The sequence below is a fragment of the Brevibacterium sediminis genome (genome assembly GCF_013623905.1).
In the GTDB taxonomy this organism is placed as follows: domain Bacteria; phylum Actinomycetota; class Actinomycetes; order Actinomycetales; family Brevibacteriaceae; genus Brevibacterium; species Brevibacterium sediminis.
Map to the genome: position 1 here is coordinate 1 of NZ_JABKDD010000002.1, position 115343 is coordinate 115343.

The 115343-nt window shown below is 65.4% G+C and carries 107 protein-coding genes and 1 tRNA gene (1 of these 108 running past the window's edge); 51 read left to right on the forward strand and 57 right to left on the reverse strand.

The genetic code is table 11. From position 1 onward, the window contains the following. Positions 1–343: 343 nt before the first annotated feature. The 4 genes from HK108_RS04450 to HK108_RS04465 form a co-directional block, all read right to left on the reverse strand. Entirely contained in the window at positions 344–1483 is a 1140-nt protein-coding gene (locus HK108_RS04450; protein WP_181270658.1) for an XdhC family protein, read from the reverse strand. A gap of 54 nt (positions 1484–1537) precedes the next feature. Next, positions 1538–1948 (reverse strand): DUF3224 domain-containing protein, encoded by a 411-nt coding sequence (locus tag HK108_RS04455; protein WP_181270659.1) that lies wholly within the window; start codon positions 1946–1948, stop codon positions 1538–1540. 105 nt (positions 1949–2053) lie between these two features. After that, the gene (locus HK108_RS04460; RefSeq protein WP_181270660.1) at positions 2054–3310 is read right to left on the reverse strand and encodes a phospholipase D-like domain-containing protein; all 1257 of its coding nucleotides are present in this window, start codon (positions 3308–3310) and stop codon (positions 2054–2056) included. Between the two features lie 36 nt (positions 3311–3346). Further along, the gene (locus HK108_RS04465) at positions 3347–3490 is read right to left on the reverse strand and encodes a GPGG-motif small membrane protein (protein ID WP_162835617.1); all 144 of its coding nucleotides are present in this window, start codon (positions 3488–3490) and stop codon (positions 3347–3349) included. A 257-nt stretch (positions 3491–3747) separates the two neighbouring features. Between HK108_RS04465 and ku the strand changes: the two genes are divergently transcribed. From ku to HK108_RS04480, 3 genes are all read left to right on the forward strand, one after another. Continuing rightward, positions 3748–4650, forward strand: coding sequence for a non-homologous end joining protein Ku (gene ku, locus HK108_RS04470; protein WP_181270661.1), 903 nt, complete (start codon positions 3748–3750; stop codon positions 4648–4650). A gap of 121 nt (positions 4651–4771) precedes the next feature. Beyond that, a complete protein-coding gene (locus tag HK108_RS04475) occupies positions 4772–5188 on the forward strand; it encodes a ChaB family protein (RefSeq protein ID WP_173151563.1) in 417 nt (138 codons plus the stop codon). Positions 5189–5330: 142 nt separating this feature from the next. Then, the gene (locus tag HK108_RS04480) at positions 5331–6224 is read left to right on the forward strand and encodes an SDR family oxidoreductase (RefSeq protein ID WP_181270662.1); all 894 of its coding nucleotides are present in this window, start codon (positions 5331–5333) and stop codon (positions 6222–6224) included. A gap of 134 nt (positions 6225–6358) precedes the next feature. Here HK108_RS04480 and HK108_RS04485 read toward each other — a convergent pair whose 3' ends face one another. Next, positions 6359–6934 (reverse strand): MarR family winged helix-turn-helix transcriptional regulator, encoded by a 576-nt coding sequence (locus tag HK108_RS04485; RefSeq protein WP_229663992.1) that lies wholly within the window; start codon positions 6932–6934, stop codon positions 6359–6361. 53 nt (positions 6935–6987) lie between these two features. Here HK108_RS04485 and HK108_RS04490 point away from each other — a divergent pair, with 53 nt between their 5' ends. From HK108_RS04490 to HK108_RS04510, 5 genes are read left to right on the forward strand one after another with little or no spacing between them, the layout of a single operon-like run. Next, positions 6988–8028: a polyprenyl synthetase family protein gene (locus HK108_RS04490; RefSeq protein WP_181270663.1), complete on the forward strand. Its 1041-nt coding sequence runs from the start codon at positions 6988–6990 to the stop codon at positions 8026–8028. Next, on the forward strand, positions 8025–9275 hold the full coding sequence (locus tag HK108_RS04495) for a cytochrome P450 (protein ID WP_181270664.1): 1251 nt from the start codon (positions 8025–8027) through the stop codon (positions 9273–9275). Before HK108_RS04490 ends, HK108_RS04495 begins: the two co-directional genes overlap by 4 nt. Continuing rightward, on the forward strand, positions 9272–9703 hold the full coding sequence (locus tag HK108_RS04500) for a lycopene cyclase domain-containing protein (protein WP_181270665.1): 432 nt from the start codon (positions 9272–9274) through the stop codon (positions 9701–9703). Before HK108_RS04495 ends, HK108_RS04500 begins: the two co-directional genes overlap by 4 nt. Continuing rightward, the gene (locus HK108_RS04505) at positions 9700–10047 is read left to right on the forward strand and encodes a lycopene cyclase domain-containing protein (protein WP_181270666.1); all 348 of its coding nucleotides are present in this window, start codon (positions 9700–9702) and stop codon (positions 10045–10047) included. The genes HK108_RS04500 and HK108_RS04505 overlap by 4 nt, the downstream gene beginning before the upstream one ends. Next, positions 10044–11714 (forward strand): FAD-dependent oxidoreductase, encoded by a 1671-nt coding sequence (locus HK108_RS04510; protein ID WP_181270667.1) that lies wholly within the window; start codon positions 10044–10046, stop codon positions 11712–11714. Before HK108_RS04505 ends, HK108_RS04510 begins: the two co-directional genes overlap by 4 nt. 28 nt (positions 11715–11742) lie before the next feature. On the opposite strand, the gene crtI is transcribed toward HK108_RS04510, so the two are convergent. From crtI to HK108_RS04545, 7 genes are all read right to left on the reverse strand, one after another. Then, entirely contained in the window at positions 11743–13371 is a 1629-nt protein-coding gene (crtI, locus tag HK108_RS04515; protein ID WP_181270668.1) for a phytoene desaturase family protein, read from the reverse strand. Further along, positions 13368–14300 (reverse strand): phytoene/squalene synthase family protein, encoded by a 933-nt coding sequence (locus HK108_RS04520; protein ID WP_181270669.1) that lies wholly within the window; start codon positions 14298–14300, stop codon positions 13368–13370. The genes crtI and HK108_RS04520 overlap by 4 nt, the downstream gene beginning before the upstream one ends. A 417-nt stretch (positions 14301–14717) precedes the next feature. Next, entirely contained in the window at positions 14718–15602 is an 885-nt protein-coding gene (locus HK108_RS04525) for an aldehyde dehydrogenase family protein (protein ID WP_219922205.1), read from the reverse strand. 194 nt (positions 15603–15796) lie between these two features. Beyond that, complete coding sequence (locus HK108_RS04530) at positions 15797–16156, reverse strand: hypothetical protein (protein WP_181270670.1); 360 nt, start codon at positions 16154–16156, stop codon at positions 15797–15799. 134 nt (positions 16157–16290) lie between these two features. Beyond that, positions 16291–17586 carry an MFS transporter gene (locus tag HK108_RS04535; RefSeq protein ID WP_181270671.1) on the reverse strand — a complete coding sequence of 432 codons (1296 nt, stop codon included), beginning with the start codon at positions 17584–17586 and terminating at the stop codon, positions 16291–16293. Positions 17587–17683: 97 nt separating this feature from the next. After that, positions 17684–18565, reverse strand: coding sequence for a formate dehydrogenase accessory sulfurtransferase FdhD (gene fdhD / locus HK108_RS04540; RefSeq protein WP_181270672.1), 882 nt, complete (start codon positions 18563–18565; stop codon positions 17684–17686). Between the two features lie 14 nt (positions 18566–18579). Continuing rightward, entirely contained in the window at positions 18580–19113 is a 534-nt protein-coding gene (locus tag HK108_RS04545; protein ID WP_181270673.1) for a MogA/MoaB family molybdenum cofactor biosynthesis protein, read from the reverse strand. Positions 19114–19417: 304 nt separating this feature from the next. On the opposite strand from HK108_RS04545, the gene HK108_RS04550 reads away from it, so the two are divergent. From HK108_RS04550 to HK108_RS04565, 4 genes are all read left to right on the forward strand, one after another. Continuing rightward, positions 19418–19897 (forward strand): DoxX family protein, encoded by a 480-nt coding sequence (locus tag HK108_RS04550; RefSeq protein WP_229663991.1) that lies wholly within the window; start codon positions 19418–19420, stop codon positions 19895–19897. Between the two features lie 167 nt (positions 19898–20064). Beyond that, on the forward strand, positions 20065–20511 hold the full coding sequence (locus tag HK108_RS04555; protein WP_172170475.1) for a MarR family winged helix-turn-helix transcriptional regulator: 447 nt from the start codon (positions 20065–20067) through the stop codon (positions 20509–20511). Between the two features lie 62 nt (positions 20512–20573). Beyond that, entirely contained in the window at positions 20574–21779 is a 1206-nt protein-coding gene (locus HK108_RS04560; protein ID WP_229663990.1) for an LLM class flavin-dependent oxidoreductase, read from the forward strand. Beyond that, positions 21776–22342 carry an NADPH-dependent FMN reductase gene (locus HK108_RS04565; protein ID WP_181270675.1) on the forward strand — a complete coding sequence of 189 codons (567 nt, stop codon included), beginning with the start codon at positions 21776–21778 and terminating at the stop codon, positions 22340–22342. Before HK108_RS04560 ends, HK108_RS04565 begins: the two co-directional genes overlap by 4 nt. Before the next feature lie 70 nt (positions 22343–22412). On the opposite strand, the gene HK108_RS04570 is transcribed toward HK108_RS04565, so the two are convergent. Then, on the reverse strand, positions 22413–23039 hold the full coding sequence (locus HK108_RS04570) for a TetR/AcrR family transcriptional regulator (RefSeq protein ID WP_181270676.1): 627 nt from the start codon (positions 23037–23039) through the stop codon (positions 22413–22415). Positions 23040–23118: 79 nt separating this feature from the next. On the opposite strand from HK108_RS04570, the gene HK108_RS04575 reads away from it, so the two are divergent. The 4 genes from HK108_RS04575 to HK108_RS04590 all read left to right on the forward strand — a co-directional run bounded on the left by HK108_RS04575 (position 23119) and on the right by HK108_RS04590 (position 26377). Then, on the forward strand, positions 23119–23652 hold the full coding sequence (locus tag HK108_RS04575) for a DUF1453 family protein (protein WP_181270677.1): 534 nt from the start codon (positions 23119–23121) through the stop codon (positions 23650–23652). Positions 23653–24048: 396 nt separating this feature from the next. Next, positions 24049–25278: a calcium:cation antiporter gene (locus HK108_RS04580; RefSeq protein WP_181270678.1), complete on the forward strand. Its 1230-nt coding sequence runs from the start codon at positions 24049–24051 to the stop codon at positions 25276–25278. A gap of 132 nt (positions 25279–25410) precedes the next feature. Beyond that, positions 25411–25860, forward strand: a complete 450-nt coding sequence (locus HK108_RS04585; RefSeq protein WP_181270679.1) for a PaaI family thioesterase — start codon at positions 25411–25413, stop codon at positions 25858–25860. Position 25861: 1 nt separating this feature from the next. Further along, positions 25862–26377: a PaaI family thioesterase gene (locus tag HK108_RS04590; protein WP_181270680.1), complete on the forward strand. Its 516-nt coding sequence runs from the start codon at positions 25862–25864 to the stop codon at positions 26375–26377. Between the two features lie 3 nt (positions 26378–26380). Here HK108_RS04590 and HK108_RS04595 read toward each other — a convergent pair whose 3' ends face one another. Both HK108_RS04595 and HK108_RS04600 read right to left on the reverse strand, forming a co-directional pair. Then, a complete protein-coding gene (locus HK108_RS04595; RefSeq protein WP_181270681.1) occupies positions 26381–27982 on the reverse strand; it encodes an AMP-binding protein in 1602 nt (533 codons plus the stop codon). Positions 27983–28168: 186 nt separating this feature from the next. Further along, entirely contained in the window at positions 28169–29257 is a 1089-nt protein-coding gene (locus tag HK108_RS04600; RefSeq protein WP_181270682.1) for a GmrSD restriction endonuclease domain-containing protein, read from the reverse strand. A 271-nt stretch (positions 29258–29528) separates the two neighbouring features. Here HK108_RS04600 and HK108_RS04605 point away from each other — a divergent pair, with 271 nt between their 5' ends. After that, complete coding sequence (locus HK108_RS04605; RefSeq protein WP_181270683.1) at positions 29529–30221, forward strand: hypothetical protein; 693 nt, start codon at positions 29529–29531, stop codon at positions 30219–30221. 142 nt (positions 30222–30363) lie between these two features. On the opposite strand, the gene HK108_RS04610 is transcribed toward HK108_RS04605, so the two are convergent. Next, positions 30364–31161, reverse strand: coding sequence for an NAD(P)H-dependent oxidoreductase (locus tag HK108_RS04610; protein ID WP_181270684.1), 798 nt, complete (start codon positions 31159–31161; stop codon positions 30364–30366). Between the two features lie 80 nt (positions 31162–31241). Here HK108_RS04610 and HK108_RS04615 point away from each other — a divergent pair, with 80 nt between their 5' ends. Then, complete coding sequence (locus HK108_RS04615; protein WP_139468224.1) at positions 31242–32183, forward strand: AraC family transcriptional regulator; 942 nt, start codon at positions 31242–31244, stop codon at positions 32181–32183. Between the two features lie 14 nt (positions 32184–32197). Here the strand turns inward: HK108_RS04615 and HK108_RS04620 are convergent, their stop codons facing one another. Genes HK108_RS04620 through HK108_RS04635 form a run of 4 tightly spaced genes read right to left on the reverse strand, consistent with a single transcriptional unit; the run spans position 32198 to position 35539 of the window. After that, entirely contained in the window at positions 32198–32998 is an 801-nt protein-coding gene (locus HK108_RS04620) for a sulfite exporter TauE/SafE family protein (protein WP_181270685.1), read from the reverse strand. A gap of 15 nt (positions 32999–33013) precedes the next feature. Continuing rightward, positions 33014–33820: a thioesterase family protein gene (locus HK108_RS04625; RefSeq protein ID WP_181270686.1), complete on the reverse strand. Its 807-nt coding sequence runs from the start codon at positions 33818–33820 to the stop codon at positions 33014–33016. 44 nt (positions 33821–33864) lie between these two features. Then, positions 33865–34620: an enoyl-CoA hydratase/isomerase family protein gene (locus HK108_RS04630; RefSeq protein WP_181270687.1), complete on the reverse strand. Its 756-nt coding sequence runs from the start codon at positions 34618–34620 to the stop codon at positions 33865–33867. Between the two features lie 31 nt (positions 34621–34651). Further along, positions 34652–35539, reverse strand: a complete 888-nt coding sequence (locus HK108_RS04635; RefSeq protein WP_181270688.1) for a LysR family transcriptional regulator — start codon at positions 35537–35539, stop codon at positions 34652–34654. A 79-nt stretch (positions 35540–35618) separates the two neighbouring features. Between HK108_RS04635 and HK108_RS04640 the strand changes: the two genes are divergently transcribed. From HK108_RS04640 to HK108_RS04665, 6 genes are all read left to right on the forward strand, one after another. After that, complete coding sequence (locus HK108_RS04640) at positions 35619–36566, forward strand: EamA family transporter (RefSeq protein WP_219922206.1); 948 nt, start codon at positions 35619–35621, stop codon at positions 36564–36566. Beyond that, positions 36563–37198 (forward strand): NAD(P)-dependent oxidoreductase, encoded by a 636-nt coding sequence (locus HK108_RS04645; protein ID WP_181270689.1) that lies wholly within the window; start codon positions 36563–36565, stop codon positions 37196–37198. Before HK108_RS04640 ends, HK108_RS04645 begins: the two co-directional genes overlap by 4 nt. A 148-nt stretch (positions 37199–37346) precedes the next feature. After that, on the forward strand, positions 37347–38753 hold the full coding sequence (locus HK108_RS04650; RefSeq protein ID WP_139468217.1) for an MFS transporter: 1407 nt from the start codon (positions 37347–37349) through the stop codon (positions 38751–38753). Continuing rightward, on the forward strand, positions 38750–39412 hold the full coding sequence (locus HK108_RS04655; RefSeq protein ID WP_139468216.1) for a GntR family transcriptional regulator: 663 nt from the start codon (positions 38750–38752) through the stop codon (positions 39410–39412). Before HK108_RS04650 ends, HK108_RS04655 begins: the two co-directional genes overlap by 4 nt. Before the next feature lie 220 nt (positions 39413–39632). Continuing rightward, a complete protein-coding gene (locus HK108_RS04660; protein WP_181270690.1) occupies positions 39633–40643 on the forward strand; it encodes an aldo/keto reductase family protein in 1011 nt (336 codons plus the stop codon). A gap of 311 nt (positions 40644–40954) precedes the next feature. Next, positions 40955–42406, forward strand: coding sequence for an MDR family MFS transporter (locus HK108_RS04665; protein WP_181270691.1), 1452 nt, complete (start codon positions 40955–40957; stop codon positions 42404–42406). A gap of 54 nt (positions 42407–42460) precedes the next feature. Here HK108_RS04665 and HK108_RS04670 read toward each other — a convergent pair whose 3' ends face one another. Beyond that, positions 42461–43012 carry a TetR/AcrR family transcriptional regulator gene (locus tag HK108_RS04670; protein WP_139468213.1) on the reverse strand — a complete coding sequence of 184 codons (552 nt, stop codon included), beginning with the start codon at positions 43010–43012 and terminating at the stop codon, positions 42461–42463. Between the two features lie 114 nt (positions 43013–43126). On the opposite strand from HK108_RS04670, the gene HK108_RS04675 reads away from it, so the two are divergent. Further along, the gene (locus tag HK108_RS04675; protein ID WP_139468212.1) at positions 43127–43660 is read left to right on the forward strand and encodes a DoxX family protein; all 534 of its coding nucleotides are present in this window, start codon (positions 43127–43129) and stop codon (positions 43658–43660) included. Positions 43661–43670: 10 nt separating this feature from the next. Here HK108_RS04675 and HK108_RS04680 read toward each other — a convergent pair whose 3' ends face one another. Next, on the reverse strand, positions 43671–44186 hold the full coding sequence (locus HK108_RS04680; RefSeq protein ID WP_139468211.1) for an SRPBCC domain-containing protein: 516 nt from the start codon (positions 44184–44186) through the stop codon (positions 43671–43673). Between the two features lie 16 nt (positions 44187–44202). Between HK108_RS04680 and HK108_RS04685 the strand changes: the two genes are divergently transcribed. Next, on the forward strand, positions 44203–44544 hold the full coding sequence (locus HK108_RS04685; protein ID WP_181270692.1) for an ArsR/SmtB family transcription factor: 342 nt from the start codon (positions 44203–44205) through the stop codon (positions 44542–44544). Between the two features lie 100 nt (positions 44545–44644). On the opposite strand, the gene HK108_RS04690 is transcribed toward HK108_RS04685, so the two are convergent. Then, a complete protein-coding gene (locus tag HK108_RS04690; protein WP_181270693.1) occupies positions 44645–45877 on the reverse strand; it encodes an MFS transporter in 1233 nt (410 codons plus the stop codon). Positions 45878–45987: 110 nt separating this feature from the next. Between HK108_RS04690 and HK108_RS04695 the strand changes: the two genes are divergently transcribed. Beyond that, positions 45988–46551: a hypothetical protein gene (locus HK108_RS04695; RefSeq protein ID WP_181270694.1), complete on the forward strand. Its 564-nt coding sequence runs from the start codon at positions 45988–45990 to the stop codon at positions 46549–46551. Positions 46552–46629: 78 nt separating this feature from the next. Here HK108_RS04695 and HK108_RS04700 read toward each other — a convergent pair whose 3' ends face one another. Then, positions 46630–47853 (reverse strand): integrase, encoded by a 1224-nt coding sequence (locus HK108_RS04700; protein WP_181270695.1) that lies wholly within the window; start codon positions 47851–47853, stop codon positions 46630–46632. A gap of 126 nt (positions 47854–47979) precedes the next feature. On the opposite strand from HK108_RS04700, the gene HK108_RS04705 reads away from it, so the two are divergent. Next, positions 47980–49113: a helix-turn-helix transcriptional regulator gene (locus tag HK108_RS04705; protein ID WP_139468206.1), complete on the forward strand. Its 1134-nt coding sequence runs from the start codon at positions 47980–47982 to the stop codon at positions 49111–49113. A 281-nt stretch (positions 49114–49394) separates the two neighbouring features. After that, positions 49395–49898, forward strand: coding sequence for a hypothetical protein (locus HK108_RS04710; RefSeq protein WP_181270696.1), 504 nt, complete (start codon positions 49395–49397; stop codon positions 49896–49898). A 62-nt stretch (positions 49899–49960) separates the two neighbouring features. On the opposite strand, the gene HK108_RS04715 is transcribed toward HK108_RS04710, so the two are convergent. Together HK108_RS04715 and HK108_RS04720 are read right to left on the reverse strand one after the other, a co-directional pair. Next, positions 49961–50404 (reverse strand): NUDIX hydrolase, encoded by a 444-nt coding sequence (locus HK108_RS04715; RefSeq protein WP_139468204.1) that lies wholly within the window; start codon positions 50402–50404, stop codon positions 49961–49963. Next, positions 50401–51021, reverse strand: a complete 621-nt coding sequence (locus tag HK108_RS04720; protein ID WP_181270697.1) for a DNA-3-methyladenine glycosylase I — start codon at positions 51019–51021, stop codon at positions 50401–50403. The genes HK108_RS04715 and HK108_RS04720 overlap by 4 nt, the downstream gene beginning before the upstream one ends. Positions 51022–51128: 107 nt before the next feature. On the opposite strand from HK108_RS04720, the gene HK108_RS04725 reads away from it, so the two are divergent. Then, positions 51129–52088, forward strand: coding sequence for an aspartate dehydrogenase domain-containing protein (locus tag HK108_RS04725; protein ID WP_181270698.1), 960 nt, complete (start codon positions 51129–51131; stop codon positions 52086–52088). Positions 52089–52257: 169 nt separating this feature from the next. Here HK108_RS04725 and betT read toward each other — a convergent pair whose 3' ends face one another. From betT to aztD, 4 genes are all read right to left on the reverse strand, one after another. Next, positions 52258–54339 (reverse strand): choline BCCT transporter BetT, encoded by a 2082-nt coding sequence (gene betT, locus HK108_RS04730; RefSeq protein ID WP_181270699.1) that lies wholly within the window; start codon positions 54337–54339, stop codon positions 52258–52260. Between the two features lie 293 nt (positions 54340–54632). Continuing rightward, positions 54633–56012, reverse strand: a complete 1380-nt coding sequence (locus tag HK108_RS04735; RefSeq protein ID WP_181270700.1) for a short-chain fatty acid transporter — start codon at positions 56010–56012, stop codon at positions 54633–54635. 150 nt (positions 56013–56162) lie between these two features. Beyond that, complete coding sequence (locus tag HK108_RS04740) at positions 56163–57542, reverse strand: NAD-dependent succinate-semialdehyde dehydrogenase (protein ID WP_181270701.1); 1380 nt, start codon at positions 57540–57542, stop codon at positions 56163–56165. Between the two features lie 270 nt (positions 57543–57812). Next, a complete protein-coding gene (gene aztD, locus HK108_RS04745; protein WP_181270702.1) occupies positions 57813–59078 on the reverse strand; it encodes a zinc metallochaperone AztD in 1266 nt (421 codons plus the stop codon). A 172-nt stretch (positions 59079–59250) separates the two neighbouring features. On the opposite strand from aztD, the gene HK108_RS04750 reads away from it, so the two are divergent. Continuing rightward, positions 59251–59604 (forward strand): nuclear transport factor 2 family protein, encoded by a 354-nt coding sequence (locus HK108_RS04750; protein ID WP_139468197.1) that lies wholly within the window; start codon positions 59251–59253, stop codon positions 59602–59604. A gap of 14 nt (positions 59605–59618) precedes the next feature. Here the strand turns inward: HK108_RS04750 and HK108_RS04755 are convergent, their stop codons facing one another. Continuing rightward, positions 59619–60446, reverse strand: coding sequence for a DUF981 family protein (locus tag HK108_RS04755; RefSeq protein ID WP_229663988.1), 828 nt, complete (start codon positions 60444–60446; stop codon positions 59619–59621). Between the two features lie 150 nt (positions 60447–60596). Then, positions 60597–61517: a 3-hydroxyacyl-CoA dehydrogenase NAD-binding domain-containing protein gene (locus tag HK108_RS04760; protein ID WP_181270703.1), complete on the reverse strand. Its 921-nt coding sequence runs from the start codon at positions 61515–61517 to the stop codon at positions 60597–60599. A 164-nt stretch (positions 61518–61681) separates the two neighbouring features. On the opposite strand from HK108_RS04760, the gene HK108_RS04765 reads away from it, so the two are divergent. Continuing rightward, positions 61682–62545 (forward strand): hypothetical protein, encoded by an 864-nt coding sequence (locus HK108_RS04765; RefSeq protein WP_139468195.1) that lies wholly within the window; start codon positions 61682–61684, stop codon positions 62543–62545. Between the two features lie 129 nt (positions 62546–62674). Next, positions 62675–64003: a chromate efflux transporter gene (gene chrA / locus HK108_RS04770; RefSeq protein WP_181270704.1), complete on the forward strand. Its 1329-nt coding sequence runs from the start codon at positions 62675–62677 to the stop codon at positions 64001–64003. Positions 64004–64052: 49 nt separating this feature from the next. Here chrA and HK108_RS04775 read toward each other — a convergent pair whose 3' ends face one another. From HK108_RS04775 to HK108_RS04795, 5 genes are all read right to left on the reverse strand, one after another. After that, entirely contained in the window at positions 64053–65684 is a 1632-nt protein-coding gene (locus tag HK108_RS04775; RefSeq protein ID WP_181270705.1) for a long-chain-fatty-acid--CoA ligase, read from the reverse strand. Positions 65685–65921: 237 nt separating this feature from the next. Further along, a complete protein-coding gene (locus HK108_RS04780) occupies positions 65922–66683 on the reverse strand; it encodes an enoyl-CoA hydratase (protein WP_181270706.1) in 762 nt (253 codons plus the stop codon). Between the two features lie 231 nt (positions 66684–66914). After that, the gene (locus HK108_RS04785) at positions 66915–67487 is read right to left on the reverse strand and encodes a GNAT family N-acetyltransferase (protein ID WP_181270707.1); all 573 of its coding nucleotides are present in this window, start codon (positions 67485–67487) and stop codon (positions 66915–66917) included. Further along, positions 67487–68674 carry a trans-sulfuration enzyme family protein gene (locus tag HK108_RS04790; protein ID WP_181270708.1) on the reverse strand — a complete coding sequence of 396 codons (1188 nt, stop codon included), beginning with the start codon at positions 68672–68674 and terminating at the stop codon, positions 67487–67489. Before HK108_RS04790 ends, HK108_RS04785 begins: the two co-directional genes overlap by 1 nt. 176 nt (positions 68675–68850) lie before the next feature. Continuing rightward, positions 68851–69768 carry a LysR family transcriptional regulator gene (locus HK108_RS04795; protein ID WP_181270709.1) on the reverse strand — a complete coding sequence of 306 codons (918 nt, stop codon included), beginning with the start codon at positions 69766–69768 and terminating at the stop codon, positions 68851–68853. Positions 69769–69854: 86 nt separating this feature from the next. Between HK108_RS04795 and HK108_RS04800 the strand changes: the two genes are divergently transcribed. Next, positions 69855–70991, forward strand: a complete 1137-nt coding sequence (locus HK108_RS04800; RefSeq protein WP_181270710.1) for a YeiH family protein — start codon at positions 69855–69857, stop codon at positions 70989–70991. 209 nt (positions 70992–71200) lie between these two features. Further along, entirely contained in the window at positions 71201–72574 is a 1374-nt protein-coding gene (locus HK108_RS04805; protein ID WP_181270711.1) for an SLC13 family permease, read from the forward strand. 143 nt (positions 72575–72717) lie between these two features. Here HK108_RS04805 and HK108_RS04810 read toward each other — a convergent pair whose 3' ends face one another. After that, complete coding sequence (locus HK108_RS04810) at positions 72718–73305, reverse strand: GNAT family N-acetyltransferase (protein ID WP_139908914.1); 588 nt, start codon at positions 73303–73305, stop codon at positions 72718–72720. 165 nt (positions 73306–73470) lie between these two features. On the opposite strand from HK108_RS04810, the gene HK108_RS04815 reads away from it, so the two are divergent. Further along, on the forward strand, positions 73471–73797 hold the full coding sequence (locus HK108_RS04815) for a GNAT family N-acetyltransferase (protein WP_139468185.1): 327 nt from the start codon (positions 73471–73473) through the stop codon (positions 73795–73797). Positions 73798–73860: 63 nt separating this feature from the next. On the opposite strand, the gene HK108_RS04820 is transcribed toward HK108_RS04815, so the two are convergent. Continuing rightward, positions 73861–74433 carry a DUF2306 domain-containing protein gene (locus tag HK108_RS04820; RefSeq protein ID WP_181270712.1) on the reverse strand — a complete coding sequence of 191 codons (573 nt, stop codon included), beginning with the start codon at positions 74431–74433 and terminating at the stop codon, positions 73861–73863. Between the two features lie 121 nt (positions 74434–74554). Between HK108_RS04820 and HK108_RS04825 the strand changes: the two genes are divergently transcribed. Continuing rightward, positions 74555–75256: a MerR family transcriptional regulator gene (locus tag HK108_RS04825; RefSeq protein WP_181270713.1), complete on the forward strand. Its 702-nt coding sequence runs from the start codon at positions 74555–74557 to the stop codon at positions 75254–75256. A 152-nt stretch (positions 75257–75408) separates the two neighbouring features. Here HK108_RS04825 and shiA read toward each other — a convergent pair whose 3' ends face one another. After that, a complete protein-coding gene (gene shiA, locus HK108_RS04830; RefSeq protein WP_181270714.1) occupies positions 75409–76734 on the reverse strand; it encodes a shikimate transporter in 1326 nt (441 codons plus the stop codon). 255 nt (positions 76735–76989) lie between these two features. Here shiA and HK108_RS04835 point away from each other — a divergent pair, with 255 nt between their 5' ends. Further along, the gene (locus tag HK108_RS04835) at positions 76990–77499 is read left to right on the forward strand and encodes a putative immunity protein (RefSeq protein WP_181270715.1); all 510 of its coding nucleotides are present in this window, start codon (positions 76990–76992) and stop codon (positions 77497–77499) included. A 188-nt stretch (positions 77500–77687) separates the two neighbouring features. Here the strand turns inward: HK108_RS04835 and HK108_RS04840 are convergent, their stop codons facing one another. The 3 genes from HK108_RS04840 to galU all read right to left on the reverse strand — a co-directional run bounded on the left by HK108_RS04840 (position 77688) and on the right by galU (position 81558). Beyond that, positions 77688–79859, reverse strand: coding sequence for a hypothetical protein (locus tag HK108_RS04840; protein ID WP_181270716.1), 2172 nt, complete (start codon positions 79857–79859; stop codon positions 77688–77690). A 116-nt stretch (positions 79860–79975) separates the two neighbouring features. After that, the gene (locus HK108_RS04845) at positions 79976–80572 is read right to left on the reverse strand and encodes a GNAT family N-acetyltransferase (RefSeq protein ID WP_139468299.1); all 597 of its coding nucleotides are present in this window, start codon (positions 80570–80572) and stop codon (positions 79976–79978) included. Positions 80573–80655: 83 nt separating this feature from the next. Further along, positions 80656–81558 carry a UTP--glucose-1-phosphate uridylyltransferase GalU gene (gene galU / locus HK108_RS04850; RefSeq protein WP_139468177.1) on the reverse strand — a complete coding sequence of 301 codons (903 nt, stop codon included), beginning with the start codon at positions 81556–81558 and terminating at the stop codon, positions 80656–80658. 45 nt (positions 81559–81603) lie between these two features. On the opposite strand from galU, the gene HK108_RS04855 reads away from it, so the two are divergent. The 4 genes from HK108_RS04855 to mscL all read left to right on the forward strand — a co-directional run bounded on the left by HK108_RS04855 (position 81604) and on the right by mscL (position 84335). Beyond that, a complete protein-coding gene (locus HK108_RS04855) occupies positions 81604–82347 on the forward strand; it encodes a 5-formyltetrahydrofolate cyclo-ligase (protein WP_229663987.1) in 744 nt (247 codons plus the stop codon). A gap of 123 nt (positions 82348–82470) precedes the next feature. After that, entirely contained in the window at positions 82471–82788 is a 318-nt protein-coding gene (locus HK108_RS04860) for an FmdB family zinc ribbon protein (protein ID WP_181270717.1), read from the forward strand. A 205-nt stretch (positions 82789–82993) separates the two neighbouring features. Next, the gene (locus HK108_RS04865; protein ID WP_181270718.1) at positions 82994–83623 is read left to right on the forward strand and encodes an SAF domain-containing protein; all 630 of its coding nucleotides are present in this window, start codon (positions 82994–82996) and stop codon (positions 83621–83623) included. A 250-nt stretch (positions 83624–83873) separates the two neighbouring features. Next, positions 83874–84335, forward strand: coding sequence for a large conductance mechanosensitive channel protein MscL (gene mscL, locus HK108_RS04870; protein WP_062862383.1), 462 nt, complete (start codon positions 83874–83876; stop codon positions 84333–84335). A gap of 490 nt (positions 84336–84825) precedes the next feature. On the opposite strand, the gene HK108_RS04875 is transcribed toward mscL, so the two are convergent. Next, a complete protein-coding gene (locus HK108_RS04875; RefSeq protein WP_229663986.1) occupies positions 84826–89787 on the reverse strand; it encodes a PDDEXK-like endonuclease domain-containing protein in 4962 nt (1653 codons plus the stop codon). A 107-nt stretch (positions 89788–89894) separates the two neighbouring features. Between HK108_RS04875 and HK108_RS04880 the strand changes: the two genes are divergently transcribed. After that, positions 89895–89970 (forward strand) — tRNA-Arg (locus tag HK108_RS04880). A gap of 152 nt (positions 89971–90122) precedes the next feature. On the opposite strand, the gene HK108_RS04885 is transcribed toward HK108_RS04880, so the two are convergent. The 6 genes from HK108_RS04885 to pdxH form a co-directional block, all read right to left on the reverse strand. After that, positions 90123–91187 carry a universal stress protein gene (locus HK108_RS04885; protein ID WP_139468173.1) on the reverse strand — a complete coding sequence of 355 codons (1065 nt, stop codon included), beginning with the start codon at positions 91185–91187 and terminating at the stop codon, positions 90123–90125. Between the two features lie 167 nt (positions 91188–91354). Further along, positions 91355–91855 carry an HNH endonuclease gene (locus tag HK108_RS04890; RefSeq protein ID WP_139468172.1) on the reverse strand — a complete coding sequence of 167 codons (501 nt, stop codon included), beginning with the start codon at positions 91853–91855 and terminating at the stop codon, positions 91355–91357. Positions 91856–92270: 415 nt separating this feature from the next. Further along, positions 92271–93089: a C40 family peptidase gene (locus HK108_RS04895; protein WP_181270719.1), complete on the reverse strand. Its 819-nt coding sequence runs from the start codon at positions 93087–93089 to the stop codon at positions 92271–92273. A 457-nt stretch (positions 93090–93546) separates the two neighbouring features. Next, positions 93547–94233: an iron-dependent transcriptional repressor DtxR gene (locus HK108_RS04900; protein WP_181270720.1), complete on the reverse strand. Its 687-nt coding sequence runs from the start codon at positions 94231–94233 to the stop codon at positions 93547–93549. A gap of 263 nt (positions 94234–94496) precedes the next feature. Beyond that, a complete protein-coding gene (locus HK108_RS04905) occupies positions 94497–95969 on the reverse strand; it encodes an aldehyde dehydrogenase family protein (protein ID WP_181270721.1) in 1473 nt (490 codons plus the stop codon). A 204-nt stretch (positions 95970–96173) separates the two neighbouring features. Continuing rightward, positions 96174–96845 (reverse strand): pyridoxamine 5'-phosphate oxidase, encoded by a 672-nt coding sequence (pdxH, locus tag HK108_RS04910; protein ID WP_181270722.1) that lies wholly within the window; start codon positions 96843–96845, stop codon positions 96174–96176. A gap of 146 nt (positions 96846–96991) precedes the next feature. On the opposite strand from pdxH, the gene serC reads away from it, so the two are divergent. Further along, a complete protein-coding gene (serC, locus tag HK108_RS04915; protein WP_181270723.1) occupies positions 96992–98173 on the forward strand; it encodes a phosphoserine transaminase in 1182 nt (393 codons plus the stop codon). Between the two features lie 460 nt (positions 98174–98633). Here serC and HK108_RS04920 read toward each other — a convergent pair whose 3' ends face one another. The 5 genes from HK108_RS04920 to HK108_RS04940 all read right to left on the reverse strand — a co-directional run bounded on the left by HK108_RS04920 (position 98634) and on the right by HK108_RS04940 (position 102572). After that, entirely contained in the window at positions 98634–99131 is a 498-nt protein-coding gene (locus HK108_RS04920; protein WP_181270724.1) for a DUF456 domain-containing protein, read from the reverse strand. Between the two features lie 179 nt (positions 99132–99310). Beyond that, positions 99311–100588, reverse strand: coding sequence for an MFS transporter (locus HK108_RS04925; protein ID WP_181270725.1), 1278 nt, complete (start codon positions 100586–100588; stop codon positions 99311–99313). A gap of 8 nt (positions 100589–100596) precedes the next feature. After that, a complete protein-coding gene (locus HK108_RS04930; protein WP_181270726.1) occupies positions 100597–101556 on the reverse strand; it encodes a DUF3027 domain-containing protein in 960 nt (319 codons plus the stop codon). Further along, on the reverse strand, positions 101556–101936 hold the full coding sequence (locus tag HK108_RS04935) for a cold-shock protein (RefSeq protein ID WP_101543626.1): 381 nt from the start codon (positions 101934–101936) through the stop codon (positions 101556–101558). The genes HK108_RS04930 and HK108_RS04935 overlap by 1 nt, the downstream gene beginning before the upstream one ends. A 405-nt stretch (positions 101937–102341) precedes the next feature. Then, positions 102342–102572 carry a hypothetical protein gene (locus HK108_RS04940; RefSeq protein WP_101543627.1) on the reverse strand — a complete coding sequence of 77 codons (231 nt, stop codon included), beginning with the start codon at positions 102570–102572 and terminating at the stop codon, positions 102342–102344. A gap of 73 nt (positions 102573–102645) precedes the next feature. Between HK108_RS04940 and HK108_RS04945 the strand changes: the two genes are divergently transcribed. Both HK108_RS04945 and HK108_RS04950 read left to right on the forward strand, forming a co-directional pair. Then, positions 102646–104727, forward strand: coding sequence for a helicase-associated domain-containing protein (locus tag HK108_RS04945; protein WP_181270727.1), 2082 nt, complete (start codon positions 102646–102648; stop codon positions 104725–104727). A gap of 136 nt (positions 104728–104863) precedes the next feature. Beyond that, positions 104864–106498 carry a DNA repair helicase XPB gene (locus tag HK108_RS04950; RefSeq protein WP_137211323.1) on the forward strand — a complete coding sequence of 545 codons (1635 nt, stop codon included), beginning with the start codon at positions 104864–104866 and terminating at the stop codon, positions 106496–106498. A gap of 82 nt (positions 106499–106580) precedes the next feature. Here the strand turns inward: HK108_RS04950 and HK108_RS04955 are convergent, their stop codons facing one another. Together HK108_RS04955 and HK108_RS04960 are read right to left on the reverse strand one after the other, a co-directional pair. Continuing rightward, entirely contained in the window at positions 106581–108260 is a 1680-nt protein-coding gene (locus HK108_RS04955; RefSeq protein ID WP_181270728.1) for an ABC-F family ATP-binding cassette domain-containing protein, read from the reverse strand. Positions 108261–108364: 104 nt separating this feature from the next. Further along, complete coding sequence (locus HK108_RS04960) at positions 108365–109327, reverse strand: EamA family transporter (RefSeq protein WP_181270729.1); 963 nt, start codon at positions 109325–109327, stop codon at positions 108365–108367. A 227-nt stretch (positions 109328–109554) separates the two neighbouring features. Between HK108_RS04960 and HK108_RS04965 the strand changes: the two genes are divergently transcribed. The 5 genes from HK108_RS04965 to HK108_RS04985 form a co-directional block, all read left to right on the forward strand. After that, positions 109555–110154 carry a CGNR zinc finger domain-containing protein gene (locus HK108_RS04965; protein WP_139909871.1) on the forward strand — a complete coding sequence of 200 codons (600 nt, stop codon included), beginning with the start codon at positions 109555–109557 and terminating at the stop codon, positions 110152–110154. A gap of 15 nt (positions 110155–110169) precedes the next feature. Next, complete coding sequence (locus HK108_RS04970) at positions 110170–110946, forward strand: hypothetical protein (protein WP_181270730.1); 777 nt, start codon at positions 110170–110172, stop codon at positions 110944–110946. Between the two features lie 235 nt (positions 110947–111181). Continuing rightward, positions 111182–111940 (forward strand): response regulator transcription factor, encoded by a 759-nt coding sequence (locus tag HK108_RS04975; protein ID WP_039208507.1) that lies wholly within the window; start codon positions 111182–111184, stop codon positions 111938–111940. 30 nt (positions 111941–111970) lie between these two features. Continuing rightward, a complete protein-coding gene (locus tag HK108_RS04980) occupies positions 111971–114049 on the forward strand; it encodes a sensor histidine kinase (protein WP_229663985.1) in 2079 nt (692 codons plus the stop codon). Next, positions 114046–115343, forward strand: partial view of a trypsin-like peptidase domain-containing protein gene (locus HK108_RS04985; RefSeq protein ID WP_181270731.1) — the 5' portion only. It continues 763 nt past the right edge of the window; only the first 1298 of its 2061 coding nucleotides appear in the window; its start codon is at positions 114046–114048; its stop codon lies off the right edge, out of view. Before HK108_RS04980 ends, HK108_RS04985 begins: the two co-directional genes overlap by 4 nt.

The following is a 115343-nucleotide window of genomic DNA, read 5'->3' on the forward strand; positions in this document are numbered from 1 at the left end:
CTGGCCCCGGGGCATCCCCCGGGGCCAGACCATGTTCGGTTGAGATGAGAAACGAGGAGAACATGTTCGTCAGCTTCTTGGAGAAACTGTTGATTGTCTGGCCCTGGCACGCTCGAGCACTCGCTCGCGCACTTATCGGCAAGACTGCCACAGTCCGCCATCGCCCATGACTGAGCGATCATCGCATATGAATGCTTCCCAGCGCTCGTCACGAGTTGTAGTCCTGAAGGTGAGGTCGTGTCGCACGCCAGGGGCAGGCACCATGAGGAACAACAGAATGCTATGACTTACATATCGAAGTCGAATGCGAAGATGCAGCCAGCGACTGGCGACTCGTTTCGCCTCAGTGAAGAGGCGAATCTTCCCGTTCGTCGCTGAGGGGAACGACCTGCCGGCGGCCACCGCGTACAGCGAGGATCTCTGCGAGGATCGACACAGCCACCTCGGCGGGGGTGAACGTCTCCAGATGGAGACCGATCGGCGAATGCAACCGTGCCAGTGCTGGGCTCGCCACTCCCGCTTCGCGCAGCGCGGCGCGGCGGTCGCGGTCGCTGCGCCGCGAGCCCATCGCCCCGACGTAGGCCACGTCGAGGTCGAGTGCGACGGCCAGGGTGGGGATGTCGACCTTCGGGTCGTGGCTGAGGACGCAGATCATGCTCCGGGTGTCGAACTCACCAGTGGCGGCCGCTTCGGTGAGGAATCGGTGCGGCCAGGCCCGAACCACCTCGGCGCCGGGAAACGATGTCTGGTCGGCGAAGGACGGACGGGGGTCACACACTGTGATGCGCAGTCCCAAGGGTCTGGCCGCTTCGACGAGGGCGAGACTGAAGGCGTTGGCTCCGACGACCAGCAGATGGGCCGGCTCGATGCGGGTCTCGACGAAGAGCTCAATCGGCTCGCTCCCGCCTTCCGGGGGCGCAAGGCGGATGCTGCCGGTGCGGCCGCTGCGGATAAAGGCCCCGACGCGCTGCGCGGCGGTCTCGACCACGTCTTCGGGTACCAGAGGACCGAGTCTGACGGCCAAGGATTCGGTGCTCGGCCCCGTGCTCTCATCCACAGCGCTGGCCGAGACAGCTGCCGCTGGGGCACAGTCGTCATCGGCGGAAGGCAGGCGCATCACCACGGCTGTCGGTCCACTGTCCGCTCGCAGACCGGGACAGCCTGAGCGGAAGGGCTGGATGAGCACGTCGATGCGGCCACCGCACATGAGTCCGACGGAAAAAGCATCCTCGTCGCTGTAGCCGAACTCCTGCACCGAGGCCACACCGGTGGCGAGAGCGCCCTGACACGCCTCGAGTACGGCTCCTTCCACACATCCCCCGGTGAGAGAGCCGACGATTCCGCCGGCGGTATCCACGAGCATCGATGTGCCGGCTGGGCGCGGAACCGATCCTTCGGTCGCGATGATCGTGGCGACGGCGACGTCCTGCGGCTCCTGCGAATCGAAGAGCCGCGTCACGGCGGCGGGAAGGACATCAAGCATGGACCGAGACTATACCGTCGGGAACGTCAGCGACAGAGCCTTGACGCGAACGGACTATTCCGGCAGTTCGTACGTCAGCCAGACACGATGGGTGCCGTCGGCTTCGTTCCTCAGTCCGCCGGTCCCAGTGATCCCGGCCAGGTCTCCGGTGCCGCTCGACGGGATGATGACGAACGATTCATTGTCCCGGTCCTCACCGGTGGTCGTCGCCGAATGGGTGAAGTTGAAGGTGCCCGTGCGTTCGTGCAGCTTCCCTGCGAACGACTCCATGGCGACATAGCCGCCGACGTCGGTCGAATGGTCCACAGCGAAGGTGAACAACGTCGTCGAGTGCCCGCTGACTTCGCCGGTGAAATGCTTCTCCATCCGCGCGAGGCCGACCGGAGTGGCCGTGGTCGGCGTCTCCTCACGCGGAAGATCGACGGGGGTGAACGTTTCGACGGTGAATTCTCCTGATGCGTCCATGCATCGGCCCTCTCTGCTGGCAGGTCCTCTCGTTCACGCTACCCCGAAAATGATCGGGATGGGACCGCGCGCGAGGGCAGGAGGGAAGAGCGCGGAAAGCCCGCGTCACAGCCAGGGGCGCATCGGCACGAGAGCGCGTTCGGCGAGTTTGGTCAGCCGGTGGCGGTTGAGCCACTCCGAACCGAGTTCGACACAGTGCATGGAGTCACAGTCGAAAACCTTCTCCATCTCGGCGGCGAATGCACGGTCGATGACTTCGACATTCGTCTCGTAGTTGAAGGTCAACGACAGCCGGTCGATGTTCGCCGTGCCCACCGTCGACCATTCGCCGTCGACAGTGGCGACCTTCGAATGGATCATGCTCGCGGTGTAGAGCAGAACCGTGACCTTCGAGTTGATCATCTGCTCGAAGAATCCGCGGGAGAGCCAATCGCCGAGGATGTGGTTCGACTCCCGGGGAACCATGACCCGCACGTCCACTCCGCGCTCCGCCGCCTCGACGAGAGAGCGCAGCAGCTGCTGGTCGGGAATGAAATAGGGTGTCGTCAGCCAGATCCGCTTCCGCGCACGGGCGAAGGCGTTGAGATACATGCTGCGAATGGGATAGACGAGGTGGATCGGAAGATTCGCCGAGACCCGCAGCTTCGACTCCCAGGCCGCGGGCGGCACCCAGGCGATCTGTTCACCGGAGTCGTGGAACTCGTTCCACACTTCCGCGATGGTCTGCCGCAGACCCCAGGCTCCGGGGCCGACCGATCGCAGGTGGGTGTCGCGCCAGTGACGGGCGTAGAGAGAGCCGATGTTGAACCCGCCGACGAAGGCTACATCGTCGTCGATGACGAGGATCTTCGAATGGTTGAAACCCGAATGCCGCATCGGCCCCCGCCAAAACCTCCGCGCCACCGTCGGCAGACGCAGCACACGGACCTGCTCGGAGAGCTGATGGTAGAACGAGCTGGGCACCGACAGGTTGGCGAAGCCGTCGTAGATGAGATGGACCTCCACACCGCGGGCCGATGCCGCGTTGAATGCGTCGATGAACCTCTGACCCACCTCGTCGTTCTTCCAGATGAACGTCTCCATGAGGATCGACTCGCGTGCGGAGCCGATCGCATCGAGCATGTCCTCGTAGAGAGTGGCACCATCGGTGTAGATGTCGAGCTCTGACTCTTCGACCGTCGAACTGAAGGTCCCCGGTCGCGGAGCAGCGCGCGTCTTCCGTCCCCGTTTCTGGAGGAGGTCGATGGCCATCGAAGCTGCGACGGTCGCCGGCACCGCACTGACGAGGCCGGCGACCGCCCAGGGCACGATTCGCCGCAGACTGTCGGCTTGGCGGAGGGCAGGATTTCTCAGAGGAGACATCCGCTCACTCTATCTTGTCCGTCCTCTCCGCCTGTCTCAGCCGAAGATGCTCACTCCCCCGGGCCCGACGAGGCAACCGACGACGATGAGTACGACTCCCCAGAGTATCTGCTTCCTGAAGATGGCGAAGATTCCTGAGATGACGAGGATCGCTGCGAGGATCCAGAGAATGACTGCCATGGGTAGTACTCCTTCATTCGGTGATTGCGAAAGCTGCTTACCGGCAACCGGTTCGCCTTCGAATCGCCAATCTAACACCGCTTCGCTGACCTGGCAGGACGGCGACGGTGCCTCACCAGTAGGTCCGGAGGTACCCACTTTGGGCGATGTCGAACGCGAAGCAATGGAGTGTCTCCGGCGGCCGGAAGTGGCCACCGACCCGCTGCAGATCGCCAACGGGTCTAGCCAGTGCTCGAAACCTGCGTTTCAATGGGGTAATGAGAGCTATCTGGACCGGATCCATCGCCTTCGGCCTCGTGAATGTGCCCGTGAAGCTGTACTCGGCCACGGAGAACCACGACGTGAGAATGCACCAGGTCCACGCGAAGGACGGCGGGCGGATCCGCAATCAGCATCGGTGCGAGAAGTGCGGGAAGACCGTCGAGTACGACGACATCGAGAAGGCCTATGACGACGGCGAGCATCGGGTCGTCCTCACCGACGAAGACTTCGAGGCCCTTCCTGCAGAGGACAACGACGACATCGACGTCCTCCAGTTCGTGCCCAGTGACGAAATCGACCCCATCATGCTGGAGAAGTCCTATTTCCTCGAGCCGACGTCGAAGACGCCGAAAGCCTACCTTTTGCTGCGTCAGACTCTTGAGGACACGGAGCGGACCGCGATCGTCAAACTCACCCTGCGCACCAGGACGCGTCTGGCCGTGCTGCGAGTGTGCGGAAAAGTCCTCATGATTCAGACCCTGCGCTGGGCCGATGAGCTCCGTGACGTCGACTTCAAGGGCGTGAACTCGAAGGCGAAGATCTCGGACAAAGAGCTCGAGATGTCAAAGAAGCTCGTGGAATCGTATTCCGAGGACTTCACCCCCGAGGAGTTCAGCGACGACTACCAGGTCGAACTGCGCAAACTCATTGACGCGAAGATCGAATCGGGCGAGAGCTTCGATGTCGAGAAGACCTTCGCCGAGGACGCCGCCGAGGAGGACTCCGGAGGCGATGTCATCGACCTTATGGAGGCCCTGCGGAAGTCCGTGGACAGTTCTCGATCATCGAAGAAGGGGTCATCGGGCAAGAAGTCGAGCGCGAAGGCGAGCACAAAGAAGACCTCGTCGAAGAAATCGGAACCGAAGAAGTCGTCAGCCGCGAAGAAACGCACCGGATGAGGAGACTCGCACGAGGAGCCTGCAGGAGGAGCCCCCGTGCATCCGTCCATAGACCCGCCGACGGAGACACACCACCAGTCTGACCGAAACGACAAACCGATCGCGAAGGAGCTGTTCCACTATGCCGAAGACGACGAAGACAGGAAAGCCGAAGGTGAGCGAGCTGCCCTCGACGCTGGAGAAGTCGAGCAAGAAGGCGCAGCGGACCTTCGCCAAAGCTTACGACTCGGCCATCGACCAATACGGTGACGAGAAGCGCGCTCACCAGGTCGCCTACGACGCGCTCAAGCACAGCTATGAGAAGGTCGGGGACAAATGGGAGGCGAAGGCCTCCTCCGGCCCGTCGGACGCGCAGAGCTCCGGCGGAAAGAACACCGACCGCACTACCGCCGGCGGAGTCGACGCGAACGCCTCGAAGGACCACCTTTACGAACAGGCGAAGAAGCTCGGCATCTCGGGGCGCTCGTCGATGACGAAGAACGAACTCATCGACGCGCTCGAGAAGGAGAGCAAGCGGAAGACGAAGCAGAATTCCTGACACCGCCCCGAAGCGGCGAAACCGAAGCGGCATGAAGAGATTTTCCGGCAGCGGTGCCGATGACTCACCCGCCGGTAAGGAAATTCCCATGTCTGTCTTCGACACCCGTGGAAACGACCGCCAACGATAAAGGAGGAATACGATGAGCGGCCAGCTGACCTTCCAGGACCCCACCACTCGCTTTCCCGACATCTCACCGCCGAAGCAGGATCAACCCGAACCGGGCCTCGACGCGGAACTCATCCCCGGCACGGATCGCGGTGAGGACAGCTACACCGGCACAGGCAGGCTTCGCGGCCGCAGGGCGCTGATCACCGGCTCGGACTCCGGCATCGGATCCGCCGTCGCGATCGCCTTCGCCCGTGAGGGAGCCGAAGTCGCTCTGTCCTATCTGCCCGCCGAGGAGGAGGATGCCCAGCACGTCTGCGAAGTCATCCGCCAGGCCGGTCGCAAGGCCGTGCCTCTCCCGGGAGACCTGTCCGATCCCGAGTACTGCCGCGAAGTGGTCCGCCGGGCGGCAGAAGAACTGGGCGGACTCGATGCGGTGGTCAACAATGCCGGCCGACAGATCGCCGTCGAAGACATCGCCGACCTCACGGACGAGCAGTGGGAGAACACGTTCCGGACGAACATCCACGCGATGTTCCGGGTCTCTCAGGCCGCGCTCGAGCATCTCGAGCCCGGATCGACGATCGTCAACAGCACCTCCGTGCAAGCGTATTCGCCGTCCGCCCACCTCATCGACTATGCGTCGACGAAAGCGGCAATCAACAACTTCACGAAGGGGCTGGCAACCCAGTTAGCCCCGAAGGGGATCCGGGTGAACTCCGTGGCACCGGGACCGATCTGGACCCCGCTGCAGGTCTCCGACGGGCAGCCGAAGGAAGCCCTTCCGCACTTCGGCAAGAACACTCCGCTGGGACGGGCAGGGCAGCCGACCGAGCTCGCACCCGCGTACGTCTTCCTGACCTCATCGGAGTCGAGCTACGTGGTCGGTGAGACCCTCAACGTCAACGGCGGCCAGCCCACCCCGTAGGCAACCGCTCCAGGAATCAGCTGCCTGCCGGCGTTCATGGCCTTCCTCTTCGTCGCCTATATCGTCGGCATCTTCGGCTGATCCGACCGCAGCGAAGACTCACGGACGGTGAGAGGAACGGGAACAGCCCGGTCCTAATCACGGTCCGGCGTCGACCGTCCGCTCCCGTCATCAGCAAGCACGCCCTGCGGGCGGTCGGCTTCGGTCATGGCGGAGAGGAACCGCAGCACGGTCTCGCGTTCTCGGCTGTTCAGGGCTGCGATCACGTCGAAGCGACGGGCATGCTGGCGGCCCACCGACTCGTGCGCTGCCTGCGCGGTCTCCTCTGTCACCTCGATGCTGGTGGTGCGCCTGTCGTGGGGGTGGGGGACCCGGATCAGGTGCCCACCGGCGACGAGGCGATCGACGAGTTTCGTCGTCGAGGCGCTGGAGATCCCGACGGCAGCAGCGATGTCCTTGGGAGTGACGATGAGCCCCTTCCGCTGCGCGCGGATGAGCAGGCGGATGGTGCGCATATCACTGTCGTTGAGCTGCATGTAGCGTCGCGACGCCTCGGCGAGGACGCGTTCGGCCTCATGCCACTGCCGCAGCGCCTCCATGAGTGCGGTGCACTCCACGATCTCGGATTCGGACAGGGCCGAGCGATCGGAGAACTCCGATTCATTCGAGAAGTAGGTCAGCCCAGCTGCCTTCGGGTCTGCGGACGGCACGCTGACAGCATACCGCTGACGTGTTAGATTGAACTCTCGCCTGGCTAAAGAAATTGGAGAGCGTCCTGACCGTCGAATCCCGCCTCGTCGAAGTCCTCGCCGCTGCTCGGCGACGCTCTCGAGTCCGAACTCAGCAGTACGAGCAGCTCTGGGAAGCGCTTTCGAGGATGGCGTTGGGCGGGAAGATGATCAGACCCCGCCTGCTCATTGATGCCCATGAGGGTCTGGGAGGCACGGCAACGCAGGCCGCGATCGACGCCGCCGGCGCGATGCAGCTGCTGCACATCGGCCTGATCATCCACGATGACGTCATCGACAACGACACCGTGCGTCGAGGGGAGATGAACATCACCGGTCAGTTCTCCTCCGAGGCCATGCTCCTCGGAGCCACGAGCGCCGCAGCGCAGACCTGGGGAATCTCCTCGTCCCTGCTCGCCGGTGACCTCATGCTCAACGAGGCCCAGTCCCTCCTCGCGCGTCTCGACCTCGACGCCCCGCGCCGACTCGCCGTGCTCGATATCTACGATGAGACGATCGCCGAGAGCGTCGCCGGAGAACAGTCCGACGTGTGGCTGAGCCTCCACCTCGACGAGGCCGACTCCGAAGACGTGCTCACGATGATCGGACGCAAGACCGCCGCCTACTCGTTCGAAGCCCCGCTGGCCATCGCCGCTGTCCTCGCCGGAAGCGACGCCAACCTGGTCGAGCGGCTGCGCGCCATCGGCCGCCGCATCGGCATCGTCTACCAGCTCAGAGACGATGTCCTCGGAGTCTTCGGCGATGAGCAGGAGACGGGCAAATCCGTACTCGGCGACCTCCGAGAAGGCAAGGAGACCCTGCTCATCAACACGGCGCGAGCCCATTCGGCCTGGTCCCAGGTCGCCCATCTCTTCGGCGACCGGGGCCTCGACGCCGAGCGTGGCCTCCGGCTGCGGCAGGTCATCGAGGAGTCCGGGGCGAGGGCATACGTCGAATCGATGATCGCCGAGCACTGCGAGACCATCGCCGGGCTCATCGCCGAGGCGGAGCTTCCGCAGGCGCTTGCGGGCAGACTCGCGGACCTCACCTCCGCCTGCAGTCTGAGGTGCGCATGAGCGGGGCCGATCGGTGCCGGCCGAGCCGACGGGCGGTGCCCAGCGATGAGCCGGCCGGTCCCCCGGTCGAGCAGGTGCTTCTCGATCACGGTCCCGACCTCTGGCGCATCCGCTCCTTCGACGCCGCCCGCCAGGTGCTGCGGGCCCGACACCTCACGACGCAGGCCGGATTCACCGCAGAGCGGATCCCTCGCGGCGTGTTCCGCCGCCACCCGATCCTCATCTCCGACGGCGAGCCCCATGACTCGCAGCGCCGAGAGCTCGCCCGCTTCTTCGCCCCCGCTGTGATCGCCGACAGGTACGGCGAGCGCATCGATGCTCTCGCGCAGGACACGGTCGACCGGATTGCCGCGGCCGGCCGGTGCCGTCTCGACGAGGTGGCTCTGCACTTCTCCGTGGCCGTGACCTCCGAAGTCGTGGGACTGACCGAATCCTCCATCACGGGCATGTCGCGGCGGCTCGAAGGATTCTTCACCCAGCCGCCGGTCGACCTCGCCGCCCCCGGTTGGGGCCGGACCCGGAAGCAATGGCTGCAGGCCGCGGTCAACGGCCTCGTCCCGATCGTCCGGTTCTACCTCGCCGACGTCCGACCGGCGCTTCGCGCCCGGCGCCGCAGGCAGCGCGATGACGTCCTGTCCCATCTCATCAGGGCCGGACACAGCACGTCGGACATCCTCGTCGAGTGCGTCACCTACGGCACAGCCGGGATGGTCACCACCCGCGAATTCATCACCATGGCGTGCTGGCACCTGCTCTCAGATGACGAACTCGGGGCGGAGTACCTCGCGGCCGACCAGTCGCGGCGGCTGGAGATCCTCGAGGAGATCATCCGCCTCGAGCCGGTCGTCGGCCACCTGTTCCGACGCGCGGAGGCCGACATCGAGGTCACGGCACCGGATCGCACCGTGACGATCCCCGCCGGGGACCTCATCGACGTCTGCGTCCGCGCGACGAACACCGATGAAGAGGCGATGGGACCCGAGCCGCATTCCCTGTGCCCCGTGCGGCACACCGCAGAAGCCGTCCCGGCGGTCGGCATGAGCTTCAGCGACGGTGCGCACAAGTGCCCGGGGCAATCGCTGGCGCTGTTCGAGACCGATGCCCTCGTCCATCGCCTGCTCGACCGCGGCCCGCGACTGGTCGCCGAACCGGAGATCGGCTGGGACAGCGTCATCTCGGGCTACCGGCTGCGCGGATTCCAGCTGGCCTTCGACGAGGGCTCCTGCCCGGAGAGGAGACTGTCGTGAGCGCCTTCGAGTATCTGCTCCTCATGGGTGCCTGCGTCCTCATCACCCTGCCCCTGGAGCTGTTCTTCCGGGCTCGGGTGTACCGCCGGTGGAGGACCGTGCTGTGGGCGCTCGTGCCCGTCATCGTCGTCTTCTGTCTCTGGGACGTCGTGGCCATCGCCCGCGACCATTGGGTGTACAACCCGCGGTTCGTCACCGGCATCCACCTCGGCAATCTGCCGCTCGAGGAGCTCGTGTTCTTCATCGTCATCCCTCTGTGCGCCCTACTCAGCTATGAGGCGGTCGGCACCGTGCTCACAGCTGTACGCAAGCGCGTCAGGCCCGAAAGTCCGCCCCGCCCAGAGAGTTCGCCCCGGCCCGCAATCCGGTCCCGGCCACACGAGCGCACCGACCGGCCGTCCGAATCCGAAGGAGGCGGCGAACGATGAGCGTACCCGAGTACACGATCATGACCGTCATCGGGATGATCCTCATCGTCGGCCTCGAGCTGTTCGTCTTCCGCTCAGGCATCTTCCGCCGGGCGAAGTACTGGGCGGCGCTGAGCATCTGCCTGGTCTTCCAGTGCTTCGTCGACGGCTGGCTGACGAAGCTTTCGGATCCCATCGTCATCTACAATCCGGAGGGGCTGAGCGGCATCCGGTTCCCGTGGGACATCCCGATCGAGGACTTCGGCTTCGGCTTCGCCATGATCACTGCCGTCCTCATGCTCTGGCAGTGGCGCCTCAACCGTCAGACTGTTTCAATGTCGGCCACCGGAGAGGAGAACACATGAGCCGTCCTGCCTCCCAGCCGCGCCCCCGCGACCGGCACGCGATCCTCACCCCCTCCCACCCGGGCCGTCCGCGACTGCTGCGGCCCAAGCGAGTGACCGTCGTCGGCGGAGGCATCGCCGGACTGGCCGCGGCCACGGTCCTCGCCGAGCACGGGGCCACTGTGCACCTGGTCGAAGCCGAGTCCAGCCTCGGCGGACGGGTCCGGGCCTGGAGCCTCGACGGGGGCCGGACTATGAGCCGCGGATTCCATGCCTTCTTCCGCCAGTACTACAACCTCCGCAGCCTGCTCGCACGCACCGACCCCTGCCTCGACCGTCTGGTCCCGGTCACGGACTATCCGCTCGTGGGTCGGGACGGTCTGCGCGACTCCTTCGCCCGGATTCCGCGGACTCCCCCGCTCAGTCTCGCGGGATTCGTGCTCACCAGCCCGTCCTTCCCGCTGCGCGGTCTGGCCGACGTCGACCTGACGACGGCGTTCGAACTCATCGACGTCGACTTCCCGGACTCCTATCGACGCTACGACGGAGAGTCGGCCGAGCAGTTCCTCGACCGGCTGCGGTTCCCGGTCGGGGCGCGGCATCTCGCGCTCGAGGTCTTCGCCCGCTCGTTCTTCGCCCACCCCGCGGACTTCTCCGCCGGGGAGCTCGTGGCGATGTTCCACACATACTTCACTGGCTCCGCCGAAGGGCTGCTCTTCGACGTCCCCGACGACGACTACGACACCGCACTGTGGTCGCCCCTGAGCGAATACCTCGCCGAGGCGGGGGTGCGGATCGAGACCGATACCGCGGTCACAGCGCTCCGCCCTCCGGGCAGAGCGGGCCGCACCGGGTGGCGCGTCGAGACGACGGGCGGGACGCTCGAGAGCGATGCGCTCGTGCTCGCCGCCGATCCGCGGAGCGCTCGGACGCTGCTGGCCGGACTCGAGGACTCGAGCGATGTCGACGCTCTCGGACACGCAGCCGGCTCACCGGCAGCAGGCACGGGAGCTCGCGAGCGGTGGCTGGGCAGCGTCACCTCGCAGCGGAACGCCCCGCCGTTCGCGGTGCTGAGACTGTGGCTGGAAGACGAGGTGGATCCGAGCCGACCGGCTTTCCTCGGCACGACCGGCTATGTGCTGCTTGACAACATCTCGGTCCTCGAACGCTTCGAGGCCGGGGCGGAGAGGTGGCGGCATACGCACAGCGGCTCTGTCGTCGAACTCCACGCCTATGCGCTCGGCACCGCGCATCGGGGCGGCGCGCGAGCGATGTTCGAGTCCGAAGACGTCGACCGGGAAGCCGTGACACGCCAACTGCTGGCCGACCTCCACGCTGTCTACCCGGAGACAGCCGACATCGCCATCACCGCCCAGGAGCTGCTCATTGCCGACGACTGCGCGCTCGCCGACACGCGGGCGTACAACGACCGTCCCGGGGTCACCACTGCGTTTCCGGGGCTGGTGCTCGCCGGCGACGCCGTCGCCTGCGAGGCGCCCGTGGCGCTCATGGAACGCGCGGCGACGACGGGGTTCATGGCCGCGAACGAACTGCTCGCCGGTTGGCGGGTGGAGGGAACCGAGATCTGGTCGCCGCCTCGGCGCGGTCTGCTCCGGCGGGGTCTCCTCGGCGCACTGCGCGGACGCAGGGCAACGAGGCACAGGCGTGGAGCACCGGCCGAGGGCTGACTGCTGGTCTCGAAGCCCCGTCACCGGCTCAGGTCGGCAGCGGTCCCGGGCTGGAGTCTCCGCGGAGGCGTTTGAGGACGAGCTCGGCGCTGATGAGGCACATCGGCACACCGACGCCGGGCGTCGTGGTGGCGCCGGCATAGAACAGCCCGTCGACAGTCTTCGAGGCGTTCTGCCGTCGGAACATCGCGCTCTGTCGCAGTGTGTGCGCAGGTCCGAGCATTCCGCCGAGCCAGGAGTTGAATCCTTCGGCGAAGTCTGTCGGGCCCTGGGTTCTGCGCACTCTGATCCGTCGGCGGAGGTCTGGGATGTCGGCCCACCGGGCGATCTGGTCGATCGCACGGTCGGCGGCCGTCTCGATCCGCGGGTCGCCTCCACCGTCGTCTCCCCCGGCCCCGAGTCCGGCATCGGCGGGGACGGGGATGAGGAGGAAGAGGTTCTCGTGCCCGGGCGGAGCGACAGTGGGATCGGTGGCGCTGGGACGACAGACATAGATCGATGCCGGTGAGGGGATCTTCTGCCTGGACCCGAAGATCGCGTCGAAGTTCGCCGCCCAGTCCTCGGTGAAGAACAGCGAGTGGTGCGGCAGTGCCTCGAGTTCGCCTTCGACGCCGAGGAAGACGAGCACCGCGCCGGGACCGCTCGTCACCGACGTCCAGGAGCGTTCGGGGAAGCTCTGATCCTCGGGAGAGAGCAGTTTCGTCTCCGTGTGGTGGAGGTCAGCGGCGGAGACGACGACATCGGCAGAATGCGTGTGTGCGCGTCCGTCCTTGTCGGTCCAGTTCAGGCCGGTGACTCGAGGTCTGGTTCGGCCGCGCCCTGTTGCCTCGGTGTCGATGTGCGTGACATCGGCTCCCGTGTGCAGGCGCGCCCCGGAGCGTTCGGCCAACCGGACCAGGGCGTCGATGATCGTATGGAACCCGCCCATGGGGTAACTGACACCTTGGGCGAGGTCGAGCGTACTCATGAGGTGGTAGATCGCCGGTGCCTGTCTCGGGTCGGTGCCGAGGAAGATCGCGGGGTACTGGAGGATCTGGCGCAGCACCGGATCGTTGAACGAGGATTCGGCGAAGCCGGCCAGCGACGTCCCCATCTGACGGACCAGTTTCGGGAGGCCGCCGAGGATGTCCCGATGGAGCAGGGACCGCGGCGAGGTGAAGGGGTTGTAGAGGAAGTGGGCGAGCGCGAGCTCCTTCGTGTGCTCGGCCGAGACGAGATAGTCGTCGAGGGCATCTCCCGCGCCTCGCTCGACGCTTTCGAAGGTCGCCCGCACCCGGGACCTGCCCTGTGGGATCGTCAGTTCTCGCGTGCGCCCCGGGGCTCCCGTGCTCTCATCGACCGGCCCCGGTGGGCTGAATACGGTGTAGCTGGGATCGAGCGTGCGGAGGTCGAGTTCGGCCTCAGCGCTGGTGCCGGCGAGAGCGAAGAAGTGTTCGAAGACCTCGGGCATGAGATACCAAGAGGGGCCGGTGTCGAAACGGAAGCCCTCACGCTCGAACACGCCGATGCGCCCGCCGAGTTCGGTGTTCTTCTCGAACAGGTCGACCGAGTGCCCTTCGCGGGCGAGGAGGATCGCTGTGGCCAGTCCGGCGGCTCCCCCGCCGATGATGCCGGTGCGCGGGCTGCTGTGGGCACCGGAGCCGCTCCGCCGGTTCACTTCCGACCTTCGCGGGCTGAAGTCATGACTGCGTGGGCTGTCAGTCGAGCCTTAACGGCGCTCGGGACCCGCACCCGCTGGCGGTAGAGCTCGGCGACGGGGGTCGCGGCGATCCTGTCGGTCAGCGCGGTGAAGAGGGCACAGGCGCAGCGGACCGCGGTGCGCGCGTCCTTCGGCAGTCCGGTGATGGCATCCTGGGCGGCGTCGAGCTGCTGCCGGATCGTGTTCACCCATTCGGCTTTCTCAGCCTCGGTGAGTCGGTGTCCCGAGGTGAGGTAGCTGCGGCCGAGGCGCTGATCATCATCGGCCAGGTCGCGCAGGAAGTTGACATTCTGGAACGCCGCTCCCAGCTGCCGTGCCCCGTACTCGAGCCGGGCGACCTCGGCGGGGGTGCGGTCGTGATCGATGAGGAAGACCTTGAGGCACATGAGTCCGACGACCTCGGCGGATCCGAAGACGTACTCGGCATGTTCCTTCGCGTCGAAGCCGCGGACCGGCGACGCGGTCGCCGCCTCGGTCCTACGACCGGAACCTGCGTCCGCGGATTCCAGGTCTGCCCGCATGGAGGCGAAGAACGGGTCGATGAGCTCGGCGTCGATGCCTGCTGCGCGAGCGGTCCGGGCGAAGGCATGGATGACGAGGTTGTCACTGATGCCGTTGCGCATAGCCGCGTGGGTGGCGGATGCGAATCGGTCCAGCATCTCCCGCTGCTCGGCCTCGTCAAGCCCTGCTTCGAGGGCCAGGCCATCGACAATCTCATCGGCAATGCGGACCAGGGCGTAGATATTGCGGATATGGTGCCGGTTTCTGGCTCCGAGCAGTCTGACCGCAAGACCGAAAGAGGTCGAATAGCTCGCGATCACGGCCCTGGACGCATCCTCGGCGGTGCGCGTGTAGAGCTCATCGATGGTGCTGCTTCGCCGCGTCATGTTCGTTAGCTTAGCTAATGAAATGCCCGAGGGGCGAATCTCCCTTGCGGGCCGAGGCGACGTCACTCGAGGACGAGGCGGAAGGGCCTCGGAGGTCAACGCAATCCAATAGACGAACCCCGCGGATCTGTAAAGACCCTTCCGCACGAACTTTGCCCTCAATAGCGTGATTGCCAACACGGGAACCCCTGCGGCTCCTCGAACCGATTCGGAGGAAGACATCATGACTTCACCCATCCAACTCGCCCGCACCCACGCGCGCTCCTATGAGGCGTCGTCGCGCAAGGGCAAGGGCAGTGACATTCACCGACGTCGAGATCGGGTGGGCCGGGAGGGCCGGGACCGAGACTTGCGGTCGCGGATGTTGAGATCCATCTGTCTCCGTCCGGTATTTCGGACTGCTGTCGGTCTGCTGTGTCAGGGCGTACGGATGAGCTTCTTGTTGACGAACTCGCGAACGCCCTCCGTGCCGAGTTCACGGCCGACGCCGGAGCGCTTGGTCCCGCCGAAGGGCAGGTCGGGTTCGGTCCAGGTGGCCTGGTTGATCCACACCATTCCGGTGTCGATGCGGTCAGCGACGCGTTGGGCCTTCTCGATATCCTCGCTGACGACAGTGCCGCCGAGGCCGAACGACGAGTCATTGGCGAGTGCGACGGCTTCATCCTCGTTCGCGACCGAGTAGACGACCGCGACAGGCCCGAACAGCTCCTCCGAGCAGGCACGCATCTGTTCGGTCACCCCGGTCAGCACCGTGGGTTCGACGAAGGCACCCGGTCGGTCGGCTCGGTGCTCTCCGGTGTGGACCTTCGCGCCGTGGGCGACAGCGTCCTCCACCTGCTCCATGAGGTCACGGGCGGCCTGTTCGGAGGACAGAGGTGCCATCGTGGTGACGGAGTCTACAGGGTCTCCTGCGACGAACTGCGACATCTTCGCCGTCATCAGATCCACGAACTCGTCGTAGAGATCTTCGACCACGATGAGGCGCTTGGAGGCGATGCAGCTCTGGCCGGAGTTCGTCATCCGCCCTTTCACGGCGGCGGTGACGGTCGCGTCCGGATCCGCGGAGTCGAGGACGATGAACGGGTCGCTTCCGCCGAGTTCGAGGACGGACTCCTTCAGACTGTGTCCGGCGGCCACTGCCGCTCCAACGCCTTCGGAACCGGTCAGCGAGGCGCGGCGAACTCTCTCGTCCGCGGTGATCATCTGGATCTGATCATTGTCGGAGAGGACGTTGCGATAGCAGTCGGACGGCAGCAGCGCATCGTTCATGACCTGTCCGACGTGCAGAGCCGTCTTCGGCACGGCGGATGATGTCAGGCCGGAAAGCGACTCAGGCAGGCACGCCGCCCAGCATGGTGGCGACCAGCCCCAGTACCGCCAAGGCCGCGATGACGATCACGATCACACGTTTGCGCATGTTCCGGATTCTACTGCGACCCACCCGCCGGATGTCCAAGGCGCCCGACTGCGGGCCACCGTCATCACAGAGTCGCCCGTCACCACGGGTTGGCCTCCTGCCAGCGGGTGAACCAATAGCGGTCGCCCTGGTAGTGCGACTTCTCCGGCTTGCACCCTTTGAGATCCGAATGCTCGCCCAGCCACGTCCGCACCAGCGGCATGACCTCGTCCAGACGATCGACCCAGTCATCGAGTGGCAGCAGCAGAACCGAACCGTCATCGGAGTCCAGTCGGCATGAATAGTTCGGCAGTCCCTCGGTGATCTGCGAATGCGTATACCTGATCTGATCGCAGCCGGTGGTGAGATAGAAGCGGATGAACTCACCGCAGACGTAGGAGCACAGCGTTTTGAAGTTCCGGTAGCGGATCATCCACGCCGGAGGATCATATTCAGACATGTGTTCTATTGTAGGCACACGTCGCCCCGATCTTCGGTCCCGATCTCATACGGGCCGCCTCGGCGCCGGGAAGGCGCTCGGGACGACACCCCTCGCTCTGGCTGAACGGTGGGTCGACTGTGGTCGACTGCTTCTCAGCTGCGGCGGGAGCTTGAGCGGATGAGGATGAGCGCGAGGATCACACAGAGCAGATAGGTGGCACCGACGGCGCTCCAGCCGAGTTCGAACCCGCCGGGCGAGCCGACGATGACACCCATGAGCAGCGGCCCGAGCGCGAAGCCGAAGAACATTCCGGCCGTCACCACCCCGCTGGCCGAGGCCATCGAAGCAGCGGGAATAGCCCGCATGAGTGCGGCCATGAGCACCACCGAGACGCCGAGAGCCGAGATCCCGTGGAAGGCCACGGCGACCCAGACGAGCAGTCCCCACCCGGCCGTGTCGGCGATGAGGAACAGCACCGCTCCAGCCAGGGCGATGAGGGCGAGGACCAGCAGCAGGTGCGGCCCCGAGGCGCCTTTGGCCATGCGTCTGGCCCAGGTGACGCGGGCGATGACGCCGATGACGCCGGCCAGTGCGGCTGTGGCGCCGCCGAGGACGAGGCTGAAGCTCATCTCGCGCACGGCGAAGAGGGGCATGTACACGTTCGTCGCCTGCACGCCGATGCCGTTGATCAGCCCGAACAGCGCCAGGGCCCACACCATGCCGGGGTGCCTGGCCGGACGGGTGGGTGACGGTCCCGGGTCGGGTCGGGCCGCCTCGGCGGGAGTGTCGGTCTCGGCGATGTCAGGGTTGAGGCCGGCCGCCTCGGCGGGGGTATCGGTTGAGGTTTTCGGAGCGATCAGCAGCGGGGTGGTTCGCAGGGAATACCAGGTCATCGCAAGCAGGATGAGCGGGATGATCGCGACGGTCAGGGCTGCGCCGCGCCAGCCGATGCCGAGCGCGAGGACGGGGAAGGAGAGGCTGGCGACGAGCTGGCTGACCTGGACCCCGGACTGCTTGATGCCGACCCAGCCGATGCGTTTGATGTCGGGGACGCGTTCGAGCAGGATCCGGTTGGTCACCCCGTTGGGGAAGGACTGGGCGATGCCGGACAGGCCGGCGGCGAGCAGCAGCGTCCCGAACCCGTCCGGCACGGCCACCAGAAGCAGTGCGAGCGCGGAGAGAACGAAGATGAACGCCATGAGCGAGAGGTCGGAGTGCCTGTCGGCGAGCCTGCCCAGGGTGGCGCTGCCGACGGCTGCGGCACCGAAGCAGGTGGTGGCCAGCAGTCCGAAGTGGGCTTCGGAGATGCCGAGCTCGGCGATGATCGAATCGCTCGTGGCACTGAGCCCGTAGAGCAGGATGGGCCCGGCGGCGACGGCACCGAGGAGAACGGTGAGCAGACCGATGCCAGGGGGCTTCTGGTCCAGTTTCCGGCCGTGGTCGGCCATCACTCACCTCCTGTCGAGGGCATGCTTCAACTCAGCATGCTAGCCGGAGGCCGACGGCAAGTGTGGAGATGTCTCAGGCGCGGCTGCAGCGTCGAAGTCACGCCACGCGTTCGGGGTACGAGTACGCGTTGAACTTGCCCTTGCGGTTGAAGCCGATGACGCTCACGCCGACGTCTTTGCCGTAGTCGACGGCCATCGCCGAGGGTGCGCTGACGGCGGACATCATCGGGACGCCGGCCATCGCGCATTTCTGGACGAGTTCGAACGATGCCCGCGCGGACACCTGCAGGACGGTCGATCGCAGCGGCAGGCCACGGTTGGCCATGGCCCAGCCGATGACCTTGTCGACGGCATTGTGCCGGCCGACATCTTCACGCCCGACGAGCAGTTCGGGTTCTGCGTTCGGGTCGTCTCCGACGGCGAAGAGCGCAGCGGCATGGACTCCGCCGGTCTTGTCGAAGATCTCCTGCGTCTGCCGCAGCCGATCGGGCAGCTCACCGATCCGGGCGGCGGAGAGCAGCTGTGGGAACTCGTATTCCCCCTGGTCCTCGACATGAAAAGCGGCTGGAATGAGGGGGAATGCGGAGGTCTTCGTCACCGCATCGGCGGCCGCGGTTCCGCAGATCCCGCACGAGGATGAGGTGTAGACGTTGCGGGCCGGAGCCGTCTCTGGATTCCAGATCCCACGAGCCAGACGCACTTGGGCGACATTGTAGTTCCGGCTGCCATCGGTGGCGAGTCCGGCAGAGAAGTTCACCTCTTCGATATCGTCCATCGAGGTCACGACCGCCTCGGAGAGCAGATAACCGGCGATGAGTTCGACGTCGTGTCCGGCGGTGCGCATGGTCACGGTGTACTGCTCACCGTTGAGCTGGATCTCCAGCGGCTCCTCGCCTGCCAGGGAATCCGGACCGGCCGAGATCTCACCGGTGGCGTCGAACCTATAGACCCGGGCTCGCACGGCCTTGCGCATCTGCATTCTCCGTTCCTCTCTCAGACCCGGGGGCCGTGGTCGGTGGTGTCCTCGACGGAGGTCTGAATGTGCTCAAGGAGGTCGTCGATGACGGTGATTCCGTCCTTGACCCCGCCCTTCGAACCGGGGAAGTTGATGACGAAGCTGCGTCCGCGCACTCCCGCGACTCCGCGGCTCATCACCGCCGAGGATGTCGACTCGAGACCCTTGCGCCACATCGCATAGATGAGGCCCGGGGACTGGCGTTCGAGAAGTTCGGCAGTGAATTCAGGAGTGCGATCGTCGGGAGCGAGCCCGGTACCGCCGCTCGTGACGATGACGCGAGGACGGTCGGCTTCCGGAGTGTCGACGAGGAGTTGCTTGAGTGCGTCGCCGACGGGTTCGCCGTCGCGGACGACGATAGCCTCGGGAGTCTCATAACCGCGGCCGCGCAGCCAATCGACGAGGATGGGGCCCGTCGTGTCCGCGGCCTCTCCCCTGGCCGCCGAGGTGGAGGCAATGATGACCGCAGCCTTGCGTCCCGCTCCGAGGAGCTCGCTGTTCTCTTCGCTCACCTATCTGCCCTCTTCCAAATCAGTTTCAATCGCACCCGTAAGCGGCACATCTGGTACGTGCGCCTGCTCGCGATCCCTGCGCTCACCCACGAGGCACGGCTACTGCCACCATTGTCCCACTCCGGTCGGGGATGACCAGAGACGGCACGACCCCGGGTCGCGGGGAAGAGACGGCAGCGCAAGGGACGAATCGTTGAGGGCTGCTCTCGCTGCTTTGCCTCGTTGGCGATAAGGGATTGCCAGCGTATTGCCATGTTCGGCACATACCGTGTGATTGCAATTTCAACCAATCATGGAGATCACCGTGTACGCAACGACCGGACTGCCGACCTTTGCCCGCGACATCATCACTCTCATTGCCCGGATCGGCCTCGGCGCGATCTTCATCGCCCACGGGTGGCAGAAGTTCAACGAGTGGACCATCGCCGGAACGAGCGATTCGTTTGCGCAGATGGGAGTGCCGATGGCCGATATCGCGGCCCCGGTCGCGACCTTCGTCGAACTCATCGGCGGAGCACTGCTCATCCTCGGTGCGCTCACTCCCATCGTCGGATTCCTGCTGGCAGCCAATGTCATCGGCGCCCTGATCATCGTCCACCTCACCCCGACCCCGTTCGTCGATCAGGGAGGCTGGGAGCTCGTCGCCTCACTAGCCGCAGGCGCTCTGCTGATTGCCGCTGCAGGTCCTGGCCGTCTGAGCGTCGACCGCCTTCTCTTCGCCGGCAAGGCAGGCAAGGGACGTAAGCGCTCGAGCGCATCTCGCGCCGTGGCCGCTGACGCCTGAGCCACAGCAAACGCCAGGCACTTGGCTTGCCCAACGCCGTCACCACCCTCGCCGCGGACCATTTCCGACCCCTCGCACGCCGCAGGTAATGTGAGGGCAGGTCGGGATGGCCGCTCGCGGCGATCACGACGTCAGCGGCAGCTACGCGATCAGCAGAAGGAGAAGCGGTGGATGATCTGAGCCTGAGCACGCTGATCTGGCTGCGCATGGCCCGCTTCGTCCAGAACAGCAACCAGCTCTCCAATGAGCACCTGCGGCAGTTCGGGCTCACCGTCGCCCAGTTCGAAGCCCTTGCCCATATCCGCAATTTCGAGCCGATCACACAGTCCGCTCTCGCCGAAGGACTGACCGTCAGCAGCGGCGGGATCTCCCGCATGCTCGCCCGACTCGAGTCCGAGGGCCTGATCTCTCGCGAACAGGACTGGAAGACCAAACACATCTCGCTGACACCCAAGGGCCGCGAACTCCTCGAACGGGCGTTTCCCTCGCAGCAGGAACAGCAGGCGTCTTTGTTCGACGATTCCTTGAGCGAGGACGAGAAGGTGCAGCTGCACGCACTGATGAAGAAGCTCTACGACACCAGCCGGAAGCGCGGCGAGAACCCGCGGGAATAATCCCGCGGCCGTCTCAGTTGACATGGCAAATGACATTTTCGTCACCGTCACGAGGAGACACCTTGAGCGAGTCCGCGCAGCTGCACACCACCCCTCAGCAGCATTCCGAAACGACTGAATCCCTACCGTCACAGCAGCCGAACTATATGCACGAATTCGGTTTCGACCAAGGCCAGGGACTGCAGTTCGGCATCTACAGCCTCGGCGACCATCTGCCTGACCCGCACGACGGGTCACGCGTCGACGCGGGGCAGCGCATCCACGAGTTCATCGGCTACGCCCAAGCCGCCGAAGCAGCCGGACTCGACTTCTTCAGCCTCGGCGAGAGCCATCAGGAGTTCTTCGCCTCGCAGGCCCATGCCGTCATCCTCGGTGCCATCGCCCAAGCCACGGATACGATCCGCATCGGCAGCTCCTCGACGATCCTGTCGACCTCGGACCCGGTCCGGGTATTCGAGAACTTCGCGACGATCGATCTCATCTCCGGCGGTCGTGCCGAGCTCGTCGCCGGTCGCGCCTCGCGGGTCGGTCTGTTCGAGCTCCTCGGCTACGATCTGCGCGACTACGAAGAGCTCTACGAGGAGAAGCTCGATCTGCTGCTCAAGATCAACCGCGAACAGCAGGTGACCTGGTCCGGGCAGTTCCGGGCTCCGCTCAACGACGCCGAGGTCCTCCCCCGCCCCACCGGGCAGGCGCTGCGCATCTGGCGCGCCGTCGGCGGGGCACCGGCGAGCGCGATGAAGGCGGGACTAGCCGGGGTCCCCATGGTCATGGCCCACCTCGGCGGGACCACCTCGGTGTTCAAGGGCACCGTCGATGCCTACCGTCGCGCGGCCGCGCATGCTGGATTCGATCCGGCCATATTGCCGATCGCCACGGCGGGATTCTTCCATGCCGCGGAGACCTCGCAAGAGGCGCTACAGGCGATGTATCCGCACATCAACGAGGGGATGAAGCGCACGAACGGGCAGGGCATGCCCAAGCAGCATTTCGCGCAGAGCGTCCACCCGGCGTCCATCGCGAACATCGGCAGCCCTCAGCAGATCATCGAGAAGATCCTCCACCAGCATGAGGTCTTCGGTCATCAGCGCTATCTCGCACAGGTCGACTTCGGCGGGATGGCCTATGCCGACGTGATGAAGCAGATCGAGATCATCGGCACCGAGATCCTGCCCGCCGTCAAGAAGTACACCGCGACCGCGCCGACCGATAAGCAGACCGGGACCGCCGGCTCTGCGTTCGACTCCGCCGAGGAGGCACTGTCATGAAGCTGGTTCTGCTGTCCGGGTCGAACGTCGGGACGAAGACCCGGACCGTGATCGATCACCTCGCCGAGGCGGTCGCCTCCTACGACCCGACCATCGAGCTGAGCGTCATCGATCTCGCCGAGGCGGACATAGTCTTCGCTGACGGTCGGAACTTCACCGAGTACACCGGTGATACCGGTCGGGTGGCCCGGGAGCTCATGGACGCGGAAGCGATCATCATCGGTACCCCGATCTTCCAGGCCTCAATCCCGGCAGCACTGAAGAACATCTTCGATCTGCTGCCGACGAGTGCTTTCCTCGACAAGGTCGTCGGCGTCATCGCCACGGCGGGGTCGTCGAAGCACTATCTCATTCCGGCCCAGCACTTGCTGCCGATCCTGACGTACATGAAGGCGCAGGTCGTCCAGCCGTATGTGTTCGTCGGCGAGAGCGACCTGCACCGCGGCGAGATCGTCAGCCACGACGTCCTCCAGCGCCTCGACCGTCTCGTCGAGGACACCGTCGTACTCACCCGCACGTTCGCCTCGATCCGAGAGGAGCGGGACGCAGCCTACGGGTTCTGATCGTTCAAGAGCGACGGTCCGCCCACCGTCTGAATATGCGAACTCTGTGTGAAGCGCCCCATGACCAAGGTCAGGCGCGCAGCTTCTCAAGGTGCGCAGCGAGGAGCTCGCGGGCACGCTCAGGAGCAAGAACCTCGGGGTGAAGCGCCGAGCGCAGGGTCAACCCATCGATGAGGGCAGCGAGGGTCTCGGCTTCGGCTTGAGCGTCGAGGCCCGCGTGCAGGACTCCGCGGGCACTCATACTCTCAACGACTCGGGCCATGAGAGCACGGGTGCCGCGCACGGAAGTCTCGAAGACGTCGCCAAGCTCCGGTGTCGTGCGCGCCTCCTCTTCGAAGGCCAGCCACACCACCGACTCCCGCCGCCGGGTCTCGTCGAGCGGCAGCAGTTCGGAGAGGAAGTCGACCGTCAGCTCTTTGGCCTGATCGCGATCGATGCTCCCAGCATCGAGCTTGGGAAGCATGTCGGCCAGTCGCGCCTCCAGCCGATCTCCGACACGTTCGACGAGGGTCTCGAGCGCGAAACGCACGATCCCGTCGGCGCCGGAGAAGTAGTGCCGGATGGAGCCGATGGCCAAGCCGGTTTCATCGGCGATGGTCCGCAGCGAGACCTTGGAGAGCCCCCGCCTGAGGACGATGGCGAAGAGCGCATCGGCGATGACCCCTCGGCGCTGAACCGGGTCGACGAATTTCGGCATAGATCTTTTATAGCACACCTCTGCGACATCATGCTATCGTTTTAGCACGTGCCTGCTAACACATCAAAGGAGATCGCCCATGTCACCCCTCCTCATCGCCCTCGGAGTCATAGCTGTCATCGTCGTCGTCATCGTTCGACGCTTCCGCGGAGAGCCCGTCGACGCCAAAGATCTCGCAATCCCACCGTTGATCCTGCTGGGACTGGCCGTCAAGGAACTGTGGGGATTCAGCCATTGGACACCCGCGAACGTCACCTTCCTGACCTCCTCGGTGGTGGTCGGTGTCAGCTTCGGAATGCTGCGCGGAGCATCCACGGTCCTCTTCGAACGAGACGGGGCTCTCCACCAGAAATACACGGTGAAGACGATGATCATCTGGGCATGCAGCCTGCTCGCAGGGCTGGGCCTGCATTTCGGAGCTCAGCTCATCGGCGCCGAAGAAGCCGTTCGTCCTATGACACTGAGCATCGGATTGAGCCTGTTCGGCGAAGCGATCACCTGCGGCGGGCGGGGTCTGCAGTCGGGTATTCCCTTCAGCAATCGCGACGCGATACGGAACGGCTCCGACACATCAGCACTGAGCAGCCTCGTCGACCGCGCGCGACAGAAGTGATCGGCAACGTGGTGGCTGGCGGCACGGTTGAGGACGAGCAGCACTGTTTCAAACGTGGGCTGCTCAAACTCAATAGTGCCGTAGCGGCTACTCGATCCAGCGAATCGATACACCCTGCTCTGAATTTCACAGCGAGGAAAGTGGCCATTTCAGAGGACCCTATACAGAACCAGAACGTGCGCTCCGACGAAAGGCTCGCGCCCACCAACGCGCACCCCAATTTGGCCGACGGCGCGCTCGAGCCGCACCCGCGCCCCAAGCCATCCGGTGCCCCAGGTCACCGGATTTGCCGGGCCAGGCGGGCCTGGATAACCTGAAAGCGGAAGGAACCAGTCGGGACGACCCGGCTGCGTGAGACTCACGATGAGGACGGCCTCAGAGACAGGAAGACCTTTCATGACCGCCGCCCTCCGCTCCATCATCACGCCGACCGCAATTCTGCGACTCGTCCTCGGCTGGGGCGTGTTCATCGCCCTGCAGTTCATGGGCACTCTGCTTGCCCCGCCGATCCCCCTGCCGCTGCTCGTGACCGCACTCGTGGTCATCATCGCGGTCATCCTCATCTGCGCCTTCGGAGTCGTCACCGAGGCCGAACACTTAGCGAACCGCCTCGGCGACCCCTACGGCTCGCTCGTGCTGACGATCTCGATCTGCCTCATCGAGGTCATCCTCATCGCTGCGGTCCTGCTGGGCCCCGGCGACCACGCGACGATCGCCCGCGATTCGGTGATGGCGGTATCGATGATCATCCTCAACGCCGTAATCGGCCTCTGCCTGCTCGTCGGCGGACTGCGCCACGGCGCACTCACCCACAATCGCACGGGTGTCTCGAATTACCTGGTCATGATCGTCGTCTTCGCCGCCCTCGCCTTCGCCGTGCCCGCCCTCATCGGCACCCCCGATGGCGCATACGAGATCTGGCAGGAGATCCCGATCATCGTGGTCACCGTCGGCTCCTACGCCTTCTTCCTCTACCGCCAGATGGGACCGCAGGCCCAGGAATTCACCGAGGCGGCCCCCGTCGAGGCCGTGCAGGCGATCACCTCATCGACTGCCGGAACGACGCAGTCCTCCCCCACCGAGGCGGCCGGCCGGCCCGAATCCACCCGACCCGAGGCGGCCGACCAGACCGACGACGCGTCTCACGGAATCGTCGAGATCCTCTCAACCCACCGCGTGGAGATCGTCCTCCGGCTGGTCCTCCTCGTCGCCACGGTGCTGCCAATTGTGCTGCTCTCCCACGATATGGCCACGCTGCTAGACGACGGTCTGGGCCGCCTCGGCGCTCCGGTGGCACTGTCCGGGGTGGTCATTGCGATGATCGTGTTCCTACCCGAGACGCTCACCTCTCTGCGAGCGGCGTGGAATGGCGAGATCCAGCGGGTAAGCAACCTGTGCCACGGTGCACAGGTGTCGACGGTGGGGCTGACGATACCGACGGTGTTGGTCATCGGCATGCTCACCGATCAGCAGATCGTACTCGCCGAGTCACCGATCAACCTCGCGCTGCTGGCGATCACGCTCCTGGTCTCCGTCATCGGGTTCGCCGGCAAGAAGGTCACCGCCGTCCAAGGTGCCGCTCATCTCATCATCTTCGTCGTGTTCGGTCTCGCGCTCTTCGCGTGAGTTGCCGGCACGGCGACAAAGCGGGCCGGCACGGCGCCGGAGATATTTGGCGCTGGCGGCGAACTCTCACGGGTAGGCTGAAATCCGAACATTCAATCAGCCTCCGGCTCTGCCTCGTACGAAGGAGAATCCATGAACAACGACGCTTCCTCGCAGCCCACCACGCCACTGCCCGACGTCTCCCCCGAAGGCTCGAGCCGGTTCGTCGCGGCCACCGGACTCGTCGTCGATGAGGTCAGCGCCACCTCGGTGCGGGCGCATGCCGAACTCGACGAGAATCACCACACTCCATGGGGCGTCATCCACGGCGGCGTGTACACGACCATCGTCGAAAGCGCAGGCAGCATCGGCGCTTCATACGCCGTGGCTGAGCGCGGCGAGTTCGCCGTCGGCGTCCACAACGCCACCGACTTCCTGCGCCCGAGCACGGGAGCCCGCGTCAATGTCGAGGGCAACGCTCTTCACCAGGGACGCACTCAGCAGCTCTGGGAGATCATCATCACGGATGCGGCCAGCGGCAAGCAGCTCTCACGCGGCCAGCTGCGCCTCCAGAACGTCCCCATGCCCGAAGGGAGCAACTGAGATGAGCACCGAGGCTGAGCCGAAACTTCGCGAAACGACCGTGACCTGGGGCGATCCGGCCATCGGTCTCAAGCAGCTTCCCCACCTCGACGGATTCGACTTCCTCCAGAAGATCGCCGACGGCGAGATTCCCGGCGCTCCCATCGGAGCACACATCGGAATGGAATTCACCGAGGTGGAGCGGGGCAAGGTCACTTTCACCTGCCATCCCGACGAGTCCCACTACAACCCGATCGGAGTGGTCCACGGCGGTCTGGTCTGCACCCTGCTCGACTCGGTCCTCGGATGTGCCGCGCATTCGCTGCTGCCCGCAGGTATGGGCTACACGTCGATCGACATCAACGTCAGCTACCTGCGGCCCGTGACCGCCGACAGCGGCCCTCTGGTCGCCACCGGCAGAGTCACCAAACCGGGACGCCGGGTCACCTTCGCCGAGGGTGAGGTCGTTGACGCAGCAGGCAAGACCGTCGCGACGGCAACGAGCAGCTTGTTGGTCTTCCCTCTCGAATCGGCCTGAACCTCAGCTCCCAGCCATCTCCCGCAGTGCGTTCTTGCGGATCTTGCCGGTCGACGTCGTCGGCAGCTCGTCGACGAATTCGACTCCGGCCGGAGCCTTATAGGAGGCGATTCGGGTCTTGACGAATGCGATGAGATCGGCTTCGGTCGCCTCGTTGCCGGGCGCAAGGACGACGTAGGCCAACGGTCGCTGTCCCCACTTCTCGTCGGGCATTCCGACCACGGCCGCCTCGGCGACGGATTCGTGGGCGACGAGGGCCTGCTCGACCTCGATCGTGGAGATGTTCTCCCCGCCGGAGATGACGATGTCCTTGGCGCGGTCGAGGATCTGGACATACCCGTCGGGGTGCATCACGGCAAGATCACCCGTGTGGAACCAGCCGCCGCGGAACGCCTCGGCGGTGGCTTCGGGCGCATTGAGGTAGCCCTTCATGACGTTGTTGCCGCGCATGACGATCTCGCCCATCGTCACCCCGTCGCGGGGCACGTCGGTGAGCACATCGTCGTCGCGCAGTTCGACCACGCGCATTCGCTCGGCGCTGATCATGCCGATCCCCTGTCGGGACTTCAGCTTCGCGCGCTCCTCAACGGGCAGGCCGGACCATTCGGGCTGCGGTTCACACGAGGAGTACGGGCCGTAGGATTCGGTAAGTCCGTAGACGTGGATGACCTCGATGCCGAGGCCCTCCAACAGGGCGATCGTCGTCGGCGACGGCGGGGCGCCGGCCGTGGTGATCGACAGCGATCCACCCAGGTCATGGGCCTCCTTGGCCCCGGCGATGGTGTTGAGCACGACGGGAGCACCGGCCATCCGCGTGATCTTCTCCTCGTCGATGAGCCGCCAGGCTTCGGGTCCGCGCACGGCTCGGATGCACACGTGCGTGCCCGACACCGCGGTCAGCGCCCAGGTCGTGCACCAGCCGTTGCAGTGGAACATCGGCAGCGTCCACAGGTACTTGGTCAGAGCCGGGAAGTCCTGCGTGATGACCTCGCCGAGCGAGTTCAGGTACGCCCCGCGGTGAGTGTACATCACGCCCTTCGGCCGGCCCGTCGTGCCCGAGGTGTAGTTGACGGTGATCGTCGCGGTTTCGTCTTCGATCTCGTAGGCTCGCGATGATTCCGGCGCCGAGGCGGTCCAGTCGGCATACGCTTCCACGCTGAGATCCGCGGCGGCCACCTCACCTGGGGTGCCGTCCTCGTCGGGGTGGACGACGATGGTGTCGACGGCGTTCGCAGCTCCGGCATCGATGACCGGCTGGAGGAGTCCGGCATCGCCGAAGAAGAACTTCACTTCGCTGTGGCCGAGGATGTACTCCACCTCGGGCGGCGCCAGTCGGGTGTTGAGCATGACGAGCACGCCGCCGGCCAACGGGACCGCGTAGTGGGCGATGAGCGCCTCGGCACTGTTAGGGGCGAGCACCGCAACCGTATCCCCTGGCTTCAATCCACGGCGGACGAGTCCTTCGGCGAGGTTCTGGACGGTCTCAGCCATCTGCCGGTAGGTGAAGCGGCGGGGCCCGTCGACGATCGCCTCCCGGTCCGGGTGTGCCTCGAGCGAGCGCTCGAGGAAGCGCAGCGGAGTCAGGGCGGTATCGAGTCCGGACATGGGTATCTCCTCATCGTCGATGATCGTGGCGGCCGTCGGCAGGCGCAGCTGCGACGGTATTCGACTTCAGATTACCGAGCGACTGTGACCTCGTGCACACCACCCCTCGCCGAGTCGGACGGCCGGCAGCGCGACCGTTTCCTGTCCGCGCTTCGGTTCCATGCGAATGTGAGCGTGACGCCTCAGCTATTCGCAACCGACTCCGTCGCCGTCGCGGTCGAGGTGGGACCCGTAGCCGGGGTCGCCTCGGTGGACGGGTGCGGCGCCGGCTTCGCGGGCGGCCGTGCAGTTCTCGAAGTAGGATGACGAGCCGGAGCTGCTGGACGATCCACTCGTGGTTCCGCTCGACGACGATCCCGGGCTCGATGAACTCGACGATCCTGAGCTCGAGGATTTCTGCTTCGCCGGGCGGGTCTCTTCCTTCGTGGTGACATTGTCGCCGTCACCGGGGCCGGGCCAGTCGACATCCTCGGCGAAGGCGGGCTGGTCGTCGCACTTCGCAAGCACGCGTTCCATGGCGGCCTTCTCGGCCGGGACCACCCACAACTCGTATTTGTGCTTCACGGCGATCTGTCGGGCGACGTATTCGCAGCGAAAGCTCTTGTTCGGCGGCAGCCAGGTCGCGGCGTCGCCGTCGCCCTTCTGTCGGTTGAGGCTTGAGCTGACGGCGAGCAGGTTGAGCGGGTCGTTGCCGAATTCCTTGAGCGTCTCGTCGTCGAATTTGAAAGCCCCGGTCTGCCAGGCGTTCGATCGGGCGACGACATGGTCGATGTCGACGGCGTTCGCGCTGCGGTCGAAGTCGTAGGTCTCGCCGGCATAGGGGTCGTCTAGCGTTCCGGCCAGCACGATGCATCCGTGGGTTCCGGCCTTGAGGGTGATGGTCGTGAGGTCGCGGCGGAGCACGTCGTTGCGGGTGTCGCAGCCGTTGTGGTCGGTGTCCGCACGCCATTTGAACAGGTCACCGTCGTAGCCGGTCTTCGGCGCCCGGCCCTTGACCGTGAGTTCAGCCAACATCGCCGAGGCGGTCCCCGTCGCCGCGCTGCCCGCGCGGCCTTCGTCTCCTTCGCCGGCTTCGTCGGTGTCATCGGAATCCGACGGCGAGGGGATATCCTCGCTTGCCTCCGAGGCCTCACGTGTGGGTGTGGGGTCGGCGGCGCTGGATGAGGAGGTATCAACGGCCGGTTGGGCATCCTCGGCGCATCCGGCCAGGAGACCGAAGGACAGAACTGCTGCGAGTGCCGCGAGTGTGCGGCGTGAGGAAGAGAGCAAGGGCATGGACTTTCGGGCGTGCAGGCTCGCTGGTGGCGCGAGATGGTTCAGACGTGGTCGTGGACCGAGCCGACATGAATGCCGCTGCTCGATCCACTCCGATCAGTGTAGGTCCGGCGGCGCGCCGATGGTACACGGTCGGCCGGAACGTATCCCATTCGTTAGATACGCGGAAACGTGCCAGCAGACCTCCCGCTGACCATCCCATCTGACTCCACCGGCGGGTGGGTGCATGATGGGAGGGAAGGGTGGGCGGCCTCGGCGAGGAGGATTTTCGATGCGACACGATGAGGAGCGTCCGCGCACCAGCGGGTTCCTTGCCGATGGGACGGTGCCGGGGCACTGGACGCAGGTGCTCGGGTCGATGCGTGCGAATCCGTTCACGCGTCTTTCACTGGATGAGGTGCGCGCCGAGGCGGCATACCTCCTCATCGTCGCGCCCTCCCCCGAAGTGGCCCGTGCGTGCTTCGGGGAAATGCTCGATGAGTTCGGGGACTCGATTGAGATCGCAGTCGTCGACGAGGTCACGCCGGATCACGTCCCCGCTGGGACGTGGGTGTTCCTGCCACATCGGCAGGACGGGTGGACGGATCTTGAGGACGCCTCGGCGACGCTGCGGGCGGCTTTGGTCAAGGAGAACTCGTCTCGGGAGGCTTCCGACAAGCTCGTCCTCATGGAGTACGGGATCAACCTGTGGACGTGGGCCGAGCCGCCGTCAAGCGGAGGCGACCCCGTCTGCCACGCCGGCGAACTCATCAGCTGGGAAAGCGCGTGGGCGCTGGGCACGAGCGGAAGCGATGAGAGTGATTCCGGAAGCGGCACGGAAGGTGCGACTGTCGCGGGAAACGCTTTCACGACAGAACTGTCACCACTGGCTGTTTCTTCGGAAACTGCGCGTCCGGCCTCAGCCCGCCCGCCGATCTACTTCGGCCTGCCACCTATTCTGCGCAGGCGCCGCTGGGACAACTGAGCACATTCTCTGACCCACCCTCGTCGACCGCTCGAGTTAGCCTCTAGCGCACACGCATTGCGGATTGAGGCGAGCGCTCGGCGCTCATGCGAGCGGTCTTTGGCCAGGAACATGGCTGAGGCGAGCGGTCGAACAGCCTCGGTCAACCGGCCCGGTGGATCGTCAGGTCCGTGCGTCCGGGATGGACGCTGTCGACCAGCGCCCGAGTGGACCGGTCATAGTCTCCGCCCAGCATTCGACGGTAGGGACGCGCACGTTCCTCGCGCAGTCCCGCGATCCGAGCGGTCAGTCGCGTGGCCTCCCGTTCTCTGCCGTCGGCACCGAGCCCATCCGCGTCATAGACTACGTGGAGGTCGAGGGTTTCGATCCCGACGTACCACAGTGCACCGTGTGTCAGCGGAAAGAGCAGTGATTCGAGGTCGCCGCTGATTCCGCGTGGGCCCAGTGTTCGACTGTCGTCTCCTGCTGTGACGATGATCAGTGCTTTCCTGCCCATGAGCCGACCGTCGCCGTAGCGTCTCGGCAGCCCGGTGGAGTCATCGACGTCGCCTTGCGCGAAACCGGTCTGCAGCACGCGGTCGATCCATCCTTTGAGCATCGCGGGAGGCCCGTACCACCACAGCGGAAACTGGAGAACCAGGAGTTCGGACGCCGCCAGCCGCTCCTGTTCGCGTCTCACCTCAGGCTCGACCTCACCCCGGGCATAGGCTTCGCCAGTCAGTTCCGCCAGGTTCCCACCGGCGCCGGACAGACTTCCGAGATCATGCTCACCGAGCGTCGGGTTGAAGCGATCGGCGTAGAGATCCGACACTGTGAGCTCGTATTTTTCGGCCAGCGCGGATCGACCGACTTGGAGCAGGTGCCTGTTGAGCGAATCTGCTTGCGGATGTGTGTAGACCCAGTGGGCGTGACCGGAGATCGGTTTATGAAATGAGTTCATGACTCAATTACATACGAGGCGCACGAGACGGAGAATAGGTGGCACGATCAGATAGATGCTCCATCGTCTAAAATGGCGACGTGGATGCTCTGACAAATGTGCTCACACATATCCGGTCGTCCGGCGCGTTGCTGGGTAGGACTTTGGCGAATCCGCCATGGTCTGCAGTGTTCGCGGAGAAGTCCTCTCTTACGCTCGTCGCCATGATCCGGGGTGATGCGTGGATCGTCGATGGTGGACAGTCTCACCGACTCAAGCCCCATGACATCGCCGTTGTCGTCGGACAGGCCCCTTTCGAGGTCACCAGTGACCCCGGAATGTCTCCTGATCCCATGTACGTCCAGACGGAGTCGGGAGTCTGCCTTGCCGCAGACGGAGGTGTGGCCGACAGCATTGCGCTGGGGACCCGGACCTGCGGCACACAGTTGGATGCCGATGACACTATGCTGACCGGATCATTCACTGTGAACGGTCGCGTAGCCGACCGCCTGCTGACGACACTCCCTCGGGTATTCGTCGTGCCGCACGAGTCACAGCGCACGAAGACGCTGGGTCTTCTTGAGACGGAGATCATGCGCGAAGAGCCCGGACAACAGGTCATCCTCGATCGACTGCTCGACGTCGTGCTGGCTGCGGCGCTGCGGGACTGGTTCGCAATGCCCGAAGTTCAGGCCCCAGGCTGGTACCGCGCGAGCTCCGACCCGACCGTGGGCGCCGCGCTCAACGCCATCCATGATTCCCCGCAGCACCCATGGACCATCGCGACTCTGGCCGAACAGTCCAACGTCTCGCGAGCGACGCTGGCGAGACGTTTCACCGAACTGCTGGGAGAGCCCCCTCTGACATACCTGACGAGCTGGCGTCTGTGCTTGGCCGCCGACCTCCTTGAACAGAGCGACTCGACAGTCGAATCCGTGGCGCTCGAAGTCGGCTACTCCAGCGGATACTCACTCAGCACTGCCTTCTATCGCGAGTACGGGATCCGCCCCAGCCGGTATCGCAGGGCGTCAGCAGACGCCTGACTGCACCTGCTTCCTCACGCCGCGGCGACGACTACCCCAGCCGCCACAAGCAACACGAAATACCCCCAGGCGTGGAGGATCTCGGGGATCTTCGGCACCCGACGGCGCAGGAACACGATGATCGGCAGTCCGCCGATGAGCAGCGCCGCGGCCGCCACCAGGTCGAGTGATCCCACGATGCCCGGGGCATCGATCGCCGCCGGGGTCAGGATCGTTACGAACACGGCCGGGCTCATGATCACCAAGGTCAGGGGGTTGGCCAGGGTCGTGGCCACGGTCATCGTCGCCCCGGACCGGCGCATCATCGGCACCGTCATCACCGACCCTCCGACACCGAGGAACGAAGCCAGCCCACCGATCGGCACACCCCAGACAGCGGCGATTCCTCGGCCTCCCTCGCTGACTTCGCCAACGTCATCGACGACCGCGGCCTTGCGTCGGAAGAATCCGGGCCGGGCGAGCAGATCGATGGCAGTGGCCGCGATGTACGCAACGAACCCCCACTGCAGCAGCGCGTCCGGTGCGAATCGTCCTGCGAACGCACCCAATCCCCCGCCCAGCGCGAGCAGCCCGAGCAGCCACCATCGCCCTTTCAGGTGGGCGAGCGTGGATCGCTTCGTCGACACCGTCGCGACGATCGCGTTGACGAGCATCACCAGCGCCGAGGTGGCCGCCGCCACCCGTGCCGTGTCATGTCCGAGATCCGCATCGGCGAGGGTGATGATCGGGACCGTGACGAAGCCGCCGCCGAACCCGAAGAGCACGGTGGTCAGGCCGACGAGGCAGCCGATGAGGACGAGTCCGAGGAATTCCATGACTGGCGGGAAACCTCAGAGCCGGGCGATGAGCAACGGCTGGGTCACCGAACCGACATATCCGTGCTCGTCGGCCAGATCACCGTCCGTGACACCGCGCCCATCAGGGCCGACGTGGGTGCGGGCATTCATGTTCAGCCACTCCGACCGCGGTTCGCGAGCGAAGGTCAGCGACAGTGACGGCGGAATGAACGTCCACTCGCCGAACGGAACCGCCGCCGAGACGCCGTTCGCCGAGTCCGCAGCGATGACGAAGCGTTGGATCGGGCTCGTCTCCTCACCAGCGACGAGCGGGATGCGCGGTCGCACCCAGACGTCGGCCGCCCCGAGTTCCTGGAGACCGCCGGAGACGAAGCGCCACTCGATGGCACGGCCATACCCCCAGTCGGGGCTGATGCCGGGGAAGTACTTCTGTTCCTGCGGGCCCGGCACAGCGGACGTGTCGAAGGTCGAGGCCACCTCGGCGCTGGATTCCGGGGTGGACCGCATCCTCCACGCTGTCGCGGTCACGGCGAGGCGGTCCTCGGCCCAGAGCTTCGCCTCGACGAGTTCGATGCGCTTGCCCGGACGCACGATGGTCGCCTCGGTGCGTATGCGACCCTGCGGGATGGGGCCGAGCATGTCGATCGTCAGCCGGCCGATGCTCATCGCGTCGTCCTCACGGACTCGTTCGACGGCACGGGCGAGCAGCGCGGCGGGCGGGCCGCCGTGCTGCATCGCCTCATCCCACGGGCTCGTCGTCGCACGTGTGGAGTCGAGTTCGTCCTCGCCGCGCGGAAGGTAGAAAGCCTCGGGAAGCGGGCTGACCTCGTTGTCTGTCATGCAATTTCCTCAGTCGTTGAGCGTTTCCACCATTCTGCCCGACCTTAGACTTTGCCCTCGGGGGCTGAGTCGCCCGAGCCGGGGTCGGCAGTCTCATTCTTCGCGGCGAAGGCGAGCGCGAACTCCTTCTTGCTATCGGCAATCGCCTGCGCCTCGAAGGTGTTCTTCCACGTCCGCAGCAGTCGCTTCTGCTGCGCGATGACGGCCCGATCGGCGCGTGTGGTGTCGCGCAGCAGCTCGAGTGCGCGCTCCTCGACCGACCCGTCGACGGAGTCGTTGAGGAAGCCGCAGGCGAGCATGTCAGCGGCGGAGAAACAGTTGCCGGTGAGCACGAACTCTGTCGCCTTCGTCCAGCCCATCAGGCGGTGGAGGTTGACCGATTCGAGCACCGAGGGGATGCCGATGCGCACCTCGGGCATCGAATACCAGGAGTCCTGGCTGCCGATGCGGAAGTCCGCGGCTGCGGCGATCTCGGCGGCCCCGCCGATGCAGTAGCCGTCGATGGCGGCGGCGACAGGAAGGGCGCAGTCCTTGATCGCTTCGCACACCTCGCCGAGGCGGCTGATCGTCGCGTACGCCCGCGACGCACTCGTGTGCGCGAATTGTGCGGTGTCCATTCCGGCTGAGAATCCGCGTCCGCCGGCCGAGGTAAGCAGGACCGCGCGCAGGCTCTCGTGAGCACCCGCCTCGGTGAAGGCGTCGATGAGCTGTCCGAGCATGTCCTCGGTGAGCGCATTCGCCTGCCCCGGATTGTCGATGGTGACGGTAAGAATGTCGTCGGTGCGGTCTTGCCTGATCATGCGGGCTCCTGCCTGTGAGTGTGTCGCTTCCTCAACCTTGTTCCGCCCCAAGGCTCGCCAACGCCGACTCAACAAAGGCCGACGCCGCCGGGCTCGGATTGAATTCGCTCCAGGCGAGGTATTCCGCGCGCTTAGGTCCGTCGGTCACGGGCACAGTGGCCAGCTCTCGCCCGTCCGGCACAACCGCCGGGGCGAGCAGCGCAATACAAAGCCCCTGCCCGACGAGGTCGAGCATCATGTCCACGAGCATCGATTCGAACGCAACCGTTCGGGTCAATCCCGCCTCGGCGAAGGCCCGATCGGACTGTGAACGACCGGGACTGTCGGAGGGGAAGTCGACGAATGCCTCATCGGCGAGATCGGCCAGCCGCAGCCGTCGGCGTTCGGCGAACCGATGGCCCGGGCCGAGCACGGCCACGAGCCTCTCCTGTGCGATGACGGTGCTCGCCACGCCCTTCGGCTCGACGTCCTCCGGCAGTCCGAGGACCGCCGCATCGAGGCTTCCCGTCCGGATCCGTTCGATGAAGTCGAGACTGCCTCCCACGCTCATGCCGATACTCACCTGCGGATACGTGCGATGAAACCGGCCGAGGACCGCAGTGAGGTCGAGTCGGGTCACCGTCGGGATCGCTCCGACGCTCAGACTTCCGCGCATCTGTCCGGTCGCCGCGACCGCCTCAGTGACGGTCCGATCCGCGGCGTCGAGGGTGGCTCGGGCACCGGCGACGAAGGCGTGCCCGGCTGTGGTGAGTTCGACTCTGCGGCTGGTCCGGGCGAAGAGTCGGACGCCGAGCTCGCGTTCGAGGGCCTTGATCTGATGGCTCAACGCCGACTGGACGACATGAGTCTTCGTCGCCGCTCGGGTGAAATTCCGCTCCTCGGCGACGGCGAGGGCATAGCGCAGCTGCTGCAACTCCATTCATACATGATGACAGTTCATGGATTCGATGAAAACTATGTGTTGGACTCATGGCACGATTCAGGCAGACGCTGGAGTCATGACAACGACGACCACACTCACCCCATCCACCCCGACTCCGGCGAGCTCCCGGGTCGGCACCACCGTCCTCACCGCCCTCGCCCCTGCAGTGTGGGGCACGACGTACCTTGTGACTACGGAATTCCTGCCGACGGGCCACCCGCTCTTCGCCGCGCTCATGCGCGCCCTGCCCGCGGGCCTCATCGGTCTCCTCATCGCCCGCCGCCTGCCCACCGGGTCCTGGTGGTGGAAAGCAGTGGTGCTCGGGACCCTCAACATCGGGATCTTCTTTCCGCTTCTGTTCGTCGCAGCCGCTCGCCTGCCCGGCGGGGTCGCTGCGACTCTGGGAGCCGCGCAGCCGATCCTCGTCACCGTCCTCGCGGTCATCGTCCTCGGTGAGCGTCTGTCGGTGTGGCGATTGGGCTGGGGGTTCGTCGGCGTTGCCGGCGTCGGTCTCGTCGTCCTCGGCCCCGGTGCCGGCTTCGATCTGGTCGGCATCGCAGCGGGCATCCTCGGTGCCGCCTCGATGGGAACCGGCGTCATCCTCGCCAAGAAATGGGGACTGCCGCCGGGCATCGGACCGGTCGGGTTCGCGAGCTGGCAGCTGAGTGCCGGCGGACTCGTCCTCCTCCTGCTCACCCTGCTCATCGAAGGCGTCCCCGCACAGGTCGACGCCCCGGGCATCGCCGGCTATCTGTGGCTGGGCGGCGTCGGCGGACTGCTCGCCTACACCCTGTGGTTTCGCGGCCTCGGACGCCTGCCGGTCACCGCGACCGCCCTGCTCGGACTGCTCTCCCCGCTCGTGGCTGCCGGACTCGGCATCGTCTTCGCCGGTGAGAGCCTCAACCTCGCGCAGATCGCCGGATTCGTCCTCGCTCTGGCAGCACTAGCCTGCGGACAGCTCTCCCCGACCGCACTCAACCGTGCACGCACATCAAACCGCACAGAGAAGGAACCCGCAGTATGAAGATCACCGTCATCGGAACCACCGGAATGGTCGGCTCCCGCATCGTCGCCGAGGCGGGCGACCGCGGCCATGGCATCATCGCCGCCTCCCGCCACCCCGAACACACACCTCGCCCCGAGGTGCATCCGCTGGCGATTGACGCCAGTCGTTCGCAGGACCTCGACCGTGCCCTGCGCGGTGCCGACGCAGCCGTTCTCACTGTGCGCGCGACACCCGGTCAGACACAGCAGTTCCTCTCCATCACGGAGGAAGTGCTGCAAGCGACCGCTCACGCAAGGGTGCCGCTGCTCATCGTCGGCGGTGCCGGGCCGCTGCGCTCCCCGAACCGGGCCGACATCCTCGTAGTCGACGATCCGGAGTTCGTCGCCGCCGAGTGGAAGGAGCTCGCTGCCGCCAGCGTCGCCCAGCTCGACGTCTGCCGCAACCAGGGCGGAGACCACTGGACCTACCTCAGCCCGCCGGCGGTGCTCGAACCCGGCAACCGCCTCGGCGAGTACCAGCGCGGAACGACAGCCCTGCTCATCGGGGCGGACGGCCAGGCGCGCATCAGCGCCGAGGACCTCGCCGCTGCCGTCATCGACGAACTCGAATCACCAGAGGGCGACCGGCACTTCACCGTCGCAAGAGTCTGAGGTTCGCGCGGTCAGGCGAAGGGCATCGGCCGGCCACCACCTCGGTCGTCCCTGTCTGTCCCACCTGCGGCCAGACTCACTCTTGTATCCAAGATGGATGCAAGTTAATGTGAGTGAGTCCTGACCACCACGACGACGTGAGACCACCATGACCAGCCACATCCGCGAACAGGCCAAACTCATCACCGCCCAGCTCCTCTCGGGAGCCGGCATCGCCTCCGGGTATGCCGTCGGCGGACTGCTCGCCGAGGAAATCACCGGGCAGACCTCGATGGCCGGTTTCGCGCAGATGAGCGTCATTCTCGGCGCCGGCCTCATCGCCTATCCTCTCGCCGTGCTCGCCGGTCGTTCCGGTCGTCGTAAGGCGCTGACCTTGGGCTTCGGCATCGGCACGCTCGGCGCCGTGGTCGTCCTCATCGGCGTCGCCCTGCAGTTCCTGCCCTTGTTCATGCTCGGGATGATGATGTGCGGATCCTCGACCGCCTCCGGCCTGCAGGCTCGTTACGCCGCCGTCGACCTTGCCGACCCGGCCGCCGCAGGCCGAGCGATGTCCCTGGTGGTGTGGGCGACGACCGTCGGCTCCGTCCTCGGCCCCAGCTTCACCGCTCCCGGAGCCCACCTCGGCGAAACACTGGGCATGAACGGATTGGCCGGGCCCTACCTCATCTCCATGGTGGCGTTCGCCCTGGCGACGCTGTCGGCCTCGACGCTGACGAAGTCGGTGGCCGCCGGAACCGACCACCCCAGCGAACCCAGGGTCGACGATCCCGGCCACGACGGTGAGGGCACGGCCGAGGTCAACGACAGCGCCGCCTCGGCGAAGGAATCCGCCCCGACCGACAAGTCCACCACCACTGAGGCGACCGCCCCTCCCCCGATGAAACTCGGCGAAGCGCTGCGCTTCGCCCTGGCCCGCCCGGTGCCGCTGTTCGCGATGATCACAATCATCGCGGGGCAGATGATGATGACCAACGTCATGGTCATGACCCCGGTGCACATGGATCACCAGGAGTTCAGCCTCGGCGCCATCGGCATCGTCGTGAGCATCCACATCGCCGGCATGTACGCCCTGTCCCCTGTATTCGGCTGGATGGCCGACCGGTGGGGTTCGGGCGGCGTCATCGCAGGTGGGGCCGGTATCTTCGTTCTCACGATCGTCCTCGGCGTCATCGATGCGGTGGCCCCGGAGTCGTCGATGGTGCTGCTGTCGACCGCGTTGTCGCTGCTCGGAATCGGATGGTCCATGTTCCTCATCGGCGGCTCGTCCCTACTCACCGCCTCGGTGCCGGCACATGCGAAGGTGCCGCTGCAGGGCGCCTCGGATTCGGCGATGAACCTCGGCGGGGCGCTCATGGCGGCGATGGCCGGGACTGTACTCGGCGCCGGCGGATTCCTGTGGATTAACCTCATGGCCACGTTCGTCCTGCTCATCGCCGTCGGATTCTCGATCCGCGCGATCCCGCTGATGAGCTGGCCCGGACGCCGCACTGCCGGCCTCGCCGAGGCGGCCGACCCGCCCGCTGCCGCCACGAGACAGGATGGGGCAGGGAAATGAGCACGAATACACGATCCTCGAGAACGGCGACGGAATCGATGAGCGCGGCCGAACGCGCCTATTCGGTCATCCGCGGGCAGATCCTCAACGGCTCTCACGTGCCCGGGACGATGCTCGGCGAGGCGGCACTGGCCACCGAGATCGGCGTCAGCCGCACCCCGGTGCGCGTGGCTCTGGCCCGATTGCAGGACGAGGGGTGGATCCACATCTATCCCAAGCGCGGGGCGATCGTCCAAGGCATCGACGAACGCACGGTCTCCGAGCTCGCCGATGCCCGTTATGTGCTCGAGACGACCGCTGTCGAGCGGGCATCCGAACCCATGCGGAAACGGTTGGCGGAGAAACTCGGCGCTCTCATCACGCAGCATCGAGCCGCTTTCGCAGAGGGGGACGTCGCCCGATTCATCGAGCTCACCCTGGAGTTCCACCGCGGCTTCGTCGAGGCAGGGGACAACCGGGTGATGCTCGAGATGTATTCGCTGCTCTCCGACCGGCACCGATTCACCCTTTTCATGAACAGCCGACACCTGCTCGATCGGTCGGACGAACTCATCGCCGAACACGAGGCCCTTGTCGCACATCTGCGCTCCGGCGATTCCGCGGCATTCGCGGCGACTCTGCAGGGCCACATCGCGGAGAACGCCGGCCCGGCGCACTGACGGACGGATGCACCGGGCCCCTGTGGCGATTCGACTCGACGTCTCCTCGTAACGGCACAGTCTGAGTTGAGCAGCCCATGTTTGAACATGGGCTATCCACCTCGAACTGGGCCGCGACCGCACGGGCCGGCCGCTCGCGCTCGCTGCGCACTCACCGGTGGACTGAGTCCCGCCTCGGCGAGGGGTTCCCCACTCCCGCGCCCAGTCGTAGGCTGAGGTCATGGAGCACAGATATCTGGGAAACAGCGGACTCAAGATCTCCGAGATCACCTACGGCAACTGGCTCACGCACGGCTCGCAGGTGGAGAACGACACCGCCACGAAGTGCGTGCACGCCGCCCTCGACGCGGGCATCTCCACCTTCGACACCGCCGACGTCTATGCGAACACCGTCGCCGAACAGGTCCTCGGCGACGCGCTCAAGGGCCAAAGGCGCGAATCGCTCGAAGTCTTCACTAAGGTCTACTTCCCCACCGGACCCAAGGGACACAACGACACAGGCCTGTCGCGCAAGCACATGATGGAGTCGATCAACGGCTCGCTGCGCCGACTCGGCACCGACTACGTCGACCTCTACCAAGCCCACCGCTACGACTACGAAACCCCACTGGAAGAGACGATGCAGGCCTTCGCCGACATCGTCCGCTCCGGCAAAGCACTCTACATCGGCGTGAGCGAATGGAACGCCGACCAGCTGCGCGCCGCCCACCACCTGGCCAAGGACCTCGGCATCCAGCTCGTGTCGAACCAACCGCAGTACAACATGCTCTGGCGCGTCATCGAGGAACGGGTCGTCCCGACGTCGAGGGAACTCGGCATCTCGCAGATCGTCTGGTCCCCGATCGCGCAGGGCGCGCTGACCGGCAAATACAAGCCCGGCCAGCCGGTCCCCGCCGGATCCCGGGCAACCGATGAGGACGGCGGCGGCGCTGAATCGATCAGGAGCCGCTATCTTCACGACGACAAGCTCACGGCCGTGGCGAAGCTCGAACCGATCGCCGACGAGCTCGGAATCACGATGGCGCAGCTCGCGATCGCCTGGGTGCTCGCCAACGACAATGTCGCCACTGCCCTCGTCGGTGCCTCCCGCCCCGAGCAGATCGCCTCGAACGCCGAGGCCGCCGGGGTCGCCCTCGACGCGGACGTCCTCACTCGCATCGACGACATCCTCGGCGATCTGCCGGAGACCGACCCCAACAAGACCCAGTCGCCGTCCACCCGCCTGACCTGATCCCTCACCGAGGCGGCCGACCGTCTTGATTCCGACCGCGGTCCCTTGGTGGGGCCGCGGTCGGAATCTTCCTCACCGGCGACAAAAGCTCCTCGGTGACGGGTGTCCGTCACCCAACCGGGAGATGAACTCGACGAATCTCACACCGACCCGGGGCCGCCTCGGCGAGGGTGGTGGGTTAAACTGCATGAAGCGGTTATATAACCAAGGAATTTATTTCCGGGCGCAAAGAGGGGCCGATTCAGCACACCGCCGCGGGCGAGCTGACGCTGGAAGACGAAAAGAGACACAGACGACGAACAGGTGAGGGGATGCCATTGGCGAACGGAGACGACATTCAGAAGGAACCGTCAGAAGGCACCCCGGTCAACCGGAACCTCGTGCTTGCGGTTCTCGTCTCCGGAGCATTCGTCATCATCCTCAACCAGACGCTGCTCAACACCGCCCTGCCGGCGTTCATGCACTACTTCGACATCACCTCCGGCGCCGCACAGTGGGTGACGACAAGTTTCATGCTCGTCAACGGCATCATGATTCCGGTAACCGCGTTCCTCATCGAGAAGTTCACGACGAGGGGCTTGTTCTTCACCGCGATGGGCCTGTTCATCATCGGCACCCTCGTCTGCGCGATCGCCCCGGTCTATCCGGTGATGCTCATCGGACGCGTCATCCAAGCCTCAGCCGGCGGCATCATCATGCCGCTCATGCAGACGATTCTCTTCGCGATCTTCCCCGTAGAGAAACGCGGATCGGCTATGGGCACCTTCGGCCTCGTCATCGCCTTCGCCCCGGCCATCGGCCCCAGCCTATCCGGTTGGATCGTCGACCACCTTCCGTGGCAGACGCTGTTCTACATGATGCTGCCGATCGCGATCATCGATCTCACCGTCGCCTGTTTCCTGCTCAAGAACGTCACCGATCGCACCTTCCCCCGACTCGACGTCCTCTCGATCATCCTCTCCACCCTCGGCTTCGGCGGGCTGCTGTTCGGCTTCGGCACCGCCGGTGACGCCGGCTGGCTTAGCGCCGAGGTGCTCATCCCGCTGGTCATCGGCGCGATCACGCTGACGTTCTTCATCACCCGCCAGTTCAAGCTCGAACAGCCGATCCTCGAGTTCCGCATCCTCCGCTACCGCATGTTCACGCTCAACACCCTGCTGGGCATGTGCGTGTTCATCGTCATGGTCGGCGGCATGATGGTCCTGCCGCTGTACATGCAGAACATGAATGACTTCTCGGCCATGGAGTCGGGTCTGGTCCTGCTTCCCGGCGCCGCGGTGATGGGACTGATGTCGCCGGTGACCGGTCGCGTGTTCGACGCCGTGGGCGCCAAATGGCTCGCGATCGCCGGCTTCGTCCTGCTCACCGGAACCACGTTCCTCCTCGCGCGGCTGGAACCGGACACCTCGTTCGTCTACCTCGCCGTCGTCAACACGATCCGCATGTTCGGTGTCGCCATGGTGATGATGCCGGTGACCACGGCCGCGCTCAACCAGCTGCCCTCGCACCTCATCCCCCACGGCACTGCCCTGAACAACACGCTGCGCCAGATCGCGGCGTCGGTCGGCACCGCGGCGCTCGTGACGATCATGGTCTCGGCCGCGCGGAACCCGGAGACCTACGGCATGGCAGGCCTGGTCCACGGCGCGAACGTCGCGTTCTTCGTCGCCGCCTGCGTCGGCATCCTCGGCGTCATCGGCGCGTTCTTCATCAAGAACTCCCACGGACTCGAACCGGGGCAGAAGAAGGTCACCGGCAAGTGATTCCGGGGCACCGCAGGTGCCTCACCGCCATATAAACAGATCCGGCCCAGCCCCTCAGCGGCTCCTGTCGGCGCCCTCGACGAGGTGGCCCGCCACGATGCGCGCCTGTCTGAGTGCGTCTTCGGGCTCCACTGCTCCGCTGAGCACCAGAGTGGCGTATCCGTGGACGAGCGACCATGCCGCCACCCCGAAGTCGGAGTCCGGCCCCGATCTGGTCGTCGCCACTCCGACCGAGAGCGCCGCCCACGCCCGCTGACGGGCCGCAGTCAGTTCGCCGTCGTCATCGTGGAGCAGCCGGGGTTGGAACATCACCGTAAAGTGGGATGGGCAGGCGAGCGCGAATTCGACGTACGCGACTCCGCGGTCGATGAGTCCGCCGCCTTCGTCGACTCCGGACATCGCCTCCGCCAGGCGGTCGTATCCTTCTGTCGCCAGCGCCGTGAGCAGACCGGATTTGTCACCGAAATGATACGTCGGAGCGGCGTTGGAGACGCCGGCCCGCTTCGCCAGCGCACGCATACTCAGTTTGGCCACGCCGTCTTCGGCAATCGCCGAGGCGGTCTCCGCCAACAGGGTTCGACGCAGATCCCCATGATGATAAGTCACAGTCCGATCGTACCGGAGCAAACTTTTCATTGACAAGATGCTTGTCGGCGATCTATCTTTTCACTGTAAAGATTCGTCGCGGCCGCAAGGCCTCGCTCATCGAAGGAGCCTCTCATGGCACCCTTGCTCTTTCTCCTCATCACCACTCTCGCCGTCTACGCCGTCGGACGCTTCAACTCGGCGGCGGCCGAACATGGCCTTGGTACATGGCCGGTGGCAATCCGGTTCGGGCTGGCCGTGATGTTCATCGTCACCGGCATCTCACATTTCGTCGGCATGCGCGAGGCTCTCATCGACATGGTGCCGCCATGGCTTCCAGCACCAGCTGCGCTCGTCACCGTGACCGGGGTGCTCGAACTGCTCGGAGCCTTCGGCCTGCTGCTGCGCCCGACTCGCCCGTGGGCGGCCGGCGGGCTGGGGCTGATGCTCATCCTCATGTTCCCGGCGAATGTGCATCTGGCGCTGACCGGCGAGAATCTGCCGTGGGACGATCAGCTGGTGCCGCGCACAGTAATGCAGGCCGTCTTCCTTGCCGCGGTCCTCGCAGTGCTCATTCCGGAGATCCGGGCACAACGGGGAGCACGAAGGCAGCGCACGTCGGGCACTGTGACGACATCGGACTCTGCGGCGGGACCGTCCGGGCGCTGACGTCCCGGGCTTATTTGTAGTAGCCCTCGCGGAGGTTGATTCCGTGCTCGATCCAAACCTTGAGAGCCGAGAGCATTCCGGTCCAGCCCATGCAGTTGCCGAAGGCGCCCTGAGCTCCGCCCTCGGTGAGCTTCCAGGACTTCTCCGTGATCGTCACGAGCGTCCGCGCACCGTCATCGACGGGAGTGAACTCGAAGGTCGTTGTCGTGTCACTCTCCACGGAATCGTCGGAACCCTCCCAGCGGATGACGATCTTCTCGTCCTGGAAGTTCTCGACGACTTCGACTGGGAATCGACCCGGGAAGTCAGCGAAGTCCCATGTCACGTCGGCCCCGGCCTCCAAACGGCCGCGGGCGCCGCCGGTCGTGAAGTAATGCGAGAGCTGCTCGGGATCAGCGACCGCCTCATAGGTCTCATGAGGAGTCTTCGAGATGTAGCCGGTGACCGTGAAGGACAGCTCCTCCAATGGACGGGACTGATCGTTCTGCTCGACGGGTGTGTTCTGGGTGCTCTGCTCATCTGTCATGTGATATTTTTACCACATGTCACGGGAGTTGGGAACAGGCTCGGATGAATCCGACGATGCGGTCTTCAAGGCCCTGGCCAACCCCAACCGCCGACGCGTCCTCGACCTGCTGCGGACTCGACCGCGGACGACCGGTGAGGTCTGCGAGGCGTTTCCCGACCTCGATCGCACGACTGTGCTGCAGCATATTCGAGTGCTCGAGGGCGCTGAGCTGGTCACCGGCCGCAAGGAAGGACGCACCCGACTGCTGGCTCTGGCACCGCTCCCGATCAAACGGATCCATGATCGCTGGATCGGTGAGTACACACGTGCGGCCGTCGGACTGCTCGCGCAGCTCGATGAGGAGTCCCCGCACTGACGATCCAGCCCTGCCCTTCAACCACAGGCTCAGTCGCACCCCGCAGTCTCCGGGTCAGCAGCGCCCGCACTGACAGCTCAGCCGTGCCCGCACTGACAGCTCAGCCGTGCCCGTTGTTCCGCCTCTGCAGAGTCCGCGCGATCCACGACAGGGCACCGGTGAACAGCAGAAGCAGAGCACACACCAAGAAGGTCGACGACGACCCGAGATAGGTGAAACCGAGCCCGCCGACCACACCTGCGACGGCCAGCCCGATGTCGAAGTTCATATTCCATGCGACGCTGGCCCGGCTCGGCGAACTGACCGCGGCGAAGGCCATGACGAGACTTGCCGACTGCATGGCGCCCAATCCCAGTCCGATGACGAGCATCGAGGCGAACAGCGTCCCACCGTAGGAGACGACAGCGCAGACCAGCCCGATCGCCGTCAGGACGAGGCCCAAGATGTTGAGGGCGAACGGCGGGAAGCTGTCCGAAACGGCCCCGACGACGAAGCGTCCGATGACCGCCGAGATCTGCATCCCGGCGATGAACAGTGCCGCTACGGCGACGTCCTCGCCCGGACCGAAGCCGACGATGATCCCGAAGACGATCATGCCGACGAGGAACGGAGAGAGCATGAGGACGAGCCCGAGCGCTTCCCCCGCCCAGCGTCCTGCTTTTCGGAGGCTCCGCTTCTCGTTGCGTCCGGACCGAACCCCGACCGTCTCGTTGCCGCTCGGCGATGCTCCCGAATCGTCATTCCCACGCCGAGGCGGCCGACCGGGTACGTATTTGAGCACAGTGGGAATGGCCAGGAGGAGACAGGCGCAGACGATGATGCGGAAGGTCCAGATCGGGATCGTCTCAACCAACCACAGCCCCAGCGGAGCTCCGACGGCCGCGGCCAGGGAAGTGATCCCACCGAAGAAGCCCAGCGCCTTGCCGGTCCGTCCCGGCGCGGTCGTTCCTGGGACCGCGGCATTGGCGAGGACGACGAAGAGCCCGAACCCGACGCCTCCGCAGAGTCCGGCGAGGACGAGTGCCAACAGGGGCGGGGTGACGAAGAGTCCGAGGAGCTGGCCGAGGAACTGCAGGACTAGAGCCAGCATGAGCGAGGCCTTGAAACCGAAGACGCGACCGGCCCACGGGGCGAAGGGCTGGGCGACGATGACACCGATCATCATCGTCGTCAGCACGGACCCGCCGGTGACGGTCGACAGTCCGTCCGTCGCCGCAATCGTCACCATCGTCGAATAGCTGAAGAAGAAGGCGGAGAACCCGAACATCGCCGTCCACACCAGACCCAACAGAGCCGGGGTGTACGTCGCCTGAGACGGATGTTCGGGGTCCATAGTCCGAGGTTACGACATCGGCACTGCATCTGCCGTGCCCGCACCATCTGCCGTCCATCTGGTGCAGAAGTGTTCACCTCCACGTCAGAATGATCGCCTACCATCGGTCCATGAACTCATCGGAACTCGGCTCGGACCTCAAACGCGACGCTCCCAGTGGCACCATCGACACCGCATTCGTCCTCAAATTCGAACCGCTCTATGCCCTCACGGACCTCGAGTCGGAGATCCTCAGTGATATCGGCCCGAAGACGAAGGTCCGCGAATCGTTCAAACGCAAGCATTTCCTCAAGGTCGCCGAGTGGAAGGCCATCGGAGTTCTGCCGAGCCTCGAGGAGATCTCGTCCGATGACATCGACTTCGTCACCGGCGTCGCGCTCGACGATGACACACCCAACCGCTTCCGTCTGCCTTTGCTGCAGATGCTGCCCGGAGTGGGAATTCCGATGGCCAGCACCCTGCTCACCGTGGTCAATCCCAAGAAGTTCTCCATCATGGATTCCCGGGCGCTGACCGTTCTGCACGATTTCGCTCTCGTGCCCACGGACAATCCGGCGCAGATGGACTATCAGACCTACCGCAAACTCATGAAGTCCCTGGCCAAGGGCGCCAACTGCGCCCCGATCGACCTGTACCGGGCGCTCATCGCCTATTCGCGGCAGGAACGAGACTAAGTCTTCACCCCCACGGGGCGGATCTGCCGACAGCCAGCGGACACGATGCTCTGCCGGCGGCGTGGGAACGGAACTCTCTCAGGCGGCCAGCTCCTGCAGACGCCTCTGCCAGAACACGATCTCCTCGGTCAGTCGGGCCGGGTCGAGACCATCCGCATACTGGGTGAGCTCGTCCTCCTGCGTCGGTGACATGACTCCCGCTGCGCGCAGACGTTCGAACGGTGTGCGCGGTTCGTCGTAGATTCGCCGCTGGTCGCCGTCACCGTCATCGGCCCAGCCAGCCGGTTTGCGCGTGGGAGTGAAGTAGTTGAGCCGGTCATCGACCGCGCGCCAAAGTCCGTTGAGTGCAGACCGGGCCTCTTCGGTGTCATAGCGGCGGATATTGCCGTACTCATGGACGAGATGCTGATGCCGCGAGGCTTCCGGAAGCCGATCGCGGCGGAGATCTTTGAGCACCGGACTGAAATGGATATCCAGTCCCCGCGCCCACCGGTCGGTCGCCTCGTGGACGGTGTCATCGGCATTGCTCAGCTCGATGGCATTGACCCAGAAGGGAATCCCCTGCACCTCATCGAGCGACCACTGCAGCACGTCCACCATGGTGTCCGGAGCGTTGTCGGCGAGGCTGTGGGTGAAGACCCAACCGGTGTGCAGGCAGGAGGCGCTGATCGTGAACACACAGTTCGAGGCTCGGGTCGGTCCTGCGTGGGCGATGGTGTCGACGAGGAAGTATCCGGGTTCGTGCTCGTTCGGCCCCGAAGCGAAGTCGAGGAAGTCTTCGCTGGGACTGGTGAATCGTTTCGTCGACACTCGACGATCTCGGAAGTCCTCGGCTCGCGCGGTGCGCAGATACCGGTCGATCGACGCCGGACTGACGGCGAGCAGCTCGGACCGGACCTTGAGGCTGTAACCGTCGCGGTCGGGCACCAGGGCGCCGTGTCGCTCGGCCGCATCGAGCAGCTGCGGCATCACAGCGGCCAGGTACTTTCCACTCTGGAACCCCGACCACTCCCAGATCCGGACGAGGAGTGCTCGCGATTCGGGTGAGTATTTGCAGCACCTCGACGACGGCTGGTCGGCGGGCGGATCGTCGTAGGCATCATCTTCTCCGATGCGGAAGGCCGCCAGGCGGCGCCGCGCATGGTCACGTGACCAACCGGTGAGGATCATGACCTCGTCGAGGATCCACCCTTTGTCCTTCTTCCGTGCCGACGAATACAACTCGAGATAGTCATCGACGTCGAATTCTGCTTCAGTTGTCTCTGTGGAAGGAATGCTCTGAATATTCTGCTGATCGTGCATCAATTTTGTTAGTTCCTCCGAATTCGGGGAAGCCACTTCTTTGTTTTCGCTCTGCCCCGGAACGATTTGCATAATGCTATTCTGAGTTCAGGCAGGAGGTCTTCCTAAACGACAGAAGACGCAGAGATGTCACAGACTGCAGCACGGCTGCTCGGGTTATTGTCACTGTTGATGGTGCCCCGAACCTGGTCGGGAACCGAATTGGCAGATCGCCTGGGAGTGAGCCCGCGGACCATCCGGAACGATATCGGCACGCTCCGCGATATCGGCTATTCGATCGACGGCACACGCGGAAACGAGGGCGGATATCGTCTCTCCTCCAACGGCGTGGGCATCCCGCCGCTCATGTTCGACGCCGATGAAGCGGTGGCGGTCGCCGTCGGCCTCCACTCGGGGCTGAGCTGCATCATCGGCGGAATGGAAGAGACTTCGGCACTGGCACTGGCGAAGCTCGAGACCATTCTCCCCACCGCAGTCCGGACACGGGTGCAGAGCCTCGCGCACTTCACTGTCCCGGTCGTCGGCAATCAGCCGATGCCGATTGTCGACCCCAACCTCATCGTCACTCTCATCGACCACTGTCGCCGACACGAACGCCTGCGCTTCACGTATCTCGGTGAACCGTCCGACCGCTCACCCGGCGGCACAGGCGACTCATGCGCCACCAGCCCAGTTACAGCCGACCCAGACACCGGCGACTCTCTCCTACCGAACGACCCGAGCAGCACCTCGGCACACGAGGTCCATCTGGAAGTCGAAGCCTACCGACTCGTCAATCGTCAGCACCGCTGGCACCTGCTGGCCTTCGAACCCCAGGCTGAGGACTGGCGAGTCTTCAGCGCAGAACGCATCGTGCCGAAGACCCCGAGCGGCCGCAGCTTCACTCCACGTCCGCTGCCGGCCGACGACATCGGAGAATTCGTCGAACGACACGCCACGGAACCCAGGTGGCGGCATTCGGCCCAAGTCATCGTCGATGCACCGGCGCCCACAGTGATGAAGAAGCTCGCGTCCGCCGAAGGCACTGTCGAAGCACTCGAGGACGACCGCTGTCTCGTCACCGTCGGCGGCCAGAGCCTCACCACGATGGCCCTGGCCCTGGCGCGCTTGGACACCGACTTCACCGTCATCGACAGTCCCGACCTCCGCGAATGCCTCCACCGACTCTCGGTCCAGCTCGGTCGGGCTGCCGAGGGCCATGCGGCACCCGACCTCGCACCTTCCCGAGCGAAGAATGCGGCTCCCCGAGCAGCGAAATAGGGATAAGGTCACAACCCGACATAAAAGCCTTTGTGCGAATATGTGAAATTTCGCGGGCATGACCCGTGAGTCATGTCCATTCCTTGTCGCCCGAGAACACCGAGCGGTAACTTTCCTGGATACGTTTCAGGTATCGGTTCGCTTGATGGCGACTAATCCATTCGGGCCGCCGCCGACCACAATCCCTAATCCTCTGATCGGAGAAATGAGATGCTTCTGCCGTGCTTCGGCACAGCAACGAGTCCTCGTACCGCCATCCTCGATTCCGACGGCGGGCCGCAGTGACAGCAACAGATGACGGACGGTCGATGACGACCGGAAATCTCCGCAGCGCTGACGTCCTCGCCGAGCGCATCCGCCGCACGAACATCACCTATGCCCGCCTCTATGGGCCGCTGGTGGTGCTGGTGATCGCCGCTTCGTTCTTCCCCTACTACTCCCCCGAACCGGACAGTTCGGTCACATACGGGAACCTGTGGCAGGAAGTCCTCAGCATCGGACGGGGAGTCGACGTCTTCGCGCTCTTCGCTCTGCTGTTCACCACCGGGCTGCTGTGCCTGGCAGCGGTGGGTCGCACGACAATCGCCGTTCTGATCGCGATTCTCACCGGCGCGATCGTCATCGGCTGCACCCTTCTGCAGGCACCCGGCTATGTCAGCCCACCGGCGCTGACGATCTTCGGCATCATCGACATCTCGCTGAGCTTCCTCATCGCCGCGATCACCGTGGTGCATTCCCTGCACCTGTTCACCCTCGACCTCGGGTTCCAGCGTCGCACCGCATGAGACCAGCGCTGCCCAGCGTGAAAGCAGCATCGCACCGCGCAAGACGACGGCGCTTCACTCGGTCAACCAACCGATCTCCCCGCGGCCTGCAGCGCCGGGATGACCTCGTTGCGGGTCAGTGGCGCGAATTGGCGGATACCGGTGTCCGCGGGCAGCGGGTCGATGGGAAACCATCCGGCTTCGGCGATCTCGGCCAGATGCGCGATGTTCTCCACATCGAGTGCTGCCGGCAGACCGTCATAGCAGAACACGTCGCCGATGACACGGTGATCGGCTTCGTTAGCCGCCGCGGCAGCAAACGTGCCCAAAGCGTGCAGTCGGTGACGGTCCAGATCGAGTCCAAGCTCCTCGGCGATCTCACGGACGATGGTGTCCTCAGCGGTCTCCCCCTCTTCGGGTTTGCCGCCGGGCAGCATGAAGGAACTGGTCCCGGCCTTGCGCACCATGAGCAGTTCCCGGCGTTGCGGGTGGAGGAGGACGAGTGCGGAGACGCGGATGTCATTCATTCCGACCACACTCCGGACGCTCCTCGGCGGTGGGAATCGAGCAGGTGCGTATCGACCATGCCGATGGCCTCCATCAGCGCATACATCGTCGTCGGTCCCACGAAGCGGAACCCCTTCTTCTTCAGCGCCTTCGACAGCGCCACGGATTCCGGTCCGGTCGTCGGGATCTCGGCATTGGTGCGCGGTCGCGGGGTCTGCGCAGGCTGGAACGACCACAGGAACGCATCGAGTCCGCCGTCTTCACGCAGTTCGATTACGCGAGCGGCATTGTTGATGCAGGCTTCGATCTTGCCGCGGTGGCGGATGATCCCGGGATCGGTCAGCAGCTGCTCGATCTCGCTGTCGCCGAAGCGGGCCACGGCGTCGGGATCGAATCCGGCGAAGACCTCACGGAACCGATCCCGCTTCTTCAGAATCGTCAGCCACGACAGGCCTGCCTGGAATCCCTCGAGGCTCATCCGCTCGAACAGCCCCGCCTCGTCGTGGATGGGCAGACCCCACTCGCTGTCGTAGTAGTCCAGCAGCATCGGGTCACCGTACGCCCACGGGGTGCGGGCAAGTCCGTCGTCGCCGGTGACGGCTCCTACGGATGCGCTCGGCTGTGATTCGTCGTCCATCCTGCAACCGTATCGCGTCGCACTGACATTGCCCGCGCACCCCCACGCTCCGGCCTCCTGCGGCAACGGTCCAGCCCCGTGTCAGATGTCTCCGATAGGGTGCGGCCATGACTTCGGTGCTCCTCCTCGGCTTCGGTGCCATCGGCCGTCACGTCGCCCGGCTGCTCTCTCCCGAGCTCGAGTCCGGGGCGTTCAACCTGACCGCCCTGGTCTCGGATCGAGCCAACCACAGAGGTCGCCCGAATCACGGCGCCGAGGTGGTCGACCTCCCTACGCTCACCACCCCAGTTCACGAACCGGCCCCATCGTTGTCTGCTGCGTCATCGACGCAATCACCGTCGCCGAGGATGTTCGACCGCTTCGATGTCATCGTTGAATGCGCCGGGGTTCCCGCCGCCGCCCGATTCGGCCCCGCCGTCATCGCGGCCGGTCGCCCATTCGTGCTCACCAGTGTCGGAGCCATGGCCGATCCCGACACCCGCGCGGGTCTGCTCGCCGGACCCGGCCGCCTGCATGTGACCAATGGGGCGATCGGCGGACTCGATGTGCTCGAGGCGGCGGCTCAGGCCGATGGCCTCGACAGCGTCGAAATCAGCACCTCGAAGGAGGCGAGCGGACTCATCCGACCGTGGATGTCTGAGCCCGAAGCCGAGCGTCTGCGCGGCCTCCGCCCCGAGGACGGCCCTCTGACGGTGTTCGAGGGCAATCCCGCCGAGGCGATCGAGAAGTTCCCCGCCAATGTCAATATCGCCGTCGCCCTCGCTTGGGCCACCCGCGGACTGAGTCGTGCTGCAGCGGCCTCAGACTCAGGAGCCGGCGCGGCGTCGACCGATTCCGCACCTGAACGCACCGATGCCGACTTGCTCGGTGCCTCGTTGGAGCGGGTGCGGGTCGTGCTCCAGGCGGTCGCCGGTCAGACCCAGTCCGCCCACCGAATCCGGGCGTCCGGGTCCGCAGGGGAATTCGCCTTCGAAATCCGGTCGACACCGAGCCCGGAGAACCCTGCCACCAGCGGGCTGACGGCTCTGTCCGTCGCCCGGACCCTGCGCACCGTGACGGCAGGGTGATCACCTGGCCGCCCCCCCGAGCCCACCACGCAGCGTCCGTCGGCCTCGGCGCTTGAGATCGACGCATTCTCGGTGCGAGAAATGACGGCGCCCGGGATCTCCGACCAACAGGCCAGGGATCCCGGGCGCCGCACTCACCCGCCGGAATCAGTCATCCGGACATCGCGATTCAGTCATCGCGGTGGGTGATGTTCTCCTGGAGTTGGAGGAATTCGACGTGACGTTCGTACTGGTCGAGCACGTCATCGATGATCTGCTCCTTCGAGAAGCCCATGATGTCGTAGCCCTGACCGGTGCCGCCGTCGAGGTAGACCTCCATCCGGTAGTAGTCCTCGCCGGTTCCGCGGGGGACCATTCCGCCGAATGACGGCACACTGACCTTGTGCGGCCACACCTGATAGCGGAACGGGTATTCCCCGTCTCCGTCGACCTCGAACTGGAAGAGTTCGCCGTCGTCGACGAACACGCCTTCGGAGTCGACGCGACCGCAGCGTGACGAGATTCCGCGGCCCTCCATCTCTTCGGCCACCTCGTGGAGGGTGGGGATGAGGACCTTCTGCTCGAACTCCTCGGCACGCGCCTTGTTCGGGAAGGACAGCACCCGCCCGAGCTGACGCTGCCAAGTCTCGTGGCCGGGACCGCGGGAGCGACGGGCCAACGAGCCGGGCAGGGTCGTATCGACGCTGTCGACGCGGTTCGCCTCGACTCGCAGGGCCTTGTACAGGCCGATCATGACGAGGATAACGACGAAGGCGAAGGGCAGGCCCATGATCACCGTCGCGTTCTGCAGCGCGCCGATGCCTCCGACGAGCAGCATCGCCACCGTCAGGGCTCCGGTCGACAGGGCCCAGAAGATGCGCAGTCCGGCGCGTCCGTCTTCGGCGGGATTGCGCAGGTTCGACGACAGGTTCGCCATGACCAGGGCCGCGGAGTCCGCTGTGGTGACGTAGAACAGCAGCGCCGTGATCGTGGCCAGAGCGGCGATGAAGGCGAAGGCCGGGTAGCGTGAGAGCAGGTCGTAGAACCCGCCCTCAGGACTGAGCATGACCGACTCACCGAACTTCTTGTCTCCGCTGCGGATGATGTCCAGGGCCGAGTTTCCGTAGATCGAGATCCACATGAAGATGTAGATGAACGGAATCGTCAGGGTGCCCAGCACGAACTGGCGGATGGTGCGTCCGCGGGAGATGCGGGCGAGGAAGAGTCCGACGAACGACGCGAAGGCGATCCACCAAGCCCAGAAGAACAGGGTCCAGTCGGTCATCCATGTTCCGGTGTCTTCGAAGGCGAAGGTCTGTCCTGCCATGTTCGGAAACAGGCGGACGAAGTCCGTGACATTGAGGACGAAGGCGTTGAGCAGGAACTTCGTGTTTCCGGCCACGAGCACCCAGAGGCTCAAAGCGATCGCGAGGACGACGTTGAGGATGGAGAGGAACTTGATTCCCTTGTCCACACCTGAGACTGCCGAGAGCGTGGCGACACCGACTCCGACGACGACGATGCCGACCTGGGTGCCGACGCCGATGGGTATTCCGAGGACAGTGTTGAGGCCGACGTTGACCATGACGACGCCGATGCCCAACGAGGTGGCCACACCGAAGATCGTGCCCAGCAGGGCGGCGAGGTCGACCGTCTCACCCAGAGCACCATGGACGCGCTTGCCGAAGATCGGGGCCAGCGCCGAGCGGATCGCCAGCGGCATATTCATCCGGTAGGCGAAGTAGGCCAGGGCCATACCCATGAGTGCGTAGAGTCCCCAGCCGCTCAGACCGTAGTGAAAGAGCGCCCACACAGTGGATTCGCGGGCCGCGTCCACAGTTTCGGCTTCGGTGCTCGGCGGGGTGAGGTACATCGTGACCGGTTCGGCCACGGCGAAGAACATGAGGTCGGTGCTGATGCCGGCGGCGAAGAGCATGGACGCCCAGGCGACGAGGCCGAATTCGGGTTTCGAGTGTTCGGGGCCGAGCTTCGTGTTTCCGTAGCGGGAGGCCGCCAAGTAGATGACGAAGACGAGAACAGCGAGGACGAGGAGGACGTAGAACCAGCCGAACCAATCGGAGGTCCAGCCGACGACTGCACCGAGGACCGTCTCGGCGTTGGTCGGTGAGATGAGGGCCCATACGGTGATGGCGAGCGCCACCAGTGCTGCCGCCAGGAACACCTTCTTATTCACTGGAGGCAGCGACGGCTTCACCTTGCCCTTCGCCTCTCCCTTCGGTTCACCCGGCGGGGTGTCGACTGATGCTGACATGGTTGTGCTCCTTATCCGGACGCTGTTGCGTCGTGGCATCGGACCCGGTCGAACAGGGTGCTCAACCGAGCATGATCAACGGCTGTTGCTTCAAGAATTTCCGTCATCGCCGATCCCCCGGATCCCCGGGGACGGCCAACAACGGAGGTTACCACATAGACACTTCCGGTCACTTATCCTGTGATGCCACGCGAATCTGCAGATCAGCGACTCACCCTCGCCGAGGTGGGGCTTCACCGACCGGGTCATCGTCGGTCAAGTCCCAACCGCCTCGGCGGAACGTTCATCGAGTCTCAGAGGGAGACGAGGAGCAGCGCGGCAGCCATCACCACCCCTGAGCCGAGGAATGTGATGACGGTGTAGCCGAGGATGTCGCGCATCTTCAGCCCGGCGATCGCGAGCACCGGCAGCGCCCAGAAGGGCTGGAGCATGTTCGTCCACTGGTCGCCGTAGGACACGGCCATGATCGCGATCGACGGGTCGACGCCGAGTTGGTTGGCCGCGTCGAGCATGATCGGGCCCTGCACGGCGAACTGTCCGCCGCCGGAAGGCACGAAGAAGTTGACGAGTCCGGCCGAGAGCAGCGCAAGGACGCCGAAGGTCGTGGTGTTCGAGATCGAGACGAAGGCATCGGAGAACACGGCGATGAGTCCGGTCGAGGACATGATGCCGAGGATTCCGGCGTAGAGCGGGAACTGCAGGAGGATCTCGCCGACGTTCGACGCCGCCTCCTTCGTCAGGTGGATGAGCTCGAACGGGTTGCGCACGAGCAGGAGGATGAGCGCGAGGAACGACCAATTGACGATGTCGAGCGTCAGTCCCCCGCCTTGGGCGAAGTGGATGATGAGATAGGCGACGAGAGCGAGCCCGACGACCAGAGTAAGGATGCGTGAGGCGTCGATCCGGTCGGCCGGTGTGACGACCTCCTCGTCGACCTCGCTCTGCCCCTCCGAACTCACCGCGGCGGGGAGTTCGTAGACGGTGGCGCCGGCCTTGGGTGCGACGAGTAAGAAGAGGAGCGCGCAGACGATGATGACGCCGGCGATGGCCAGCAGGTTCCAGCCGGCGAAGATCGTCTCCGACACCGGGACCGTCTTCCCGCCGAGGGATTCGGAGAGGAAGGAGTCCGGAGTGGCCGCGGTCAGCGGACCCGATCCCGAATACCCCATGTGCCAGACGACGAATCCGGAGTAGCCGGCGGCGACGAGCAGCGGGAAGTGGACCTTGATTCCGCGTTCGCGTGACTGCACGGCGATCTCACGGGCGAGCAGGGCGCCGACGACGAGACCGAGGCCCCAGGTGATGAGGCTGGCGAGGGCGGCGACGACGAAGACGAAGACATAGGCGAAGGTGGCGTTTCCGGGAACGCGAGCGAGCCAGGCCAGCAGCTTCCGCACGGGTCCGGTGTTGGCGAGGATGTGGCCGAGCAGGAGGATCAGGCACATCTGCGTCATGAACTCGAGCAGACCGGCCAGACCCTCACCCCAGCCGGTGACGACGTCCGTGGGTCCGGCGTCGGTGAAGATGAACGCTAGGACGGCGACGATGAGGGTGAGGACGATGGCGAAGGTCAGGGCCGAGGGAATCCACTGTTCGAGGAATCGGTTGACCGGCCGCATGATCCCTTTTGAGGCTGCGGCGTTGACCTGGGTCGACGGCTTCGGTGCCGACATGGGAAGACCTCCCGCTGAGAATTATGAGAATTGGCTGTGCGTGGTCTCAGCATACAATCAGGGCGCTGTCCCTGTAAGAGACAGCGCCCTGAGCGCGATCACAACCCGGTCACGATCGGAACCCGGATTCTCGGGCTCCGCGCGTACCGATCAGTCCTGTTTGTACACGAGCTGCTTGTTGACGAACTCGTCCATCGCCAGCGGACCGAGTTCCCGGCCGACACCGGAGCGCTTGACTCCGCCGAAGGGCAGGAATTCGCGGCTGCCCTCCGGAGCGTTGAGGAAGACCATGCCGGAGTCGATCTGGTCGCCGACGCGTTCGGCACGGGCGATGTCGGTGGAGAACACGGCGGCGCCCAGGCCGAAGGGGGTGTCGTTGGCGAGCTCGACGGCTTCTTCCTCGCTGCTGACCTTGTAGACGATGACGGCGGGTCCGAAGAGCTCTTCGTAGTATCCGCGCATGCCCTTCTGCACATCGGTGAGGACGACGGGTTCGACGTAGGCTCCGCCGCCGTCGTACTTCTTACCGCCGGCCAGCAGGGTCGCGCCCTCACTGACGGTGTCCTGGACCTGCTCGACGAAGCGGTCGGCGGCGGCGACCGACGACAGCGGGGACAGTCGGGAGCCTTCCTCGCCGGGAACGGCGGGGGTGTTCTTCTTGGCCGCCTCGGTGATGGAGGAGACGAAGTCGTCGTAGATGTCGTCCATGACGATCATCCGCTTGGGCGAGTTGCAGGCCTGGCCGGTGTTGCCCATGCGGGTGTTGAAGAACGTCTTCGCGGACTTCTGGACGTCGTCCGTGTCGAGCAGGATGTACGGGTCGGATCCGCCGAGTTCGAGCACGACCTTCTTGAGGTTCTTTCCGGCCTCGGCAGCGACGGCGGCACCGGCGCGTTCGGATCCGGTCAGGGACACTCCGTGGTTGCGCGGGTCGGGCAGGATGATGTCGGCGACCTGCTCGTTGCTGGCGTAGATGTTGATGTACGCACCTTCGGGCAGGCCTGCCTCGATGAAGATCTCTTCCATGATCTGTGCCGAGCGGGGGCACTGCGGGGCGTGCTTGAGCAGGATCGTGTTGCCCAGGGCCAGGTTCGGGGCGGCGAAGCGGGCGACCTGGTAGTAGGGGAAGTTCCACGGCATGATGCCCAGCAGCGAGCCGACGGGCTTGCGGCGGATCATGGCGGTGGCGTCCTTGGGTCCGCGCAGGGGTTCGTCGGCCATGAAGGCTTCGGCGTTGTCGGCGAAGTACTTGTAGATCATCGAGCTCAGCTGGACCTCGCCCTTGCCCTCGGGCACGGACTTGCCCATTTCGAGCTTGATGACTTCGGCGAGCTCCTCGGCGCGCTCGGCGTAGATCTCGGACACGCGCGTGAGGATGGCGGCGCGCTCGGCGACCGTGGTCCGGCTCCACTCGTCGAATGTCGTCGCCGAACGATCGAGGGCGGCGAGGATCTCGGCATCGGTGGCGGTGGGGAATTCTTCGGCGACTTGGCCGGTCGCCGGGTCGGTGACGCGATACATGGTGGTCATGGCTGTCCTCTTTCACTTCGACGGGGTTGAGGCGATCACCGATGGTGTGATCGCAGGTCCAACCCCCACGCTATGGCCGAACCCCGGCGTCGGCAACGGCGGTCTCACCTCCTGGGCAGATTCCCAGCCACCACCGAGGCGGCCGACCCGACCGGCTGCGTGTCCAGGGACACCGCCGGTCGAGGCCGTTCCGCCGGTCGGGCCTGACCCGCCGGTCGGGCCTGTTCCGCCCGTCGGGCCTGTTCCGCCGGTCGGGTTCGTCCCGATCCCTCAGCCGGTGACGCCGGTGAGTTCGTTCGGTGCGTGCGGCAGCGATTTCTCGGCCATCACCTCACCGGATTCGAGATCGACGATGTGGATCGACTTCTCCGCCGGATCGCTGACGTAGGCGACCTCGCCCTGGACGAAGAGCGTCGGGCGGGCCTTCTGCCACTCGACGGGCTCTTCCCATTCGTCGATGACCGGGTACTCCTCCGTCACCGAGGCGGTCGCGGGGTCGATGATCTTCAGCTTCCCATCCGTGGACAGGACGACGCCCTCCCCTTCTGGTCCGCGGCCCAGTGACCGGAAGCTGTAGGAGGCGCCGAGGTCGACGAGCGAGAGCTTGCCTGTCTTCGTATCCGTGACGCTCACCCGTTCGGGACGTTCGAGCTCGGCATCTTCGTCGACCTTGTAATCGCCGAGGATGTACTGCGATTCGTCGCTTCCGGACTGGTTGCCGATGCGACCGAAGGAGTCGGGAGCGTCGATCTTCTCGAACTTCCCCTCCTTGTACAGCAGGATTCCGTCCTCGCAGCCGAGCGCGATGACCTCGTCCTTCGCAGCGGCTTCGCCGTGGACTCCGGGGCACTCGTCGCTGCTCGCGATCTCTTTGCCGGAGCTGTCGACGACTTTCGCACCCGAGCGTTCGTCCTCGGTTCCGACGGTGTGCAGCATCGACCCGTCAGCAAGTTTCACGGCGACACCGTGGTGGGGTTCGTCGACCTCGGCGACCTGGGGCTTCGGGGCGCCGTCGGAGAAGTCCTCGGTGTCGAAGGTCTGGATCTTGCCGTCGCCGTCACCGAAGAGCACGGTGGCCTCGCCGTGGTTGACGACGTGTCCGGGCAGTTCGGTGTTGAAGACGGTGTCGGTGAGCTGCGGGTCGGCGGCGTAGCTGTGGGTGTGGTCGCCGTGGGGCTGGGTCCAGACTCCGGCGTCGAAGAGGCGGAAGCCTTCGGCGACGGAGACCATGAGGTGGCGGCCGTCACCGACGGGATTGAGGCGGTTGAAGCCTTCGAGCTTCGTATCGTCGATGACGTCGAGAGTCGTCGCATCGAGAGTGAGGATCCCGCCGTCGTAGGTTGTCACGAGCCGCGGCTGGGCGGCGGCGAGCTCCTGGGCGTGCCCTGTGTCCTCCTTGTCGTCTGCGGCGCCTGCGGTCTTCTTGTCCGAACTGCCCGCGTCATAGTCGGTGGCGTCGTCGCCGGCTTGGCAGCCGGTGAGCAGCAGTGCAGAGGCGACCACCGCCGATCCGAGCATCGTGTGGTGTCGTTTCATTATTCGCACTCTCTAGTTAGTGAGACTCGTTATCATTAGCAGGTCGATACTAACCCGATGAGGGACAGATATGCGAAATGAGGTCGCCGTCGGCGACGAAGGGAGACCCGGCGGGCCAGCGAGGACCAAGGGCCGGCCCGACTATGACATGAGTCACTGTTACGGTAGTGCCATGGCCAGTGTGACTGAACTCGTGAAGCGCTACTACACCACCGTCGATGCCGGAGATGCGGACGCCACCTCGGTGCTGTTCGCCGCGGACGCCAGCTATGATCGGCCAGGCTATCCGACGATGGTCGGCCGGCAGATCACCGACTTCTACCATGGCGAACGCGTCATCGAGTCCGGTGCGCATTCGCTGCAGGAGATCCTCGTCGACGGTGATCGCGCTTCCAGTCGCGGTGTCTTCAGCGGTCGTCTCAAGGACGGCTCAGAGGCCTCGGTGGGCTTCGCGGACTTCTTCCTCTTCGACACCGAGGGCCTCATCGCCGAACGCACCACGTACTTCTACCAAGCAGCGGTCTGAGCCGCTGCGGCTGATCACATCGTGTTGACGATCAGTCCGATGTGTGTGTAGAAGTTCATCGCGCCGAAGAGGACGAACACGATTCCGGTGATCGTCCAGACCACGCCGGTCACGGAGATCGCAGCTCCACCGACTTGCGCGTCGACCGGGGTGCTCAGCACCTTGCGCACCGCGAAGGGGAACAGCACCGCTCCGAGACCGACCAGGGCGAAGAGCAGTGACATGAATGTGGCTTCGATGACCGGGTAGTCAGCAAAGGCACCGGAGATCGGCTCCTGCGGCGGAGCGGCGAAGAGCTGGTAGACCGTTCCCGCGAGTGCGATGGCGAAGAGGGCGAGTCCGAGCGCGGCGATGAAGATCGACAGCGGCTTCACCGTGCTTGCCGCCATCCCCAGCGGATCGGCATCGGCCTTGAGGTCGGCCCCGCGCTTCCACAGATACCAGGCAGCAGCGAGCATGAGCACGCCGAAGGCGAGGCTCGTCTCACCGAAGATGACGTTGTCGAAGGCGAATCCGCCCGCTGCCAGCGGCCAGGTCAGCGTCATGTGCAGACCGGTCAGGGTGAGGATGAGTCCCAGCACGCCGAAGATCAGCGCCCATCCGTCGGTGCTGAGCGCGTGTCTGCCTCCACGCCATTTCGATCCTGCGCTGTCACCGACTCCGGCCGTCCCTCCGGCACGGCGCAGTTCCCGGTAGAACAGGACGACGGCGAGCAGTCCGGCGCCGACCGCCACTGACATGATCGTGTTGTAGGTGGGCATCGTGGCCCAATCGATCATTCCCGGCGACTCGACGCCGGTGAAGAATCCGCCCATGGTGATTTCCTCCTGAGGTGATCGCATTGCGGCATCCGGGGCAGGTTGCCCCGAAGCCCCAATGCACTTGCTCTTATGACAACGCTGAGAATCACCTCAAAGATTCCTTATTCGTCCTGGTGAGAGTGTCTGACTCGTCACCAATACGGGCCAACGGTCACCACGTGGGCAGACGTCTCAGTGCCACTGACCGCGGGCCTCGAGCACCGCCTTCTGGATCCGATCGCGGACGGCCGCTGCCTGTGGGGTCGGGGTCTGGCCATAAGCGTCTTCGACCTGTTCGAAGACGTCTTCCATGCCTGCGGGATCGATATCGACCGGCAGGTCCTCGATGGCGGCGAAGGCCGGTCCGATATGGTCCATGAAACCCCGGATCCCGGCCTCTCCCCCGCCGAAGTGCATGCCTTCGAACTGGCCGATGGCCGACCAGCGCAGACCCAGCGAATTCTTCATCACCGTGTCGAGCCCCTCGGCAGTGACGACGCCGTTCTGCACGAGCGAGATCGCCTCTTTCATCAGCGCGTTCTGCAGCCTGTTGCCGACGAATCCGCGGATCTCGCGCCCCAGCACCACCGGTTCGCGCCCGCAGCTGCGGTAGAACTCGACCGCGGCCTCCACGGTCTCCTGGGAGGTCTGCGGCGACGGCACGACCTCGACGAGAGGCATGAGGTGCGGTGGATTGAACGGATGGCCGACGATGACGCGGGAGGCCGCGGACTCGGGCAGTGCGGCCGCGATCGTTGAGGCCGGGATCGTCGACGACGATGTGGCGAACACGGCCCCGGCCGGAGCCGCCTCGGCGATCTGAGCGAACAGCACGGGCTTCGATTCCGGATCCTCGGGACCGGATTCCTGGACGAAGACGACACCTGCCACCGCGGCCTCGACGGATTCGGCGAGTTCCACGGTGCCGACTTCAGAGGCCAACTCATCTTCGGCGGAGGCATCAGCGGTGACGTCGGCCTGTAAGCCGGCGACCACCTCGGCGAGGTCGGGACGCGGGTCGAAGACCCGCACCGTGTACCCGCTGCGGGCGAAGAGGAAGGCGAACGATCGGCCGATGGTTCCGGCGCCGATGACGGCGACTGTTGAGCTCATGCGACCAGGCTATACCCGCCCCACCTGCTCGAGCGGCGGAGTTCACTGGGGCGTGCGAGGGCATTCACCCAAGCGTGCGGCGGCAGACACCGGCCCGTTCGCCGTAGTCGAATCGTTGCCGTGTGCCTCCCGCCGAGGTCGCGTCCTGGTGGCACAATGTCACCATGAGCGCGAACCCAGAACTGAGAACAGTGGACTCGGAGATCATCGCCCTGGCGGAGGACGAATACGCCGCCGCGGCCGAGACCGCACGCATCGAGGTGCGCGAGATCCACACCGCCGACGAGGCGGCCAAGGCCTCACTGCTGCTCGACGAAGTCTGGAACGTTGACGAGACCGGCACGAACGTGTTCGAACCCAGCCTCATCATCGCCTTCGCCCACGCCGGCAACTATGTCTCCGCTGCGTACAGCGTCGACGAACCCGACGAGATGATCGGTGTGACCATCGGCTTCTTCGGCCAGCCTCTGGGTTCGGTCATGCATTCGCATATCGCCGGAGTCCGCCATCAGATCATCGGCCGCGGGGCCGGATCCGCGATGAAGCTGCACCAGCGTCTGTGGTGCCTCAACCTCGGCATCACCGAGATGACCTGGACTTTCGACCCGCTCATCGCCCGCAATGCGTACTTCAACTTCCAGCGTCTGGGCGTCGGCATGGTCGAATACCTCGAGGACTTCTACGGGCAGATGCGCGATGGGGTGAACTCCGGCCAGGCCAGCGACCGGATGATGGTGTCCTGGCCGCTCGACCGTCCGGCACGCGCCTCGGTCGTCGATCCCGGATCGGCGTTCCCCTGCCTGCGCGCCGATGACGACGGGGAGCCGCTGCTGAGCGAGGTTCCGAAGGAGACCGAGTTCGTCTCGCTGGATTTCCCCTCCGACATCGAGGACCTGCGCGGACAGGATGCCGATCTCGCCAGCCGCTGGCGACTGGCGCTGCGCACGGCGCTGACCGGGCTCGTCGGCGACGGCTGGGTCGTCGACACCTGCCTCAAGGGCGGCACCTACCTCCTCCACCACCCCTGAGCGTTCACCTTCGCTGCCCGTTCGCCCGGCGCGGCGAGCCTGCTCGCACTGCCGGCAGCTGTCCCGTTCACCTCGGCGTCACCTGATACGTGTTCACTGAGGTGTTCACCTGAGCGAAGCGGAGGACCGATGAACAGTGATACGGCGGCCACACAGCCGCCTGGTCCGGCACCCCTCGCCGAGGTGGCCGGATCGTTCCTGCGCCTCGGCCTGACGTCGTTCGGCGGTCCCGTCGCCCACCTCGGGTACTTCCGCGAGACCTTCGTCAGCCGCCGTTCTTGGCTGGACGACCGTGAGTACGCCGACCTCGTGGCCCTGTGCCAGATGCTGCCCGGCCCTGCGTCGAGCCAGGTCGGCATGGGACTCGGGCTGCGCCGTGCGGGCCTGCCCGGGCTCGCGGCCGCGTGGGTGAGCTTCACTCTGCCGTCGGCGATTCTGCTCACCCTCTTCGCGTTGGGGCTCTCGGCCTTCGGTGACCTCGGGGATGCCGGGTGGCTGCTCGGGCTCAAGGCCGCCGCGGTGGCCGTCGTCGCCGGTGCCGTGCAGTCGATGGCGAAAACTCTGACCCCGGATGCTCGTCGTGCGAGCATCGCCGCTGCCGCCCTCACCCTCATGCTCGTCATCCCGGATTCGATGGTGCCGACGGCGCTCATCCAGATCGCCGCGATCGTCCTCGGCGGAGTTCTCGGCCTCGTCTGGCTGAAACGGCCCGACGAAAGTGGGAAAGAGAAATCCTCCCCCGCGGAGGCGGCCTCTCCCGAATCTGCGACCGCTCCCAGTTCCGCCTCCGGATCAGCAGCTGCCGCGGTCGGCTCGCACACTCCCGAGAGCCGCATCGGCTCCCGCGGTGCCAGACGGTTGGGCATCGCCTCCCTCATCGCCTTCGCCGCTCTGCTCCTCGGACTGCCCGCGCTCGCCGCGGCGACCGGGGATACGACCATTCGCCTTATCGACATCTTCTATCGAGCAGGGGCCCTGGTCTTCGGCGGCGGTCATGTCGTCCTGCCCCTGCTCGAGGCCGAACTCGTGCCCACCGGTCTGGTCAGCCACGACACATTCCTCGCCGGCTACGGTGCAGCACAGGCCGTTCCCGGTCCGCTGTTCACCTTCGCGGCGTTCCTCGGAGCGTCGATGACGACGGGACCGAGCGGCATCCTCGGTGCCGGTATCGCCCTGTTGGCGATCTTCCTTCCGGCGGGTCTGCTGGTCGTCGGGATCCTGCCGTTCTGGGAACGGCTGCGTGCCTGGGAACCGGCGACGGCGGCACTGACCGGAGTCAATGCCGCCGTCGTGGGGCTGCTGGGGGCCGCGCTCTACGATCCAGTGTTCGTCGAGGGGATCACCTCGCCTGCGACCCTGGCGCTGGCCGTCGCCGCCTTCGTCGCCGGGACCATGTGGAAGGTCCCGGCGTGGACGACGGTGATCGGCGCCGGGGTGCTCGGCTGGCTGCTGCTGTGATCGGTCAGGCCCGGGGCTCGACCGATCGCTGCCCGGATCAGCCTTGTGATCAGGACTGTTCCCAGTCCTTGCGCAGCAGCTTCTTGTCGAGTTTGCCCACCGAGGTGCGCGGCATCTCCTCGACCACCCTGACCTCGTCGGGCATCTGCCACTTGGCGAAACGAGCACTCAGCGTTTCGACGATCGAGTCCCGGGTCACCTCGGCGCCGGGGTTGGCCACAACGTAGGCGACGGGACGCTCATCCCACTTCTCGTCGGGGACGCCGATGACGGCGGCCTCGCTGACGTCGGGGTTGTCGAGGATCGCGTTCTCCATGTCGATCGACGAGATCCACTCGCCTCCGGACTTGATGACGTCCTTGAGTCGGTCGGTGATCTTCAGGTAGCCGTACTGATCGATGGTGCCGACATCGCCCGAGCGCCACCACCCGTCGAGGAACCGGTCGGCGTTGTCGGGCAGCTGGTAGTAGGACTCGGTGATCCAGGGTCCGCGCATGAGGAGCTCGCCCATGGACTTTCCGTCGCGTGGCAGCTCATTGCCCTCGGGGTCGACGGTCTTCATTTCGACACCGATGATCGGCAGGCCCTGCGAGCGCTTGAGGTCCCACTTCTCTTCCTCGTCGAGGTCGAGACCGGGACGGATCTTCCAGTTCGTCGACGCCAGCGGGGTGGTTTCGGTGGCACCGTAGCCGTGGATGACGTCGGCCCCGGTGACCTCCTTGAACCCGCGCATCATGGACAGCGGCGGCTCGGACGACCCGGAGACGAGACGGACACCGCTGAGGTCCGGGGCCTGCGGCATCTTCTTCATCATCTGCAGCATCGGCCCGAAGATGGCGGGGGCGCCGTTGGCCAGGGTGACCTTCTCCTCGACGAAGGCTTGGGCGATGGCACCGAATTCCTCGGCGGCGAACTTGCCGGGCAGGACGAGCTTGGCGCCGGCGGCCACAGCATTCTGCGGGAAGCCCCACGACAGCACATGGAACATCGGGGTGATGGGCATGACGCAGTCGTCGAAGTTCGCGTGGAGCGCGGCCAGACCGCCCATCGTGTGCAGGTAGATCGACCGGTGCGAGTAGTACACACCCTTGGGGCGGCCGGTTGTGCCGGTGGTGTATCCGGCGTAGGCGGCGGTCTTCTCGTCGACGACGGGCCAGTCGTAGGTCTCGGACTTCTCCGCGATGAGGTCTTCGTAGGAGACGACGTTGGTCAGGCTCGTCTCGATCTCGGCGATCGGCTTGTCGGTCATGACGACCCAGCCCTTGACGTCGAGCTTCGGTGCCAGCGATTCGGCGACGGTCAGCAGCGATTCGTCGACGAAGATCCAGTCCGACTTCGAGTGGCTGACGACGTAGGCGAGGTCCTCGGGAGCCAGGCGCAGGTTGAGCTGGAGCATAGTCGCGGCCACACCGGGCACGGCGAAGTAGAGCTCGAGGTGGCGGCGAGAGTTCCAGTCGAGGACTCCGACCATGGAGCCGGCACCGACGCCGAGGTCGGCGAGGCCGTGCGCGAGCTGCGCCATGCGCTTGAACTCGTCGGCGTAGTTCGACCGGCCCCAGGATCCGTCCGAACGGCGGTAGACGACCTCGGCATCACCGAAGACGGTGGCTGCATGGCGGATGAGGCTGGTGGTGTTGAGCTGGTAGCTGTCGCCCAGGGTGGACGGAATTCCTGTCAGCATGAGACTCCTTCGTTCGTGCTCCGGTCCCTCCTCGTCGCTGTGGCCGCGACGGGAAAAGAATCGTGATCGCCGGTTTCGTGGTGGGCGGTCGTCACCATCACATCAGGTGGGGAGGCGGTGCGGATGCAGATGCCTTGATTCGTGGTCAAACAGTTATCAACCGGTCTGCGGTCCGGCCGCTTTGGACCAGCGTGCGGTCTGGCAGTCATGAACCGTTTCGTCCGCGCCGACCCACAATCATTCCCCGGTGAAGCCGGGTGCCCTCTTGTCGAGGAAGGCAGCGACCCCCTCGGCGAAGTCGTTGCTCGCACGCAGCGCATCCTGTCCTTCGACCTCGCGGGCGAAGGACGCGTCGAGTTCGGCCAGGCTGGCCCGGTTGATCGCTCGCTTCGAAGCTGCCAGGGCACGGGTCGGGCCCTGCGCGAAGACCGCGGCGACTTCTCCGGCACGTTCCAGGTGGCTTCCAGCCGGAACGACCTCGCTGGCCAGTCCCCAGTCGAGGGCGTCGGCGGCCTGCAGCTTCTCTCCGGTCAGCGCCAGGCGCAGGGCCCGGTGGCGTCCGGCCGAGGCGGCGACCAGGGCGGTCGAGCCCCCGTCGGGCATGAGCCCGATCTTCGTGAACGGCAGCATGAGATAGGACTTCTCGCTCATCACCAGATAATCGCAGGCCAGGGCGAGGGAACATCCGATGCCGGCGGCCGGCCCGGACACCGCCGCGATCGTGGGGATGGGCAGGTCGAGGATCGCGGCGATGATCCTATTCGCTCCGGCGAGGTCGATGCCTTCGCGCTTCGCCACTCCACCCTGCAGGTCCGCCCCGGAGCTGAAGGACCGTTCGCTGCCGGTGAGGATGATGGCACGGGATTTCGCGGCCGCCTCGGTGAACGCGGTGCCGATGGCCTGGAATGTCTCCTCGTTGAGCGCGTTGAGGCTCTCCGGACGGTTGATGGTCACGGTCGTGACATCGCCGCTGACTTCGGTGAGAACACTGGTGGACAATGCGACTCCTTCGTACGAATCCGATGATCCGGGTAGCTTTCGGGGCTTCTGCTTCCGTCCGCGCTCAGGCAGGCCGAAGCATCTACCGTCACTTTAACGTACGTTAAGTTGATCTGCGTCACAGACCCGAGCAGCTTCGTTCTTCGCCGAGAAACGGGTCAAGCGTCGAGAAACGCCCGCGCACACCCGTGTCTCGACACGCAGCCCGTTTCTCGGCGGAATGCGTCGTGCTCAAGCCAATGTGGCGTCGAGCTGGGCGGCCGTGAGTTCCCGGTCGGCGAAGACCAGGCGGACGGCGGTCGGGTCGGGATTGCCGGCGTCGGGTGCGCGGTGAACGAGTTCGAGGCCGAGCCTGCGAGCGACCTCCGCCGAGGCGGTATTGACCTCGAGCAGATACGCCACGACCGGCAGCTCCGGGTCGATGTCTGCCGCAGCCTCCATCGCCTCCCGCGAGACCGCTGTCGCCAGGCCACGTCCCTGCGCTTCGGGCCGGAACCGGTATCCGAGGTTCCAGAACGCTCCGGGTGTGCCGCGTGAGGCACCGGGGCCGGAGACTCCGCGCAGCGAACAGCCGCAATGGCCGAGGATGTCCCCGCCTGGAATCTGCCGCACCATCCAGGGTCCGATTCCGTCGAGTTCCCACTGCGAGGCCAGTCGGACGAGGATCGCTTCGGCCTCTTCCTCATCGGTCAGACGGCCACTGGGCAGGTGCGTCCAGACCCGCAGGTCGGAGTCGATGGAGAAGAACTGGTCGAGGTCGTCCACGCTGGGGCGGTCGAGCACATAGTCGGGCGTCTGCCTCATCAGGCAAGGGCCGCCTCGAGGTCGGCCCACAGGTCGTCGAGGTTCTCGATGCCCACGCTCAACCGGATGAGCCCTTCGGGCACAGTTACCGGTTCAGAAGGATGACGGCGGCGCCGTTCGATGAGGGATTCCACCCCGCCCAGGGAGGTCGCCGGCGTCCACAGTCGGACCGCCTCGGCGATGGCGGTGGCCTTGTCCGCGGTCGCGACGGTGAAGGAGATGATCGCGCCGAATCCGTTCATCTGCGCGGACGCGCGGGCGTGGCCGGGGTCGTTCGGCAGGCCCGGGTAGCGGGTTTCGACGACGGCCGGGTGGGCGGCGAGGCGCTCGGCGATGACCTGGGCGTTGGCCTGCGCGCGGTCGAGGCGCACCGCCAGGGTGCGCAGTCCGCGCAGGGCCAGCCAGACCTCGAAGGGACCGGCGATTCCGCCCCGCATGGATCGTTCCGTGTGCAGATCTTCGCGCAGTCCGGTGCTGCTGGTCACGACCGCACCGAGGACGACGTCGGAGTGCCCGGCGAGGTATTTCGTCACCGAGTGCACGACGATATCGGCGCCCAGGTCGAGCGGGGTCTGCAGCAGCGGGGTGGCGAAGGTGTTGTCGACGGAGACGAGGAATCCACGGTCCTTGGCCGCCGCGGTCAGCGCGGGAACGTCGGCGACCTCGAGCATCGGGTTCGTCGGCGATTCGATCCACAGCATCCCCGGGGATGCGGCTTCGCCCGCCGTCGCGTGCCCCGCTTCGTCGAGGGCGGCGATGACCGCCTCGGTGTCGGCGATATCGACGGTGACAAGGTCGAAGTTCTGCCGCCCAGCGATCTGCTCGGCTGAGGCGAGCGCTCCCTGGTAGCTGTGGGTGGGGATGATCAGGGTGCCTCCGGCGGGCACGAGGCTGATCACGGCCGAGATCGCCGCCAGGCCGGAGCCGAAGACCAGTCCGGGCAGGCCTGCATGTTCGAGCTGGCCGAGCGCCTCTTCGAAGGGCGTCCATGCGGGAGTGTCGAAGCGGGCATAGGCATAGGGCGAGTTCGAGATGTCGCCCGCGCTCACGAAGGTCGAGGACAGATCGATCGGCGGGTTCACCGAGGCGCCATCGACGCGCTGAGGTCGTCCGGTCTCGACGACGATGGTGTCCGGAGCGAACTCGGGATGACGGGCGGGAGAGGAGGCTGGCTCGGGCTGTGTCATGTCCCCAATATATGCCTCACCGCATCTCACGGAATCGACAGCGATATTTCGGACACGTTTCCGTAACTCTGAAGTGTTCGCCCGGTGTCCGCTGCTTCGGACGGCGCGGAGACTTCGACCTGCTCGGGCCCCCTTCACTTAGGCGCCTTCACTCGGGTCCCGTCGTTCGGATCCTGTCACTCGAGGCTGTCGACCATGTGCTCGAGCAGCAGACGTGCCCCGGGTGACTGCCGCCGGCTCCCGGCCCATACGGCGTGGAGTTCGCGGGTGAGGTCGACGTCGTCGGCCACCGGCAGCGGCACCAGACGTCCGGCTCGGAAGTCGTCACGCAGAGCGAGTTCGGACAGAACGGCCGGGGCCACGGATGTGGCGGCGGCGATGCGCAGGGCGGAGTTCGATCCGTACTCCCCCGCCACGCGCACTCCCCCAGCTCCGACCAGTGCCGCGTCGATGACTTCCCTGGTGCCCGAACCGATCTCACGTACCAGCAGCGGCACCTGCGCCAGCTCCTCGGCGCTGATCGGCTTCGTCCAGGCGTGAGTGAAGTCCGGGGCACAGGCGATCATGAGTCGGTCACGGCCGACCACCTCGGCGTTGAGGTCCTGCGGCAGGGACACGGATTCGATGAGCCCGAGGTCGCAGGTCTGCCGGCGCACGCGGTCGATGACGGTCGCGGAGTTCTCCACCGACAGACCGATGTCGATCGTCGGGTGCGCGGCGCGGAAGGTCGTGAGGTGGTGGGGCATGAGGTATTCGGCGACCGTCAGCGAAGCGCTGACCTTGACGGTTCCGGCGCGAGCGTCCTGGATCGCGCGGGCGCCGGCGTAGAGCGTGTCGTAGGCTTCGATGACCTTCGACGCCCATTCGGCGACGGCGCGGCCCTCGACGGTGAGTTCGGTACCCCGCGGAGAGCGCCGCAGCAGCGGGACCTTGAGATCGCGTTCGAGGTTGCGCAGGCTGCGGGAGGCATTCGGCTGGGCGAGATCGAGTTTCGCCGCGGCCTGGCCGATCGACCTGGCGTTGCCGCTGAGGGCCACCAGCAGCCCCAGAGCCTGGAGCTCGGGCCAGTTCTTCATATTCCCGAGGTCGTGCATATGCTCATCATGACATATCAGATCCATATGGGTTGCTAAGAAATCACCGTCTACTGCGACCGTGCAGGCGTTGACAGACTGAAGTCATGAACCGCTTCGCCTCCCTCCTGCCCGGACTCGCCGTCGCCGCTGTGGCCACGGCCGTCGCGTGGCCGATCTCCATGCTCGCCCCCGTGCTCTCACCGCTGCTCGTGGCGATCGTGCTCGGAATCCTTCTGGGCAATCTCGTGCCCACCCTGCCCGAGGCGTTCATGCCCGGACTCAACTTCGCCGCGAAGCCGCTGCTGCGCCTGGGCATCGTCGCCCTCGGCGCGCAGGTGGTGCTCGGCGACATCCTCGACCTCGGGTGGCTCGTTCTCGTCCTCGCTGCCGTCATCGTCGCCGCTGGCATCCTCTCGGCCCTGGCCCTGGCCGGACCGCTCAAGGTCGACCGCCCCCTGGCCGTGCTCATCGGCAGCGGATTCGGCATCTGCGGTGCCGCCGCCGTCGCCGGAGTTGAGTCGACTCTGAAGTCGAAGAAGGAGGATGTGGCGGCCGCGATCGGCCTCGTCGTCCTCTTCGGAACCCTGATGATCGCGATCGTGCCCGGACTCTCGACCGCCCTGGGTCTGTCCCCGGAGACCGCCGGAATGTGGGGCGGTGCCGCCACCCATGAGGTCGCCCAGGTCGTGGCGATCGGCGGGATCATCGGCCCCGCGGCCCTCGAGATCGCCGTCCTCGTCAAACTCGCCCGCGTCATCATGCTCGCCCCCACCGTCGCCGTGTTCAGCTACGCAGTGCGCCGCAGCGAGGACAGAGCACTGACGAACACCGACACCGAGGCGGCCGCCGGTTCCGCCGAGACCTCCGCAGGTGCGGGGTCGGGTGGAGAGAGCAACGGGTCTGGCGCATCGGCCGCGGGGTCGGTGTCGACCGGCGGGTCGGTGTCGATCGCGGCGAAGCAGACTCCGGCGCAGGGCAAACGTCCGCCGATCGTTCCGCTCTTCGTCGTCGGCTTCCTCATCATGGCGGCCCTGCGCACCTTCGGCCTGCTGCCCGAGATCGCGGTCACCGGACTCAGCTGGATCCAGACAGTATGCCTGGCTATGGCGATGTTCGCCCTCGGCCGCGGAGTGCAGTGGCGATCACTGAAGAACCTCGGCGCCCGGCCGATCGCCCTGGCCGCACTCGTCACGATCATCGTCGCCCTCATCGCCCTCGGCGGAGCCATCCTCCTCACCTAACCCCTCCCCAATTGCTACCTGACGGCGGCCCAGCAACCTCGCGCGAGGTTGCTGGGCCGCCGTCAGGTAGCAATTGGGGAGGATTTTCCGTCTATCGGGACTTTCCGACGGATCGGACACGCCTCAGCGGTACCCGCCGGTAACACTGGTAGTCTCTCAGCGAATCAGCCAGCGATGCTCAGTGTCGCTTCAGCCTTCGCAAGGACATCATGCTCACTCAGATCATTGCTCTGCTCATATTCGTCGCCCTCTTCGCCATCGGCGCTGTCCGCGGCGTGCAGATCGGCGTGCTCATGCTCGTCGGCGCGGCCGGAACCGGGCTCCTCTTCACCGATATGGCCATCGACGACATCATCGCCGAGTTCCCCTTGGACATCATGATCCTGCTGGCCGGGGTCACCTATTTCTTCGCGATCGCGCAGGAGAACGGGACCGTCGACAAAATCATCGACTGGGCCCTCGAACGCGTCGGATCCTCGGCGGTGCTGCTGCCCGCGGTGTTCTTCGTCATCACGGGCTGCATTGCGGCCATGGGTGCCCCACTGGCCGGCCTCGTCATGATGCCGGTGGGCATGCAGGTCGCCCGCAAGTACGGCGTCGACTACGCGCTCATGGGACTGGCGATCTGCTTCGCCATCGGCGCCGGCGGCTTCGCCCCGACCAGCCTCTACGGAATCGTCACGTACTCGACCGCCCACGATGCCGGCATCGACCTCTCCCCATTCCTGCTCTTCGGAATCGCCGTGGCCGTCTACCTCGTTATGCTCGTCGTCGCCTACTTCATGTACGGTCGGTCGCTGTTCTCGAAGACGACGGTGGCGGCCGCCGAGCATGCTTCGGCCGGGAGCACCCAGTCGAAGATCTCCCGCGGCTCCGCCTCGGCGTCGAGTGTCGCCTTCGGTGAGGATGACGAAGACGAAGCGCTCTTCGACTCCTCCACCACCGACGTGGCGGGAGAATCCAAGCCGTTCACCTTCGTACAGATCCTCACCGTGATCTTCATGGTCGGCCTCATCGGCACCGTGGTCGTGCTCGCGGCCCTCGGTCAGGAACCGGACATCGGCCTGCTCTGCTTCATGTTCGGAGCGATCCTCGCGCTCGTCGACCCGAAGACGGGCAAGGCCGCGATCCCGAAGATCGACTGGCCGACCGCGCTGCTCGTCGGCGGCATCATCACCTTCGTCGGCGTGCTGCAGAACATGGGAGCCGTCGACCTGCTCGGCGAAGGCGCCGAGTCGATCGGTTCGCCGCTCATCGCCGCCTTCGTCCTCTGCATCGTCGGCGGCCTGGTCTCGGCCTTCGCATCGACGACGGGCATCCTCGCCGCGCTCGTGCCGCTGGCTCTGCCGCTCATCGCCGCGGGTGGGGTTCCCGGCTGGGCACTCATCGCCGCTCTGGGCGTGTGCTCGGCGGTCGTCGACGTCTCACCGTTCTCGACGCTGGGTGCCACGGTCGTCGCGACCGCCCCGGTCGAGGACAAGCCGCGCCTGACCCGCATCCTCGTGAAGTTCGGCATGTCGATGGTCGTTATCGGACCGGTCGCGCTCGTCGGCGGCCTCGTCGTGCCCGCCATGATGTTCTGAGGCTGAGCGCCAGGGCCAGGTTCCAGGGCCTCCAAGAATAGGTCAGCATCGGTCACTTTTCTCCAACAGAGAGAAGTGTCCGATGCTGACCTATTTTCCGACTGCAACCCGTTCTTCGGCTGCAACCACGCTTCTGCCGCCCCTCAGCTCAAGGGCTTGGCCAGCAACACGAATTCCAGGTCATCGACCTTCGGCAGCCCGAAACGTTCGTCGCCGTAGGGGAAGGGCTCGATTTCGCCGGTGCGCACGTAGCCGCGGCGCTCGTAGTAGGCGATGAGTTCGTCACGCTTATTGATCACGCTCATCCGCATCGACGTCGCACCCCAATGTTCGGCCACCCACGCCTCGGCGAGGCCGATGAGCAACGACCCCAGCCCTTTGCCCTGTCCCAGCGGAGAGACTGCGAGCACCCCGAGGTAGGAGGCTCCGTCTTCGGGCTCTCGCACATAGACGCTGGCCACGGCACGACCCTGATCATCGCGGGCGAGCAGGATCTGGGAGTCCGCCTCGGCGAGCATGTCCTCAGCCATCGGACCGTCGAGCCGTTGTCCCCCGAGCAGGTCCGCCTCGGTGGTCCACCCCTGTTTCGACCCCTCGCCGCGGTAGGCCGAAGACACGAGCTCGACGTAGTCGGGAATGTCGGCGGACGTCAGTTCGGTGACCTCGAATCCGACTGCGCGCAGCTTCTGGCGGTGCGCGTCGACCAGGGTCGCCGAGGGGTGTGCGGTCATAGGTGGGACTCCTTCAAGATCGTCCGGTCGGCTGCGTCAGACCAGGCTAGTCGCTTCCTCAGAAACAGAACTATAGTGTCAGTTGTCAGGACAGCGGCGATCGCCGATCGAACGCCGACGACCATCGCGCAGTGCCGCCGGCACGGACATTCGGGAGGAATGACCATGGACATCGACATCTCGGGAGAGACCTTCACCATCACCGAGGATGCTGCGGCCAAACGCTTCACCGTTTCCCACTCCGGAAAGGTCATCGGTCTCGTCGATTACATCGACCGTGAGGCGAGTGCCGATGACACCGCCGACGGCCCGGTGCGCATCTTCACCCACACCGAGGTGTCCCCCGAGTGGGGCGGCCGCGGCTTGGCCGCCAAGCTGGTGCGCTATGCACTGGAGACCAGCGCCGAGGAGGGGCTGAAGTTCCGGACGACGTGCTCCTACGTGCAGAATTTCCTGGTCAAGAACGACGAGTTCGACAAGTTCGTCGCCTGAGCGTCACGCTCGGTCTCGTCAGCTCCCTGCCCGGGGACGTCAACTCGCACCCCAGAGTCGTCATTACGCAGTGACCGGGCCTGCTTCGCTTAATTTCGCGGGCGTCAGCGGTTCGCCGCTGGCGCCTTCTTCTGCATTGCCCACGATGTTCGCGCTCTCGACGATCTCCTGTTGACGGTCGTGTCCGGAGACGAAGCGCAGGACGAAGATCGCCCAGGCGGTGACTGCCACGATGACCGCGGCGACGAGTGACCACAGCAGTCCTGGGTCACTGACTGCCAGCTGTGGGATCTCTCGTCCGGGGACTGCAGCGGCAAAGATGCCTGCGATCAGTGCACCCAGATAGGAGCCGACCATCATTCCGATGTGGCGGCGGACATTGCCACGGCGGATCGCGATGACGCCGAGCGTGGTGGAGATGAAGGTCCAGATCGCCAGGGCGTGGAAGAGCGTGAAGGAACCGGTGAGCGAGTAGATGAACATTCCGCTGGTGCACACGAAGTACATGAGAATGACCCAGGACCGTCCGATGAAACGGTGCTTGCGGTCCTTGGTGCGGCGGATGATCTGGATAGGTCCCAGCAGGACGACACCCGTGGCGGCGATGGCATGGATGGCGATGAAGAGTGAGAACATGTCATTAAGATAGTGTCACTAACCAAGTGTGGCAACGTGGATAGTGAACGCCGCTTCCACTATCCATTCACCGTCGTCGAGGACGAAACCTGCAGAAGCAACCCGCAGAAGGAGGGGCACAGTGAAGCTCAGCGCATTGGCAAAGGCCGCCGGCGTCTCGGCTGCGAGTATCAAGTACTACATCCACGAGGGGCTTCTGCCGCCTGGACAGAAGAAGAATGCGACGACGGCCATCTACGACGAGACGCATCTGCACCGGCTGGCGCTCATCCGCTGGCTGCGCGAGGAGCTGGCCACTCCAATCGCCGACACCGCTGAACTCACCCGCGCCATTGACGACGAATCGCTGCCGACGATCGAGCTGATGGGCGTATGCCAGGAGCTCGCCTTGCGCGGGAATTCCGGACTGCCCGCCTCGGCGCAGCGCGCACCGGGTTCCCCGCCGTTCGCCCTGCGGGCCTCCGGAACACATCCGACCGCAGTCTGCCCCACCCCTGACCGCTTCGATGATCTGGTCTCCGAGGTGATCGATCGCCTCGGCTGGCCCGATGAGGAATCGGCAGCGAGGAATGCACTGGCCCGTGTCGTCGCGGTGGTCGATGCGGGGGGATACCCGGTCACCGTCGATTCGATCGTCGCCCAGTGCCGGGCCATTGCCCCTATCGCTCAGTCTCATGTCCGCCCGATCAGCATCGAGCACAGTCGCGACAGGGTCTGCCTGAGCGTGATCCGCGGCATCACGATGTCCAATCGTCAGCTCATCGCCGCGAGTGCGCTGGCTCATGCTTCGCTGTCGATGATGTCGCGCGGCCTCGATGACTGACCGCTATCCAGCGCCCGGGACCGCCTCACCACTTCGCGGTGACCGGGCCACACCCCACACCGCTACGCCCACAACCGCCTCGGCCATACCAATTGCGCTCGGCCTGACGTAACGCACTGGAGCAACAGTGCCGTCAGTCAGCACTGAGGTGATCAGGCACTGGCGGTGCGTCGTCCCTTCTTCGCAAGGTAGGCGGCGACGGAGATCGAGACCAGACAGCCCACAGCGAGATAGGCACCGACGAGGTACCAGCTGCCGTCGCCGACTCCGACGAGGTACGTGGCGATGAACGGAGTGAAGCCGCCGGCCAGCGCGCTGGCCAACTGGTAGCCGACGCCCGCTCCGCTGTATCGGAACTCGGGGCTGAACATTTCGGCGAACAGCGGCTGCTGGACGCTGACGACCGCGTCGTGGGCGATATTGACCAGCAGCACGGCGAAGATCACGATGACAATCGTGCTTCCCGATTCCAGAGCGAAGAAGAACGGGATCGCGCTGAGCAGTCCGACGACCCCGCCGGTGAGATAGACGCGCAGCCGTCCGTACCGATCAGAGAGGTAGGCGAAGGCAGGAATCGTGACGATTCCCAGTCCGCCGACGAGCAGCGTAATGTTGAGCATGAACTGCCGGTCGAGACCGAGTTCGTCCGTCGCATACGACAGCGCGAAGGTGGTGACGATGTACATAGTCAGAAGCTCGATGAACCGCAGGCCGACGATTTGTGCGATCTGTGCGGGGAATCGCTTGAAGGCCTCGAGGATCGGCAGTTTGGGAACTTTGTCCTCGTCCGCGTTCTTCACTCGCTCCACATATTCTTCGGATTCGGCGACACCGGAACGGATCCACAGCCCGACCAGGACGAGGCCGGCGCTGGCGAGGAACGGGATCCGCCATCCCCAAGCCAGGAAGCCTTCGGAGGTCAGTCCGCCGCTGAGGATGGCGACGAGTCCGGTGGCCAGCAGCAAGCCGAACGAATAGCCGACCTGAACCCCGCTGGAGTAGAAGGCGCGCAGCTTCGGCGGTGCGCTTTCAACGGCCATGAGCGCGGCGCCTCCCCATTCTCCGCCGACCGCCACGCCCTGGATGCAGCGCAGCAGGACGAGCAGTGCCGGTGCCAGCCAGCCGATCGCCTGGTAGGTCGGCAGACAACCGATGAGGGCGGTCGCCACGCCCATGATCGTCATCGTCCAGATGAGCATGGACTTGCGCCCGAGGCGGTCGCCGAAGTGGCCGAAGATGATTCCGCCGAGCGGGCGGAAGATGAATCCGACGCCGAAGGTCGCGAACGCCGCGAGCGTGCCCGCCCGGTCACTGTAACCGGGGAAGAAGAGCTCGCCGAAGGCCAGAGCTGCGACGATCCCGTAGAGCAGGAAGTCGTACCATTCGACGACGGCGCCGATGAACGACCCGGCAGCCGCACGGCGTGCACGCCGTCCCACGTCAGGTTCAGCTCTCACCTGGTCTTCGATATCGGCCATCGGATTCTCCCCTGAACTCGTCTTCGGCCTCCTGCTGGCCGCCCTCGCGTGATCGACGCTGAGCAATCTAGCACGGCCGATGACGACTGAGCGGCCCGTGTCCACCAGGGAAAACGCACGTCGCCGGTCAGTCTCCGTCCACGGTTGCCGATGCGCTGGGGTCAGGCACCGACCGGAGGGGCCACTACAATCGGCAACTGTGAACGCCTGCACGCTTCGCCGCTCGCGACCGCTGTCGATTTTCGGCCGGTTCCCGTGATCCTGCCGGAGGTCCGTGATCCCCGGGTGATCACGATTCGCCGAGGCGGCTCCCTCACCGATTCCGACCACCACTTTCTCGCGCTGTGGGCCGCCGACTGCGCCGAACACGTCCTGCCGGTCTTCGAAGCCGTCTGCCCCGAGGATGAACGACCTCGCGAAGCCATTGCCGCCGCCCGGGCGTGGGCAGCCGGTGAAATGCCGATGATGGAGGCTCGCGCCCTCGGCGGTCATGCCATGGGTGCGGCACGACCCCTGCGTGGACCCGCCCGATTCGCCGCTTATGCGGCGGGACAGGCAGCCTGCGTCGGACACGTCGCCGAGCACAACCTCGGTGCAGCGGCCTACGCGATCAAAGCGGCCCGAGGGGCATCGGGGAAGGACCTTGGGGCCGGTCTCGGCGAACGCGACTGGCAGCGCGACCGGCTGCCGAATGAAGTCCGCGAACTCGTGCTGGAAGATCAGGCACGACGCGATGCGATCTGCTGTTCGGTCTTCAGCGCCTGATCGCTGGCGGCACCCTCCATGGCAGACAGCACGCTTTCAAACGGGTGCTATCTGTCGTGAACTGGACTGCCAGCGACAAACCCTCGTGGTCACCGCAGCCCTGGTACGCAGAAGCCCGCCGGAGTGTACGGGCGTCTGCGTCGGCCTCGCGAAATCCTTGCAGACCTCGCTTCAGAGGCTTCGGGGCTTCACGCGCGCCGGCGAGCGAGAACGTCGTTGACTGCGCCGAGGTCGGCGGTCTTCGTCGTCCGGATCGCTTTGCGCCCGTGGCCGAGCGGTCCTTCCTCGCGGGCGGAGTCGCTAAGTTCGGGACGGTAGCCGAGCTCTTCGGCGAACTGAGCCGCGATATCTTCACGGCTGCGGGCCTCGGTTTCGTACGAGCTGGCATCGGCCGCTGATGCCGAGGGCACCGGATGCTCGGCTTCAGGTGCGTCGACGTAGCTGGGCACCGGCAGCGGGGTCGGCGACCAGCCGTCGCGCGATTTCAGGCGCTGCATGAACGGGTCATCGACCGTGCGTGCCGCCGCATCAAGCGCAACGTGCACATCCGCATCGACTTCCTTTCCACCGGACGCATCTGAGACGGTTTCGGTCTCAGTGAGGAGGTCGGCTCCGAGCGAGACCGGAGCCTTGGTGAATTCGGTCCGAGCCTTCTCTGCAGACGTCGCCGAGGCGGGGTCGGCATCGTTCTCGCGGTCGATGTTGGTACCCGTCGCCTTCGACTCTGCCGTCGACGTTGATTCCGCGGTGGCGACAGTGCCCGACGTCGAGGCGGCCTCCGAGCCGGCGGCCACCTCGGCGGAAGTCGCGTCACCGTCTGCGGTGGCGTTCTCCTTCACGACCGGGATCGGTCCGGTGAGGAGGACCTGGCGCGTGGTGTGGCCCTCGGCGGCTTCCTTGCGGATGCGCACGAGCGGGATCTCTCCGGTGTCGGCCTCTTCGCGGGACTTCTTCGCCGCGGCGGAGCGGTTCATCGCAGCGCGAGCCTGCGCGGCCTTCGCCGCCGCGCTCGTGCCCTGGGCGGCCGCGGCGATCCGGGCAGCGGTACCGCTCGAGGTCGATGCCGGGGCCGTGCGAGGCTGCTGCTTGACCGGAACGGTCTGCGACTTCGCGCCCGTACGAGCTGCTGTCTGCGATCCAGTTACAGGCTGTGCGCTTGTCGCCGTCTTGGCCGAGGCAGTCGGTCGTGAGGAGGCAGTCTGTCGTGCCGTGGCAGTCAACGGTTCGGCCGACTTCGGCTCGGCGGCACGCTCGACCTTGGCGGCGTGCTCCGGCTCAGCGGCACGCTTCGGCTGGCCCGCTGACCGTGACCGTGCGGTCTCCTGCAGACGTCGCAGCTTCTTCTTCGTCTCCCGCTTGCGCAGATTGAGCGTGCGCACGAGGAAGAGAGTGACGACCGCGAGCCCGAGGAAGACACCCGCCAAGGCGATGTGCACGACCGAGAAGGCCGCGAGCACACTCGACACAAGGATGCCGAGAACCGAGGCGAGGAAGACCAGGGAGAAGCCCCTGACCATGGTGTTCAGCGACTTCAGTGACTCCCGCAGGGTCGTGGCTTGCTCGGTCATCGCATGTTCCTCATCGGTTCCGATGGTCGGATTGGAAATCTGTCGGTTCTGTCCATCTGTGCCGGCCATCCCCTCGCCGAGGTGGCCGCCGCGTCCCGTCCGGGACCGGCCTTCACGTGGTCCGCCTCCGTGAGGAGCTGGACCGGCGCCGGCCGAAGCCATCCGGCTCGTCGACGCCTTGTGCCCCGCGCCGGTCGAGTGCGGCGGATGGGCCTGTGGCGAACGGCCCTGTCTGTCCGACGGCCCGACGGAGCGGCCGCTGTCGTTGAAGACGGCATGGACCGCGGGGTGGAGCAGTCGCACATTGTCAGTGGCAGCGCCTGCACGAACACCTGTGTCAGTGCCGACGCCTACGCTGGAAACGACAACACCGCGACCGACGGCCGCATGGTCGGCGGACAGGGAGGAGTAAGTTTCACCGACCGCAACGGGAAGGACGTTGAGCTGGGCGTGCTCGGCAGCCTCGGTGATGGTGTGTGCTTCGGCGTGACCGTCGATGACGGCGAGCTCGGGAGTGGAGGCCGAGAGACTCAGCTTCGGGGCCTCGACTTCCTGTGAGACGTCCGGGGTCGGAACCGACGGCACCTTCCGAGGTTTGTCGTGGAAGACCTGGATGCGCTCCGAATGGTCGTGCCCGGGGATGGCTGTCTCGGCGGAGACGACGGCCGCATTGTCCGGAACCGTGTCGATTTCGACGCGCGAGAGATCCGTCGCGGACTTCCGAATCATTGCGGGCACAGCAACGGCGAAGACCACGACGATGGCGATGACGACGATGATGCTGGTGTCCACAATGCCACCCTAAGTTGCAGGCATCAGGGAAGTCGTGAAGACGCGAGGTGTGTCGGTCAAACTGGGGCGAAGTTCACCGAATTCCCAGGCGGCGGCTGGACGTCCCCGGTTCGCGCCTACCACCCGCCGGTGCCGTGCCTGTATGCGGCCAGCAGACCCTGAGGGACCTCCTCGGCGAGGAGGGCGAAAGTGCGGTGGTCGCACCACTGCCCATCGATGTGCATGTACTTCTCGCGCAGCCCCTCATCGCGCAGACCCAGCTTCTCGACCACGCGCAGGCTCGCGGTGTTCTCCGGGCGGATGTTGATTTCGATGCGGTGGAGTCCGAGGGCGAAGAAGCAGTGGTCGGCGGCCATCGCCACGGCGACCGGGGTGATACCGCGCCCGGCCACGCGCGAGTCGATCCAGTAACCGATCTGCCCGGACAGGATCGAACCCCAGCTCAGTCCCGATACGGTGATCTGTCCGCGGAAGTTCCCGTCGACCTCGATGGCGAACGGCACGGTCTGCCCGCGTTTGGCCTGTTTGTCCTGCATCCGCACCATCGTGCGGAACCCCGGCAGCTCCTGGCCCGGCGCAGGCAGGGTCGCATCCCACGGGCGCAGCCAGTCGCGGTTGAATCGGCGGACCTCTCGCCAGGCCTCTTCGTCGCGGCGGCGCAGCGGTCGCAGCACGATATCGGACTGTCGATCAGTCAGGATGACAGGCCACACACGGCTGCCCTCGCTCTCGGGATCAAGGTCGGTCTGCCCGGACGGGCTGAACCAGGACGGTCGGATCGGTCCTGTGTCGGCGCTCAGTCCAGCGTCGGCACGAACTCGCGCAGCCACGCTTTGAGGTCGTCGCCGAGGTCCTCCCGGTCGCACGCGATCTGCACAACGGCCTTGAGGTAGTCGAGCTTGTCTCCCGTGTCGTAGCGGGCGCCCTTGAACACGACTCCGTAGACTCCGTGGCCCTCGTCGTCTCCGGCGAGCTCCTGCAGGGCATCGGTGAGCTGGATCTCGTTGCCGCGTCCCGGCTTCGTCGTCTCGAGGACATCGAAGATCTCCGGCGCCAGCACGTAGCGGCCGATGATGGCGAGATTCGACGGAGCATCCTCGGTGGCGGGCTTCTCGACGAGGTCGGTGACCTTGACGACCTCGTCGTCAGCAGTGGACTCGACGGCGGCACAGCCGTAGAGGTGGATCGCCTCGGGCGGAACCTCCATGAGGGCGACGACACTGCCGCCGGTCTTCTCCGCGACCTCGATCATCTTCGGCAGGATCGGGCTGCGCTCATCGATGAGGTCATCACCGAGGAGGACCGCGAACGGCTCATTGCCCACATGCTGACGCCCCTTGAGCACGGCATGGCCGAGTCCCTTGGGGTCGCCCTGGCGCACATAGTGGATATCAGCGAGTTCCGAGGGATGGCGCACCGCGGCGAGCTTCTTGTCGTCGCCCTTCTGCGCGAGCGCTGCCTCGAGCCCGTCAACCCGGTCGAAATGATCCTCCAGCGGCCGCTTGTTCCGACCGGTGATCATGAGAACGTCCTGCAGACCGGCATCGACGGCTTCCTCGATGACGTACTGGATCGCCGGCTTATCGACGACCGGGAGCATCTCTTTGGGGGTGGCTTTCGTGGCGGGGAGGAACCGAGTTCCGAGACCGGCGACGGGGATCACGGCCTTGCGAACGGTGCGCTGCACTTCATCACTCATGAAGTCATCTTAACGAATCCGCCAACCCCGGTTAGTCTGAAATGCGTGGACTCACAAACTTCGAAGGCGCAGCTGCGGTCCCGCATCCGCGCAGCTCGCGCAGACCGCTCCCTCATCGAGGCGACTCCGGGGACCACGGAGGCTGCGGGGACGGTGGCGGCCGCTGCGTGGGACCTCATCCGAGAAACACCGGTTCGTTCCCTTCTTGCCTATGCGGCGCTGCCCGGAGAGCCGGACCTCGACCCGGCACTCGATCAGTTTCTCGCATCCGGCGGCACCGTCTACCTGCCCGTCGTCACCAAGGTGGGCGAACCTTTGATGTTCGGCCAGGTCACTGGTTCAATGGCCAGCCTGAGACCGCAGGGACGATGGGGAATCCGCGAACCGGCCCGGGATGGTGAGCTGCTCACCGCCGCCCAGCTGCTCTCCCCCACGATCGGCCTCGACCTCGTCTTCGTCCCCGCCCTGGGCTTCGGCACCGATGGTGCTCGGCTGGGAAACGGAGGCGGCTTCTACGACAGGACCTTCGGCCCGCACGGGGCCGAGCCTCTCGGGTCGGGCGTTTTCGGATCGGGACTTCCTGGTTCCGAGCCCCCTGGTTCCGCGCCCCCTGGTTCGGAACGCAATGGTTCGGCAGCTTCTGATTCGGAAGCTCCTGGCTCTGGTCCCCGCGTTGTCGGGGTGTGCTTCGCCGACGAGCTCAACCTCAAGGGTCTCGCCGCAGAAGTCTGGGACCTGCGCATCCCGGAGGCCGTCACCGACGACGGAACTCACATCTTCACGGCCTGATCGTCGGGAATCAGCACCCACTCGCGCGTGTTGATATGTGGATAACCTTGTGCATATCCCGGACCGGTGCTCCGGGGAGGTTCCGACGTGCACTATAATCTTGTCGTCGAAGAAAGGTCTCGAATGCCCGTCTACTCCTACACCTGCAAGAGCTGTGGTCACGCCTTTGATATTCATCAGGACTTCAGCGATGACTCACTCACCGTCTGCCCGGAATGCCAGGGCCGCCTGAAGAAGGTCTTCGGCGCCGTGGGCATCAGCTTCAAGGGATCCGGCTTCTACGCCACTGACTCCCGCTCGAGCAAGTCGAGCACCGTCAGCTCCTCGAGTTCAGACTCCTCCTCGAAGGAGTCCTCGAGCTCGTCGTCGAAGGAATCCTCCAGCACGTCGACTTCGTCATCGAGCAGCTCCTCGGCAGCGAGCACCCCAGCCGCAAGCTGAGCGACGCCGGTCGCCAGCTGACACTTCCCAGCCGCCAGCTGACAGCCGGCACCTACAGGTGATTCACCTCAGCCGCCAGCCGACCGAATGCCGCGACGAACCGGCTCTCGTCACTCAGACACCAATCGCCTGTGGACGACACGAACTGTCCACAGGCAAGTACCGTACCCTTGCCGCGGGCCGCGCACCGCCGCAGACTCGGCGCATGGGCATCTTCCACCGCATCCGGTCCTCGTCTTCTAGCTGGTCACGGCCGTCTCGCATTCGGCCGCAGCGCATCCTCGCCGCCGTCTGCCTCGCGTGCGCCTGCGCTCTTGCCGTCTGGGTGCTCACACCGAGCAGCGCAGGAACGGCGATCGTCGTCGCGAAGTCGGACCTGGCGCCCGGAACCGAGCTCAAGGCCCAGGACCTCACTCTCACTCAGTTCCCTTCCGACCTCGTCCCCGACAAGGCATTCAGGTCCGTTGAAGAGGTGAAGGGACGGGCCACCTCGGCGGGGTTGTCGAAGGGGTCACCTCTGACCTCGTCGATCGTTCTCGATCAGCAGGCGCTGCCCAAAGGCAGTCGCGATCTGCTCATGCCGATCCGTCTGGCCGATGACGCCTCGGCGGCACTGCTCCAACCGGGGCAGAAGATCCGCCTCTTCTCGTCCCTGCCCGATGGCGGGTCGGAAGTCGTCGTCGAGAAAGTGACGATCGCCCGCCTCGTCGACAAACCCGAAGGAATAGCCGCGGAGTCAGGACAACTTGTTTCCGTGATCCTCTCCGCCGATGACGCCGGGCGTGTCGCCGAGTTCGCCGGACTCCCCATCAGCTTTGCAATCCTCCCTCGCTGAACCATGCCATCGCCGGGCCGTTCGCCCTGCTGATCTGCGGTAGTCGGAGACGTCTGCATTCACCTGACCGGCATTCATCACTGCGTTCCGACTACCCGGAGCATCACAACGATTACCCGAAGCGTCAATACGATGATCAGACTCGCAGAACATTTCTGCTGACAATGAGTTACCCATGTGTACTATTGGAACGTAATTGAGCTATTCGATAACAGCATTTCAGTGAACACACACCGAGAGGGTTTCTCTAATGCTTAAGGGATTCAGAGACTTCATTCTCCAGGGGAATGTCGTCGAACTCGCAACAGCGGTCATCATCGGCGGCGCTTTCACCGCCATCGTCACCGCCTTCTCCGACAAGATCATCAACCCGCTCATCGCCGCTGTCGGTGGTGCTGAGGGACCGGCCCTGCAGATCCCGCTCAAGGAAGGCGTGCCCGAGGCCACCCTTGATATCGGTGCGGTCATCACTGCGGCCATCAACTTCCTCATCGTGGCCGCCATCGTCTACTTCATCATCATCGTGCCGATGAACAAGCTCAACGAGCTGCGCAAGCGCGGAGCTCCCGAAGAAGAAGTTCCTCCGACCACCGAGGATCTGCTCGGCGACATCCGAGAGATCCTGCGCAACCAGGTTGCCTCGCCTGCCGGACCCGCCGAAGGTCCCGCCACCGACGGTCCGATCGATCCGAACCAGCCTCCGCGGCACTGATCACCAGCCGATCGCAAAGAAGGCCCGCTCGCATCCGAGAGCGGGCCTTCTTCATGTCTGAAACCTCTCCAGCCCGCTTGAAACCTATCGGCCCGTCTGAAACCTATCGGGCTATCTGAGACCGATCGGGCGCTATTGACCGACCGTAAAGGGCGGGGAGATGCCCGGTCAGATCGAAGCCACCAGACGGATCAGGAGCTATGACCAGTGCGGGGGCTTCTGCGAACGGTAGTAGTCCTCGCTGAAGCCGCCGCCACCGGAGTCGGCTTCATTGCGCAGAGTCGCTCGATATCGACGCTTCGCCGCTTCGACCCGGGCCCTCCGAGACTCAGCAGTTTCGGCATCGCCGTCGCCGTGTGGTGGCTCTGTCGGCTCAGCGCCGGACTCGCCATCGCCGTGCGATGGCCCTTCCAGCTCGGTGCTCGACCCGCTGACGCTGGCATCAACCGATTCTCGGTCGCAATCAGCATCCTCGCTGCCGGCGGGCCGGTCAGGCATCGTCGTTCTTCGACCCCGACTTCGCCGAGGCGGTCCCGTCCGTCCCGGATTCAGCCGACTCCGACTCCCCCGACTCCGCCTCGGCCGAATCCGACCCGCCAAAGTCAGCGGCGGTCGAATCCTCGTCGGCCGAATCCGAGTCTGCGGACTCGGCCCTAGCCGCGCTGGCGGCCCCAGCGTCGTGCGTGGCAGTTGCCTCCGCGGACGAACCTGCACTGTCCTCACCGGCACTGTCAGACTTCGCATCAACCGAATCAGCGTGGGCGAGCTCGTCGGCCGCCTCGGGGACCTGGTCATTGCTTGCGGTCTGCACGAGGCCGGCGGAGCGGAGCTCATCGGCACGGATCTTACCGGTGTCGAAGGTCGGCAGGATGTCGTCTTCGACGGGTCCAGTCGAGTTCGACCGTGGGATGAACACCTCAGCGCCCGTGACTTTCTTCGCCTGCGCATGGCGTTCGCGGTAGCGGTCCACGGCGGCCTGCAGCTGGGAATCGCCGCGGCTCGAGTTGCCCTTCTGCGCCAGCGCGGTGCGCAGCAGGTCCTTGATCTCACCGTCGCCGCGCACGACCGCATCCGACTGGATCCAGTCGATCATCTGATCGAGGCCTTCGGCGGAGTACTTGTGCATCGGCAGACCGGGCACGAGCTTCGGTCGGCTGCCGGTGCGGCCGACGACCACCGAGGCGGCACGCGCCGCATTGAGAACGGCCTGCGGGCTCATCGTCTCCACGGTGGCACGCCAGGTCTCGAAGATCTTCTCGGTCTCGGTCTGCGGGTCGACGAACGCATCGGTCGACCACACGCGCATGAACTTCCAGCCTCGGCGGCTCAGCTGTTCGGGCAGCACCCGGTCCCGCTGGCGCAGGCTGCGCATCGACGCGTATTCGGGTCCGTCACCGGCGACGGCGATGATCATTCCGTGCTCGTCCTCGGTGGAGTTCGCCACGGCCAGGTCGATGCCGTTGTAGTGTTCGTGAGCGACGACGCCGAGCTGCAGCAGCCGGTCGGCGATGTCATTGAACAGCGGATCGTAGATCTCGCCGTGCGGTCCGGGCTGGTGGACGCCGCCGGTCGCGACCTCCTCGAGCAGCTGCGGGAGCATGACCGCTCCCCCGTTGAGTTTGCTGCGGTCGAAGTCCTCGGCCTCGATGCTCGAGACCAGGGTCAGCCGCTTCCTGGCCCGCGTCATCGTGGCCGCGAGGATGCGACGACCGTCCGGCCCGGAGAGCGGACCGAAGTCGTGGATGACGCGACCGTGGACGGTGCGGCCATAGCCGAGGGTGAAGATCACGGCATCGCGCGACATGCCCTGGACGCGTTCGGCGTCGGTGACGACGAATGGTTCCTTCGAAGAATCGTTGAAGAACGCCGCCACATACGGCAGATCCTTCATCGCCCGTGAGATCGCCGTCGCCACTCGCTGAGCGTGATGCGGGGTGAGCGCGACGACGGCCAATGACTCCCGCGACCGATTCCGCGCGTGCTTGAGCACCAGATCGACGACGCGTTTGACCTCGGCATCGGGGCTCTCGACCCGACCGGTCCCGATGTCCGTGGGGCCCCTGCCGTCGGCGACATAGGAGAATTCGAGGCCGCTGCCCTCACCGGTATGCGCGGTCGGCAGCGTCGAAATCGTCGAATCGTAGAAGTGCCGGTTGGCCAGGTCGATGAGCCCGACCGGGGACAAGCGGTAGGAGTTCGACAGTCGCATCCGCGGCAGGAACTCGCCGAGGCGGTCCTGCACCGAGCGGGGATGTTTCCCGTCGTCCATGCCGAAGCGATCGACCGCGATCGAGAACGGGCGCGGTCCGAGCAGGCGGGAGTCTCCGAGGGAGATGACCTGACGGGCTCGGGTGATTCCGGGGACGACATCGGCGACCGACAGCCGTCCGGCATCGGCGATGACGACCGCATCGAAGAGAGGCAGAGCGGAGAAGAGTTCGGGCACCGTGTACGGGCTGCCCATCCACACCGGGGCCAGAGTCGTCAGCAGTTCGGGTGCCTGCGTGGAGATCCGCTTCGTCGAGGTGTGCTTCGACAGCAGCTCCTGTTTGATGACTCCGGCGGCGATCGGATCGGATTCGATTCCGCGCTTCCATGCCTGCGCATGGTTGTAGCGCAGTCGGGAGGCACCGGCGGCGACGAAGGCGCGGTCGTTCTCGCGGAAGCCTTCGGCCACCTGGTGGAGAGCGGCACCGTCGTGGCGACCGATCGCAGGATCTTCACCGGCCATGGTCTGCAGTACGGAGGCCCAATATGCGAGGTCGAACTCGGGGCCGACGAGTGACTCGTCGACCTTGCGCCTGCGCAGATCGGCCATGAGATCGCCGAGGCCCTCGCCGTCGAGTTCACGCTGCAGGCGGGACCGTTCGGGCAGATCGGCGAGGTTCTCCGAATCGCTGCCCATCGCTTCGGCACGTGCCTGAAGTTCCTCGATGAGCATCGATCCGAGGTCCCCGCCGTCCGGCGTCGTCTCGAGGATCGGGGCGAGCTTGGCCATATCGGCTTCCACGCTCTGGAGGATCTCGTCGGCTTCGAGGACGCCGCGCGGGATCTGCGGGCGGCCGTCATGTCCGGCGAGGTCCGAAAGGATGACCCGCTGGGCGCGGACGTCGATGAGTGCCTCGTGGAGGTCAGCCACCTCGGCGCCGGGCCGGAGGAACTCCGCGGCCGACTTCTTCAGTCGACGGCGCTGCATCATGCCCATCTCGACGCCGACATCGGCCCGGTATTCGGGTGTGCCGGTGGCGGCGATGAGGTCATCGAGGCGGTGGTCGTAGATGTCGGGTGCGAAGTTGTCGAGCGTCTTGCGCACGCGCAGGAGCACGCGGACGGCGCGGGACCAGTCGTCGACATTGCGGCGCGGATTGAGTTTCGCCTTCTGCAGCACCGGTTCGGTGGCAGCGACGAGGTCGGGGATCATCCGACCGATGCGTTCGGCCACGGTGCGTGCGGCTTCGGCCTCTTCGACGGATTTGAGATCGGCTCCGAACCAGACGGTGTCTTCGACATCGAGGGTGAAAGCACCCAGTCCGGCGAGTTCACCGAGTTTGCCGCGCAGGATGTTCCGGCGGTCGTCGCTGGCGCCGAGGATATCGTCATCGAAGCGCACCGGTGTCTGCGGGGAGTCATCACCGGAGGTCAGTTCGGCGAGGTGCTGCATGGTTTCGTAGACGGAGACGTCCCACGGCTTGCGCCTGCGGTGCAGGGAGGAGACGTGGTCGGCCAGAATCGCCCGCTGTTCGTTGAGTTCGGTCAGCAGGAAGGACAGGTCCGGGCGTTCGGACTTCTCTGCCGAGGCGATGAGACCGATGAGCTGTTTGCGGATGTCTTCCGAACCAGCGCGGGTGTCGACCGCGAAGTCGGAGAGTCCGACCTCGCCGAGGCGAGCAGAGAAATCGTCGAGCGCATCGGAGGTCTGCGCGAGGAAGAGGACGCTCTTGCCGGTGTGTGCCAGTGTGGTGGCCACGGCGACGGCAACCTGGGTGGCACCGGTTCCGGGCGGGGTGTCGACGACGACGGAGTGACCGGACACGGCAGCGTCGACGACGGCCTGCTGGTCACCGTCGACGTCGATGACGAGGAATTCCTCCTGCGGCTTCCGGTCGGGAAGCGGGGTGATCGGCTCCTGAAGCGCAGCGGGTACGACGTCTTCACCGTCGGCTTCAGCCGCGGGTGCTGTCTTCTCAGACTTGGTCGCCGATACAGCTTCGGCTTCGGTCGACGTCTTCTCGTCGTCGGTGGTCGTGTCGACGGCGGACTCGGCGGCAGTGACCGGCTCTGCGGCATCGAGTGGTTCGTCGGTGATCGGCACGGTCGGCTGACCGTAGTCCTCATCGGCATCCGCTTCATCAGCGGCACCGGCAGCTGCCTCGGACGAAGCATTCTCGGCCGCAGGCTTCTCGGACGCAGCTTTCTCACCGGTCTTCTCGCCGCCGGTTGCCGACTCATCAGCGGACTCAGCAGCATCCTCGGCGAGGTCGCCTTCTGCCGTTTCCGCAGTCTTCGTCCCACCTCCGGACTTCGCAGCGTCCGCGGAGGTCGCTTCCGGCGCTGACTTCTCATCGCCTGCGGGTTCGGTGTCCTTGTCTGCGGACTCGGCGGCAGCGGCGACGCCGGCGACTCTCTTCGCTTCGGCTCGCTTCTGCTCGGCTTCGGCCTTCTCGGCGGCGGCGATCTTCTCGTCCGGGAGCACGCCCGGCTGCGGCACATACGAGGGCCCGCCGAGGGAGGCACGCACGTCCTCGTCACCGGCCAGCGCCCGCAGAACGGGATGCTGGGTAGGCAGGTAGTCGGTAGAGAACGGGTTTGCGATGTTCGCGAACGTCGAGATGATCAGGCGGTGGTTGATCCGCAGACCGGGCACGTTCTGCCCCAGATCGCGCAGGCGGTCGAGAGCCGGGCCCGGGTCGAAGCCGTGCGGTCCGCCGGTCGCGTCGACCCATTCGTCGACGGGCACGTCGAGGTCGTATTCCTCGCGCAGATGCTGGACGAGAGCGGGGTTGATCGTGATCTCGTTGTCGAGCACGATCTCGTAGTCCTCGACTCGGGACCCACGAGGCACCAGCGTGATGTGGCGCATGACGACGGGGGCGTTGAACTTGAACTTCGCGTCCTTTTCCGTCCACGAAGCGAATCCGAGCGCCAGGTGGGCGGTGCGGATGCCGCGTTCGTTGTCGAGCTGTTCTGCCTTCGACCGGATGGATTTCGCACGCCGACGCGCGTCCGTGAGGATGTCGTGGTCGCGGATTAGGCTGGAGAGTCGGGTGGCGCGACCGGCCAGCAACTGTGCCAGGCCGGAGGGGTGGGCGCCGGAGAGGTCGATGCTGCCGTCACGGGAGTCCCGGAAATGAAGCATGGTGTCGCGACCGCCCAGATGGGCAGCCTGCTTCTTCCACTCGGCGAAGACATCTCCGAGTTCTGGGAACTGTTCGTCTCTAACGGAATCCGACACAATTCGACCCTAACGAGAATCTGTCCATAATAGGTGCTGGCACACCGTGGAACAGTGAGGTTTCTTCTACGCTACACTGGGTGATCGTGGTTGAGGACGACCACCTGGCCCCCGTAGCTCAGGGGATAGAGCACCGCTCTCCTAAAGCGGGTGTCGGCAGTTCGAATCTGCCCGGGGGCGCCAGAACCACCTGTCCGAGCAAGATCCACTTGCCGATGTCGCCCAGACCCACCATCGCCGAGGCGGCCGATCGTATCGATCGGCCGCCTCGGTGATTGGCTTCCGGCCTGAAGGATCCGCTCCTCGTGATCGGGATTCACGGACTCAGGCGGGGTCTAGAGGCCAGGCTCTGCCGGGGCCTCGTTGCTCTTGCGGCGACCGTGATCGCGGGCGACGCGGACGACCATCGTCGGGCACTGCGAGTACGGCAGCACCGACTGCGAGGTCGAACCGAGCAGGAGGCCGGCGAATCCGCCGCGGCCACGCGAGCCGATGACGAGCACTTCGGCCGTGTCAGAGGCTCGGACGAGCACCTCGGCGGGCTGGCCGTCGAAGAGCGTCCACGTGACGTCGAGATCAGGGAACTCTTCGGCCAGCCGCTGTTTGGCGACGACGAGCTTGTCCGCGCCCTCGTTGACGAGGCGCTCGAGGTCGGCGGTGCTCGGCAGCCACTCGGGACCGATGACCGTTGTGGTGATCACGGCGACGATGTGCAGCGGTGAGCCACGGCGCACAGCCAATCGGGCCGCCTTCCACAGCGCCGGGGATTCGGCGCCGAGAGAGTCGACGCCGACGACGACCTTCCCGTCGAAGCGCAGACCTTCGATCGACTCGGCATTGGGGTCGTGGGTTTCGACCTCGACGCCGTCCTGTCGGATCGGCCGCGACGAGGTCGGGTGCGCGGGGCGCTCGGCCTGGTTGTCCCAGCAGGAGGGGACGACGACCGTCGGGCACGCGGAGTGCGCCGGCAGAGCGCTCGAGACCGTGCCGAGGAGACGACCGGCGAAGCCGCCGCGCCCGCGGGAGCCGACGACGGTGAGGCAGCCGGTCTTCGATTCGTCGATGAGCACACCAGCGGCGTCTCCGATCTCGATGACCGCCTCGACGGGAACACCGGCGGCCTTCACCTCGGCGGCGGCCTCCTTGAGCGTGTTCGTCACGGCCGCACGGATCGAGCTGTCGTCGATGGGCACATAGGACACATCGATCGCGGCCGCGGCCACGCTCGGGATCGTGTAGGCGCCGACGAGGCGGATCGGACGGTCCAGGGAGCGCGCCTCTTGGATCGCCCAGGCCAGGGCGTTGCGGCTCGGCGGCGAACCGTCGATTCCGACGATGACGGCTTCGGGCTCACCGGCCGGGGCCGGGTCGGGGTTCTGTGGGCGATCCTGCTCACTCATCGCAAGCTCCTTGGGTCGAAGCGAACTTCTGTTTCGTCCACCCTAGAGCACATTGACGGTGAGAACTTCACCTATGTCACATCGTTATCCGAATTGCGCCAACATATGGACAACACGGTCCCCTATCTGGGACGATGCCCCGTTTTCAGGAGGCGCTGGAGTTGTTGTCAGGCAGCGCTGGAGTACTCGAGGAATGGTCGCCACTTCTCGACGGGCTTGTCGATCCCACGCATCCACAGCTGACCCAGGCGGGGCTCCTGCGGCAGGAAGCTGAGCTTCCAGCCGATCTCGCTGAGAGTGCGATTGCCCTTGCGATTGTTGCATTCGCGGCAGCACGCGACGAGATTCTCCCAGGTGTTCGCTCCTCCGCGGGACCGTGGGACGACGTGGTCGACGGTGTACGCCGGTTTCGAGCAATAGGCGCAGCGGTGGCCGTCGCGACGCAGGACTCCGCGACGGGAGAGCGAGACGCGGCGGTTGCTCGGCGGGCGCACATAGCGGGTGAGCAGGATGACGGAGGGCTGATCGAGACTCATGTGCTCGGATCTCACCGGAATGTCCTCTGCGGCCAGAACTGTCGCCTTTCCGGTCAGCACGAGCACCACGGCTCGTGTGAACGGAACGATCGACAGCGGTTCATAACCGGCGTTCAGCACGAGAGTCTTCATATCTCGCCCCTCATCTTCTTCTCTATCGGGCCGAAACCGGCTGCCCCAGCCCAGGGAACACAAAAGGCGCCGTGCTCATGGGCACGACGCCTGGGAAAGAGGGCACGGAGACAGATATGTACTCCGCACCAGAGACTGGAGCGGCTATTCGAATTATTCGACTATGCCCCATCCGCTTTCCTTCGCATCAGCGGTTGACACCACTTGGTGTCCACCATTTATGGAACTCAATCTTCTCCAGAGTAACGCCGCGCGCGCCCGTGACCCAATTCATACGGCTAGCGTCACGGAAACTTCGGTTTCCGTTCACCGAATCTGGTAGGTGCGAGTGTGCGCCCGAAGGTTCCGGGCATACGAAAGCTCCCCGTGCGACTCGAGGACCGTCGAGTCTCACGGGGAGCAATCGGAAAGAAGATCAGAGAACGCGGATGAAGGTGACGTTGCCCATCCAGCTGTAGCTGCGCTTCGAGGTTCCCGAGCTCGGCGAACCGGCATCGTACATCTGTCCGCCACCGGCGTAGATGCCGACGTGGCCGGGGTGCCAGATGAGGTCACCGGGCTTGGCTTCGGACTGCGAGACGATCTGGCCTGCACCCTTCTGTGCACCGGAGGTGCGGGGCAGGTTCACGCCGACGTGGCTGTAGACCCACGAGGTGTAGCCGGAGCAGTCCCAGCCGCTCTGGCTGGTTCCGCCCATGACGTAGGGGGTTCCGACGCCCTTCTGGGCCCAGGCGAGGACCTGCTCGGCCTTGGATCCGTCGATGGATCCCGAGTCCTTGGAGTCGGACTCGCCCGAATCGGACGATCCGCTGTTGGCGGTGTCGTCGGAGGTTCCGGCGGATTCGTCGGAGGAGGGAGTCGAGGTTTCGACCGGCTTGGGCTTCGGCTTGGGCTTGGGAGCAGCTTCAGCGGTGATGGCCTTGCTCTCGACACCGAAGGAATCGGACTTCTTGTCGTCCTTCTTGTCCTTCGAGTCGTCGCCGATGGTGACGGTCTGGTTCTCGAAATCGACCTTCTGGGTGGTCTCGGCTTCTGCGGAGACCTTGCTCTGGTCGTCGGCTCCCTGGCCGGCGGCCGGCATCACTGCGGCTGTCAGCAGACCACCGCTGGCAGCGACAACTGCTGCGCGACGGCCGAAGACGCCTGAGTTGGCGTTCAGAAGTTCAGTGAGTTCGGTCAGTGGAGTCTTGACCTTGGCATCGGCGGCGCGGCGGCCATGCTGCTTAGTTGCCACGTTTTCCCTCTCGCACCTATTGGCTTTCCGGGCCAACCGCCGCTCTTGGTCCTTGGTATCCCACAGCGAGCGCGGCGTTCGGTTCTCGCTGTGCAGTCGTCATTGCGTGAACGACCTCCACAACTGTAACCAATCGGTGACTGATTGTCACGTTTTTGTCACAACCACCGGAGGAAAACCGTGATGTTTTCCATAAAACCGCAGGTCAGAGGCTCTAAATGGCGTAGAATATTCGTAACATTTTCTCGTTATACGACGTGACCCAGGGGTGGAAAATCCACTCCCTGGGTCAGAGATCACAGTCATTTGTAACGAATCGGGGTTCGGGCACCCGCTCTTTCGTTACCGTTGCTCGGTCTCGTCGTTATCGAGACACAGCGCTGCCGTCACCGAAACGCCCTCTCGTCCCGTTACCGAGACTCAGTCTCGCCGCTATCGGCGGAGGCCTCTGGGCGTCTCAGCTTCGGTAGGCGAAGACGTGCGAGGCGGTCTCGACAGGCAGGTCGAGTACGTCCTGCGCGCCGCGCACCTGCACGGTGATGTATTCGCCGTTGCGAGAGATTTCGACGTCGCTGCCCGGCAGGACGCCGGCGACCTGGAACTGCTGAAGCAGATGGATATCGACCTGCAGGGGTTCGGCCAGCCAAGCGATCGTCAGCTTCTTCGCACCGTCCCGGCCGACTGCCGTGGCGAGGTCGATGACGTCGGTGGTCTTCGAGGCCTCGCCGCCGATGACGTCGAGTCCGGGGATCGGGTTGCCGTAGGGCCCGGTGGAGGTCTCCGAGAGCAGCGTCACGAGCTTGCGCTCGACCTGCTCGCTCATCACGTGCTCCCAGCGGCAGGCCTCGTCGTGGACGAGTTCCCATTCGAGTCCGACGACATCGGAGAGGAGACGCTCGGCAAGGCGGTGCTTGCGCATGACGTCGGTGGCGATCCGTCGGCCCTCCGGAGTGAGCTCGAGATGGCGGTCGTTGCCGACGTGGAGCAGTCCGTCGCGCTCCATCCGCGCCACGGTCTGTGACACGGTGGGGCCGGAATGGTCCAGGCGCTCGGCGATGCGGGCACGCAAAGGCACGATCGACTGTTCTTCGAGCTCGATGATCGATTTGAGGTACATCTCGGTTGTATCAATGAGGTCGTTCACTTCTGACCAGCCACTCCACTCTTCGTCTTCAGGTCGTTTCGACCGTTTCAGGCGTTGTCACCATTTCGGGTCGTTCCGACCCTGCCCCGCCCCGCACAGGCGAACCCGTTCGCGGCCGTTGCGATCTGCCCCAATCCTATCGTGCGTTCAGCAATTCCCGTGATTCGAGGATTCGCCCCGTCCCGGATGCGGCTTCGGTCGCCCCCTGACGGCTCGACCGGGGTGTGCATCTGCCCGCTCGGGAGGAATTCGCACCGGCCTGCTCAGCCCGCATTCGTGTAGGTCGTCTTGTGCACTGTGAAGAACTCGCGTGCCGCCCGAGCCTGTTCACGGGGACCATAGCTCGACCCTTTCCGTCCGCCGAAGGACACGTGATAGTCCACTCCTGCCGTCGGGGCATTGACCATGACCATTCCGGCATCGGCGTAACGCTTGAAGTGGGTCGAATATTTCAGTGAGGTCGTGAAGATGCCCGCGGACAGTCCGAACTCGGTGTCGTTGGCCACGGACAGCGCTTCGTCGTAGTCGGCGACCTCGATCACCGAGGCGACCGGACCGAAGACCTCTTCGACGTTGATCGTGTCGCCCGGCTTCGTGCCCGTGACGAGTGCGGGCGCGAGGAAGTACCCCTCCGTGTCCGAATCGATGAGCTCACCGCCGGTGACCTCCCCGCCTTCGGCTCGGGCCTTGGCGATGTAATCGAGGTCCTGGTCGAGTTGGGTCTTGGAGACCACGGGTCCGATGGCGACGCCCTCGGCGCGGGCGTCTCCGACGGTCAGCGCCGCCATCTTCTCCTTGAGCAGCGCGACGAATTCGTCGTGGACACCGGAGGTGACGATGAGGCGGGAGGACGCGGTGCAGCGCTGGCCGGTGGAGAAGAAGGCTCCGTTGATCGCGGCCTCGGCGGCCGCTTCGAGGTCGGCGTCGCCGAGCACGACGAGCGGATTCTTCCCGCCCATTTCGCACTGCACTCTGATCTGGTGGGCCGCAGCCGATGCGATGACGGACCGTCCGACGGCGACGGATCCGGTGAAGGTCACGGCGTCGACCTTCGCCGAGGTGGTCAGTGCGTCCCCAACCACGGAGCCCGGCCCCATGACGAGGTTGAGGACCCCATCGGGCAGTCCCGCCTCGGCGAGGATATCGACCAGTGCGTACGCACTGGCGGGGACGAGCTCGGCAGGTTTGAATGCGATCGTGTTGCCGAAGGCCAGAGCCGGGGCGATCTTCCAGGCCGGGATGGCGATCGGGAAGTTCCACGGGGTGATGATGCCGATGACGCCGATGGGCTCGTGCGTCATCTCGGCAATGAGTCCGGGGCGGACCGAGTCCACGACCTCACCGGTGTTGCGGATGGTCTCGCCGGCGAAGAACTTGAAGATCTGGGAAGCGCGCAGCACCTCGCCCTTGGCTTCGGCGAGCTGTTTGCCCTCTTCCCGGGCGAGCAGATCGCCGAGTTCATCGGCACGTTCGGCGATGAGGCTGCCGGCCTTGTCGAGGATCGCGAATCGCTGCTGTGAGCCGAGGTCCGCCCAGGCGGGGGCGGCAGCGCGGGCGGCAGCGATCGCCGAGGCGACCGTGGCGGCATCCGCGCGGGCGTACCGGCCGATCACATCGGACGGGTCGGACGGGTTCGTATTCGTCGACCGGTCGTCGCTGGGCACCCGTGCTCCGCCGATGAGGTTATCGAAGACGGCGTCGGGCCCGTACTGGGTGCTGAGTGCTGGGGGTGTCATGGGTGCTCCTTTGCATCGTCTGCGCCCGGTTGCGGTGCGCATGTTGTGACCATTGTGCTGGGTGGCCGGCGCCCTGTGCTGATTCGTTCTGCAACACGGCCCCGTGACGTGGACCAATGGCGCGCCGCTGATCCGCACCCCGAAACGGTGCTGTCGACCGCCGCTGCGCTGCGGCACAGCTCGACGGTGCTCAGGGGAGGAACCTCAGGGGTAGAGGCGGACGACCTCCCAGGCCGAGGCGTAATCGAGGTCGGCCGCGTCGTGACTGCCGTCGGCGCGGCGGAAGACCCACCGGTCGTGGAACCGGTTCTGCTGACCCTGCCAGAATTCGATCTCGAAGACGCGCACGCGGAATCCTCCCCAATGATCGGGCCGCGGCACGTCCTGACCCTCGAACTCGGCCGCCGCTGCATCGTATTCGGACTGCATCTGCTCGCGGCTGGTCACCGGCTGGGACTGCTTGGACACGGTCGCCCCGATCTGCGATCCACGGGGGCGCACGGCGAAGTACGCGTCCGAGTCCTCGGGGGCGGCCACCTCGGCGAGGCCGCGGATGCGGACCTGTCGTTCCATGTCCTGCCACGGGAAGTTCACGGCGATGCGGGGGTCGGCCCGCAGTTGCCGGCCCTTCGCGGAGTCGTAGTCGGTGAAGAACAGCAGTCCGCGCTCGTCGAGGCCTTTGAGCAGGACGATGCGCGAGCTCGGGCCCCATTCGTCCAGGGTCGAGACGGTCATCGCATTCGGTTCGCGGACATGGTCGGCCGCCTCGTCGTACCACTGGCGCAGCAGGTCCAGGGGTGCGGTGTCCGGGTGTTCGAAGACGGCTGAGTCATAGGACTTCCGGGTCTGCGGGAGACGATCGACGGGCTCACTCATGTCTTCACTCTACGACGCGGCACGGACACGAGTCAGCCGGGTCCCGCCTCGATGGGGCGGCCGAGGCGGGGAATGTCGAGTCGGCACGTCCGTCACATGACGGACCGGTCCCGGGCGCCGGGCGGGCCCGCCGTAGAATGTCGAGCGTGACTGCGACGAACATTGAGATCCCGAAGAACCTCCTGCCCGCCGACGGACGCTTCGGGTCCGGCCCGGCCCGCATCCGCCCCGCCCAGATCGAGGCGCTGACCTCGGCCGCGACCGAGGTGCTCGGCACCAGCCACCGCCAGGCTCCGGTGAAGAACCTCGTCGGCCGCATCCGCTCCGGACTGGCCGAGCTGTTCAGTCTGCCCGAAGGCTACGAAGTGGTGCTCGGCAACGGCGGATCCACCGTGTTCTGGGACATCGCGGCCTTCGGCCTCGTCCGCGAACGGGCCGCGCACGCGACCTTCGGCGAGTTCGGACAGAAGTTCGCGAAGGCCACCGACACCGCCCCGCACCTGAAGTCGTCCCTCGTCCTGGGCGCCGAACCGGGCACCGCTGCGATCCCGACACCGGAGGCCCTGGCTGCCGCTGGTCTCGTGGACTCCCCCGCCGAGGCGGCCACCGGAGAGTCCGCCGCCGACGTCTTCGCCTGGCCCCACAATGAGACCTCGACCGGTGTGGCCACTCGGATCGCACGTCCGACCGGGATCGCCGAGGATGCCCTCGTCGTCATCGATGCCACCTCAGGTGCCGGCGGACTGGCTGTCGACATCGCCGAGACCGACGTCTACTACTTCGCCCCGCAGAAGAACATGGGCTCCGACGGCGGACTGTGGGTGTCGATCATGTCGCCGCGCGCGATCGCCCGCGCGCAGGAGATCAAGGACTCCGGACGCTGGATCCCGACCTCGCTCGACCTCGTCACCGCGATCGAGAACTCGGCCAAGGACCAGACCTACAACACTCCGGCCGTGGCAACCCTGTTGCTGCTCGCCGAACAGATCGAGTGGATCAACGGCAACGGCGGTCTGTCCTGGGCAGCCGAGCGGACCGCTGAGTCCTCCGGGCTCGTCTACGACTGGGCGGATTCCACCGAGGCGGCCCACCCCTATGTTGCAGACGCTGCGGATCGTTCGTCGGTCGTGGCCACCGTCGATTTCGATGATTCGGTGAATGCTGCTGCTGTGGCCAAGGTGCTGCGGGCCAATGGCGTCGTCGACGTGGAGCCCTACCGCAAGCTCGGCCGCAACCAGCTGCGCATCGCGACCTTCGTCTCCGTCGACCCCGACGATGTGCGGGCACTGCTGGCCTGCATCGACTTCGTCATCGACGCCCTCAAGTAGCGCAGAGCCGCGACAGGCAGCTGCGGACGCAACGCATACGCAAGTTTCCAGTGTCGGCCGCCAGCACCTCGGCCGCGCAACTCCTCCACTCAGTGCCATAACGACCCGTTGCAAAGGGGTGTTATGGCACTCAGTGCGTCGGATGCGTTTGCCGCGGTAGGAGAAGCCACTCCGAGGACGTATTGCCGCAACCGGTGACGGATGCATGCGCCACGGGCGGAACTTGGGGCATCCCTCACCCTTCGCGACAAAACACCCCACTGCAACGAGGCGATTCGGCGCTCAAGGTGACAGATGCCCCAGCAGCCGTGGGAGAAGCCGCTACGGGCGCCAAGCTGACACTAATGGTGGGGGATGCTCACGTACCTGGCGAGGCTTCGAGCAACCCTCACCCTGCGCAGCAAATCACTCCACTGCAACGATGCAGTTAAGCCCTAACGGTGACGGATGCTTGCGAGCCTCAGGCGAAGAAGTGGATGAGCACGCCGATGCCGAAGGTGATGCCGGCGAGCATGGCGAGGATGAACTCGATGCCCGCGCCGAGGCCGATCGCCTTGATCGACTCCCAGCTGGAGTTCCACGCCGTCTTTCCGTCCTTGAGGCGGGAATACTCGGCGAGGTAGAGGCCGGCGACGAAGCCGATCGGCAGGCCCAGCACCGGAATGACGAAGAAGCCGATGACGGCGAGCACCCCGCCCAGCAGCACCGAGGAGTTCGGCACCTGCATGGACTTGAGTTTGCGGCCCGTGAGCACGAGCGAGGCGCTCATCCCGGCCGCGACGAACACGGCGACGATGGCGAAGATGATCCACGCGGTCGGTCCGCCGATGATGATCGCCCAGATGAGAACCGCGATGGCGATGAGGATCGACCCGGGCAGCACCGGCACGATGATGCCCAGGCAGCCGACGAGGATCGCCAGGCCGACGAGCACCGAGGTGATGATGTCAGTTGTCACAGTCCGTCCGTTTCCCTTGCTCGACCCTCGAATCCCTCGCCGAGGCGGTCGATCGAAAGTCTATGACACGAACCTCCGGGCCCGCCGAGTGCCAACCCCCGCAGAATGCCGGCTTCCGCCCGACACCGCCCCAGGGCGAACTCCCACCTGCGGACAGTTGCCCCGCCCGCTCGAACCCGTCAGTGTCCGCTGCCGCCCGGCGGCCTGCCCTGATAGCTCATGTGCAACCGGATCCGCGACTTCGGATCCCGATGGAGGCGCAGGTCCTTGGCCATGATCATCCACAGCAGGCCCACGGCGAAGGCGATGATCCCCGAGGCGGCTCCGACGACGAGCGCCATCCGCGGTCCGAAGGCATCGGCGACCCAGCCGGCCAGGGGTGCCCCGATCGGGGTGCCGCCCATGACGACGGCCGCGTAGATGGCCATGACTCGGCCGCGGTAGTTCGGCGCGGTGGTCGTCTGCACATAGGCGTTCGCCGAAGTCATCATCGTCAGCGATGCGAAGCCGACGAACATGAGCGAGGCGGCGAAGAGGTAGTAGTTGGACATCAGCGATGCCACGCCGACGGCCACACCGAATCCGCCGGCGGCGCCGAAGATGAAGCGCAGTCGGGGCTTCTCCCGCCTGGCCGAGGCGAGCGCCCCGGTCACCGAGCCTATGGCCATGACGGAGTTGAGCAGGCCGAAGCCGCTGGCGTCCTTGCCGAATTCGATCTTCGCCATCGTCGCCGTGTAGATGTTGAAGTTGAATCCGAAGGTCGCGACGATGAACAGCACGACGAGCACGACCGTGATGTCCGGGCGTCTGCGCAGATACTTCAGTCCGCCGAGGACTCCGCCCTTGCCGCGCCGACCGGAAGGGTGCAGCTTCGATTTGTCGAGCCGGAGGAGTACGGTGAGCGTCGCCGCGAAGCCGAGTCCGCTGATGAGGAAGACGGGACCGGGCCCGATGACAGCGGTGAGCACACCGGCCACGGCCGGACCGATCATGCGGGCGCCGTTGAAGGACGCCGAGTTGAGGCTGACGGCATTCGGCAGCAACTTCTCACCGACGAGTTCGGAGACGAAGGCCTGCCTGGCCGGGTTGTCCAGGGTTGTCAGCATCCCGAGCGTGAACGCAAGCACGTAGACGTGCCAGAGGACGATGACGTCGGTGATGGTGAGGACGAAGAGGACGAGTCCGATGAATCCCAGCAGCGCCTGAGTGACCATGAGCAGACGCCGTTTGTCGAACTTGTCGACGAGGTTGCCCGCGAACGGGAACATGATCAGCTGCGGGCCCAGCTGGAGAGCCATGGTGAGGCCGAGCGCCGAAGCGTTGTTGTCCGTGAGCATGGTCAGGACGATCCAGTCCTGCGCCGTGCGCTGCATCCATGTCCCGGTGTTGGAGATCAGGGCACCGGCGAACCAGTGCCGGTAGTTCGGCTCCGACAGTGACCGGAACATCTGGGACATCGAGTGGTTCAGCCCTCCTGGAACTCGAGCACGCCGGAGTAGTCGTCGACGACTGCTTCAGCAGGCTCGTTGTTCGGCCGTCTCACATCGGTCTCCGAATGCGCACCGCACCCGGATTCGAGTCCGACCACGCGACCGTCGAACGGCGACCACGCATTGGCGCAGACCCCGAACTTCTGGCGCAGCGATCCGGCGATCGGCATGAGGTAGCCGCAGCTGCCGCAGTGTCCGGCCGCGCGTGAGGCGAACTCGCTGTCGGGTCCGGCATCGGAATCCGACCACCGGCTCGCGGCCGCGCTCAGCCCGTCGGAGGAGAGCACGCGTTCACGACCGAGACCGAATTCGAAGTTCTGGATCTGGTCGACGTTGTCCGCCGAATTGTCCTCGGTCTGCTGGAAGCCCGGCTGCAGGTTCGGATCCTGGTCGAGCTTCGGCAGGGTGTCGCGCGGACCCATGTCGCCGGGTTCGAGTCGTTCCTCCCACGGCACCCATTCGGGGGCGACGAGGGCATCGGGCCCGGGCAGCAGCGCGGTTTCGCAGACCGTGACCTTCTTCGCACGCGGAGCGCGGGCGAGCACGGCCACCCACCGCCAACCGCGGTAGGTCGGGTCGGTGCACACGAAGTAGTGGGTGACGAGACGGGTCGCCTCGGCCACGGCGCCCAGGTGTTCGCCGACGACGGCGGTGCCGGCCACCTCGGTGATGGCGGTGCGTGCGATGTCGATCGCCGCGGCCAGCTGGGTGTCGAGGACGACCTTCTCCGTGCCCGATCGCGGACGACCGGTCTTCGATGCCTTCGCCGAGGCAGCCGTGCCGGAATCCGCGGCGACCGCACTTCCAGCGGCGGTCGATTCGCCCGCAGCGGTCGGCACATCGCTGCCTGGGGCCGCCTCGGTGGTCTGTTCGGCGTCGTTCTCGGCGGGCGCGGCGGTCTGCCGGGCCAGCCAATCACTGAACAGTGATGACATCAGGACTCCAAATCGTCGGCAATCGCCCGCAGCAGGCTGGCGACCTTGTTCCCATGGGTGGGGTCCGGGTAACGGCCGTGCTGCAGTCCGTTGTTGAGGTCATCCAAAACTTTGATGACATCTTCAACCATAACTGCCATGTCCACGGCCGGACGTCGGCGGGCCTTAGCGACTTTGCCGGGAGTGGTGATCGGGCGGGCCTTGAGCACCTGCGCTCCGCGGCGGGAATCGACGACATCGTATTCGAGCCGGGTGCCCTTGGTGACTTCGACTCCCTCGGGCAGCACGGAGGAATGGAGGAAGGCCTGCGAGCCGTCCTCGGCGATGACGAAGCCGAAGCCCTTGTCGGCATCGAACCATTTCACGCGTCCGGTGGGCATGATGTCCTTTCTGTCTGTTCGTACCCGTTGAAGCGGGCTGATCGTACGGTGCCCGCAGGTGCGGGCTGTGTGTCGGTCAGCTGCGGAGTCGGATTCCGCGGCCGGCAAGCAGGTCGGGTGGTGTGGTCGCTGTGCTCGTGTGCCCTCATCGCCGTCAGCCAGACCATGCCGACTGCGGGACCGAGGGCATCGCATCGGCGCTGTGATCCCTGGCTCTCACCTGTCCGTGGAGGTCACGTGCAGGGTGGCGGTGAGCACCTTGTCCGCGGCGGGAGATCACGGGGGCGTACGCGATTGGGTGGTCGGCCGCCTCGGCGAGGTGGGGATCCGCACCATTCGATCACACTGTGCGGGTGGGGCTCATGCCCGTACCCGAACCTGCGGGGTGAAGCATGAGTGATGGTTTCAGCGGTGGCCCACCCCGGTCTGTCTGCGTCGGATGGCGGCTCGGATCATGGCCACGCAGGCGAGGATGACGGCGATGGGCACGAGGATCATGGGCAGGTAGGTCAGCAGCGGACTGGGCGTCAGTCCCATCCAGGCCTGGCCGAGGACGCCGATGAGGCCGAGCGCCCCGATGGCTGCGGCGGCAACCGCGGCGACGACGATGGTCGTGTCGACTCGAGTGGCTGACAATGCGCGTCCTTCCGTCCGATCTCTGATCCTTCTCTGCGCCTCCATTGTACCCCTCGCGATAGACTGATCTGCGATGTCAATGACCTTCAGCCAGTGGCTGTCCCACAGTGCAGATGCCGACTTCGAGTCCTTCGTCCGGACTCGACGCGACCTCCTCCAACCCGAGTCCCCGACGATGGCGGCCCTGGCCGCGGCCGCGTCCTCGCGCATCGGGGTCTCCCGCGGCATCGAAGCTCTCGATGCGCAGTCGCTCGAGGTCTTCATCGCCTTGGCCAAGGCGGCCCGGACGACGCCGGAGATCAAGATCATGGGCAATCCGCATATCGATCCCGCCCTCGCCGAGGAGGCCCTGCCCCGACTGCGCGACCTCGGCCTGGCATGGCCGGCCGGTAGGGATGGGAACTGGCGGATCCAGTCCGAGGCCATCACCCTGCTGCCCACCTCGGCGGCCGAATCAGCCAGGGCATATCCGTGGCAGTTCAACCCTTCGTCGGTCGATGCGAGCACGGCCACGATCGGCCAGCCGCTCATCCACAACAGCGAACAGGCCGCCGTGGCCGAGGTCATCTCATCTCTGCGCGGCCTCGTCGATGAGCTCGCCGCCTCCCCGATCTCCCGGCTGACCAGCGGCGGCATCTCGAAACGAGACGTCTCCCGACTCGCCCGCACCCTCGAACTGGGTCTCGAGCAGACGATCACCCTGCTGCAGGCGGCGAAATCGCTGCACCTCATCGGGGTCCTCGACGATGCGCTCGATCCGCAGTGGACGGCCGCCGACGATGCCGACTCCGCCCTCGCCGGCGATCGTGCCGAACTGTGGGCGGCGCTGATCGGGGCGTGGCTGCGCGATCTGCTCGACGTCACGCAGCTGGCGGCGGGGGCGAGCGAGAACGAACGCCTCACGGTGCTCGCGGCTCCGAAGAAGTCCCTGTTCAAGGGCTATGGGCTGTCGGTGCCGGCGATGCCGCTGCTGCGCTTCGCCGTGCTCTCCGTCCTCCATGACATCGGTCTGGGCTCGGCACGGTCGGCCGGGTGGATCCATGCCGAGGTGCTGCGTCGGCATCCGCTCCTGCCGGCGCACGAATTCGCAATGACCGAGGCCGTTCTCCACACCTGTGTGAGCTTCGGGTTGGCGACGACTCCGCTGCAGGAGCCGGATCATTTCGGTCCGAGCCGGTTCGGTCTTCGACTGGCCGCCGGGCTGGATCGGGCGATGGCCGAGCATGCCGAGCAGGACCCCTCGATCCTGCCGTTGGGTGTGTCCGTCGAGGCCCTGACAGTGCCCGGCGATGTCATCGCCGCGGTCGCCGAGGGGCTGGGGGCCGAGGTCGACACAGTGCTCATCCAGTCCGATCTCACCGCCGTGGCCACCGGCCCGATCGAACCACGGGTCCACCGTATTCTGCGCAAGTATGCCGTCGTCGAGGCACGCGGCCAGGGCACCGTCTATCGCATCGACGCCGAGACCATCGAAGACACCATGCAGTCCGGGACCACCCCGGAGGAGGCCTTGGCCGAACTTGCAGGCATCAGTGCCGAAGAGCTGCCGTCGACCTTGGAATTCCTCGTGCAGAACACGGCCTCGAAGCTGCGCCGGGTGCGGGTGGCAGGGGCCCGGGCGGTGCTCATCGTCGACGACCCGGTCGACCTCGATGTCATCCTCTCCGATCAGGCGATGATGCCGGCCGGTCTCGAACGGCTGGCTCCGACCGTGGCGATCGCCCAGCTGGGCCCGGAGCGGACGATGCACCTGCTCGAGGCCGGGGATCATCATGCTCTGCTGCATTCGGCAGCCGGACCCGTGCGCAAACGTCGGGTGATCACCGAATCGGAACCCGAGGTCAGCGTGAGGCGACGTCCGCGGGTCAGCGACGGCCACCTCGGCGAATATATTCGGATCCTGCGGTCCGCACCGGCGGCGGCCGCCCAAATGAGCACGGATGAGCCTTTAGGGCATATGGATCGGCTGCGGGAAGCGGCGGAGGAGAAGCGTCGCGTGCTCATCCGGATCGCGGATTCCCACGGCAAGGAACGGACGATCGAGATGCTGCCGACCACCCTCAACGCCGGCCGCGTCCGCGGAGTGGTGACGACCACCGGCGCCGAGGCTTCCCTGTCCGTCGCCCGCATCGTCTCCGTCGACCCCTCCCCTTAATTGCTACCTGACGGGGGCCCAGCAACCTGGCGCGAGGTATCAGGGCCCCCGTCAGGTAGCTCGGAGCGGGAACAATCGAGGTGATGGACGTGTTGTGTCCTCTGGTGTCATCACACTTCGGGAAGGGAAGTATTGAATGAATGGTCCGTTGATCGTGCAGTCCGATCGGACTGTGCTGCTGGAATCGGGACATCCTCTGGCCGTCGAGGCGGCCGTGGCGATCGCCCCGTTTGCGCAGCTGTCGCGGACCCCGGAGTACATCCACACCTATGAGATCACTCCGCTGGGACTGTGGAACGCTCGCGCCAGCGGCCACGATGCCGAATCCGTCGTCGATGTGCTCCTCGAATTCGCGAAGTACCCGGTCCCTCATGAGCTGCTCGTCGACATCGTCGACATCATGGACCGCTTCGGTGTGCTCACCCTCATCGACCATCCGATCCACGGACTGACCCTGACGTCGACGGAGACGGGACTGCTCGATGAGCTCGTCGGTCAGCCCGACCTCGTCGGCAAGTTCGGCAAACGCATCGATGCCGAATCCGTCCTCGTCCACCCCTCCGAGCGCGGGGAGCTCAAACACGCCCTGCTGCAGCTGGGCCACCCGGTCTCCGACCACGCCGGCTACGTCGACGGTGAAGCCCACGAGATCTCCCTGTCCGATGATGCCCACGGCGGTCAATGGCATCTGCGCGACTACCAGAAGCAGGCGATCGACCAGTCGCTGTCCGGTGAGTCCGGGGTCGTCGTTCTGCCGTGCGGTGCGGGGAAGACGGTCGTCGGTGTGGCCACCATGTCTCGGGTGCAGACGACGACGCTCATCCTCGTGACGAACTCGGTCTCGGCCAAGCAGTGGAAGGACGAGATCCTGCGCCGCACCACCCTGACCGAGGACGAGGTCGGCGAATATTCGGGATCGACGAAGGAGATCCGCCCGATCACCATCGCCACCTACCAGGTGCTCACCACCCGCAGGAAGGGTTCGTACCTCCACCTCGAGCTCCTCGATGCCAAGGACTGGGGCCTGGTCATCTATGACGAGGTGCATCTGCTTCCGGCGCCGATCTTCCGACTGACCGCAAGCTTGCAGGCTCGCCGTCGCCTCGGCCTGACCGCGACGCTGGTGCGTGAGGACGGACGCGAGGACGAGGTGTTCTCCCTCATCGGGCCCAAGCAGTACGAGGTGCCATGGAAGGAACTCGAACGACTCGGCTACATCGCTTCGGCCGCCTGCCATGAAGTCCGCGTCCGGCTCGACGGCGGAACCCGAACCGCGTATGCCCGCGCCGACGGGGAGGACCGGTACCGGTTGGCCGCGACATCGGATGCGAAGCTGCCGATCGTCTCCGAGCTCGTCGCCGATCATCCGGATGCCCAAATCCTCGTCATCGGTCAGTACCTCGACCAGCTCGAGGAGATCGGAGCCGAACTCGGTGCGCCCGTGCTCACCGGGCAGACCCCTGAATCGGTGCGCCAGGAGCTCTTCCGCGAGTTCCGGTCCGGGGAGATTCCGGTGCTCGTCGTCTCGAAGGTCGCGAACTTCTCAGTGGATCTGCCGGCCGCCTCGGTGGCGATCCAGGTCTCCGGAGCGTTCGGGTCCCGGCAGGAGGAGGCTCAGCGCCTCGGACGGATCCTGCGTCCGAAGGAAGACAAGGGTTCGGCCACGTTCTACACGGTCGTCGCCGCCGATACCGTCGATGAGCATTTCGCGGCTCAGCGCCGCCGCTTCCTCACCGAACAGGGCTACAGCTACAGCATCGAAGTCCGCTGACTCTCCCCTCAATTACTACCCGACGGCGGCCCAGCAACCTGGCGCCAGGTTGTTGGGCCGCCGTCAGGTAGTTCGGGGAGACTCACCTCCGGTCGCGAACCACGCGACCTTCGTCCCAGACCGGTGTTGTCGACTCATAGACTTCGCCGTCGGCCCCGAAGACGAGGAATCGGTCGAAGTCACGAGCGAACCAGCGGTCGTGAGTGACCGCCAGTACCGTCCCATCAAACGATTGCAGCGCAGTCTGCAATGCCTCAGCGGAGACGAGGTCCAGGTTGTCGGTGGGTTCGTCGAGCAGAAGAAGAGTCGCGCCCGCGAGCTCGAGCAGCAGGATCTGAAAGCGCGCCTGCTGTCCGCCCGAAAGCGAATCGAAGGACTGTTCTGCAGCACCGGCCAGCTCGTAGCGGGCAAGCGCCCGCGAAGCCGGTTCTCGCGGCAGGCCTGCTCGATGTTCGTCCCCGCGGTGGAGGATCTCGAGCAGGGTCCGCCCGCGCAAGTCCGGGCGGCCGTGCGTCTGCGCGAACCAGCCGGGGCGCACGCGGGCTCCGAGCCGCACTGTTCCGTCGTGGGCGACGGGTGCGATGTCGATGTCAGAGGCCGGGCGGTGCTCGGGTTCGGGGTCGCTGCCGCCGGCTGCGAGCAGCCTCAGGAAGTGCGACTTTCCCGACCCGTTCGATCCGAGTACGGCGATCCGATCCCCGTAATGAACTTCGAGGTCGAACGGCAGCATGAGGTCGGTGAGTTCAAGCGCATCGGCGACGATCGCGATCTTGCCCGTGCGTCCGCCGCGCAGACGCATTCCGAGATCCTGTTCACGCGGAATGGCTTCGGGCGGGCCGGCGGTCTCGAAACGCTCGAGACGAGTCTGCGCGGCCCGGTACCGCGAAGTCATGTCCGAGTTGTAAGCGGCCTTCTGCTTGTACATCTGCACCAGCGACCGCAGCTTCGCGTGCTCCTCGTCCCATCGCCTGCGCAGCTCCTCGAGCCGTTCGAACCGGTCCGACCGGGCCGCGTGGTAGGTGCCGAATCCGCCCGGATGCACCCATGCGGTGTTCCCCGCCGCAGAGAGCTCGACGGTGATGATCTGCGTGGCCGCCTGTGCAAGCAGCTCACGATCGTGGGACACGAAGAGGACGCTCTTGTCCGTGTCCTTGAGCTCGGCTTCGAGCCAGCGCTTGCCCGGGACATCGAGGAAGTTGTCGGGCTCGTCGAGGATGAGGATGTCATCGGGGCCGCGCAGGAGCGCTTCGAGCACGAGTTTCTTCTGCTCCCCTCCCGACAGGGTGGAGATCTTACGGTCCCGGCAGCGGTCGTACGACATTCCCAGCGCCGAGGTGGTGCAGGTGTCCCACAGCACCTCGGCGTCGTATCCGCCCACGTCCGACCAATCGTTGATCGCCGTGGCGTAGGCCATCTGCACAGCCGTCGACTCGCTCTCGGGTCCGAGCAGCTTCTCTTCGGCCCGACGCAGATTCGCCGCCGCACGACGGATCGGCTTCGGAGCCAGTTCCTCGAGCGCCTCGGCGACGGTATCGGCGGAGATGAACTGACGCATCAATCCGATGCTGCCGGTATGCGAAACAGCTCCCTCATCAGGGACGAGCTCACCGGTGAGGATCCTCAGGAGGGTGGTTTTGCCGGCACCGTTGGCTCCGATGAGCGCGGATTTGGCCCCGTCCCCGACGCGAAACGACACCGATCCGAGCAGAGGCCTGCCGTCGGCGAGGGTGTAGGAGACATCGTTGATCTCGATATGGCCCATGTGGTCAACCTATCAATATCTCTTGCCATCGCAGATGTCTTCGAACTACCTGAGGGCGGCCCAGCAACCTGGCGCCAGGTTGCTGGGTCCCCGTCAGGTAGTAATTACGTAGTGATGAGGGAAGGTTCGGACTTGGCGACGACCTCGCGGCGGGCGACGCGGCGGGCCAGGCGGGACTCGCCCCACTTGATGAAGCCGACGCCGCCGAGGATGAAGACTCCGCCGAAGAGCTGGATCGGGGCGGGCATCTCGAAGAGGACCAGCCAAGCGACGATGACGGAGAACGGGACCTCGACGAGATTGACGAACGATCCGACCGTCGCCCCGACATAGCGCAGACCGAGGATCCCGGTGATGTAGGCGCCGACCGTGAAGACGACGATCATCGCCATCGGCACGACCCACGACATCGACACCCCGCCGAAGTCGACGTCCGCCGTCACCGCGTTCCACGGCATGACGCCGGCGAGCACGATGGCCGACATCGCCAGCGCCCCGATGCCCATGCCCAGACCTGTCAGCGCGACCGGCGGGATCGTGATCGTGTCCTTCGCAGAGACGAGGAAGTAGCTGGCCAGGCAGACCGCGGCAGCCATCGCCATAACCACGCCGAAGATGCTGATCGACGATCCGCGCAGGTTGAGCACGAGCAGGAGCCCGATCATCGAGACGACGACCCCGATGAATGTCACGGTCGCCGGCCGGGTCCGCGTTCGCGCCCAGATCCAGAAGACGATGAGCATCGGCGCGGTCATCTCCAGCAGCAGCGCCACAGCCACGGTGAGGTGTTCGACGGCGACGAAGTAGAACCCCTGGACGCCGGCCATCGAGACCAGGCCGTAGGTGACGACGGTGCGCCAGTGCGTGAGCACTTCGCCCCAGCGTCCGCGCAGGGCGATGAGGGTGGGGATGAGCAGCAGGACCGCGGAGCCGGCCAAGCGGATGAGCACCACCGCGCCCGGCGTCCACCCGATCGCGTACATCGTTTTCGCGATCGGCCCCGACACGGCGAAGAAGAACGCGGAGGCAAGAGTGAGCAGGAACCCTGCGATGACGGTGCGATTCATTCCTGACCTCCTGATGTGGCGAAACGTTGAGTGGCGTACGAGGACAGACGTCCCCGAGGTGGTGGTGCGGTGTTGAGTTGACAGTGCGACGCTGAGCGGATGGTGCGGTGCCGGATCATCCCCTCGCCGAGGCGGTCCGACGGCTGCCGGTTTCAGTATCGGCCCTGAAATTGAAATGGGTCAAGTGCATTTTGGTCCTTACATCCTGTGGCAGAATGTTATTCACCATGGCTTTCATCTACGACATTCGCGCGAACCTCACGATGCTCGTCGACCTCCTCAACACCTCCGGCGACATCACGGACGGCGGTGACGAACTGACGACAACCGCGAAACTCCGCGAATTCGCGGCCCGGCACGACTTCTCCGGACCTTTGACCGCCACCAGAAGCGACGTCGACGAGACCCTGGAGCTGCGCCGCAGATTCGCCGCAGCACTGGATGCGAGCATCGACGCCGAGACCGACGACGAGGTCGAAGCGGGGACGATCGCGGTCGTCGATGAGATCAATCTCACACTGAGCGACTCGGGGTCAGTGCCGCAATTGGTCAAACACGACCACTGGGACTGGCACCTGCACGCGACCGGCGCTCAAGCCAGCCTGGCCGACCGAGTGGCCGCCGATGTCGCTCTGGTCCTCATCGACCTCATCCGCTCCGGCGATCTCGACCGGCTCGGCCGCTGCGCCGCCGAGGACTGCCGCGCCTACCTCGCCGACTTCAGCCGCAATCGCTCGAAGCGCTTCTGCGATACCGGCAGCTGCGCCACCCGCACACACGTCGCGGCATTCCGCGCCCGCCACTCCGACGCCGACTCCCACGACTAATAAGAGGAGCCGCCCATGTCACTTCAACCCTTGCGCATCACCGCCGGACGCAAGCTCGCCGCCGGCCTTGCAGGCATCACCACCATGTCGGCCACGCTGACGTCGGGCTTCGCCATTGCGGTGCTGTCATTCCTTCCCGCGGATCCCGGAGGGCTGCTGAGCGAAAAAGTCGTCTTCAGCGCCCTCGCCGTCATCGTGGCCCTCGTCTCTGCCGCCATCAGCTTCCTGCTCGTGCTCGCGGCCCTCGGCCGCTTCCGCACCGGCGGCAGCCTGTCCAGATTCTTCCGATACCAGCTGGCGGCACTCGGGGCCGGCGGCGGGCTCGGCCTCGGCTTCGTTCCCGCCATGACAGACGCGGCTCCGATCTGGTGGGTGGTTGCAATCGCCGCCGGCCTCGGACTCATCGCCGTCTGCCTGCTCACATTCCGTAAGGCCCGTTATCCGATTCTCGACCGCCCTCCCTACCCCAATGCAGCATTGGCCGAAGGCAGCGTTATCGACTACTGGTCCGGTTCCTCGGCAAGAGCACCGAGCCTGACCGTGGTTCACTTCGTCGATAACAAGGGCCGGGACCGCTGGGCCCGTCACCTCGTCCAGCAGGGGCCTTCACTACGAGGTACTGTCGGCCAGGTGATCTATGACCGCCACCGACCTGAGCGGACTCGGCGCTTTGCCGTCACCCAGCAGCTCTTCGACCTCCGCCCACCGCATGAGATCCGAGAGAATCCGACGTCCCGGTCGGGCACCATCTTCCCGATGTCTCCCGACCCTCGCCCGCCGCGCCCGCACTGACCCGAACACCCATACTCAGCTGAACCCGCCCTACCCACACCCGCCCCGACGATCGTTTCTGAACCTAATCTGGTCGCGACCACATTTTTCACTGAAATCAGGCCTTCATTCCTGAGAGCGAATACCCGATCCAGGACTCAAAACGACTTTCCTGAGAGTTTTCCAGTGACGCATGTCACATTTGCATTCAGCTGACCTCCAGCCCACTCCCAGAATCGGGTCCCAGACTGGAGCCATGACTACAGCACAAAACGACACCGACATCGAAGCCACCCTGCTCGTTGTCGATGATGAGCCCAATATCCGCGAACTCCTGTCCACCAGTCTCCGCTTCGCCGGCTTCGACGTCGTCTCCGCCGCCAACGGCGCCGAGGCGCTGCGCCTGGCCGAGCAGACCGACGTCGACCTCCTCGTCCTCGACGTCATGCTCCCGGACATGGACGGCTTCACCGTCACCCGCCGACTGCGCCAGATCGGTATGAACGCCCCCGTCGTGTTCCTCACCGCCCGTGATGACACCTCGGACAAGATCACCGGTCTGACCGTCGGCGGTGACGACTATGTGACGAAGCCCTTCAGTCTCGAAGAGGTCGTCGCCCGCATCCGCGCCGTCCTCCGCCGCACCCGCAATCTCGAGGACGAGGAGAACGCCGTCATCGTGGCGGGCGACCTCGAACTCGACGACGATACCCATGAGGTCCGCCGCTCCGGCATCCTCATCGACCTTTCCCCCACCGAGTTCAAGCTGCTGCGCTACCTCATGCTCAACACGAACCGCGTCCTGTCGAAGTCGCAGATCCTCGACCACGTGTGGGAATACGACTTCGGCGGAGACACCGGAATCGTCGAGTCCTATATCTCCTACCTGCGCCGCAAGATCGACGTCACTCCGGAGACGGATGCCGCCGGCCACCCCGTCGAGATGGAGTGGACACCGATGATCCAGACCAAGCGCGGGGTCGGCTACATGCTGCGCACACCGGAATCCAAGTAGTCGTCCATGCAAGGACGATAGATTACATACGTGGCAATAGAATCCCGTCCCTCCCGTCCCGGCTTCTGGGAAGAATGGTCTCTGACCACCAAGCTGCTGGCCATCATGATGCTGCTCATGCTGCTCGTCCTCACGGGGACGAGCGCTTGGGTGTTGGAGAACCTGCGCGACAGCCTCGTCCAGCGCACCGATGAACGACTCATCAGCGCCTCCGAGACCCTGGCGAAGCAGGCCTACCAAGATGTGTTCCAGAAGGCCGAACTCCAGTCCGGGGACGACGACGCCGAGGATGCGCCGTCGTCGACGACGATCGATTCGAATTCCTGGGATCAGCTCAAGAGCCTCCTGCCGGGCGGATTCTATGTGCAGTTCTACAACACGGACGGGGATCCGATCCGCGACCCCGTCGCCCCGGAGCCGCAGAACCATCCGATCCTGCCGAAGATCAACGAGAAGGAAGTCTATTCGCGCGGCGGCGAGCCATTCACCGTCGCCGGAACGAGTTCGCAGTGGCGGGCCCGGGCGATGAAGGTGAAGAACACCGACGTGCTCGTGTCCATCGCGGTGCCTTTCGACCGCGAAGTCGACAACATCAACGAGCGGGCCCGGAACACGATGATCGGCATCGGCCTGTTGGCCCTGGCGATGGTCGCCGGAGTCGGCTATTGGGCGATCAACAACACGTTCCGGCCGCTGCGCGATATCGAGAAGACCGCCTCCCGCATCGCCGCCGGCGACTTGTCCCAACGTGTGCCCAGCTATCCGCGCAACACCGAGCTCGGGCGGCTGTCGGCGGCACTGAATACGATGCTCGGGCGCATCGAGGACTCTTTCGACGGGCAGACCCGCTCGGAGAAGCGCATCCGCCAGTTCGTCTCCGACGCCTCGCACGAGCTGCGCACGCCCCTGGTCACGATCCGCGGTTATGCGGAGCTGTACCGGCAGGGTGCGATCACGAAGTCCGAGGACGTCGCCAATGCAATGGAGCGGATGGAGTCCGAGGCCAAGCGCATGGGCGTCCTCGTCGACGATCTCGTCGTCCTGGCCAGGCTCGACGAGCAGCGTGCCGCCGAGATCGGTCCGGTCGATCTGCACAAGGTCGTCCGCGATGCCGCCGCCGATGCCGCGGCACAGGCCCCGGACCGCGATATCAGCTTCATCGGACTCGACGGTGAGGACGCCCAGCCCGTGCCGATGATCCGCGGCTCCGAATCGAAGATCCGCCAGGTCATCGTCAACCTCGCCGGCAACGCCGTGCGGCACACCCCCGAGCATGCGGCGATCGAGTTCGCCGTCGGCGTCGTCGGTCTCCCCGAGTCCGTCGACCCCGATTCCGCGGACACCGGCGAGATCCGCGAGGGCGGCGCCCGCGGCCAGAACGGTCGCAATGGTGCGAAGAGCGGGGCGAAGGACAAACCCCGTGAACGCGGGTTCGTCACCGGAGGGGTCCGCATCTTCCGCCGAGGCGACTCCGCCGGACACGACCAAACCGACACCCAACCGACCCCCCGGACCGCTGCACAGTCCCCGACCAAGCCCGACCGTCAGGTGGGTCCCGAGAGCCCCGCCGCGAATGCGGAGCGGGGAGAGGGGCAGCACAACGGGCAGCTCAGGACACCGTCCGGATCGCAGTCGGCGCAACCCACCGGTCCTCAGAATTCCGGATCGCAGAGTGGGGCAGCGGCCGATTCCCAGACTGCGGCGCAGTCCGAATCTTCAGCCGGACCCCAGTCGGGACCTCAGTCCAAGGCTCCCGAGCCGGCGAACATCGTCCCCGATGTCACGGCTGCCGGATCGATCACGGTCGATGAGTCACTGCGAGGATTCCCCCACGGCAGGGTCCGCTTCGAGGTCAGGGACCACGGTGACGGTATCGACCCCGAGGTGGTCCCGCGCATCTTCGAGCGCTTCTACCGCCTCGACGTGTCCCGGACCAGGGACACCGGCGGATCCGGACTCGGGCTGTCGATCGTCAAGGCAATCGTGGAGAACCACCATGGTGCGATCTCCGTCCACGAAACTCCGGGCGGCGGTGCGACGTTCCGCATCGACCTGCCCATCTCCGACAACGGCGAAACCACTGCGGACACGCGAAAGGATGAGCGATGAACGAGAACACCGACCCTCAGAATCCGGATGAGGTGTCCCGCAGCTCCCGATCGGATGATCGGACACCGCGTCCGTCGGGGAATCAGGGCAGCGGTTCCGCCGCCGGGGGACGTCGCAGCCCATCGGCCGGTGGCTACCGCGGGTCAGGAGCCGAGGTTCCGCGCACCTTCCCGTCCCAACCCAACGGCCCTGCACGCGTCAGTCCACCGGTCGCACCGCCCGAGAGACGCCCCGACGTTCCGTCGACTCAGGCACAGAACCCTGTGGACGGTTCCCCTCACCGAGGCGGCTCTCCCTCCCAGCAGCCGTCGCCGTATCAGCCGAACGGGCAGCAGCACTCTTCGTACCAGCCAGGCAGCCAACAGCAGGGACACCAGAGCGCCCACGGCAATTACGGCAGCCAATCGCAGCCGGGTCGGCAGAACGTCCAGGCGAATCAGACTCAGAACCAATCTCCATACGGGCAGTCCCAGCAGAACGGTCCGCAGTCGTATCAGGGCCAGAACGCCAACGGACAGAACAGCACCGGCTCGTCTGCCACCGGCACCGGAGCCCCGGCAGGAGCCGGCGCAGCGGCAGGGGCCGGAGCAGCAGCTGCTGGCGCTGGTGCCTATCACGCCGGGGCGAACTCTCAGCAGACAGGTTCCGCCGACTATCCAGCCGCTCCTGGCCACCCGAACGGCCCCCAGAACCCGCACGGTCCCGGGTACCCGAACGCTCCGGGCCAACAGCCTGGTTCCGGTCAGCAGGTCGCATCGAACCAACAGAACGCTCCCGGCCAGCCCACCGCCTCCAACGCCTACTCGGCGGCACCCGGCTCTGTCCCCTATTCCTCGGAATTCTCGGCCGTCGGTTCCCAGCCCGGACCCGGTGGGCCGGTGAATCCCAACGGACCCGGTGGTCCGTACGGACCGGACGGGTTCGGTCCGTACGGCGCTCAGCAGCCGCCTCGGCGAGAGAAGAAAGGACCCGGTTGGGGTGCGACGATCGCGATCGGCCTGGTGGCCGCGCTCCTCGGTGGGGCTCTCGCGTTCGGAGGAAACTATGCGCTCTCGGCGCTGCAGCAGGACGAACCGCGCAAGGTCGCCGAGGAGACGATCGAGACCCCCGATTGGACGCAGGTCGCTGAGAAGACCTCGGACAGTGTGATGTCGATCCAGGTCGGCACTCGAGGCCAGGTCCAGGGACTCGGCTCGGGTGCGCTGTACGACGATCAGGGCCACGTCATCACGAACAACCACGTCGTCGCGCCCGCGGACACCCCCGACGGCGAGATCGCCGTGACCATGAAGAA

Excerpts from the sequence above, each read along its gene's own strand:
- HK108_RS04450 (WP_181270658.1), bottom strand. The coding sequence starts at position 1,483 with ATGCTTGATGTCCTTCCCGCCGCCGTGACGCGGCTCTTCGATTCGCAG.
- HK108_RS04455 (WP_181270659.1), bottom strand. The coding sequence starts at position 1,948 with ATGGACGCATCAGGAGAATTCACCGTCGAAACGTTCACCCCCGTCGAT.
- HK108_RS04460 (WP_181270660.1), bottom strand. The coding sequence starts at position 3,310 with ATGTCTCCTCTGAGAAATCCTGCCCTCCGCCAAGCCGACAGTCTGCGG.
- HK108_RS04465 (WP_162835617.1), bottom strand. The coding sequence starts at position 3,490 with ATGGCAGTCATTCTCTGGATCCTCGCAGCGATCCTCGTCATCTCAGGA.
- ku (WP_181270661.1), top strand. The coding sequence starts at position 3,748 with ATGAGAGCTATCTGGACCGGATCCATCGCCTTCGGCCTCGTGAATGTG.
- HK108_RS04475 (WP_173151563.1), top strand. The coding sequence starts at position 4,772 with ATGCCGAAGACGACGAAGACAGGAAAGCCGAAGGTGAGCGAGCTGCCC.
- HK108_RS04480 (WP_181270662.1), top strand. The coding sequence starts at position 5,331 with ATGAGCGGCCAGCTGACCTTCCAGGACCCCACCACTCGCTTTCCCGAC.
- HK108_RS04495 (WP_181270664.1), top strand. The coding sequence starts at position 8,025 with ATGAGCGGGGCCGATCGGTGCCGGCCGAGCCGACGGGCGGTGCCCAGC.
- HK108_RS04505 (WP_181270666.1), top strand. The coding sequence starts at position 9,700 with ATGAGCGTACCCGAGTACACGATCATGACCGTCATCGGGATGATCCTC.
- HK108_RS04510 (WP_181270667.1), top strand. The coding sequence starts at position 10,044 with ATGAGCCGTCCTGCCTCCCAGCCGCGCCCCCGCGACCGGCACGCGATC.
- HK108_RS04520 (WP_181270669.1), bottom strand. The coding sequence starts at position 14,300 with ATGACGCGGCGAAGCAGCACCATCGATGAGCTCTACACGCGCACCGCC.
- HK108_RS04530 (WP_181270670.1), bottom strand. The coding sequence starts at position 16,156 with ATGTCTGAATATGATCCTCCGGCGTGGATGATCCGCTACCGGAACTTC.
- HK108_RS04535 (WP_181270671.1), bottom strand. The coding sequence starts at position 17,586 with ATGGCCGACCACGGCCGGAAACTGGACCAGAAGCCCCCTGGCATCGGT.
- fdhD (WP_181270672.1), bottom strand. The coding sequence starts at position 18,565 with ATGCAGATGCGCAAGGCCGTGCGAGCCCGGGTCTATAGGTTCGACGCC.
- HK108_RS04565 (WP_181270675.1), top strand. The coding sequence starts at position 21,776 with ATGAAGCTGGTTCTGCTGTCCGGGTCGAACGTCGGGACGAAGACCCGG.
- HK108_RS04570 (WP_181270676.1), bottom strand. The coding sequence starts at position 23,039 with ATGCCGAAATTCGTCGACCCGGTTCAGCGCCGAGGGGTCATCGCCGAT.
- HK108_RS04575 (WP_181270677.1), top strand. The coding sequence starts at position 23,119 with ATGTCACCCCTCCTCATCGCCCTCGGAGTCATAGCTGTCATCGTCGTC.
- HK108_RS04580 (WP_181270678.1), top strand. The coding sequence starts at position 24,049 with ATGACCGCCGCCCTCCGCTCCATCATCACGCCGACCGCAATTCTGCGA.
- HK108_RS04585 (WP_181270679.1), top strand. The coding sequence starts at position 25,411 with ATGAACAACGACGCTTCCTCGCAGCCCACCACGCCACTGCCCGACGTC.
- HK108_RS04590 (WP_181270680.1), top strand. The coding sequence starts at position 25,862 with ATGAGCACCGAGGCTGAGCCGAAACTTCGCGAAACGACCGTGACCTGG.
- HK108_RS04595 (WP_181270681.1), bottom strand. The coding sequence starts at position 27,982 with ATGTCCGGACTCGATACCGCCCTGACTCCGCTGCGCTTCCTCGAGCGC.
- HK108_RS04600 (WP_181270682.1), bottom strand. The coding sequence starts at position 29,257 with ATGCCCTTGCTCTCTTCCTCACGCCGCACACTCGCGGCACTCGCAGCA.
- HK108_RS04605 (WP_181270683.1), top strand. The coding sequence starts at position 29,529 with ATGCGACACGATGAGGAGCGTCCGCGCACCAGCGGGTTCCTTGCCGAT.
- HK108_RS04610 (WP_181270684.1), bottom strand. The coding sequence starts at position 31,161 with ATGAACTCATTTCATAAACCGATCTCCGGTCACGCCCACTGGGTCTAC.
- HK108_RS04620 (WP_181270685.1), bottom strand. The coding sequence starts at position 32,998 with ATGGAATTCCTCGGACTCGTCCTCATCGGCTGCCTCGTCGGCCTGACC.
- HK108_RS04625 (WP_181270686.1), bottom strand. The coding sequence starts at position 33,820 with ATGACAGACAACGAGGTCAGCCCGCTTCCCGAGGCTTTCTACCTTCCG.
- HK108_RS04630 (WP_181270687.1), bottom strand. The coding sequence starts at position 34,620 with ATGATCAGGCAAGACCGCACCGACGACATTCTTACCGTCACCATCGAC.
- HK108_RS04635 (WP_181270688.1), bottom strand. The coding sequence starts at position 35,539 with ATGGAGTTGCAGCAGCTGCGCTATGCCCTCGCCGTCGCCGAGGAGCGG.
- HK108_RS04640 (WP_219922206.1), top strand. The coding sequence starts at position 35,619 with ATGACAACGACGACCACACTCACCCCATCCACCCCGACTCCGGCGAGC.
- HK108_RS04645 (WP_181270689.1), top strand. The coding sequence starts at position 36,563 with ATGAAGATCACCGTCATCGGAACCACCGGAATGGTCGGCTCCCGCATC.
- HK108_RS04650 (WP_139468217.1), top strand. The coding sequence starts at position 37,347 with ATGACCAGCCACATCCGCGAACAGGCCAAACTCATCACCGCCCAGCTC.
- HK108_RS04655 (WP_139468216.1), top strand. The coding sequence starts at position 38,750 with ATGAGCACGAATACACGATCCTCGAGAACGGCGACGGAATCGATGAGC.
- HK108_RS04660 (WP_181270690.1), top strand. The coding sequence starts at position 39,633 with ATGGAGCACAGATATCTGGGAAACAGCGGACTCAAGATCTCCGAGATC.
- HK108_RS04665 (WP_181270691.1), top strand. The coding sequence starts at position 40,955 with ATGCCATTGGCGAACGGAGACGACATTCAGAAGGAACCGTCAGAAGGC.
- HK108_RS04675 (WP_139468212.1), top strand. The coding sequence starts at position 43,127 with ATGGCACCCTTGCTCTTTCTCCTCATCACCACTCTCGCCGTCTACGCC.
- HK108_RS04680 (WP_139468211.1), bottom strand. The coding sequence starts at position 44,186 with ATGACAGATGAGCAGAGCACCCAGAACACACCCGTCGAGCAGAACGAT.
- HK108_RS04685 (WP_181270692.1), top strand. The coding sequence starts at position 44,203 with ATGTCACGGGAGTTGGGAACAGGCTCGGATGAATCCGACGATGCGGTC.
- HK108_RS04690 (WP_181270693.1), bottom strand. The coding sequence starts at position 45,877 with ATGGACCCCGAACATCCGTCTCAGGCGACGTACACCCCGGCTCTGTTG.
- HK108_RS04695 (WP_181270694.1), top strand. The coding sequence starts at position 45,988 with ATGAACTCATCGGAACTCGGCTCGGACCTCAAACGCGACGCTCCCAGT.
- HK108_RS04700 (WP_181270695.1), bottom strand. The coding sequence starts at position 47,853 with ATGCACGATCAGCAGAATATTCAGAGCATTCCTTCCACAGAGACAACT.
- HK108_RS04705 (WP_139468206.1), top strand. The coding sequence starts at position 47,980 with ATGTCACAGACTGCAGCACGGCTGCTCGGGTTATTGTCACTGTTGATG.
- HK108_RS04715 (WP_139468204.1), bottom strand. The coding sequence starts at position 50,404 with ATGAATGACATCCGCGTCTCCGCACTCGTCCTCCTCCACCCGCAACGC.
- HK108_RS04720 (WP_181270697.1), bottom strand. The coding sequence starts at position 51,021 with ATGGACGACGAATCACAGCCGAGCGCATCCGTAGGAGCCGTCACCGGC.
- HK108_RS04725 (WP_181270698.1), top strand. The coding sequence starts at position 51,129 with ATGACTTCGGTGCTCCTCCTCGGCTTCGGTGCCATCGGCCGTCACGTC.
- betT (WP_181270699.1), bottom strand. The coding sequence starts at position 54,339 with ATGTCAGCATCAGTCGACACCCCGCCGGGTGAACCGAAGGGAGAGGCG.
- HK108_RS04735 (WP_181270700.1), bottom strand. The coding sequence starts at position 56,012 with ATGTCGGCACCGAAGCCGTCGACCCAGGTCAACGCCGCAGCCTCAAAA.
- HK108_RS04740 (WP_181270701.1), bottom strand. The coding sequence starts at position 57,542 with ATGACCACCATGTATCGCGTCACCGACCCGGCGACCGGCCAAGTCGCC.
- aztD (WP_181270702.1), bottom strand. The coding sequence starts at position 59,078 with ATGAAACGACACCACACGATGCTCGGATCGGCGGTGGTCGCCTCTGCA.
- HK108_RS04750 (WP_139468197.1), top strand. The coding sequence starts at position 59,251 with ATGGCCAGTGTGACTGAACTCGTGAAGCGCTACTACACCACCGTCGAT.
- HK108_RS04755 (WP_229663988.1), bottom strand. The coding sequence starts at position 60,446 with ATGCGATCACCTCAGGAGGAAATCACCATGGGCGGATTCTTCACCGGC.
- HK108_RS04760 (WP_181270703.1), bottom strand. The coding sequence starts at position 61,517 with ATGAGCTCAACAGTCGCCGTCATCGGCGCCGGAACCATCGGCCGATCG.
- HK108_RS04765 (WP_139468195.1), top strand. The coding sequence starts at position 61,682 with ATGAGCGCGAACCCAGAACTGAGAACAGTGGACTCGGAGATCATCGCC.
- chrA (WP_181270704.1), top strand. The coding sequence starts at position 62,675 with ATGAACAGTGATACGGCGGCCACACAGCCGCCTGGTCCGGCACCCCTC.
- HK108_RS04775 (WP_181270705.1), bottom strand. The coding sequence starts at position 65,684 with ATGCTGACAGGAATTCCGTCCACCCTGGGCGACAGCTACCAGCTCAAC.
- HK108_RS04785 (WP_181270707.1), bottom strand. The coding sequence starts at position 67,487 with ATGAGGCAGACGCCCGACTATGTGCTCGACCGCCCCAGCGTGGACGAC.
- HK108_RS04790 (WP_181270708.1), bottom strand. The coding sequence starts at position 68,674 with ATGACACAGCCCGAGCCAGCCTCCTCTCCCGCCCGTCATCCCGAGTTC.
- HK108_RS04795 (WP_181270709.1), bottom strand. The coding sequence starts at position 69,768 with ATGCACGACCTCGGGAATATGAAGAACTGGCCCGAGCTCCAGGCTCTG.
- HK108_RS04800 (WP_181270710.1), top strand. The coding sequence starts at position 69,855 with ATGAACCGCTTCGCCTCCCTCCTGCCCGGACTCGCCGTCGCCGCTGTG.
- HK108_RS04805 (WP_181270711.1), top strand. The coding sequence starts at position 71,201 with ATGCTCACTCAGATCATTGCTCTGCTCATATTCGTCGCCCTCTTCGCC.
- HK108_RS04810 (WP_139908914.1), bottom strand. The coding sequence starts at position 73,305 with ATGACCGCACACCCCTCGGCGACCCTGGTCGACGCGCACCGCCAGAAG.
- HK108_RS04815 (WP_139468185.1), top strand. The coding sequence starts at position 73,471 with ATGGACATCGACATCTCGGGAGAGACCTTCACCATCACCGAGGATGCT.
- HK108_RS04820 (WP_181270712.1), bottom strand. The coding sequence starts at position 74,433 with ATGTTCTCACTCTTCATCGCCATCCATGCCATCGCCGCCACGGGTGTC.
- shiA (WP_181270714.1), bottom strand. The coding sequence starts at position 76,734 with ATGGCCGATATCGAAGACCAGGTGAGAGCTGAACCTGACGTGGGACGG.
- galU (WP_139468177.1), bottom strand. The coding sequence starts at position 81,558 with ATGAGTGATGAAGTGCAGCGCACCGTTCGCAAGGCCGTGATCCCCGTC.
- HK108_RS04860 (WP_181270717.1), top strand. The coding sequence starts at position 82,471 with ATGCCCGTCTACTCCTACACCTGCAAGAGCTGTGGTCACGCCTTTGAT.
- HK108_RS04865 (WP_181270718.1), top strand. The coding sequence starts at position 82,994 with ATGGGCATCTTCCACCGCATCCGGTCCTCGTCTTCTAGCTGGTCACGG.
- mscL (WP_062862383.1), top strand. The coding sequence starts at position 83,874 with ATGCTTAAGGGATTCAGAGACTTCATTCTCCAGGGGAATGTCGTCGAA.
- HK108_RS04885 (WP_139468173.1), bottom strand. The coding sequence starts at position 91,187 with ATGAGTGAGCAGGATCGCCCACAGAACCCCGACCCGGCCCCGGCCGGT.
- HK108_RS04890 (WP_139468172.1), bottom strand. The coding sequence starts at position 91,855 with ATGAAGACTCTCGTGCTGAACGCCGGTTATGAACCGCTGTCGATCGTT.
- HK108_RS04905 (WP_181270721.1), bottom strand. The coding sequence starts at position 95,969 with ATGACACCCCCAGCACTCAGCACCCAGTACGGGCCCGACGCCGTCTTC.
- pdxH (WP_181270722.1), bottom strand. The coding sequence starts at position 96,845 with ATGAGTGAGCCCGTCGATCGTCTCCCGCAGACCCGGAAGTCCTATGAC.
- HK108_RS04925 (WP_181270725.1), bottom strand. The coding sequence starts at position 100,588 with ATGTCCCAGATGTTCCGGTCACTGTCGGAGCCGAACTACCGGCACTGG.
- HK108_RS04930 (WP_181270726.1), bottom strand. The coding sequence starts at position 101,556 with ATGTCATCACTGTTCAGTGATTGGCTGGCCCGGCAGACCGCCGCGCCC.
- HK108_RS04935 (WP_101543626.1), bottom strand. The coding sequence starts at position 101,936 with ATGCCCACCGGACGCGTGAAATGGTTCGATGCCGACAAGGGCTTCGGC.
- HK108_RS04945 (WP_181270727.1), top strand. The coding sequence starts at position 102,646 with ATGTCAATGACCTTCAGCCAGTGGCTGTCCCACAGTGCAGATGCCGAC.
- HK108_RS04950 (WP_137211323.1), top strand. The coding sequence starts at position 104,864 with ATGAATGGTCCGTTGATCGTGCAGTCCGATCGGACTGTGCTGCTGGAA.
- HK108_RS04955 (WP_181270728.1), bottom strand. The coding sequence starts at position 108,260 with ATGGGCCATATCGAGATCAACGATGTCTCCTACACCCTCGCCGACGGC.
- HK108_RS04960 (WP_181270729.1), bottom strand. The coding sequence starts at position 109,327 with ATGAATCGCACCGTCATCGCAGGGTTCCTGCTCACTCTTGCCTCCGCG.
- HK108_RS04965 (WP_139909871.1), top strand. The coding sequence starts at position 109,555 with ATGGCTTTCATCTACGACATTCGCGCGAACCTCACGATGCTCGTCGAC.
- HK108_RS04970 (WP_181270730.1), top strand. The coding sequence starts at position 110,170 with ATGTCACTTCAACCCTTGCGCATCACCGCCGGACGCAAGCTCGCCGCC.
- HK108_RS04975 (WP_039208507.1), top strand. The coding sequence starts at position 111,182 with ATGACTACAGCACAAAACGACACCGACATCGAAGCCACCCTGCTCGTT.